Origin of the sequence: Alkalicoccobacillus murimartini (genome assembly GCF_030813245.1) — a bacterium.
Taxonomy (GTDB): domain Bacteria; phylum Bacillota; class Bacilli; order Bacillales; family Bacillaceae_D; genus Alkalicoccobacillus; species Alkalicoccobacillus murimartini.
Window position 1 is genome coordinate 518020 of sequence record NZ_JAUSUA010000001.1, and the last position, 113488, is coordinate 631507.

A 113488-nucleotide genomic window follows, 5' to 3' on the forward strand; every position below is an offset into this window, starting at 1 on the left:
TTAGTGGTTTAAATCTCTACGATGCGGCATTTATCATTGGAGGAGCGATTCCTGTAACAATTCTAGCCTTATTAACAGATATTATCTTTGGCAGAATTGAAAAGTTAGTTACACCAAAAGGTATTAGAGATAGTGAAAAGACAGCATAGCAGGAGGAGTCACATAATATGAAGACAAGAGCAGCGATGGTATTATCGTTGACTGGGATTGTTGTATTATCAGGCTGTTCATTGCCAGGACTAAGCGGACCGTCTGGTGAAACAGTGAAGATTGGTTCATTAAATACAACGGAGTCAATGATTATAGGTAATATGGTAAAAGATCTGATTGAAGAAAATACAGATTTGCAAGTTGAAATGATCAATAATTTAGGTTCATCGATAGTCATGCATCAAGCGATGATGAACGGAGATGTAGACATAGCAGCAACACGATATACAGGAACAGATATAGCAGGTGCTCTTAATTTGGAGCCTGTCATGGATCCTGATGAAGCATTAGACGTTGTACAAACTGAATTCACGGAACGCTATGATCAAACGTGGTTTGACTCTTACGGATTTGCGAACTCTTATGCTATTACTGTGACACAAGAGTTAGCTGAGCAAGAAGGATTGGAAACGATAAGTGATCTTGAAGATTTGGCAGGCGAACTGCGCGTTGGTGTAGATACATCTTGGATTAATCGAGCAGGAGATGGATATGGAGGTTTCCAAGAGACTTATTTTGGCTTCGACAATATCGCACCAATGCAGATTGGGCTTGTATATGATGCTTTAGCAAGCGACCGGATGGATGCGGTTCTTGCTTACACCACGGATGGACGTATTGCTGCTTACGATCTGAAGGTATTAGAAGATGATCAACAGTTCTTTCCTCCGTATGACACGTCATTGGTTGCAGATAACCAGTTGTTACGTGATCATCCAGAGTTAGAGTCTGTTTTAAACAGGCTTGTTGATAAAATCGATACAGAAACCATGCAGGAACTAAATTATGAATCAGATGGTTTAATGAAAGAACCTGCTATTGTTGCAAGTGAATTTTTAGAGGAACATGATTTCTTTAATGAGGAGGTAGAATAAATGGAGACATTAAGGGAATTGTTGACTTATTACTCGCAAAATAGTGGGTATGTATGGACAGAGTTTACACGGCATTTTTTGATGTCTGCTTATGGAGTATTCTTCGCAGCACTTGTTTCCATTCCACTGGGTATCTTTATTGCTCGGTATAGCAGATTAAGTGGAATTGTATTAAACATCACAAATGTCATTCAAACCATTCCAGCATTAGCAATGCTTGCTGTGTTAATGCTTGTTCTTGGATTAGGAGCAAATACGGTTGTACTAGCTTTATTCCTATATTCATTACTACCGATTCTGAGAAATACTTATACGGGCATAAGAAATGTAGATCAAGCGCTTGTTGAATCAGGAAAAGCGATGGGAATGACCAAGTGGCAGCTTCTGTATATGTTAGAGCTTCCACTCGCTTTATCGGTTATTATGGCAGGACTTAGAACCGCCCTAGTCTTTTCAATTGGTATTGCGACCATAGGAACATTTATTGGTGCAGGAGGACTTGGAGATATTGTCATTAGGGGAACAAATGCTACAGATGGTACGGCTATTATTTTAGCTGGTGCGATTCCAACGGCACTAATGGCTATTCTAGCAGACGTCATTATGGGTTGGTTTGAGCGATTATTATCGCCATCAAGAAAACATGCTAAACAAACAGCTACCGTTTAAAAAAAGAAGATCCCACTATTGCCTAGGCGACAGTGGGATCCTTATGTTTAGATTGGCTTAGTAGCTATATGCTGAGCCAACGATGACCAAAAGAATGAAAAGAACGACGATAAACGCAAAACCACTCTCATTACCATATCCCATTGTCAACACTCCTTTGTTGTAACCTACTGTATACTATGTGATGTGTGAAAATGAGCGTGGGCTAGCGAGCCCAAATGTGTGAACATGGGTAATTATTAGGCATGGGCATCTTGATGGTGTACACTAATAATGAGGAAAAGGTAAGACTATACTTATGCAATGAGAATTAAAGGGAGTGTTTTTAAAATGTTTAAGAAATTATTTGGATTAGACAAAAAAGAAGAGCAAGACAAACCAACTGAGGAAATCATTGTAGCTGTGTCAAACGGGACATGGGTTTCAATTGAGGATGTACCAGATCCAACGTTCAGTCAAAAAATGATCGGAGAAGGTGCAGCGATTGAACCAACAGATGGTCATGTCGTTTCTCCTGTAGCTGGCGAAATTTTGCAAGTCTTCCCAACGAAACATGCGATAGGAATTCGTACAGTGGGTGGAGCTGAAATTCTTATTCATATTGGATTAGAGACCGTGGGAATGGACGGAGAAGGATTTACAGCTCACGTGAAGGCAGGAGACACGGTAGGAGTAGGGGATGCACTGGTTGACTACGACCTTGAATTAGTGAAGGAAAAAGCAGCAAGCACACTGATTCCAATTGTTGTGACAAACCATGAGGAATTAGATAGTGTTACATCCGAACCAGCTGGAGCGTTGCAAGCTGGTATTACCCCTCATCTAACAGTGAAATTTAAGCGTTAATTATTGTAAACACCATTGGGAGAAAAACTAGAGAACATAACAAAAAATCATGCTAGTTTTTCCCCATCTTTCCTGTTACACTACGATAGTTGTATGGATAAAGAAAGGGTGTTTACATGTTATCAGCTTTATTAGTTTTTATTGTGCAGCTAGCATATGTACCTGTTCTAACCCTTCGAACCATTATGATGGTTAAAGGAATGAAAGAGCGTGCAGCAGCTATGGGTATGCTCGAAGGTTTGGTTTATGTATTGGCACTTGGCTTGGTTTTTAGTGATTTGAGTAATTATTTAAATATGGTTGCTTATGCACTTGGCTTTGCTGTAGGACTTTATATAGGAGCCATTATTGAAGAGAAGCTGGCAATAGGATATGTCACCCTAGAAGTAAATATTCCCACACGAAACCAAGAGCTAATTGATCGATTACGAGAGCTAGGTTTTAGTGTATCTACTTCTGCAGTAGAAGGAATGAGCTCTACCCGTTATCAGCTTGATTGTACAGCACGACGGGATCGTGAAAAAGAATTTATACGAGTAGTGAGTGATTTTGAGCCTGCGGCGTTTATTGTTTCGTTTGAACCACGAAGCTTCAAGGGCGGATATATAACAAAGGCGATGAAAAAGCGTCGAGAAAAGTATTTGAAAAAGAAAAAGAATACCGAGAACGCATAAATAAAAGAGCTTCTGCCAGTGATTCAACTGGTAGAAGCTCTTTTTACATTCTTAGAATAGATCTGGATCAACGTCCCCTAAAAAGATAAAGACGAACAATGCAAGAATAAAGCAATAGATAGCGAAGTAGATAAGTTTGCTTTTCTTCAAGAAGTTAATAAACCATACAATTCCAAGTAGTGATGAGATAAATGTAACGATTATAGCTACGATAAGTGGAAAGACACCAGTGACCGCAAGAAGTTCGCCATTGAGTAAATCTTTAACAGCTAGAACAGTCGAACCTAGAATAACTGGAATGGATAGAAGGAACGAATATCTAACGGCCGTTTCCTTACTTAGTCCAGCAAACATACCAACAACTAATGTCGTTCCAGAACGTGAGAGTCCAGGTATCAAAGCGAGCGATTGTCCAATCCCGATAAGGACAGAGTCAAATAGTGTCATATCTTTTTCTGTTCGGTTTCCTGTTTTCACAACCCGTTCAATAATAATTAAGAAGATCCCTGTCATCGTTAACGAGATGGCGATCATCGTTGGACCTTTTAGTGCTGTTGAGATATATCCCTCAAATAAAATCCCTGCGACACCTGTGATAAATGTAGCAACTAGTATGTAAATAGAGAACCAAAAGCTAACTTTATGTTCACTTGATCGATTCTTGATATAAAGAAAGAATCCCGTTAGCAAGTCGATAAGGTCTTTACGATAATAAATAATAACCGCTAGGACAGAACCAACGTGTAATAAGATTTCAAATCCAAAGCCAGGAAATGAAATATTAAAAAGCATTTGTGTAATCACTAGATGGGCAGAACTTGAAATGGGGAGGAATTCAGTGATCCCTTGAACCAATCCCAAAATAATCGCTTCAAATATTGTCATGAGTAGATTCCTTTCCATTAACTGTCGAATGTTTAAATTTTTATAGGTTACATATGTCTAACTGCTTCATTCTAGCAAACTATTAATCGTTCGGGAAGGGCTTTTGAAAGAGTAAGCGTTTTAATGTTTTCTTGCTCATTATAAAACCAGCTTATATACTTAACTTTATATCTATGAATTGGAGCGTTTTCTTATGAAGAGAAATGTTAGCCTAATTATTTTAACTGTCGGGATAGGCCTAGCTGCTGTCCTTCTAATTATAAATTTAATGAATGGGAACGAGACTCAAATTGGAATTGATGAAGGAATGCAAGCAGAATCCATTGAACTTGATTTGTTTGGTGGCGAGGATTCAGTAAATGTTTTTTCTGGTGATCAAGAAGTGACCATCTTAAATATTTGGGCTACTTGGTGTGAACCTTGTGTAAGAGAGTTGCCAGACTTAATGGACCTTGAAGAAGATTATCGTGATGAAGGATTGTCTGTACATACTGTGAACGCTCAAAAATATGAAAGAGTACAAGCGCATACAGAGGAGTTTATTGAGGAGCAAAACGTGACACTTCCTGTTTTCCTTGATAAAGAAGGAGCGTTTTTTCAATTGTACCAGATCAGGGGAATGCCGACGACGTTTGTGATTGACTCGGATCAAACGATTGTTGAAAGAATTGAAGGAGAAGTAACATACGAAATGTTGGAAGAGAAAATTACACCTCTATTAAACAATTGATAGGAGGGAGGGTAGCTCATGAACACTGAAAGGTGGACAAGAGTGTTAGAAGTGACATATGAAGATAAAGATGTACAACTTCTTGCGACGATTGATACCAAATATCCGGCCATCGTACAAAAGCGCTTTACCCCAGCTGTATCAAAAGGAACGTATATTAAAGTAAATACAACGGCGACAGAGCTAGCACTAGGTACAGGAGGATACGATGTTGTTAAAGAGGTATTAGCAAGTAGACTTGTAGCCCAAGAGACGAAAGGGCATATTATGAGGCTTCGCTACACTCCGCTGCAACAATCTGTTATGACCGTTGAAGAACCAGCTAGTCCTCATCATGCTCTTTTTCAACAACCGTTCTCCCTTAATGGAAAAAAGGTTTTGTTGGGAGAACTGCATAGTATGGTTCCGCTAGCTTGTTATGTGGCAAAAGAAATGAACCAAAGTCTTAGCTGCTGTGTGATCTTTGATGATACAGCATCCTTATTATTAGATACGAGTCATCATGTACGAACATTAAAAAAAGAGACATGGTTTCATTCGATAACGATCGGACAATCTTTTGGTGGAGAATTTGAGGCGGTAAGTCTACCATCTGCATTACAATTTGCATCACAGTCCTTGCAAGCAGACTTGATTATGATATCTGTAGGACCAGGCGTTGTTGGTACTGGTACTGTATATGGTAATTCTGCTGTAGACATGGCGGGCTGGGCGAATACTGTCGGTGCTTTAGATGGTAAGCCTGTATGGATTCCTCGTTTATCTTTTGCTGATCGTCGTCACCGCCACTATGGGTTAAGTCATCACACGGTAACGCCTCTTTGTACACTCACATATGCTCCAAGCATTCTACCTTTTCCTTATCTTGATTCAGCTCAAATGAAACTAGTTAAATCACAATTAAGTGAATCAAAGTTAACGAAACACCACGTCCATTATTCGACTCAGCGATCTGATTCATCATTACTCAATCGGGTATTGTTACAATTAGAAGACCTTACAACGATGGGGCGTGGATATGCGGATGATCCACTTTTTTTTGAAGCGATACTTGAGGCAGCTTGCTTTTGTGTGCAAGGAAAAACCTCTTGAACCCACTCAGACACAAATTCTTGTTTTTTTAGCTGTTGCTTAAGCCTAGCCTTAACTTCCCAAGCTTTCCCGACGAGTAATACACCTTGTTCGTGTACATGAATATTCATAGTATCTCTCCATTCTCTCACGTATGGTACACTTTTATGTGGGATTTAATACAAGTAGACCAAAGGAGTGTGCACCATGACATTATTTGAAGAAAAAACAATTGCAACAGAGAAGATATTTGAAGGGAAAGTAATCGATTTACAAGTAGATACAGTAAAGTTGCCAAACGGTCATGAAAGTAAGAGAGAGCTTGTGAAACACCCAGGTGCTGTCGCTGTTATTGCTGTTACAGATGAAGACAAGCTCGTGTTAGTCAAACAATTTCGTAAGCCGCTTGAGAAAACCATTTTAGAAATACCTGCAGGCAAAATTGATCCAGGAGAAGAGCCAATCAAAACAGCAGCAAGAGAATTGAGAGAGGAAACGGGCTATACTGCTGAAGGGCTTTCGCTCGTAACTTCTTTTTATACGTCACCAGGCTTTGCTGACGAAATTATTTATCTATATGAAGCCACAGGGTTAATAAAAGGAGATGCCCAACCTGATGATGATGAGTTTGTTGAGATCGAGGAAGTCGATCTTAACGTAGCGGCTACATACATGGCAGACCAAACGATTCATGATGCCAAAACAGCATATGCCGTTATGTATCTTCAATTAAAACAAGCAAGAAACCAGTCATAACAACAGGCCTGTCCTCATAATCTAGACAAGGTGAGAGAATGAGGAGGCCAATCGATGAAAACTCGCGGGCACAAGGATCGTATTATTGCTCATGTTGAAGAAAATAAAACGATTTATTTATTTACAACCGTTCTGTTTTTAATAGGCATCGTTTTTGGAGCTATCATTGTTAATAGCTTAAATCTTACTCAAAAGAATGATCTATATATGTACCTTAGCCAATTTTTTGTTCAGGTCCAGGATGGCAGAATTGCAGGTTCAAAAGAGATTTTCAGTCAAAGCTATGCACATTACGGCAAATATTTTGCGTTAATGTGGATTCTTGGATTATCGCTAATAGGACTCCCGATCATCTTAGTCCTTTTATTTCTTAAAGGCGTCGTAGTAGGTTTTACGGTTGGCTTTCTAGTAAATCAAATGGGCTTTCAAGGATTTTTATTGGCGATGGTATCTGTTCTTCCTCAGAACCTTCTGTTAGTACCTGCCTTTATTATCGTTGGCACTGCGAGTGTTTCATTTTGTTTAAAAATGCTTCGTCAACAATTTGCAAAAAAGGTTTATCAACCAGTTTTTCCGCAATTCCTTCGTTATACACTCTTATTACTTTGTATGGGAGCGGCTTTATCAGTGGCGGCGGCCTTTGAAGCGTATGTTTCCCCCTACTTATTAAGAATGGTTGTAGGTTTCATTTGATAATAATTATTACTTGATATAAGTTATCGCGGATAACTTAATAATCATTATCAATTGACACTCTTTTTCAACAAGATTATAATAAGTTTATACAAAAGGAAGTCCGGTTAGGAGGAGTACCGATGGAGAATCGGCTAGAGCGAATTAAGAAGCACCTACATTCTCAAAGCTATAAGCTGACCCCTCAACGTGAAGCCACAGTAATGGTGTTGCTTGAACATGAGGAGGACCACTTAAGTGCTGAGGATGTATACCTCCTTGTTAAGGACAAAGCTCCGGAAATTGGATTGGCTACAGTCTACCGGACGCTTGAACTTCTTGCTGAATTAAAAATCGTTGATAAAATTAACTTTGGTGATGGGGTATCCCGATTTGATCTTCGCAAAGAAGGAGCCGCGCATTTCCACCATCATCTCGTTTGTATTGAATGTGGAGCGGTTGATGAAATTGAAGACGATTTGCTAGGTGATGTGGAAAAGATTGTTGAACGTGACTATGATTTTAAGATCATGGACCATCGATTAACCTTTCATGGCATTTGCTACCGCTGTAAAAGTAAGCATGAGACAGATCAAAAAGATCCAACAGAAGCACAAAATCAGGTTTAATTGATAAAAGACTTGGAAGAGTAATCTCTTCCAAGTCTTTTTGACGTAGAAAATGGATGAATTCAGGTATATTCTGACCGGAAAATGGCATAGCTTAACAGTAAGACATGTTCTAGTCAGAGAGGGGAAATAAGAAATGAAAGGTCGCTTTATTACCTTGTTACAAACATTTAAGGTTATGCTTTTATTTATTGGATGCACGTTGTTCTTTTATTATGGTATTCTATGGGTAAGCCAGGAATACGAAAGCTATTATCGGTATGATGTACCTGAGGGAAATGCTGTGAAAGTAGTAGCGGAGCCAATCGGTGATCATGAAGACTCGACTATTCTAACAAGACTAGCATGGTTTTATAAACTGGGTGAATAATTGAGAATGTAGGATGGAGTGTGTCAACGTTGCAATTAGATATTGAAGACTTTATCCATTACTTACAAATAGAGCGGGGTTATTCCGATAATACGATTTCTTCTTATAAGAGTGATCTAGCTTCTTACTCATCGTACTTAAAAAATGTTGAAACTTGCAAAGGTTTTTCAGATGTTGATCGTTCAATCATCGTAAACTATCTATATTTTTTAATGGAGAAGGGACGAGCAGAGACAACGATAGCCAGATGCATAGCCTCTATACGTGGGTTACATCAGTTTTTGTTGCGTGAAGGTCGGGCAAAACAAGACCCAAGTGTACATCTTGAGATTCCTAAGCCTCCGAAACGCCTGCCTAAAATTCTTTCAACTGAAGAAGTAGAGGCGCTTTTGGAGTCGCCAGGTACAGAGGATGCGATGGCGATTCGTAATCGAGCGATGCTAGAAGTGATGTATGCAACGGGTATACGAGTGAGCGAGCTAATTGGACTAGCGACTTCAGATTGTCACCTAACCATGGGTTTTTTACGTTGTGTAGGGAAAGGGAATAAAGAACGTATTATTCCACTCGGATCAAAGGCAACAGAAGCTGTACATACATATCTGGAAACAGCACGATCCTCTCTCGTTAAACATAACAAACATGATGTTCTTTTTGTAAATCATCGCGGCACGCCATTATCAAGACAAGGATTTTGGAAAATCCTTAAGCAGCTTGCATTAAAAGCACACATTGACAAACCGCTCACACCACATACATTACGTCATTCGTTTGCCACACATCTGTTAGAGAATGGCGCGGATCTGCGAGCTGTACAGGAAATGCTTGGCCATGTTGATATCTCTACTACACAAATCTACACACATGTTACAAAAAACCGGATGAAAGATGTGTATTCCAAGTATCATCCTAGGGCATAAAAAATTGAACGTTGTCTGACATCAGACAAGAGCAGGACAGGAGGAAATAATATGGGTGAACAGCCTTTTAAGCGGGTGTTCTTAATTGTAATGGATTCAGTGGGGATTGGAGAAGCACCTGATGCAGCAACATTTGGTGATGAAGGTGCAGATACGCTAGGTCATATTGCGGAATTTATGAATGGTATTAAGCTTCCTACCCTTGAAAAGCTAGGGATGGCCAATATAAAAGAAGTTAAAGGTCTAGAGTCAGTAGATGAGCCAGCAGCTCATTACGGAAAAATGAAAGAAGCCTCAAACGGAAAAGATACAATGACTGGACATTGGGAAATCATGGGTCTGCGAATAGATGAACCGTTTCGAGTCTTTCCTGAAGGTTTTCCTACTGAATTATTAACTGCATTAGAACAGGAAACAGGAAGAGGTTTTCTTGGAAATAAAGTTGCCTCTGGTACTGAAATTTTGGACGAGCTTGCTGAAGAGCATGTGAAAACCGGAAAATTGATTGTCTATACATCGGCAGACTCTGTGCTTCAAATTGCGGCGCACGAAGACATTGTGCCAATAGATGAGCTATACGAGATTTGTGAGAAGGCAAGAAAATTAACTCTTCAGCCTGAGTACATGATTGGTAGAGTCATTGCTCGTCCATTTCTTGGAGGTCCTGGAAAGTGGGAGAGAACACCTAATCGCCATGACTATGCGTTGAAACCATTTGGTCGTACTGTGATGAACGAACTTCAAGATAGTGGATTAGATTCCATTGCCATTGGCAAAATCTCTGACATTTATGATGGGGAAGGTATTACAGATACATACCGAACTACCTCCAACGAGGATGGAATGGACAAATTATTTGAAAGTATGAATAAGGACTTTACTGGCTTAAGCTTCTTAAATTTGGTCGATTTTGATGCATTATTTGGTCATAGAAGAGATCCAGAAGGTTATGGTCGCGCATTAGAGCAGTTTGATGTACGCTTACAAGGAGTGTTGGATCAGCTGAAAAGTGGAGATCTGTTAATGATTACTGCCGATCATGGCAATGACCCTGTTCATAGAGGAACAGATCATACACGTGAATACGTACCTTTGCTTGCATATGATCCAACTCAATCGAAGACGGTTAATTTGGGCATTCGTTCTACTTTTGCTGATATCGGGGCCACTATTGCTGATAATTTTAGTGTGAATGCTCCAAAGTACGGAACAAGTTTCTTACCGGAAATGATACAAAACAAAAGGTCTTAAAGGAGATTGGTTATGTCAAACATGAAGATAGAGCTATCACAAACAGCAGAATATATAAACAAACACTTAACTGATACACCTGTCATTGGCTTGATTTTAGGGTCAGGTCTTGGGGTATTAGCTGAGGAAATTGAGAACCCAATTAAACTTCCGTATGAAGAAATACCAAACTTCCCTGTCTCAACAGTGGAGGGGCATGCAGGACAATTAGTAGCAGGTACAATTTCTGGAAAGCAAGTTATTGCCATGCAAGGCCGCTTTCATTTCTACGAAGGCTATTCGATGGAGGAGGTTGTCTTTCCAGTTCGAGTCATGAAGGAATTAGGCATCAAACACCTTGTCGTTACAAATGCAGCTGGCGCTGTGAACGAGAGCTTTTCGGTGGGGGATTTGATGATTATTAAAGACCATATTAATAATCAAAGTGCTAACCCGCTGATTGGGCCTAATGATGAATCGCTTGGCCTTCGCTTTACAGATATGTCCAATGCTTATTCAACAAGACTGCGTACGATCGCTCATAATCAGGCAAGTCATCTTGGTATCTCAATTCAAGAAGGTGTCTATGTTGCGAACACCGGACCATGCTATGAAACACCTGCTGAGGTGAGAATGGCAAGGAAGCTAGGTGGCGATGCAGTGGGAATGTCGACAGTCCCTGAAGTCATTGCAGCAAGACATGCGGGTCTTGAGGTCCTTGGAATCTCTTGTTTATCAAACATGGGTGCAGGTATTTTACCACAGCCATTAAATCACGAAGAAGTAATTGAAGTTACAGAGCGTGTTCGTACATCTTTTCTTGGTCTTGTAAAAGCAATCTTAAAAGAAATCTAATCTAAACATAAAAAGGGGAGTTCTTTCATGACAACACTAGTTGATAAAATCAAAGAATCAGCAAACTATCTACAATCATTCATACATACAAAACCAGAAATAGGCTTAATCTTAGGTTCTGGACTTGGGGAATTAGCAGATGAGATTGAAGGGGCATCTAAAATCCCATATGAAGACATTCCAAATTTTCCTGTATCAACCGTTGAAGGTCATGCAGGTCAGCTTGTCATTGGTGAGCTACAAGGTAAAACCGTTGTAGCAATGCAGGGACGTTTTCACTACTATGAAGGCTATCCTCTTGATGAAGTAACATTTCCTGTACGTGTAATGAAAGAGCTTGGTGTGAACCTACTTTTTGTAACAAATGCGTGTGGAGGTATGAACAAGTCTTTCCAACCTGGCGACCTTATGATTATTACAGATCATCTTAATATGACAGGAGCGAACCCACTAATTGGACCTAATGCACCAGAACTTGGCCCTCGCTTCCCTGATATGAGTCAAGCCTATACGAAGTCATATGTAGACCTGGCACTTAAAACAGCTGATTCATTAGACATAAAGGTTCAGCAAGGAGTCTATGCAGGTGTAAGTGGTCCTACGTATATGACAGGAGCAGAACTGATTATGCTTCGTAATCTTGGTGGAGATGTAGTAGGGATGTCAACCGTGCCAGAAGTGATTGTTGCAAGTCATGCAGGCATGGATGTACTGGGGATTTCGTGTGTAACAGATATGGCAATCGGAGAAGAAATTGCTGGTATCACGCACGAAGAGGTTATGGAAGTAGCAACTCGTACAAAACCTTTATTCATCAAGTTGGTAAAAGAATTAGTGGCACAAGCTAAGCCTTAATAGAGGGGATTTGTTGACATGAGAATGGTTGACTTAATCGAAAAAAAGCGAAATGGTGAGATATTATCAGAGGAAGAGATCCATTTCATTATACAAGGCTACACCAATGATGACATTCCGGATTATCAAATGTCTGCATGGGCGATGGCTGTTTATTTTCAAGATATGAATGACAAAGAACGAGCGGACCTTACAATGGCTATGGTCAAATCAGGTGAAGAAATTGATTTGTCTGCGGTTGAAGGGCTTAAGGTGGATAAGCATTCAACAGGCGGTGTTGGCGATAAGACAACGATTGCGCTTGCGCCACTAGTCGCATCACTGGGTGTTCCCGTTGCTAAAATGTCTGGTCGTGGATTAGGTCATACGGGAGGAACTCTAGATAAATTAGAGTCTATTCCTGGCTTTCATATTGAACTAACAACACAAGAGTTTATCGACAAAGTTAATGAGAATAAGCTTGCAGTGATTGGTCAAACGGGTAATCTGACACCAGCCGATAAAAAGCTGTACGGTTTACGTGACGTCACAGGAACCGTCAATTCTATTCCATTAATTGCGAGTTCAATTATGAGTAAAAAACTAGCGTCAGGTGCTGATGGCATTGTTCTTGATGTTAAAACTGGCACGGGTGCATTTATGAAGGAGCTCTCTGATTCAAAAGAGCTCGCTCAAGCAATGGTGAAGATCGGAACAAAGCTAGGGAAAAAAACAATGGCTGTGATTTCGGATATGAACCAACCACTTGGGTTAGCAGTTGGAAATGCGCTTGAGGTAAAAGAAGCCATTGCTATTCTTAAAGGTGAAGGACCAGAGGATGTCTTAGAGTTATGTTTGACACTAGGTAGCCATATGGTTGTCATGGCCCAAAAGGCAAGCTCAGTAGATGAGGCACGAAAAGCTCTTGAAGATGCGATAACTTCAGGTAAAGCAATTGAGACATTAAAAACATTTATCACGGCACAAGGCGGAGATGCATCCGTGGTTGATGATATGTCTAAGTTTCCTGAAGCACCTTTTCAGATTAAGGTTAAAGCGCAATCGGATGGAATGGTGAAGTCCATTGAAGCTGATCGAATCGGTACTGCGGCGATGATGCTTGGTGCTGGCCGAGCCACAAAAGATGATCAAATTCTTTTAGATGTCGGTATAATCTTAAACAAAAAGATTGGCGATGCTGTCCAAAAAGGGGATACCCTCGTTACATTGCACAGTCGCACAGAAGATGCAAAAGAGATTGAAGCCATGATTCAGGAAGCATATGATATCGCACATGAACATATTGAAGCACCAGTATTAATTTATGAGGAAATAACGGCTTCCTCAGGTACTGGATTCGTGTTGTAAATGAAAGAATAAATAACCCGGAACAACAAAGTACTCCTTTGTTGTTCCGGGTTTCTTTAGGCTATCCTATAACGTGACTCCGCCATCTACACTTAGGATCGTTCCCGTAATAAATGCGGCGTCATCTGATGCTAGAAAGGCGTAACCATTGGCGACATCTTCTGGTTTTCCAAGTCGATTAAGAAGAGCTTTTTCCTTCATCATCGTCAGAACTTTCTCAGGCATTTTATTTACCATTGCTGTCGAAATGAAGCCTGGAGCTACAGCATTCACACGAATATTATATCGGCCAAGTTCACGAGCCCATGTTTTGGTCATTCCGTTCACACCCCATTTTGAGGCGGCGTAGTTTGTTTGACCAAAGTTTCCGAACGTCCCAACAACAGAGGAAGCATTTAGAATAACTCCGTTCTGTTGTTCCTTCATTACTTTTGCCGCAGCTTGACCTACATGAAAAACACCCTTAACATTCACATTCATCACTTTATCGAATTGTTCTTCGGTCATCTTTAGCAATTGCGCATCTTGTGTGATGCCAGCATTATTCACAACAATATCTAATTGTCCATATAGCTCAACTGTTTTGGCAATTAATTGTTGCACATCTTTGCTGCTAGTGACATCAACAGATAATCCAATCGCTTTACCACCATGTTGATTAAGGGAAGTAACAACTGGTTCAATCACTTCATCCTTAAGATCAGCAACAACAACAATAGCTCCCTCAGCACTAAACTTCTCTGCAGTTGCTTTGCCTATACCGCTTCCGGCACCTGTTATGATGGCGACTTTGTCCTTTAATCTCATCATAAATCCTCCTGAAAAACGTTGTATAAAGATTTTGTATGAACACATTTGTTTGTATTCGAGCTTCATAAATAAAAACCCCTGTCCTTACAGAGGTTCATGTGAAAAGCTAGATGCTACTGGTTAAAAAACTTTAGAGCGGTTTGTCTATTCTTTTCTGCGACTTCTAGAAACCCGTTTTGTGACTCTTTAACTTGTTTCGTAAAACTATCAACTAGAGGAGTAAGCTCCTCGCGGCTTTTTTGTTGTTGATCTAGTGCTTTTTTCATTGTGTCTTGAAATTGTTCCTGAGAACGGTGGAGTAAATTATAGCCTTCACGATAAGGTGTGACAGATAGTTGTTGGAAACGGCTAATAACTTCTTCGAAACGGTCATTCCACTGATCCACTGTCTTTTTAGTTTCGGTTCCGGCTGTTTTTTCAACATTATCCAAAAGAGTCTTGCGCACCTCATTACGTAGTTTCTTGTGCTCATCATTAATTGTGTCTAGATGATTGTTGAAGTGTTCCCACGATTCTTGTTGTTGTTCAAGTGCTTTAAGAACAAATTGATCTGCTTCTTTTTGAGAAGAATAGAACAAATTAAAGGTGTTAGACCATGTATCCCATGCAGAGTCGATAAACGTTGATGCTGCTTGATTTTCTTGAGCTTTTTTTGTCGTTGCCATTCGAAAAAACCTCCTATTAATAGTGAGTATCTATTGTGCATGCAGACATTCTGCATAGTCACTGATCGTTATCTTCCTTATTACTACTACGGTCCAAAAAAGGATTGGTCATCATGTTTGAATACATAGAGAAAAAGTGATCAACAATCGATTGATACTGTTGAAGGGAATCTGCCCATACTTTCAGGTAGTCTTCTCCAGCGTCTGTCAGTGAATAAATTCGTTTAGCAGGTCCACCAGTGGATGTGTCCCATTGAGATTGAACCATATTGTCTTTTTCAAGCTGTCTAAGCGTTCGATAGACATTTCCTTGGTCAATCGAGGTGAATCCGTACTTTGAGAGTTGTTCGATTAATTTGTATCCATGTAAATCCCATTCACGTAAGCTCATTAAGAGCATAGGGATCATTAGGTTTTTTGGAGCGCTGTTTTTGACCTTGTCTTCATTTCTTTTTTGATCGGCCATAATGTTCCACCTACTCTGTTGTAATTTCATCTAAGTGTAATTTACACCTATATGTATCTTTTGTCAACCTGTCTGAAAAATGTAGTCCCTAAGAAAAATAAGAACTTTTGTCTAAGGTTGTAGAAACAAAGTAGATGCTGTCGTATTATTGAAAAATTTAAAAAAATTAAATAATTACATAGAAAGAAGCGTATTTTTTTATGTTATACTCGCTTTATTCAGGTGGGAAATGGTTCTAACTCATTATCCAACTGGAAATAATGGTGTTTATTATAAAAAACAGGAGGTAATCATGAGCGATCAAAAAAGCTTTGACCCTTTTACATTATGGAAAGATGTCTATCAGCAGTCGGAATCTTACTGGGGAAGTGTATTGGATGAGAAAATGAAAGAAGACCAATTCTCAGAATGGATGGGCAAAACCTTAGAAATGAACCTTCTGTACAAAAAAGCACAAGATGAAATTACAAACAAGTACCTTGAACAGGTGAACGTACCTACTAGATCAGATCTTTCTAATATTGCTTCTCTAGTAGTAAATGTTGAATCAAAAGTAGATCGTGTAGAAGACCTTGTTGATGAAATTGATATTATACAAGTGAAAGCAGAATTAAAAAGAGAAATGACCCTCATGAAAAAAGACATTAAACAGTTAGACGGTAAACTAGACCAAATTCTGACTGAATTACAGAATTCCACCTCAAAAACTACGAATGATCAAACCTCAACAAAAGCAAAGCAAACCAAATAATAAGAGCAAGGACGTTCTGAACATATCATCTATCATATTAGGAGTGATTACATGATCGAGTTAGCAGACAAAGTAGCCATTGTTACTGGAGGATCTAGAGGGATCGGATCAGCTATTTCTACAGAACTTGCCAAAAGCGGAGTAAAGGTTGTTGTTAATTATCATTCAGATGTTGAATCTGCCAAAAAAGTAGTCGCTGAAGTCAAAGCTGCTGGTGGAGAAGCAATAGCGGTTCAAGCGGATGTATCTAATTCTGAGGATGTACTTTCTTTAATAGAACAAACTATTAATCATTTCGGACAGCTTGATATTCTTGTTAATAACGCAGGGATCACAAAGGATAAGACATTCAGAAAGCTAAGTCAGGATGATTGGCACCAAGTTATTAATGTGAATTTAAATAGTGTTTATAATACCATTTCGTCTGCATTACCTCATTTACTTGAATCAGATGCTGGACGCATTATCAATATATCATCCATCATTGGTCAAACAGGTGGTTTTGGTCAAACGAATTATTCGGCTGCAAAAGCTGGTTTAATTGGATACACCAAATCGTTAGCTCTAGAGCTCGCAAGAAAACAAGTAACCGTGAATGCCGTTTGCCCGGGATTTATTGAAACAGAAATGGTGCAAGAGATGCCAGATAAGGTTCGCGAACAAATTATAGCGAGTGTACCTGTTCAGCGACTCGGCCAGGCGAATGAGATTGCCAGAAGTGTATTGTTCCTTTGCAGAGATGGGGAGTACATTACCGGTCAACAACTGAACATCAATGGTGGATTATACATGTAAAACGGTATCAAAAGGAAGGACACTTACTATGCGAGGAGAGGTGAATGTACATGAGTCATTTTACAAGTCCAGACTTGTATGATTCGTTGCCAGAGTCTTATGCTCGATTTAAACGAGCAGTGGAAGTCATTACAACGGATCCTGCACCCGAAGTTGGTCCAACTCCTAAACAAGTCATTTGGACAAAAAATAAGTCAACCTTATATCGGTATGTACCGGATGTTGAAAAGAAACATAAGATTCCCATTTTAATGGTGTATGCCCTTATTAATAAGCCGTACATTCTTGATTTAACAAAAGGTAATAGTTTAGTTGAATATTTGACTGACAGAGGGTTTGATGTCTATTTGCTAGAATGGGGTACACCAGGATATGAAGACAAACACATGGTGCTGGATGATTACATAATGGAATATATTCCACGTGCCATCCGAAAAGTTCTTCGTACATCAGGAGCTAAAGAATGCTCTATTCTAGGTTATTGTATGGGGGGGACGATGACTTCCATCTTCTCGGCTCTTCATCCTGATTACCCGGTTCGCAATCTTGTCTTTATGACAAGTCCGTTTGATTTTGAAAATACAGGGTTGTATGGTTCATTTGTTGATGAACGATATTTTGATATTGATAAGGTGGTAGACACACTCGGATTAGTTCCAGGTGACATGATTGATTTTGGTAATAAAATGCTAAAACCAATCACTAACTTTTACGGCCCGTATGTCAGTTTGGTCGATCGTGCGGATAACGAAACCTATGTTGAAAGTTGGAAGCTCATGCAAAAGTGGGTATCTGATGGGGTTCCTTTTGCTGGAGGTGCCTACAGACAATGGATCCGCGACTTCTATCAAAAAAACAAGTTAATAAAAGGAGAGTTAGAGATTCGAGGAAAAAGGGTAGACTTGAAACAGATCACAGCAAATGTCTTAAATCTTTCAGCCGAGAAAGACCATATTGCCCAGCCTCATCAAGTCGAGGCACTTATGGATGTGATCGCAAGTGATGATAAGCAGTACAAATCGTTGCCAACAGGTCATGTCTCGGTTATCTTTGGGAAAAAAGCAGTGAATATTACGTATCCTACAATCGGGGATTGGCTCGGGGAACGCTCTTCTTAAAGCATATTTATCTGAAAAAAGACCTTTAACTGAATGGAGCTGATGATTTGACTAATCGTGATGTAGTTATTGTAAGTGCTGTCAGAACAGCGATTGGAAATTTTGGTGGGAGTTTAAAAGATATTCCTGCCACAGACCTTGGTGCTCATGTAATTAAGAGAGCACTTGAAAAATCAGGTGTGAATGCGGACCAGGTAGATGAGGTTATTATGGGTAATGTCCTGCAAGCAGGCTTGGGCCAAAATCCTGCTAGACAATCTGCAATAAAGTCTGGTATTCCTCAAGAAGTATCCGCTTTAACGATCAATAAAGTTTGTGGATCAGGATTAAAATCCGTTCATTTAGCAGCTCAATCGATCTGGTTAGGTGATGCTGATGTCATTGTAGCAGGCGGAATGGAAAATATGAGTTTAGCTCCTTATTTAATGGAAGGCGCTCGAAGCGGGTACCGAATGGGAGATAAAAAGGTGATCGACAGCATGGTTCATGATGGCTTAATGTGTGCTTTTAATGATTATCACATGGGTATCACAGCAGAGAATATATGCGAGCAATATGGTTTAAGTAGAGAAGAACTGGATCAATTTGCTGGCCGAAGTCAAGAAAGAGCGGTTGCGGCTATAAAAGCAGGACGTTTTGAAGACGAAATTGTTCCATTTGAAGTTCCCCAACGTAAAGGTGATCCCATTCTCTTTGCAGAGGATGAATATCCGAAAGCAGATTCCAATGCAGAAAAACTAGGCAAGCTTCGACCAGCGTTTAAAAAAGATGGTGTCGTGACGGCAGGAAATTCATCTGGAATTAACGATGGTGCAGCGGCATTTGTTCTAACGAGTAGACAAAAGGCAGAAGAGCTAGGGTTAGAAGTCCTTGCAACAATTCGAGCCAATGCTTCTGCAGGTGTAGACCCAAGTATTATGGGGATTGGACCAGTACCAGCGACAAAAAAAGCGTTAGAAAAAGCAGGACTTACTGTTGAAGAACTAGATTTAATTGAAGCCAATGAAGCGTTTGCTGCTCAATCAGTGGCCGTAGGGAAGGACCTTCAATTTAACGATGATATTCTAAATGTAAATGGTGGAGCTATTGCACTTGGACACCCAATTGGCGCAAGTGGTGCTAGGGTGCTTGTAACATTAGTCCATGAATTGAAACGTAGGGAACAACGTTATGGCTTAGCTACACTGTGTATTGGTGGAGGCCAAGGCGTCGCAACGATTATCGAAAGAGGATAGCGCATACAAAAAAGGCTCTTAACCTACTAGGTTAGAGTCTCTTTTTTATGATGGGATAGATTGTTTATGTGAAAGCTGCTGAATAAAAGTAGAGACAGTGGCGTTGTAAACCTTTGGTTCCTCCACATTTGGAATATGACTAGAATGGTGGAAGGTTTTAAGCGTTGAGTGTGGAGCACTAAAACGTATGGTTAATGCATTGACATAGTAGGTAATTCGATCGTAAATGGAGCCGATAATCAGAATGGGCTTTGAAGAGTACAGTAATGTCGTTGTGTAATTAATACCAACTGCACTTGTGGCTGCCTCCATATACGTCAAACGATTAATCTTGAAATAATAGGAACGAATTTCATCAAGCAAAGCTTCATCAGCAGATTGATTGAGACATAAGGTAAGCACATGGCGCTCGTAGTCATCATCAGATAAGGTTTCTAGTTTTCTTCTTCGTTCATCAACCGCCTGCCAGCCAAAAATATGTGGGATAAACGAAGTAGTATTGGACAGTATTAACGATTGTACAATCTCAGGCTGGATCTTGAGAATTTCTTGAGCAACAATACCACCTAATGATAATCCGCATATATGAGCTTGTTGAATGTCTAATTTTTGGAGCAAATCAATAATATCCTCTGCAAAATGTCGAATGGATATGCCTTCGTTTATATCAGAATCTCCGTGACCTCTTAAATCTGGAGCGATGACACGGTAATGATTAGCTAACTCAAATTGATACCTCCATGATTCTTTTTTACTACCTAATCCATGAATAAGAACAAGAACATCCTTGCTTTTGTCTCCCATATCTACATATGAATACATCGTGCAACTTCCTTTCTTTACTGAGGTTCTTATCCAGTATCGCCACCAACTACAACAATCATTCCTATGCAGAGATCCGCTATTTCTCAGTGTATGCTAATCTGTACGAAGTGCTCATTTAAGAAAACGAGAACTCAATACAAAAAAGCTGAAACCATGTGGTTTCAGCTTATGGAAAGATTAGATATCTAGAGCTTGAGGCGGCTCGCCTGATTTATTCATCAATCGTATGTTTGTGGGAGTTAGCTCTAAAATAACGAGTTTTGGATCATCTGGTCCATCAAAGTATGTTTTTAATTTTTCATTCCAAAACTTGTGTTTTGTTTCAGTATCCTCTTTGATAACGGCTTTTCCTTCAAACTCTATAAACGTATCGTCATACCCTTCACCTGTATAGCCTAATAATACGTGGACATTCGGATTAGCCTCAATTTCATCAGCTTTGTGAGTATCAATGCTTGTTGGCGTATAAAGCGTTAATCCGTCATGAAAAAAGGTCATATACCGTGATGAAGGCTTATTATGGATGACGGTAGCTAATGTCCCTGTATAATGTTTGTCCATAATGTGTTCGATGGATTGTTTAAGTTCTGTTTGTGTCATCTTAACATCCTCCTTATTATTGTAGTACCTTTAGTATTCCTGAAAATATAAAAACAAAACATGTCCAATTGTATGTTTGAAATAGAGTCTTATAGTGAATACATATAAACGTAGGCTAAAATGAATTAAAGGGAGAGAGATAAAAATGGCAGATGTAGTATATACTTCAAAAGCAACAGCAGTAGGTGGAAGAGAAGGACATGTAAAATCAAGCGATTCAAATATTGATATCGATCTTGTAAAACCAGGTACTTCTGGCGGGACAAACCCTGAACAATTGTTTGCGGCCGGATACTCTTCTTGCTTTGATGGTGCACTAAACTTAATCGCATCTAAAGAAAACAAAGAAATCGATTCAGAAATTACTGCGGCAGTGAGTCTTGTTAAAGACCCGACTGATGATGGTTTTAAAATTGCAGTTGAATTAAAAGCAGTAATTGGCGGTGTTTCTCAAAGTGAAGCGGAGGAGCTAGTTGAAAAGGCACATGATTTCTGCCCTTACTCAAAAGCAACCCGTGGAAACATTGATGTAAAGTTAACAGTTGAAACAAAATAAATAAATGAAGTAGAGCTAATCCATTGCGGGTTAGCTTTTTTTATTGGGAAACCTCAGAATAGGGGTTTAGATCACAACTAAATAAGGAATGCTGTCCATGTAACACAAATTGAGATCGACAATTCAAGGAGGACTAGTTGTATGAAGGAATCAGAAGAACTCCAACAATTGAGAGACCATGAGTGTGAAAGTGGATGCTTAACGATTTATTTAAACACAAATCAAGCACAGGTAGACCAGAAAAAAGGCGAGTGGAAAATCCGACTAAAAAACGGGTTGAAGAAGCTAGAAGAATACTTAGAAAGTAGCTCGTCAGATGAATGGAATGGATATAAGGATATTCGAAAGATTGCAGAGGAACAAATTCTAAATGCACAAACATCATTGCCTCGTTCCCTCATTTTTGTTGGCTCCGCTAAAGGTGAGTGGACTTTGAAAAAATTACAGGTCACCGTAGAGAATGATTTTAGATGGGAGAAGCGGCCGGTATTAGATCAATTAGAAGAGAAAATAGATAAGTTCCCAAGAACCGGCATCCTGTTAATTCAAAAACAAGATGTAGTAGCTGTAGAAACGAGTTTAGGTGAAGTGGAATCTGAATCCGTATACAGCTGGGATGTTGAATCAGAAGATTGGAAAATGTATCAGGGATCTGGATCTAGTGATAAAGTCGGGCCAGCGATTCATAAGGACCAATTTGATCAACGGTTTGATGCCAATCAACAAAGATGGTTCAAACAACTAGCTAGTAAAATCCAGAAAAAAGCGAAGAAAAATGGATGGAATGGTGTGTATCTCGTAGGCTCTCCAGACCAGACAAGTGAGTTTGAGAAACAATTAACGTTAAATAATGTCGAAGTGGTAAAAAAGAATTTAACGAAGCTTAAGTCACATCAAATCATTGATGAACTTTTTGCTTCATAATGATAAAGAAGATCAACAGCAAATGATGAGCTGTTGGTCTTTATTTAGGTTTGAATCATTGACTATATTTCGGGAGTCTAATATAATTTCAGAAGTGGAAACTGTTCGGTTTTTAAATAACCGGTGAGTTACAAATAGGAAGTGGGACTGTACGAATGAAAGAAACAATTATCGAATCTGCGCTACGGTTATTTTCAAATGAAGGATACACGTCCACCTCTATGCAAAGTATTGCAGAGGAGTGCGGGATCTCGAAAGCCTCATTATATAAGCATTTCGAATCAAAAGAAGACTTGCTTGTACAGGTATTTGAACATAGTCTGCAAAGAATGTTTCAACGAGCACAGGAGATTGCTGTTGACGAAACAATTTCTCCGAAAGAACGATTTCTCCAAAAAATTATTTTAGAGCTTGAAGTGAACCAGGAACAACGTGCGTTTATTAATTTAATTATTAGAGCGATGCCTATTCATCAGAATCCTAAGGTAAGGGAGCTAATGAAGCGAACAAAAGCAGCGTTAATGAATTGGCATAAAATCTGCCTTCTTGAAGCGTATGGGGAGTTAGTACAACCATATATTTGGGATATTGTTGTTGTGTTTCAGGGTACACTACGTGAGTATATCGTGCTAATGATGGATGACTATAAGGTGATGGATAAGAGTCATGTAGCCTCGTTGCTTGTTTCACATTTGGACGCAATCGTAGCAGCAACAAATAAACCAGCTGCTATTTTGACACCAACTTTGATGAATGATTATGAACGATTCGATCTGTTTGATAAAAAGATGACTGAGGAAGAAATATTCAGCGACATCTTAATAAAGCTGGAATACAAAACAGACCAGGGACCACAAAACAAACAGGATGAATTAAGAGAAGCGATTGAACAATTGAAGACTTATTTTTATCAAGGTGGAGATCAGCAGGTGTTAATTGAAGCACTCTGTCTGTATATAGACTCTCGTATCCCTATTAAAGAAGAAATTCAACGAATTCAACATCTCTTGAAAAATAGGAAATGTAAAGAAGGTATAAGTAAATGAATAATGAACAAAATGATCCCTTAAAAAATGCAAGTAAAATTCCCATGATTGCCGTTCTTTTGACGGGTGCATTTATTGCAATCCTTAATCAAACGCTTCTGACTACAGCGTTACCTAGTTTGATGGCTGATCTAGAAATTGATGCGAATCTTGGTCAATGGGTTACAACAGCCTTCATGCTTGTTAATGGGGTTATGATCCCCATTACTGCCTTTTTAATCGAAAAATTTACTTCGCGTAAATTATTTATAACGGCTATGGTCTTATTTGGTATCGGTACACTAGTCTGTGCTATCGCTCCAACATTTGGTGTGTTAATTACAGGACGAATGATTCAAGCGGCTGGTGCCGGTATCGCGATGCCTTTAATGCAGACCATTCTATTGTTGATTTTTCCAGTAGAAAAACGTGGAGCTGCTATGGGTATGGTTGGTTTAGTGATTTCATTTGCTCCAGCCATAGGACCTACTTTATCAGGCTGGTTAGTCCAGAGCTATCATTGGTCGATCTTGTTCTGGATTCTGCTACCGATCGTTATTCTTGATATCATTGCTGCGTTTTTTGTTTTGAAGAATGTAACAACCCTACGTTCTCCAAAATTGGACACGCTATCGATCATCCTATCTTCACTAGGGTTCGGTGGTTTGCTATTCGGATTTAGTAATGCAGGAGCAAACGGATGGTTAGAACTGACGGTACTGCTTCCGACGATTATTGGGGTGGTAACTCTTACGTGGTTTATTCTTAGACAGCTTAAGTTACCTCAGCCTATCTTAGAGTTCCGTGTATTTAAATATTGGGTATTTACCTTAACAACCATAATAGGCATGATTGTATTTATGTCGATGATTGGTGCTGCAACGATCTTCCCAATTTACATGCAAACGATGCACAATTTCACAGCGTTGGAATCAGGGCTGATGCTCCTACCTGGAGCTGTTGTAATGGGTATTATGTCGCCGATAACCGGCCGAATCTTTGATAAGATTGGTGCCAGATATTTAGGGATTGTTGGACTTGGCATGATCTTTTTAACAACCGCCTTATTTACGAATCTATCTGACAGCACATCAATGACCTATGTGACCGTCATCTATTCATTCCGGATGCTAGGTGTAGCTCTTGTTATGATGCCGATCACTACAGCTGGAATTAATGTGTTACCACGTCATCTTATTCCTCATGGTACAGCCATGAATAATACGATGCGTCAAATTGCTGGTTCGATTGGGACAGCGGTGCTTGTCTCTGTTATGACATCTGTGGCTCTTAATCAAGGAGAAGCAGGTAATATTGGCATGGTTGATGCGCAAATTAAAGGCGTGAATACAGCCTTTATGGTAGCAACGGGTATATCCTTTGTTGGATTTGTTTTAGCTTTCTTTATTAAGTCTAAACCAAAAGAAACAGTTAATGCTGAAACGTATGGAGTGAATTCAACTCAACAAAAAACCGCAACCGATCATTCATAAATTCCTTTTAAAAATCATGTTTTAGCTTCCTTTAATCTGGGAATGCAATAACTATACACAGATTTAAAGGAGAGTTTTACTCATGAAGGAATTTAGCGTAGTTGCAAACAAAGATGCCACCACATGGTTGATTAAAGCAGAGGATGTTGCTCCAATTCACGAGTTTGATAAACGTGATGATGCGGTGGAAAAAGCAAAAGAAATAGCTGCTGAGAATCAACCTAGTAAGCTGGAGATCTTTGATGCAAGTAACGAGTTAGTTGAAAAGAAAGTGTATTAATTAAAAGAACTTAAGGGGCAGATGCTCTTTAAGTTCTTTTTTTGCTTTAAAAATTAAAAAAGGCAAATCGGAGGTTAATGGAACGTTTGTTCTGTGTTATACTAAGTCCTTATCTTTTACATAGAACGGAGTCAAGAGAATGAATGGAAAAACTCATTTTATGGGAGGACTGGCTGCTTGTGCGGCGGTTGAAACAGTCACAGATGGAGTGGACTTAAGTCCATTGTTTTACATGGGAGGTATGATAGGGGCTTTTATTCCAGATATCTGTCATGTGCATTCAACAATCGGCAGAAAGCTACCAATTGTTTCGAGGATTGTTTCTTTTTTGGTCGGACATCGAACGTTCACTCACAGTCTTCTTTTTGTTGGACTTGTATATGGAATAATGAACGTATTATTGCCCGATGCTTACAATCTTCAGATGGGACTTCTAGCAGGAATCTGCAGTCACATCCTATTAGACATGGCAACCGTGAGAGGGGTAAAGCTATTTTTTCCTTTTCCACTCAGAGTTCGTCTTCCACTATTTATTAGGACGGGAGGTAAGCTTGAAGGTTTTGTACGGATTGGAATCACCATTTGGCTTGCCATCTGGGCATATCAATATATTGGTGAATGGATGTAGTGTCTACGAAGTGCTGATTAAGTCCAAAAGAGACAGGGCACAATCCTGGAAAAAACTTAAACGCGCCTACTGATGAGATACAAGCAGCGTAGGATAGACATGGAAACTCCAGCTGGTTTTGGTCGAGGCTACTGAAAAAGTCAGCTAAGAATAAGCTCATAGGCACCGCTCCAGGAGAAACCTACGCTTTCCACGGGAACGGCCTCAGTCCTTGAAGTGGAAGGGCACCCCTTCAATGTCTTCAGACTCGTTCTGTTCCGTAGGAGTCTTCGGTTTCTCCTTCCGCTACTTTTGTGATCAATTATAAAAAGGCTGTTTTATGTTTATAAGAGAACTCCTTACTACATATCGACCCTTTTTCAGTGGCCTCGTTTTAGGCCTAGGTGCGACTTCGCAGTGCGTCAGCCAGCCTGTGGGTGCGTAATGTATATCTGGAGCGGTCGCTCTCTTACTATGATTAGACAAAAAACCGAAGCTCTATGCTTGTTAAACAGCATAATGCTTCGGTTTTTATAATTAGTAAAACTGTTCCAACCAAGGCGCTTATTAATTGTATGTTTTCATGCAGGACTGTGCGAATTAATGATAAAAGATGATGCTCGATCTTTAAGCCAGTCATTTGTTTTCTCAAACAAGAGGTTCTCCCATGATGTAGAAGCAAATGTATGATTGGCATGATGAATATAGTGTGGGATGCCAGGACGTGTCGTCGATTTAGCGTAAGCCTCGGCATGTTTAACCGGGACATCTTCATCCTCTGATGCATGAATAATCAGTACATCACCCTGAAATGTAGAGATGGCCTGTAAGGGATGATGCTTTCGTAAATCTTGGAAAAAAGAATGACTAATTTCAAAGCCATGGTAATCATATACGCCTTCTTTTTTTGCCGTATTAACTGCTGCTTTTCCAGTGATTTGAACAATATCTTCATATGGTTCAGCTACAGCTGACCATAAGATGAGTGATTTGATATCGGCTTTCTCAGCCGTTAAGGCAGAGACTGCGCCACCTAAACTGTGTCCTACAAGAGTTATGTTATCAGGATCAACATAAGGTTGATCTTTAATATATTGAATGATCGCAAATAATTCATCTAGTTGTTTACTAAGCGTAAGATTCCGATAGTCACCACTACTTTCCCCGCAGCCACTGAAGTCGAAACGGAAACTAGCGTAGCCTTGCTCCGCAAAAAAGCGTGATGCCTTCACGAATAAACGATGTTCACCTACTTTACTCCCAACAAACCCATGAACAAAAAGAACAACAGGGTACCGATCAGATGCTTTTTTAGTAGGGAGTTGTAGCGCTCCAGAAAGCAACTCCTCTTTTGTTTGCAAAGTCAATAAAGAATGCGTCATCGGTTATTCCACCCTTTCATTAATCCTATCTGTTTACTTGTATATAAGTGATTGTATCATACGAAATTACCTCTGACAACTCTAACTCATGGTATATAGATTCTTGTCTTTGTACATAGTAGGGGTACAAGCAAATACGAGATGGAGAGTGACGAATGTTTAATTGGAAGATGGTGTTTTTGATTGTTTTTTTAGTAACAGGTGGGTGTGCAGGTATTGATAATTCAGATACCAGGAACCAGAGTTTTGATGTAATAGAGCCTGTTCAAGCGCAAGAAGTGGATCAGGATAAAGAGCCTCCACTTCAACGAGAGAAGCCAGAGGAAGTAAATAATGGGCAGCTGGCTAAGCTTTATCCTGAGACAGTTTTTCTGTCTGGACCAACAACAGAAAAAAAGATTGCTCTTACTTTTGATGATGGACCTGACCCCAGAGTCACGGGTTCCCTATTGGATCTACTAAAGCAAGAATCTGTCCCAGCTACTTTCTTTTTAATGGGGGCTCGTGTGGAAGCATTCCCTCAGCTAGCTAAACGAATGTCAGATGAAGGGCACAGCATTGGAAGCCACACATATTGGCATCGTCCGTTAATTGAACTGACAAATGATGAAGCTGAAGTCGAGCTTCAGAAGACGAATACAGCTATAAAGCAAGCGATCGGTAAAGAAACAACGTTATTTCGACCTCCTTTTGGTTCTATGAATGAAGAGAAAGTGGAGCTTATGCGTGACTTAGGCTATTCCGTAATTATATGGTCTGTAGATTCAGAGGATTGGAAGGCTTCTCCTCCTGATGAGATTGCCAAAGAGGTCGTGGATGCCGTTAGACCTGGCTCTATCATCCTTCATCATGACGGAGCAAACTGGAACACAGATCTTTCAGGTACGGTTACAGCGGTTGAACAAGAGATTAAAGAATTAAAGGAAATGGGTTATACGTTTGTGACAGTGCCAGAGTTATTGAATCTATCAGGACAGCCACAGTGAGCTGTCTTTTTCTATGTCTATACGTATAATTGCCTCCAAATATGGAGAAAATGGCAGATAGTTTGAATAATGCTCGAGTTATATTGAGATGGAGGACTTACACATGAAAAAAGTGATCGCTGGTTTAATCAGTTTAAGTTTGGTAATGAGCGTCATGCTTCCCACAGCAACGGCAGCAGAGAAAGAGAACAAAACAGAGGTTATGTTTGCGGAAAATGCTTCATCTGCAATAGTTATGGAGCGTGATACAGGAGAAATTCTTTATGAGCATAATAGTGAAGAATCGCTTCCTCCTGCAAGTATGACAAAAATCATGACAATGCTTCTTATCATGGAGGCGATTGATAAGGAACAATTAAAGTATGAGGACATGATTCGAGTTAGTGAAAATGCAGCTTCAATGGGAGGATCTCAGATCTTTTTGGAGCCTGGAGAAGAAATGTCTGTTCAGGATATGTTAAAAGGTATTGCTGTTGCTTCAGGGAATGATGCATCGGTTGCTATGGCTGAGCATTTAGGAGGAACAGAGGCGGGCTTTTCCGAAATGATGAATGAAAAAGCAGAAGAGCTAGGATTAAAGAAAACCCACTTTTCGAATTCAAATGGCTTACCGGTTGACAATCATTATACGTCAGCACATGATTTAGCGATTATGGCTAAAGAACTATTAAAGTACGAAGACATCACAAAGTTTACCGGAATCTATGAGGATTATTTACGTTCAGATACAGAGAAACCTTTTTGGTTGGTTAATACGAATAAATTGGTTCGATTCTATCCAGGAGTGGATGGACTAAAAACAGGTTACACAAAGGAAGCAAAATATGGACTCACAGCCACTGCTGAGAAAGACGGAATGAGAATTATTGCTGTTGTTATGGGGTCTCCTTCACCAAAGGAAAGAAATGCAGATGTGACGTCGATGCTCGATTATGCGTTTAGTCAATTCACCACTCATAAACTTCATGAACGAAATGACTTGATTGCAGAAGTGAAGGTAAGTAAAGGACAGAAAAAGAATGCGAATGCCGTAACTGGTGAATCTGTTTCGATACTGACCAAAAAAGGTGAGTCTACTGACGAAGTAAAAGAAACGGTTGAATTAGTAGAGGATGTAAAAGCACCCATTCAAAAAGGGGACGAACTTGGAACATTGATTATTAAAAATGGGGACACCGTTGTAAGTGAAACACCATTGGTTGCAGACGAAGAGATGATGGAAGCATCATGGTGGACACTCTTTAAACGAGTTCTTGGCGGTTTTGGCGGAAATTAAGGAAAATAGCGCTTATTTATCAGAATAGTGACTAGTTTTGTCATGGAGCAGGAAGCAGACGGGTCTTAAGCGAATGTTCTAAACTAGGAAAAACAGGGCAGCCTGTTCACCAAGTTAAGGAGGGATCCGAGTTGAGCTTGCTAATAGATCTTGAACGAAAAGACAGTGTATTGCTCGTTCGCCTAGAGGGAGAACTGGATCATCATTCAGCAGCCAGGTTACGGGCAAACGTAGAAAAAGAATTAGAAACGGGACAAGTGAAACATCTTGTATTAAATCTAGAATTGCTGTCATTCATGGACAGCTCAGGTTTAGGGGTCATTCTAGGTCGATATAAGCAAGTTCGAGCAATTGGAGGGGAAATGGTCGTTTGTGCGATCTCTCCAGCTGTTCATCGATTATTTGAAATGTCAGGGTTATTTAAAATTGTTCGACTTGAAGCAAATGAGCAGTTTGCTTTAGAGACACTGGGGGTGGCTTAACATGCAAAATCGGATGGAACTCAGTTTCTCGGCAATTAGTTCAAATGAATCCTTTGCCAGAGTAACAGTTGCTGCTTTTATTGCTCAAGTTGATCCAACCATGGAAGAACTGACTGAGATGAAAACAGTTGTTTCTGAAGCGGTCACAAACTCTATAATTCATGGGTATCAAAGTCAGTCTGACGGTAAGGTTTATATTTCAGCCTCTATTGAAGGGGAGTGTCTTGAACTAGTCATTCGTGATGAAGGGATAGGCATTTCCGATCTAGAAGAAGCGAGACAACCGTTATTTACAAGTAAGCCAGAACTAGAAAGATCAGGGATGGGCTTCACCATTATGGAGAACTTTTGTGACGATGTAAGAGTTGTATCAGAACCAATGCTCGGAACAACGATTTATTTAAAGAAGCAACTATCAACTAAAAAAGCCATATACAATTAAGGGGTTTTGCCTATGGACGTGGAGGTAAAACGTAAAAAAGCGCAGAAGGGTCAGCTGTCAGACACGGAAGTGAAACAACTCATTAAAGCCAGTCAAGATGGTGATATTGAGGCACGGAACGAAATCGTTAGTAGAAATACACGATTGGTTTGGTCTGTTGTTCAACGTTTTATGAATCGAGGATATGAGGCGGATGATCTTTTTCAAATTGGATGCATTGGCTTAATAAAATCGGTTGATAAGTTTGACTTAAGTTATGACGTAAAGTTCTCTACGTATGCCGTTCCAATGATAATAGGTGAGATTCAACGATTTTTGCGCGACGATGGTACAGTTAAAGTGAGTCGCTCGATCAAAGAACTTGGTAATCGAATTCGTAAAATGAAAGACGAGCTAACTAAAACACTTGGTCGTACACCAACAGTGAATGAAATGGCTAAGCAACTAGAGGTTTCTCCTGAGGAAATTGTTTTTGCTGGAGAGGCAAGTAGGCCACTTACTTCCATTCATGAAACAGTGTATGAAAATGATGGTGATCCGATCACTTTGTTAGATCAGATGGCCGATCAATCAGAGAGCCGTTGGTTTGATAAAATTGCTTTAAAAGAAGTGATAAAGGAATTAGAGGATCGTGAACGCCTCATTGTTTACCTAAGATATTATAAAGATCAAACGCAGTCGGAAGTAGCAGAAAGATTAGGGATTTCCCAAGTTCAAGTTTCAAGACTAGAGAAAAAAATTCTAGAGCATTTGAAGCAAGAAATGGGCGGATATGAGTGAGGTAGAGGCGAACGGTTTCGTCATCATATGAAACCGCTCGTTTTTTTGTGGATAAAAAGAGGTTTAAGATTGCCTGAAACGGTGAATTAGCTTATCATGTGATAAGTGAGGGATCAGAATTATGACAAAAAAGAATAAAGACGAAGTAAAAACAAAGTTGGATACGTCAAATTTCATTATTCAAACCGCCCACCGGCTGTTTATGGAAAATGGTTTTGCAGGTATATCCACTCGAATGATTGCTAAGGAATGTGGCATTACTCAGCCAGCGCTTTATCATCATTTTCCTAATAAAGTAAGTATATATCTGGCTGTTTTACAATCCGACTTAAGCAAAACAGAAGAAGCTATTCATCGCATCATTTCTAGTCAAAACTCTATTCGAGAATCATTGCTTGAAGTAACCACCTATATTCTGTTAAACCGCCCAAAAAATTTAGGGCAAATTAACAATGATATGAGACAGAATATGAACAAGGAGCAACAGCTATTCATTCGGCACCACTGGACAAGTGCCTATCTGACGCCTATTGAAGGGTTATTACAAGGTGCTACGATTAATGAGTCAATAAAACATGACCCAAAACATCTAGCTAAGCTTGCTCACGTTTACTTAGGTATGGTTCATCAACAGCTTCCTGAGATGGATCGACTGGCAACTGTTGAAGAATCAGATATCCGCGCGCGTGCAGAATTCTTAGTTTCAATCTTTATGGATGGGGTCATAAAATAGAACAGATCGCATACTTAACTCTCCTTATCACATGATATGTATAGACAACAAGGAGGAAGTAAGATGAATACATTAAGAATACTCACTATTATTAATATCCTGGCTTTTATCGTTGCTCTTGGAATGAACTATATCTTCCCGTCTTCACAAAACGTAGGCGATGTAGCGGATGCTTTAGGATCCATTATTCAACCAGCAGGATACGCATTTTCAATATGGGGATTCATTTATCTGTTAATTACGATTTGGATCATCCGAATGTTTTTCGCAAATGAAATCGAACGTAAGAGCTATAAAAAAATTGGTGGATGGTTCGCGGCAAATATCCTCTTAAACAGCTTGTGGATTTTAGTATTTGAAAGTGAATTTATCGGTTTATCTGTTTTTGTGATCTTGGGTGTCTTTTTAACTGTACTGACTATTTATTTAAAGATCGAATCGGTTCCAGGTACACCTTGGTGGCATAGATTGCCTTTCTCCGCTTATCTTGGGTGGATTACAGTGGCAGTCATTGTAAATGTATTTGCTTGGACAAATGCTTCTGATATTGAGTCGTTTTTAGGACTAAATGAATTAACCTGGACGATGATTTTATTAATTGTTGCAACGTTGATCACATTATTTGTGACATTTAGACACCGTGATATTATGTACCCTTTAATTATCATTTGGGCGTATGTAGGAATACTCGTCAAGGAACAAGGTCGGACAGGACTTGTCACATTACTGTGGGTCTTAATTGCTTTAATTGTCATAGCTATTGTATATCAAGTGGTTCGCTTCATTAAATCGCGAACTAAGTAGGAGATCATATGAAAAAGATATGGATGAGGCTGCTGACCATATTGGCAGCGATCATATTGCTTGTGTTGATAGCAGCTATTGTATGGGCTTCGTTTACTTACGAAGCCACGGAATCTGCGGAAGATTTATCTGGACAAGAAGCAAATGGAGGTTGGCAGTTTGGTCAACCAGACGCAGAAATAGGGATTATCTTTTATCAAGGAGCTAAGGTTGAACCCAATGCCTATAATTATCTAGGATCTGGGTTAAGTGAAGAAGGCTATTTTGTCTTTGTACCAACGATGCCTTTTAACCTTGCTGTTCTGCATCCTTCTAAAGCGTCCAACATTATCAGTCAATATCCAGATATCGATGAATGGTATATTGGTGGACACTCTCTTGGTGGTGCAATGGCTGCCGCTTATGCAGAAGATCATGCAGATTCACTTTCGGGATTGTTTCTATTAGGTGCGTATTCAGCTAATGATTTGTCTGACACCAGCCTTTCTGTGTTGGACATATCTGGAGGGTTAGACGGCCTATCCACACCTGAGAAAATGGATAGCTATGAAGAAAACTTACCTGAAGAGACAACAAGCGTGGTGATTGAGCAGGGCAATCATGCTAACTTTGGAGATTACGGACCCCAAAAAGGTGATAACCCTAGTCCGTTAACTCCGGAGGAACAACATACACTTGTTGTGAATGAACTAACGGAATGGATAAATAAATAACAAACAAGGCGCTTCCGTATTACGATACGGAGCGCTTTTTTTGTTTGTCTAGACTGATACGCATGAAGTGGAGCAACTCTTAGCATACTAAAGGAGAAGCTCTAAGAAGGGCGTGATATTTTTGGAGACCACCACTCTTTTTTTGCGTATGAAACCAAGAATAGAAGCTGAAGTAAATCAAGTTCTACTGTTACATCATTTTGCCAAACTATCAGGTGATGCAGCCGTAACCAAACGAATTCAGCGGTTAGCGATCTACCAGGTTCAAAAGCAGGACGGCTCAAGAGTTACGGTTGATGTCATGTCCGTTTTAACCTCGATTCAATCCATTTACCCGCAATTGGATATCCAGATTGTCGGCAGTGTTAATACGGTTATCTATGTGAAACAACCACAAAAAACATTAAGGCCACTACATATTTTGTTGGTTTGGCTACTTTTATTTGTTGGGTCAGCACTAGCAGTCATGAATTTTCATGAAGATGTAAGTATGCGAGCGGTGCATATTCGTCTCTATTATCTTTTGACAGGTGAAGAAACACTCTATCCCTTTTGGTTACAAATTCCCTATTCATTTGGACTGGGAATTGGAATGGTGTTGTTTTTTAATCATTTTTTTAAGAAGCGTTTTAATGATGAACCTAGTCCACTTGATGTAGAGATGTTTAATTATCAACAAAATCTAGACCAATATGTTGTGCAAAAGGATCGTCATGATCATTAGTTGGCTTGTTAGTGTGCTTTTAGGTCTTGGAGGTGGATTGGCTGTTGGAGGTGGCCTTGTAGCACTTATCACGGTGCTCGGAGTGATTCCGCGGCTGGCCCAACTATCTCGTTCAGAAGCATGGGTTCGGTTCTATGAATGGGCAGGTATTCTTGGTATCCAAGTAGGTACGTGGGCTAGCTTTTACAGCTTTCAACTATCATCTTCACGTAGCTTAGCTGCGTTTGTTGGATTGCTTGCGGGTGTATTTATCGGTCTATTGGCTGCTGCCTTGACAGAGGTATTAAATGTATGGCCGATTCTTGTCAAACGTATGGGGATGGGTAGTCAAATTCTATTCTTATTAATGGCGATTGCCCTCGGAAAGATTGCAGGTTCATTGTTCCAATGGCTGTGGTTTACCTTATAGAAAGGGATGTTACTTATGGCGTCCGAAAAACAAAAAGAATATCAACGAAATGTTCGTTTATACAAGTCAAAACGATCCATTTGGATGTCAGGATTAAAAGCGTTTTTTAGTGGAGGAATGATTTGTTTGATTGGTCAAGCCATCATTAATGGGTATGATTCGCTTTTTTCGATTTCAAGGGAAGACGCCGTGCAATGGATGTTAGTGACTCTAATCTTGCTTTCATCCGTGTTAACCGGTTTTGGCTTGTACAGAAGAGGGGCATACTTTGCAGGAGCGGGGCTGCTTGTGCCGATTACAGGTCTAACAAATCTGATGACAAGTGCTGCAATGGAACACCGTCAGGACGGAATCATACAAGGCATAGCTGGACATTTGCTTAAACTTGCGGGGGCGATTGTTGTTACAGGTGTAGTAATGGCTTATCTGATTAGTGCGGTTAGATTGATCATTCATGCCATTATCAGATGATCATCTAATACAGAAAGGAAACCGTCTATGAATAAGCTAGGAAAGCACACATGGGAATACACCCAACCGATTTATATTCAAGCCTCAGGGACGGCTGTTGGACCTGAAGAGTTGCAGGGACCACTTGGTACGCGATTTGATCAATCCTATTCGAGTTTGTATTGCGGAGAAACAAGCTTTCTAAAGGCAGAGCGTGTACTCATGAATGATGCGATCCAAGCCTGTTTGCATAAAAGTGGAGTCAGAAAGAAACAAATTGATTATTTCATAGCTGGAGATTTAGACCATCAACTAACAGCTAGTGCGTATACAGCAAGAGATCTAGAGCTTTCCTTTCTAGGAATGTATGCTGCCTGTGCAACAGCTATACAATCCATCATTATGTCCTCTTTATTAATTGAAACAAAACTGGCGAACTATGCAATAGCAGGAGCCAGTAGTCACTTTGGGGTAGCTGAAAATCAATTTCGTTATCCTACAGAGTTTGCGGTACAAAAACAACAGAGTGCGCAATATACAGTGACAGGAGCAGGTGCCGTCCTTTTATCGAGACAAAAAAGCCCAATCAAAATAACAAGTGCAACGATTGGACAAGTCATTGACATGGGCTTAAAAGATACCACTAATCTTGGTGCTGTGATGGCACCAGCCGCTGGACACACATTGCTTACACATTTACGTGAAACAGAAAGAAGCTTATCTGATTACGATTTAATCTTAACAGGAGATTTAGGGAGAATTGGCAGTAATATCTTTCGAAAGTGGATGAGGGAACACGGCTATCCCATTGATGAACGTCATGAAGACGGAGGCGTTAAGATTTTCCGTTCAACCAATGTCTTCTTATCTGGAGGAAGTGGAGCGGGGTGTGTGGCCGTGGTAACGATCGGCTATGTTCTCGAAGAACTTCAGAAAGGGACGTTTAATCGAGTGTTAGTTCTAGCGACCGGAGCCCTTTTTAGCCAGGATTCAGCGAGACAGGGAGATACAATCCCGGCTGTTGCTCATGCTGTTTCTCTTGAGAGGGTGAAAATGTAACGATGGACTATCTAATGGCATTTTTAATAGGCGGAAGCATTTGTTTGCTTGGCCAATGGTTACTTGATATCGGTCGTTTAACTCCCATTCAATGCTTAACAGTGTTGGTGATTATAGGGGCATGTTTAGATGGATTCCACTTGTATGATTCATTACTTTTGTTATCTGAAGCTGGGGCAATCATCCCTATTACAAGCATCGGACATGCGCTCGTACATGGAGCAATGAGTGAAGGAGGCGGCCATGGTTTTTTAGGAATTGGCGCCGGCCTTTTTACTTTAGCATCGGCAAGTCTTTCCTGCTCCATTGTCATCAGTTTTGGCGTTGCGTTGATGTGTAAACCAAGGAGGTGAGGACGTTATGCCTATGAAGGATCTTATTTTTATTACAGACGGTGATGCTGCAGCAAGAAAGACTGTTGAATGGGTGGCAAGAGAGCTTTCATGTCGAAGCATAAGTGCCTCTGCTGGTAACCCTTCGGTGTTAACAGGCAAAGAACTACTCAGCCTTATCCATCAAACGCCTATAGGAATGCCGGTTTTAGTTATGTTTGACGACTGTGGTTATCGAAATGAGGGGCCTGGCGAAGTGTTAATGAGGTTCTTATATGAAAGCCCTGACGTTCGTATACTTGGAGCTATAGCCGTTGCTTCCTCTACCCACTCAAGCGAATGGACCAAAGTAGATTTTAGTATTGATCGTTATGGCGACATCACCAAATACGGGGTAGATAAGGAAGGGCTGCCTGATTTAGAAGTAAACAGAATCAATGGTGATACGGTTTATATTCTAGACGAACTTAAGCTGCCGCTAGTCATTGGTATTGGAGACATAGGCAAAATGCGCGGGCAGGATGAACTAAAAAAAGGGTGCCCAATCACGAAAAAAGCGGTTCAGATTATTCTTGAGAGGAGTGGATACGTTGACTCAGGATTATAAAAAGAAGGAAGAGAAATTCACTGACTCCTATACAGAAAACGTTGAACGCTTAAAAGAGCGATTAGCACTGGACATTTCGTTTGACGTTGGCGTTCGGAATTTGAAGATACTAGGAAAAGAAATTGGCATCTATTACGTAACGGGCCTCAGTGATAATGAATACCTGATTGAAATTTTGAAGGAACTCATGGATCTCGATGCACGTGGTCGAAAAACGACGGATGTACATGAATCTATTAAAAATCATCTGACGCACGTGCAAGTTGAACAAACAGATTCAATGGATGATGCGATTACTCAGATGCTATCGGGTCTTATCTTCTTGATTCATGAAGGGTCAAATCAAGCATTTGTCGTGGATGTTAGACAATACCCTGGCCGTGGCCCAGAAGAACCGGATACCGAACGAGTAGTACGTGGTGCTAGAGATGGCTACACAGAAAATATCATCTTAAATACAGGCCTCACCAGAAGGCGGATTCGTGATGAACGTTTAAGGCATGAAATTCTTCAGGTAGGTGTGCGCTCAAAAACAGATATTTGTATTTCATATATCGATGGTGTAGCTGATCCAACGTTAGTGGAGATAGTTAGAAAAGAACTAAAAGCGATTAATATTGATGGGATTACGATGGCTGACAAAGTGGTGGAAGAATATATTGTAAAACAAGGCTATAACCCATTCCCACTGGTCAGGTATACGGAACGACCAGACGTCGCTGCTACTCACTTATTAGAGGGGCACATCGTATTAATTGTTGATACAACGCCTAGTGTCATTATTACGCCAACAACGATGTTCCACCACGTACAGCATGCAGAGGAATACAGACAATCAGCCGCTGTAGGTAGCTTCTTGCGTTTTATGAGGTTTACCGGGATTATGTTCTCGTTGTTTATCTTGCCGTTCTGGCTGTTGCTAGCAACCAATCAAGATCTTTTACCTGCCTCTTTAGCGTTTGTCGGTCCAGAAGAAACAAAACACATTCCCATTGTCCTGCAAATTGTATTTGGAGAGATGGGCATTGAATTGCTAAGGATGGCTGCGATACATACTCCTTCGCCTCTTGCTACTGCGCTAGGATTAGTCGCCGCTCTCTTAATTGGAGACATGGCTGTGCAGGTTGGCTATTTAACACCAGAGGTCATCTTGTATGTATCACTTGGTGCAATTGGGATGTTTGCCACACCAAGTTATGAGCTTGGCGTTGCTCTTAGAATGGTACGCTATCTCTTTTTATTTTCCGTTGCCTTATTTAAGGTGCCAGGTCTAGTCATTGCTTTCTTAGTGTTTATGCTATTTCTAGCCTCCACCAAACCCTTCAACAAACCATATCTCTGGCCATTTATACCATTCTCTCCTCCAGAAATGTGGCAGATTCTTATTCGTGCAACTGTGCCTTCCCTTAAGTGGAGACCGTCCATTGTGAATCCTCAAGATAAGATTCGTCAAAAGGATTCAAACTAATCAAATTCCACGATAGCACGGACGAATAAAGTATGATAAAGTGTAATAAAAATGGACACTTGCATACTAGATAAAGATCTGAAGACAACTGGTGTGTCGGCATCAGTTGTTATTCGGCTTGGCAAGAAGGAGAGAAATGAATATGTATCTGCACGGAACGAGTGAAATTAATGTTCATGGTCATCTAGAAATCGGAGGCGTAGACACAGTAGCTCTAGCTAGTGAGCACGGAACGCCATTATATGTATACGATGTTGCACTTATTCGTAAACGTGCCGAGGAATTTAAAGAGGCATTTGAGAAAGAGTCCGTCCCTTATCAAGTAGCTTATGCGAGTAAAGCATTTAGCTGTATGGCGATGTATCAACTTGCTGATGAATTAGGACTCAGCTTTGACGTTGTTTCAGGGGGAGAGCTATATACCGCTATTAAAGCAGAAGTACCAATGAATAAGGTGCACTTTCATGGGAATAACAAAAGTCGCTCAGAGCTTCAATTGGCAGTAAAGGCCGATATAGGCTGTGTTGTTGTTGATAATTTCTATGAGATGACACTGTTAGAAGAAGTTTGTGCAGACCTCGGAAAAACTATGGATGTTTTGCTACGCATTACACCTGGAGTGGAAGCTCACACTCATGACTACATTTCGACTGGACAAGAGGATTCTAAATTTGGTTTTGATCTTACCAATGGTCAAGTTGATTTGGCGATTGAACGAGCGTTATCGAGCACACACATGAATCTATTAGGTATCCACAGTCACATTGGATCTCAAATCTTTGAGACCAAAGGCTTTGTTATGGCTGTTGAAAAAATCTTTGAATATATCGAGCACTGGCGTACACAGTTAAACTTTATTCCAAGTGTCTTAAATCTTGGTGGAGGCTTTGGCATTCGTTACGTAGAAGGAGACGAACCATTACCACTAGGCGAATACGTCTCTCAAATGATTAAAGTAATGAAACAATATGCAGAGCAGTTCGAAATGGCACTACCGGAAATCTGGATTGAGCCAGGACGTTCACTCGTAGGTGATGCAGGAACCACTCTTTATACGGTCGGTTCTCAAAAAGATATCCCGAACGTCCGACATTATTTAGCTGTGGATGGCGGGATGAGTGATAATCTGCGTCCTTCATTATATCAAGCTGAATATGAAGGAATACTCGCAAATCGCGCGAATGAGGAAACAACAGACACATTCTCGATTGCAGGCAAATGCTGTGAAAGTGGAGATATGCTTATATGGGACCTACCATTACCAAAAGCGAATCACGAGGACATACTCGCTGTTTTTTGCACAGGGGCTTATGGTTACTCGATGGCGAATAATTACAACCGAATCCCACGCCCTCCAGTTCTGTTTCTTGAAAATGGAGAGATACAGCTCGTTGTCAAACGAGAAGAATATGAGGACTTAACTCGCTTGGATGTACCCTTAACTAAAAAGGTGCAACTGTAACACAAGGGACTTCAGTTCATATTTGCTTAAAGATAGTGTACAATAGGTGCTGGCTGTAACAATCAGCTGTACCAACCATAAAAAAAATTAAACCCTTACAGAAATGAGGCTGATTCATATGAAAAAAGGACACATTGCATTTGAAAATGGAGAAAAGCTAGTTATTGAATTTTTCCCAGAAGCAGCACCAGGTCACGTAGAAAACTTTGAAAAGCTTGCTAACGACGGATTCTACAACGGACTAACGTTCCACCGTGTAATCCCAGGTTTTGTTGCTCAAGGTGGCGACCCAGCTGGTAACGGTACAGGCGGTCCTGGCTACACAATCAAGTGTGAAACAGAAGGCAACCCACACAAACACGTGAAGGGTGCTCTATCTATGGCTCACGCTGGTAAAGACACAGGCGGCAGCCAATTCTTCGTTGTACATGATGCACAACCTCACCTTGACGGCGTTCACACTGTTTTCGGACAAGTGATCGAAGGCGAAGACCTTATTACTCGCATCAAGCAAGGCGATGTAATGAGCGACGTTAAAGTTTGGGAAGAATAGTATAGAATGAATTTGGCCTGTCCTTTATGGATAGGCCTTTTTTGTTTTGAAGTTGTATAAAACACATAAATTATAATTTATTTAAAATTAATGTAGAGTAAATTATTGCGTTTTAAAGTTGATATGATTGTAGTTTGGAGAGAAGAATCAATTGAAGCAAAAAAGTAAAAGCCAGCTGCGCTGTCTTTGGGTAGTCTTATTTTATTGAGCCTAATGACTGGATGTATGAATAAATAGAAGGAAAATGACCCTTGTTGTCGAATTAGGTGGCAGGGGGTGGGAGAAATAGAATATTACCAACTTCACAGTCATGAATTTTATGAAACGAATCATAATGGAGAAGATTATATATGGGAAGTTAAAGTCATAAACATTCATGGTTCGTCTCGTTTCCAAGCACAAATTATTCAAGATGAGTTAGGGATAAAAACAAAATGGAAGGTAGTGCGCGGAGAATATCTTGCATTAGATGTGAATTTAATGATTAGAAAAGAAATTGCAAATTTAAAATAGCAATTTACAGATGTTTAATATGTAAAAAGAAGGCTACCTACATGGCAGACCTCTTTTTGCGTGCTATTAAAAAATTGCTGCAATTATTAATGATGCAATTACCACCAATCCAAATATTTTTAGAAATAACTTTTGCCTTAAGCTGAAACGAGACAATATTCCTAAAAATAAAACTCCTAACCCTAAAAGAAGTGCGTTAACTACAAAGAGCGAAAAAGAAAGCGAGAAGATATAATCCCAAAAAGGAAAAAAGAAAGAAGTGACAAGAAGAACGAGATAAGTGAAACATAAAAATAAATCGTATTTTTGGGCGATGTTCGTGGCGCACTCTTTAGAAATCGTCAAATTATCTTCTTTGCTTAGTTCTTTATTTTCATACTTCATTAGAAGTTTAGTGAGTTTTTGTTGTTTCTGGGTAAGAGGCTGTCTACCTTTTAATTTTGGTACGACAGTGAGTTGTCTAAGATCTTTGATAACGCCATTTATGTTGCGGAATGTTTTATCGGCATTTGCTTTCTTGTTATTTATGTAGTCGCTTACGGAACCCATCAATAATACTTGATAAACAACTAAAAACATATTTAAGTACAATTTACGGAACATGATTAGGATCCTTCCATGCCACAAAATAAGATTAAGTAAATCTTAACATATTAACCTCTTCTATAATATGGGTGGAGGGATCGATATGACAGAAGAGATGGCAAAAGAAATATTAGTGCAATTAAAGTGTGGAGAAACCAGCGAGTGTAGAGTGGCGATAGCGGAATTCTTAACGTTCCAGCCTGTGCTATTTAAGCATGAAGAGTTTAAGAATTTCAGAGGTGTAGCTAATCACGGTGGAGCGATCGTATAGGATGTTCAGAACTATTCGAGAGTGGGGCAATCCAAAACCACCAGCGCATGATCTATATCTCAAGACTATATAGCAGCGAGAGAAAGGGCAGAATACTTCATGATCTTTTTAAGAAGGGTATGCTAACTATTATAAATGTATTGGAAAATCGAACTGGCGTTGGATAAAAACATAATCCCTCCAGTCATCAAAAATAAAGAACCTGACAGATAGTACAAGTTGGTTCTCATTAGAATCACCTCGCTAATTTATACGCTGTTGATCTAAAGAAGTTTCATAAAATTTATTAGGCTTCCGACCGTAAGGGGATACACAATGTCTAACATTCCTATCCCACCTGAAGAAGATCACAACATCGTGAAAGGGTTTCTTTTTGCCCTAGTTCGCTCCCTTCTTATGTGGGGAGCAGGAGAAGCCTGGTTAGTTTATTACTTTTGGTATGAATGGGATGCGGAATGAAATACATACAAAGGTGTTGGGGATCACTAGATGCGGAACGCTCTTAATAAAATGATTCGCAGAATAAATATAGATAAAAAGCCAGCGGTGAATATCTCTATACTCTGTTCAATACCGAATAGAGGGACTATGAAATATACAGCGAGTCCCCCAATAAAAGCTATTACTACAGCAAGAAGCCATCTAGCGTTATAGTTTCTATGCATAATTAACCCTCCAAAATTAGTTTCTGATTTCAAGCGATCCGCTCTTTGAGAAAGGGTCAGCGCCTTACTATAAATTTAATTAATGATGTAATAATTACAAAACCAATTGCAATTGGAAGCACTTCGAACAGTTTAGCGACAAAATCACCACCGTCAAATAAAAACCGCAGTAGTGCACTAATAAATAGAAAGATAGTGAACGAAAGTAATGCATCAAGAAAAATGTTTTTATGTATCATATTGCCCTCCAATTGATTCTTAACACTCTGTACCCTGAGAGGCGCTTACAAAACATTGGAGGATCTACTAAATAATTAGGAGGATCGAAAATGGCAACCCCTAAATGTGTGAGAGTTATGGATGGGACTTTTTTGTTTTGAAGTTGTATAAAACACATAAATTATAATTTATTTAAAATTAATGTAGAATAAATTATTGCGTTTTAAAGTTGATCTGATTGTAATATGGAAAACGAATCAAACGAAGCAAAACATAAGTAAAAGCCAGCGGCTCATTGCCCTGGCTTTTCGTCATTTATATAGTAGGTACGCATAGGCGTCTGGCTAGCATCAGGCTGGCGAATGATTTGGTATTAAAAAAAGCTATGAGGAGTAAATCCTCCTCATAGTCCATATTAACTACTTGAATATTTTCGTAGTGCTTTAAAGCAAAGAAAAAAGAAGTATAGGCTAAAACCACCTAGTCCGAGACCAATTATCTGTAGAAAGATCGTAGATATATCAGGAATGATAAACGCCTCCTTAAGAAATTAGTTCCTAAGCAATATAGGAGTTTGCAACTACGATTCTAACATACATGATAACTCATGATAAGGGTAGAGTGATTCTCCCTCCTTGGGGGAGGATCACTAGATGTTGAACATCTGAATAAAATGATTCGCAGAATGACTATAGCTACAAATCCAGCAGTGAATATCTCTAAACTCGGTTCAATGCCGAAAAAAGGGACTATGAAATATCCAGCGAGTCCCCCAACAAAAGCTATTATTACACTAAGAAGCCATCTGGCGTTAGACATGTGCATGGATTAACTCTCCATATTTAAGTTGATTTTAAAGTTATTTTTGGGAAATTCACTGCTTTCTAGTTTTAGGAACGATGAAAGCCCAGCAGACAACAGTTGCTATAAAGTCGACGATCACACTTATCCCTTCCGATTAGAAGGATCAGTAAGCTATAAAGAATCGAAGCGAACGTGGCTAAAATCAAGCTTTCTAACCACTTGTTAAATCAGTACATAAAATATCCTCCTTTTTGTATATCTATACCTACATGCTAGAATTACGTTCCTTTTATCGCAAACTGAAGTATGGTCCAAATAACACTAAAGATTATTGCAAAAGGTAATCGATCTAGCAATATTGTTCCGACGGTATCACCAGTGAGGAGTAGACCAAGAAGAATAGAGCTAAATAGAACGATTGCAAAAATAAGTAAAGCATTAATAAAAAAGTTCTTATGTAACATAATGTCCTCCAATTAAGTGTTAGCACTCCTTACCCTGAGAGGAGCTTACAAAACATCGGAGTACCAAGCAAGGCGATGTAACGAGCGACAATAAAGTTTGGGAAGAGTAATATAAAATGATTAAGGCCTATCCTTTGAGGATCGGCCTTTTTTGTTATTGGAGGTAAATAATAGAGGCTATACTAAAGCTCTAAAGACATAACTAAGGTTTGTTTGATGTTCGGAGGACTAATACCTACGAAAGCCGAAATAAGAAGCATTCACTTACGACTCTCCTTGCTCTGTTTTCGTGTTGAGAAAAAGATCTGATAGAAGAAAGCAACAACGCTTAGTGCTGCAATAACTGTCCAACTCAGCTGACCACCAGCAAATTCAATAAGGAAATACCCAAGTCCAAGTATAAATAGTGCTCTGAAAGAAGCTAATAGCCAAATATTTATTATTGCCACCCCTTTAAAGTGTATGTGTATAAAATGGTTAGAGTTAAATAATGAAGAGTCACTGAAAACCTACGAGAGGTGTTATCTTTTGAGATAACAATCTTTTACTTCATTTCAACTTTATCTTTGTTCTTACTGAATTTATATACTAAAGCTCTATATACAACATAAATTAAATATCCTAAAAGAAAGCTTATGGCTAGGTTTTTAAAAGCTAAGTCTACTTCTTTTTGAGTTATAAGACTCCATAAAAAAGGGAAGAGCTCTACAGAAAATGCCATTCCTACACCTAAAATAGATGGGACTAAGACAAAGGTAATGAAAAACGTTTTAAATGAGTCAACCAAGACAGTCTCCTTCTTACAAGTGTTTAGATAGAACATCACTTGTTGTGTTTAATGCATTTTGATTGCAAACCTATGAAATACTGCATGCGGGGAGGTCAATCTCTTCTGAAAACGTTATACAGGATGATCCTAATTCCAAAAACGCCTACAAACACACCAGCAGCACTGGCTGTGTTCAGTTCACGATCAAAAAGCAAAGGGATAAATAATACTGCAATGGCACTGATTAGCGCTACTAAAAGACTGTTGATCCATTTGTTAGATAAGTGCATGAATAACCCTCCTATTAAGCGGTGCACTACATTGGGCTAATTTTTAATTTCCTAGAATATTAGTCGGATAAGACAAATTTAGTGCGTGATTAATAATAGATCTCCTTTTTATTGAATAATATCATAAATAAAGGAATCTTACAGGTTACTGACGAGAATCAAGTAAATAGGTGAAAAGTTATAAATATTTTAGGGAGAAAACGTCAGGGAATCTCTTTAAAGTTAGCAAAACCATTTGTTATGGTTGGTTGTGGAGGGGAAAATGTATTACAACCGCAGATATTTCTCGGTACTACATACAGTGAACAATCGGCTATTTTAAGAAAAGAATAATGCGAAAAAAGAAGACTTCTATTACAGGCAGTCCTCTTTTTGTGTATGAAAATAAAACTCTTTTGGTAGTGACAAAATATAAAGAATAAGTTTGGATGAGAGTACTTTCAAACCATCAATTCTTACCGCGTCGTTTTGTCCAAGGAATGAAAAAAGCAATAACGAGTGCCACGCCTAATGCGGAGCTTGCGTGATATAACCAGTTCTCAGCAAGACTATGGTCGCCCTGCTCAATAACAAGAATAAATAAGTAAGGAAATGTGAACATGATGAGGAAGAGGATCAAAGCATAAAGCCAACGATTCATTAAGAACCCTCCAATCATAGCATAAGGTTCCATACCCTTTTGATTACTTGCAAAACTCTGAATGAGAAGCTTGAGATGCTGTAAATACATTCGGATCGTGATGATTTTAATCTTTTAGTTTCCGAATTATGGAATGGGGAACACATTCTGCAGGAGGAGGGTTGCTATGAAGTTATTGAGAAGATCTGCGTATATGTTTTGTGTAATAGCAATTATTGTATGGATCAATAAGTTTGTTCAGGGCTCGGCTTTATTTTATGATAGGGAGAATGTGAGCCCATGGTACTCGATTGTAGGCGACCTTAGTCTAGCTATCGCATTCATTCTAGCAATTATCTATGGATTTAAATCAAAAGAGCATCAAGGTAGAATGAATACTATAATGATGTGGCTTTACTGCATCTTGCCCATTCTTTTCATCATATCAGCTTTAAGAACTATTATTTATGATTTTTAAGACAGGTTATGTATGCATAATTGTGTATCAAACAAGTTTTTTGAAATAGAATTAAACTCTTCCTTTAGCTATTCCTCGTTTTTTTCTTAAGAGAGAACAACACAAACACAATGGCTATAATTAGTCCGATGATAATATGTTCAAGCCATCTATCGCCTAAGTTATAGTCACTTCGTTGAATAGCAAACCGATATGCAAAACTACCGATTGTTGCTGCAATAAAAGCAATAAAAAAATTTGCCAAACGTTTATCTTTCATGACCAATCCTCCAATATAATCTGATTAACCAACTAGTCGCGTTTCTAACGTTAAAAAAGAGGGAATGTATACCATTAGGTGGTGTTTCCAATGAAACTTAAAACATGGTTTAAATGCCGTTTTGGCAAGAAACATAAATATAGTTATTATACAGATGAATGTATTGTCTGTGGGAAAAAGAGAATAGGCTAGGTTCAAAAGCTCTCGAGTTCGAGAGCTTTTTTTGGTGGGAATTTTATCTGGTGCGAAGATATTTACGTAGAACTTTAATTGAAAGAAATACTAAATAGAAAAAGACAAATAACCCTGCAAAAGCAAAAAGTTGAATAAAGATAGGTATATTCATAGTATCCTCCGTTAACAATTTTTATTATTGCTTCATTACAAAGGTTAAAATCTTTCTGGTTTATTCACTGTTAATGCCTCAATATGGCAACAATCACCACAAAAAGTTGCAGTGACAGCAGAACCTAGACTAAATGGATTGCCTGTTTTAGATAGTTTTGCATAGCCATTAAATTCACCACTTTTAGAAGTCGTTCCACCACATTTAGTGCACGTAAATAACTGATGTTTCATCTTCTATCACTCCTTTAATCTAGCTACGTAAGAGGGAGTGGAAAAGATTCTTAGAAACCTAAACTTTATACTTTAATGACATATGTTTTAGTTAACTTGTCGTATAAAGATTGTTTCTTTTTAGTGAAAATAGCAGTACCTATATAAATAAACATAAGTAAATAAATAAGTCCTCCTATGAAATAGTAAGCGATTGGGACCACACCGTCACCGATCGTAACAAGGCGATATACAAGAAAGTGTGAGAGCTCCCAAGGTAAGAACTTTAAAATAGTTCGACACGTTATTCGTAATACAGAGGCTGCCTCGCCATTTGGTCCAACCACTCGAATATTTGCTCTCTTTTTTCCGAAGGACTGTCCAGCCATTTTTGAATCGCTGATTATAAAGTAAATGGAAATAGGTAAGGTTACCATGATGAAACCTGTCAGTTGTGCAGTAATGAGTGAACCTGAAAAGAAGTTCTGTAAGGAGGGGAATAGAAATACATTGATGAAAAAAAGGAATAGTAAATAAACAAACATTACGATGTAATCATACATAAAAGCTTTTAAACGAATGAAGAAGGACGCGTTCACTTTATCACCTCTTTTTTATTGAAAAGTGATTCATGAGAAATATATAATTTTTTCCTTCTTTTAGCAAGATAAATAGTTCATTATTACGAAAATTATATCTATTTAACGTGAGATAGATAAGAGGGTAGGTTTAAGGAATAGCTACATAGTACACGCACAAAAAGCGAGATGGATAGCAAAGCATGCTGTCCATTTCGCTTTTTGTTTTAGAGAATTCAATGTACCTTGACCCAAGATGAGTATTCTTACGACTCATCCTCAATCTCGTTGCGTAGGCTATTGATACTGGTTTCTCTTCGTTCATTTTTATCGCTAATATCTTGTTTGTCGCTTTCAGCCATCTCATGGCCATGGGCGGCAATAAAGTCTTTGGATTGATCAATTTTTTGTTCGGTGTTACTGATAATTTGTTCAATCTTTTTTGCGTTGTCTTCTCGGTTATCTGGGTTTGCCATTGTTTTAAATCCCTCCTAATTAAGTGATTAGTGTGCCACATCGTAATAAAAAATATGTGTAAAGAGTGTTAGAATTTATAACAAACGAGCACATGTAAGTACAGCTTTTCGATATGGTGAAAAGGAAACGAAGAATAATGGCAGTGGAAGGGAGTCGATCAAGATGAGTCAACTACGAGCCTACATGGATCAATCTGTATTAGTTAAGCCAACGTCAAACGGTGAGCTGGATAAGCTTACGTTTGCGGTAAAGGATGTCTTTAACCTTAAGGGCGTCATATCAAGTGCGGGGAATCCAGATTGGTTAAGAACACATAAGCCTTCTTTCGCTCATGCGGAAGCGATTGATCTATTGCTAAATCAAGGGGCTACACTAAAAGGTACGACCCATACAGATGAGTTAATGTACAGTTTAAATGGTGAAAATGCTCATTATGGAACACCATTAAATCCACGGATGCCAGGGCACATACCAGGCGGATCATCAAGTGGTTCTGCATCTGTTGCAGCGGCTGGAGATGTTGATTTTTCAATAGGAACAGATACAGGAGGTTCCATACGAATTCCTGCTGCTTATTGTGGCATTTATGGATTTAGACCTACTCATGGCGCTGTGCCGATCGATGGTGTGATTCCACTTGCTCCAAGTTTCGACACAGTAGGCTGGATGGCTCAGGATGTAGGCATACTTGAGCGAGTGGGACACGCTTTATTACCTAGTCAGCAAAAGAGTGATCGTGAGTTTCACTGTGTCTTATTTCCTGATGATGCGTGGACCTTAGCTGATCAAAAAAGTGTAGAACATCTTTTACCAACTAAAATCAATCTTGAAAAAGGCATGAATGACTCAGAAACCATCCTTCTCTCAGCAGAAGGGTTAACTAAATGGAAAGAAACGTTCCGAATTGCACAGGCTTATGAAGTGTGGGCTGCTCATGGTGAGTGGGTCGAGACCAATCAGCCTTCCTTTGGACCTGGTATCGCAGAGAGATTTGCTATGGCTAAAACCATGACTAAAGAAATGTATAATCAGGCGTTAGTAGAGATGTCTACTGTTCAGAAGAAAATGGAGGCATTACTATCAGAAGTCACAGTGATGGTTATTCCAACTGTACCGGGTCCAGCTCCCAAATTAGGGTTGCCGGATGAGCAGATTGAACAAAGAAGATCGCAGACACTTCAGTTAAGCTGCATAGCGGGATTAGCTGGATTACCTCAGGTGACTATTCCAGTCCAAACAAGCGATGGTCCAATTGGTCTCTCAATCATTGCTGGTCCAAACCAAGACCTTCGTTTATTAAAGTTCGTACGTCAGCTGATTACTGAAAAACTTTTTGTTTAACTTTTATCTAGCGTAAGAGCATTCGCCGTTTCCTTTTATACTTGTTCAACATGTACTAGTATAAAGGGGTGCTGTGACATGGAGATTATACTAATGCTAGCTACGTTAATTAGTCCCGTGGTTCTGGCTTTGGTTGAATTGGTCAAAAGAACGGTGAACTTACCTAAAAAGTATCTTCCTTTATTAGCTTTGGCATTGGGTTTGTTCGTTGGTGGTCTCTCATTTCCTTTAACGGATTTAGATCTTGCAACGAGATTATGGGCAGGGGGACTTGCCGGGTTATCAGCTACAGGATTGTTTGAATTAAGTAAAAATCGTGAAGGGACAACGTTTGATCGTCGGAAAGAATAATATGAAAAGCCAGTGGAGGGTAACCACTGGCTTTTTTGTGGATTGTAAAATTTGTAACAGATAGATAAAATAAGGTTAGTTCATCAAAGAGAGAAGGGAAAAAATGATTCCACTAGTATATGATCAAGTAAACAAATGGGGAAAAGATGATGATTTTTTCATAGAAATTCTTAAAAAAACCAATCGCGGAACATTAGCTGATCTCGGTTGTGGTACGGGAAGATTAACGACTCATTTTGCAAAACTTGGCTTCGAAGTCACCGCTGTTGATCCAAATGTAGAAGCAATTGATCAAGCAAAAAAGAAGCAGTATGCAGACAAAGTAAAATGGGTAATTGGTGACAGCTCGAACTTAGAGACTAATGCGTATGATGTTGTTATCATGACTGCTAATGTAGCCCAAGTTTTTTTGACAGATAAAAGTTGGCAGCAAATGATTTCAGATACATACCGGGCATTAAAACCTGGAGGGCATTTTATTTTTGATACACGTAATCCATTAGCTAAAGTATGGGAAGAGTGGGAGCAAGATGATACGCCTGACTTAGCCATTCACCCAGTGACAGGTGACCACTTAGAGATCCATACAGAATATGAAGGGTTCACTGGTGATGTCTTTACATTTTTTGAAATAGTGAAACATGTAGAAACGGATGAGGTGCTGATTCATCAAAAGTTAGCCTTACGTTTCCGGACATTAGAAGAATTATATGAATCACTAAATCAAATAGGTTTCACAGAAGTCCAGGCGTATGATGATTGGCAATGTAAACAAGCTCATTCAGAAACAAAATCTTTTGTTTTCCATAGTGTGAAATAAGGATTAATGGTGTAGAGGCTGTGCAAAGGGAGTGAGAGCTAAATCATCATTCATCTTGGTTTCACAGCCTTTCATCTTACTAACTACTTTCAACGGTTAATAAAAAGTCAATTTTATTTCTTATGTTCGTTCGTTTGGCTCGTAAAGTCTTCATGAGCTTGCTTAAATTGGTTTACCTCTTAATGTAATGAGCATACTTCTTGATAAAGATACCCACTTCTTTGTAAAAATTAATCTGTGTTGATGCTGCATTGATCTGTCTTGATAAGGCCATCTATCGCTTAGTAAAACCCGCTCTGTCTTGGTTTCACAGCTTATCCTCTTTGTGTAACCTCAAGGTCCATTAGGGGCCATCATGAGGTTTTTAGTTTGTTTAGGGTTGCAATCTATTTTTTACGGGTTATAATTTACTTACCGGTAAGTAAATAAAGGAGGAGATATCATGCGAAATAAAGAACTCACGTATAAACAAATTATCGAAACGGCCTATGTCATGTTTTCTGAAAAAGGGTTTGATCAAACAAGTTTGTCCAGTATTGCTTCAGAAATTGGCATATCTAAGCCAGCTATTTATTATTATTTCAAATCCAAAGATGAACTGATTAAAAGTCTCTTTGAAATAATCGCAAAGGAAATTCAATCGATTACTTTTATGGATTTAGAGACTATTACACCTGCAAACTTTAAACAAAATCTATACCTTTTAGGTGAAAATACGATAAAGCATCAAGAAAAAGATCATCATTTTAATCATCTCTTTAATCAATACATGCTACTATCCACTAGAGATAAGGACTATTCGGAACGTTTAGTAAAAATCCAACAACATTTCTTGAACACTTTTCATGACATGTTAACGCATGGTGTTAAGATTAAGGCGATAAAGGATGAGAACATCTTAATAAAATCTCAATTGCTTGCACTCGTTTTCGATAACATAACTAATTTCATACTGACTGATATGACATTAGACTTTATTAAAATTTGGAGAGAAGCTGTAGATAGTGTTTTAAATGGGATTGTAAATGATGAACAATAGTATAAGCAAAAATCGTATTGAAGGGTTAGATTTTGCTCGAGCTTTGGCTATGTTTGGTATGCTGCTTATGAATTTTGTGGTCGTTACAGGAGCTAAGGGAAATGGTTCTCCAATGCTAGTTTGGTTCACAAATCTATTTGAAGGGCGAGCAGCAGCAACCTTTGTTATTCTAGCTGGGATTGGCATCTCACTCATGACAAGAAGAGCTCGGTTAACCAACGAGAAAGCTTTGATCCAGAAGACTAGGTTCTCATTGTTGAAAAGGTCTATTTTCTTGTTTGTACTGGGGATGCTTTTATATACTTTAGGCTGGGCTGGCGACATTTTACACTATTATGGTGTGTACATGGCTTTAGCTACCTTATTAATCATGGCCTCTCCAAAAATTATTGTGCTACTCCTATTTATCTTCTCGCTTGGTGCTCAATTCTATCAAGTTGCATTCGATTATATGAATGGATGGAGTCCCACTAAACCATTTTTAGAGTACCTGGATTTTTGGACTGTGTCTGGATTTTTGAGAAACCTATTTTTTAATGGCTTTCATCCTGTCTTTCCGTGGATTTGCTTTCTTTTCATTGGATTGCTCATAGGTAGATTGAATTTGGTCGAAAGCAAGATAAGAAAAACAATCTTACTTGTAAGTAGTCTAACGCTTATCGTGACTGAGCTCCTGTCTAGGTTCCTTATTTATACTTTTGCAAACTCGAACGTAGGAACCAATAGTGCAACATTCTTATTTGAAACAGGACCTATTCCTCCAAATCTATTCTATTTACTATCTAACACAGCATCCTCTCTTATCATCATTATTTTGTCTATGTACGTCGCTGAGAAATTCTCACATAATTTGATCATTCGCTCGATTATTTATTCAGGTCAATTAGCGTTAACTCATTATGTTAGTCATGTTGTCATAGGGATAGGCATCCTACTAGTCATGGATAGGGTCATTCTTTTCAATGGATTTGAACATCAACCACTTTCATTCACATTTTTATACTCATGTCTCTTCTTCATAGGCAGTATTCTATTTTCCGTGCTCTGGAGAGTACGATTTAAAAGAGGACCTATAGAGCTAGTCATGAGAAAATGTTCGTAGTATTAAAGTGAAGGTGTAGAAATATAGCTAGAATTCCTTTTGTTCTGTCATGAAGATCATTAGGGATTCTTTTTTTGTTTTATTACATTAATTTTGTCGAATAACAGTGAGAACTTGTATAAAAAGGAAATGAGTATTGAGCCCTTATTATTCCTATGTTAGAGTAAAAGAGGAGAGAAATGTAAGCGCTTTATTTAATGTCGTTACACGGTTTCTGAGTTTTGACAAAATGGGAGGGATTCTATTGCCAGCCGAACCATTGTTCAAACCGGGATTGCAGGATGTTGTTGCACTTGAGACAACGATCTCTTTCCTAGACACAGAAAGTGAACGTATTTTAATTAAAGGCTTCGATCTAATTGAGTTATCACACGAAGTTGGGTATGTGGAAATGATTCATTTATTACTTAATGAAACATTACCTGATTCAACACAGACAGAGAACGTCAATCAAAGATTAAGAGATGCGAATGGTATACCAGAAGAGGTCTGGTCAATCTTGTCGCTGCTCCCGAAAGCCACTCATCCAATGGATGCGCAGCGAACGGCCTTATCTGTGTTATCAGGCTTTGATCAAGACTTGAACGATCGCTCGGTTGAGACCAATGTACATCGTGCGTATCAGTTATTAGCTCAGTTGCCTGAACTAACAGCCAATTCGTATCACCTTCTAAAGGGTAAGCAACGAATACGATCAGACAAAAGTTTATCTTACAGTGCTAACTTTCTCTATTTGTTGACTGGAAAGGTTCCATCAAAATTAGAAGAACGAATATTTGATTTGTCGCTTTTATTGTACTCGGAGCATGAGCTTCCGAATTCGACCTTTGCAGCACGGGTGATTGCTTCAACGTTATCAGATATGTATGGAGCTTTAACAGGAGCTGTTTCTTCGCTTAAAGGGCAGTTACATGGAGGGGCTAATGAAGCTGTGATGAACTTGTTGCTTGAGGTTGGTTCACCTGAAAGGTTTGTGGAATTACTTCGGGAAAAGCTTATGAACAAAGAGAAAATTATGGGTTTTGGACATCGAGTCTACGCCAAAAAAATGGACCCGCGAGCATTAATTATGAAACGTGCTTTGATGGATTTGAGTGAGCACCAAGGCGATGATCGGTTCCTGCGAATGTGTGAAGCCGGGGAGTCTTTCATGGAGAAAGAGAAAGGATTGTATCCAAATCTAGATTATTACGCAGCGCCAGTTTATTACATGTTGGACATTCCCATTGCCTTATATACACCGATTTTCTTTTGTTCAAGAACAGCAGGGCTTGCGGCTCATGTCATAGAACAGCATAATCATAATCGTTTATTCAGACCTCGTGTTCACTATACCGGAACACCATACAGCTCGATCTAGACAGAAAGGATGACTTCTCATGACAACGATTAATCAAACAACGACATCTGATCTACTTTTAGAGCAAATTGCGGACTATGCTTTGTCTAAGCGGACATTCAGTGAGGAGGCCTATACGACAGCTAGGTATGTACTTGCTGATACGTTGGGCTGTGGCATTCTCGCCTTACGTTATCCTGAATGCACAAAGCTTCTTGGACCTGTTGTTCCTGGTACGATTGTTCCAAATGGTTCAAGGGTGCCGGGGACAACACATGTACTAGACCCAGTGCGCGCTGCGTTTAATATTGGGACGATGGTGCGGTGGTTAGATTACAATGATACGTGGCTTGCGGCTGAATGGGGGCATCCTTCTGATAATCTAGGTGGCATTCTTGCCGTAAGTGATTACCTCAGTCAGGTTGGAGTAACTGAAGGCAAAAAGGCGATGACTGTCAAAGAGCTACTTGATTACATCATTAAAGCTCATGAGATCCAAGGGGTGCTCGCATTAGAGAATAGCTTAAATCGTGTTGGCTTGGATCATGTTTTATTTGTAAAAGTTGCAACAACCGCTGTCACATGTGCGATGCTTGGTGGAACAAAAGATGAGATCGTTAATGCGGTTTCCCATGCTTGGATTGATAATTCAAGTCTCAGAACCTATCGTCACACACCAAATACTGGTTCACGAAAATCTTGGGCGGCAGGAGATGCAACCAGTCGCGGCGTATTTTTGGCTATGACTGCGTTAAAGGGGGAGATGGGATACCAGTCGGCTCTGAGTGCGCCTGGCTGGGGTTTTCAAGATGTGTTATTTAAGGGGGCAGAGCTCGTACTTTCCCGTGAATTAGATGATTATGTTATGAAAAATGTGTTGTTCAAAGTATCGTTCCCGGCTGAATTTCATGCACAAACCGCTGCAGAATGTGCAATAGAATTGCATAGTCAGGTAATTGATCATCTGGATGAAATTGACCGCATTGAGATACAGACACATGAATCAGCTATTAGGATTATTGATAAAAAAGGAACATTAAATAACCCGGCTGATAGGGATCATTGCTTGCAATACATTACAGCCATTGCACTACTAAAAGGAAGCATCACTGCCGATGATTATGAACAAAAGCAGGCGGATGATCCAAGGGTTGATCAACTTCGAGAACTTATGCATGTAATGGAAAATAAGCAATATACCACTGATTATCTGGATCCAGAAAAACGCTCAATCGCTAATGCTGTGCAAGTATTTTTTAAAGATGGCAGCAAAACTTCATGGATAGAACGAGAATATCCATTAGGTCATCGTTTTAGACGGGAGGAAGCGATCCCTCATATTGAACGTAAATTTGAACATAATTTGCAGGTTCATTATACGACCAAACAAAGTGAGCGAATACTTGAAGCCTTTTCCACGCAATCCGATTTAGAAAGATTACGTGTCCCAGCGCTTGTTCAATTGTTTGTTCCGTCGTAAAAAGTGAAAGGGTGTATGAGAGATGGCTTGGATTGTAAATCAAACGCGAAGTCAAAAAGAATTGGCACAGGAGTTTAACAAACTAGTTTCAGAGCCACCCATTTTGCAAATTCCAGGAGCTCATGATCCGATGGCAGGATTAATGGCTAAAGAAGCTGGCTTTACGGCGTTATATTTATCTGGGGCTGCTTATACAGCGAGTCGCGGATTGCCGGACCTGGGTATGATTACTTCAACTGAGGTTGCGGAAAGAGCTCGTGACATCATTCGTGCTACGAATCTACCTCTGCTTGTAGACATTGATACTGGTTTTGGGGGTGTCTTAAACGTTGCCAGAACAGCTGTAGAAATGGTTGAGGCGAACGTTGCTGCTGTGCAGATTGAGGATCAACAGCTTCCCAAAAAGTGCGGTCATTTGAATGGTAAACGACTTGTTACCATAGAGGAAATGGCGCAAAAGATACAAGCAATCAAACAAGTGTCGCCTTCACTGTACGTTGTCGCTAGAACAGATGCTAGGGCCGTTGAAGGATTGGAAGCATCAATTAGTCGCGCGAATGCGTATGTTGAGGCTGGGGCAGATGCGATATTTCCAGAAGCTTTAGAAGGGGTTGATGAGTTCCAATGGATGGCAGAGCAGATTCAGGTACCATTGCTTGCTAACATGACGGAGTTCGGCAAAACCCCTTACTATAGCGCGACAGAGTTTAGTGAAATGGGTTTCGACATGGTTATCTACCCGGTAACCTCAATGCGTGTCGCAGCTAAAGCATATGAGGATGTGTTTGCGCAAATTCGAGATCATGGCACGCAAAAACATAGTCTTGATCAAATGCAGAAGAGAAGTGAACTGTATCAAACCATTTCGTATGAACGATTTGAAGATTTAGATAAAAATGTAGCTAGGACAATTCTGTCAAAGGATCAATAAATGAAATAATACGTAAGGAATCACAACTTGTGGTTCCTTATTTGCGTGAGAGGAGCTTGTATAATCATGAGTGGTTTACTTGCTTTTTTTGAAAGCCAATGATATTATTCTCACAACTTCACTTATCACGTGAGGTAACTTCATACTTTTTTTGCTTCGGGGCCGGGTGAAAATCCCGACCGGCGGTGATGAGACCATATGTCTCTTAGTCCGTGACCCGTTATTCTTGTAAAAGAGTACCGGTGGATCTGGTGTAATTCCAGAGCCGACAGTTATAGTCTGGATGGGAGAAGGAAAAAAGCTACAGGCAGTAAACTGTCGCAATGATGCGAGAGAAGACTGTCTATTCGAGCAGCACATTTTTAATGTAGATCATTAAAAATGGTTATTTGCTGTACGGTTGTATGCTTATAAACCCAAACCTTGAAGCGATTCGCTTCAAGGTTTTTTTGTGGAAATGGCGGTGTTCTATGTTGTTGGACCAAGAGTATATGAATCTTGCTTTAACGTTGGCTGAATCGGCAAAAGGACAGACGTCACCTAATCCAATGGTTGGAGCTGTTGTCGTCAAGGATGGTCGAATCATTGGAACAGGGGCCCATCTAAAAGCAGGTGAAGCCCATGCAGAAGTTCATGCACTGAACATGGCCGGAGATGAGGCTCGTGGTGCAACCATTTACGTAACACTTGAGCCTTGTAGCCATTACGGAAGAACTCCTCCGTGTGCGAAACGTATCATTGATTCTGGAATTAAACGTGTCATTGTAGCTGTCGTGGACAGTAATCCTGATGTTGGTGGCAAGGGCATTCAAATGCTTCAGGAGGCAGGCATTGATGTAGAGGTTGGTCTTTGCGAGAAAGAAGCAATAGAATTAAATCATGCTTTTTTTCATTTTATTAAAAAGCGTCGTCCATATGTGACACTTAAAACAGCTTCTACATTAGATGGAAAAACAGCTACGGTTGCTGGAGAGAGTAAATGGATTACAGGCAATGACGCGCGAGCGGATGGTCATCGTTTACGGCATCAACATGACGCTATTTTAGTTGGGGTTGGAACAGTATTAGCTGATAATCCCTCATTAACAGCTCGATTAGATCGTGGCGAGGGCCGCCATCCATTACGTGTGATCTTAGACTCAAATTTACGAACGCCCGTAGATGCATTGATGGTGACGGATCAATTAGCTGAAACACTCATTTTCACTTTGAAAACAGCACCTGTAGAGCTAGAAAAGCGATTAACAAAAGCAGGCATAACGATCATTAGATTAACTAAAATGAATCTTGATCATGTGCTTGATGAGCTTGGTAGACGTCAAGTTCAGACACTGCTTGTTGAAGGTGGTGCGGAAGTACATGGAAGCTTTGTGAAAGAGAGATGTGTGAATGAAGTGGTTCAATACTTAGCGCCTAAGCTACTTGGCGGCAGAACAGCCTCTCCAGTTGTAGGAGGAGAAGGCATACCGAGGATTCATGACGCTTTGAATTTTTCCATTCATTCTGTTACGCAGCTTGGAGAAGATCTCCGTATTATTTCAAAAGTAAGGGGTGAATAGAATGTTCACAGGAATCATTGAGGAAGTAGGGACAATCAAACAAATTAAAGAATCAGGCGAAGCGATTGTCATGACCATTGCGGCTGATAAGATCTTATCAGACGTTCAGGAAGGAGACAGTATTTCTGTAAATGGAGTTTGTCTCACAGTCACGTCATTTACTGCGTCGTCTTTTATAGTAGATCTTATGCCGGAAACTGTAAGAGCAACAAGTTTGCAGTCACTTCAGACAGATTCAAAGGTTAATTTAGAGCGTGCTATGCATGCGCAAGGTCGGTTTGGCGGACATTTTGTCTCTGGTCATGTGGACGGACTTGGGTCCATTATTAGCAAAAGACCTGATCAAAATGCTATCTATTATACCATTCAGGTATCAAAAGAATTACGTCGTTACATGATTAATAAAGGATCGGTAGCAGTTGATGGAACAAGCTTAACGATCTTTGGTGTTGACGAGAATTCTTTTACAATTTCGATCATTCCACACACAATTGATCAAACAATTATTGGTGGTAAAACAATCGGAGATAAGGTGAATATTGAATGCGATCTTGTTGGTAAATACATTGAGCAATTTATCCAGAACCCACAACAAGAAAGCATAACAGAAGGCTTTCTAGCGGAACACGGTTTTTCAAAGTAACGATGGAGAGGGTATGAGTGAATTGGACGATACGCAGTTTGATTTAATTGAAGATGCCATCGCAGATTTAAAGCAAGGAAAAGTTGTGATTGTCTGTGATGATGAAGACAGAGAGAATGAAGGCGATTTTGTTGCATTAGCCGAACATGCAACACCCGAAGTCATTAATTTTATGGCTGTCCATGGTCGTGGTTTGATCTGTGCACCAATTAGTGAAACACTTGCCAAACGACTTGAGCTTGCTCCTATGGTTCAAAACAGTACCGATCCACATGAGACAGCATTTACTGTATCTATTGATCATCTAACAAGCACAACTGGCATTTCCGCTCATGAGCGATCTGACACGGTAAGAGCCTTAGTGAATCCAGAAACAAAAGCAACGGATTATAAGCGCCCAGGTCATATTTTTCCGTTGATTGCAAAAGACGGGGGTGTCCTGCGCCGTGTGGGTCATACAGAAGCTGCGGTAGATCTGGCTCTCTTATCCAACTCTGAGCCAGCCGGCGTGATTTGTGAAATTATGAATGAAGATGGCTCTATGGCACGTGTGCCTGAACTACGCAAATTGGCGGATAAACATCAAATGAAGATGATCACGATTAAGGACCTCGTTCGTTATCGACATCGAAAAGACACGTTAATTAAGCGAGAGATAGAGACGGTTTTACCGACTGATTTCGGTGAATTTACCATAGTTGGCTTTACTGACATTATTGAAGGAAAAGAAAGTGTGGCAATGGTAAAGGGTGATATCTCTTTAGATGAACCCGTGTTAGTTCGTGTCCACTCTGAGTGTTTGACGGGGGATGTTTTTGGTTCTCATCGTTGTGACTGCGGACCTCAACTACATGCTGCTCTAAAGCAGATTGAAGCCGAAGGACGAGGTGTCTTGCTGTATCTGCGTCAAGAGGGACGAGGCATTGGACTGATCAATAAATTACGAGCCTATAAGCTCCAAGATGAAGGCTATGATACGGTCGAGGCAAATGAGAAGCTAGGTTTTCCAGCAGATTTAAGAGAGTATGGCATTGGTGCCCAAATCCTTCGTGAGCTTGGCATTAGGCAGATGAAACTGTTAACAAACAATCCTCGAAAAATTACGGGTCTATCTGGGTATGATCTTGAAGTGGTGGAACGAGTTCCAATTCAGCTGCCACATCATAAGGAAAACGAGCAATACCTAAAAACAAAGTCTGATAAGCTTGGTCATTATTTAAAATTTTAAAGAAACCAATATAGGAGGAATGTCATATGGGGCATGTATTTGAAGGGAATATGAACGGTGAAGGGCTAAAGGTCGCTATTGTTGTAGCGAGATTTAATGAGTTTATTACGAGCAAGCTGTTAGGTGGAGCCGAGGATGTATTCAGACGTCACGGGGTTAAAGAAGAGGACGTAGACGTGGCCTGGGTACCTGGAGCTTTTGAAATTCCATTTGCAGCCAAGAAATTAGCGGATACAGGTAAATATGATGCCATTTTGACTTTAGGAACAGTCATTCGTGGGTCAACTCCTCACTTTGATTATGTGTGTAACGAAGCAGCAAAAGGAGTAGGTTCACTAGCACTCTCAACAAGCATCCCAGTTATATTCGGCGTCTTAACTACGAATACGATTGAACAAGCCATTGAACGAGCTGGAACAAAAGCAGGGAACAAAGGAGCAGAGACAGCGGTTGCTGCCATTGAAATGGCGAACCTTAGCCGGTCAATTGATGCATAAGATCATTTATAAAAGCCCGCACAGCTGTGATTCAGCTCTGCGGGTTTTGTTTTTTTCTTAGAAGTAAGTGGATGTGGAAAAACAATAGGCTAGCGATTAAGCTAAAAATAATAAAGATAGAAACGGATCGTAAATCATTCCATACATAGAATCCTCCTAAGAAAAAAACATAGGCGATTCCAGATACAAATCCGGCAACAGAATACATCAAAAGATGAATGGGATAAGAGGGTCTGTTTACTCGTTTTTTTAGATAAGAGATAAGCCAATAATGGATAGACCCGTAAATAGAAGCGTAACAATAAGCGCAGAGCTGACTAAACTTATGAACATACGCATTCTTGGACTTCCTCTCAAATGCTATTTTCTCTGTCTACGAATGTCTTGCTGATACGCTCTTTCTTTAATGACTTCCTGTCGATCTCGCAATGTGTGTTTATGAATGAGCCATTCATTCGAAAGAGGACTCACTTGACACCACTCTAACTCTAACTGGACACACTTTTCTTGACAGAGTTTGAGTAATTCAGGGTCTTTAATTGGAAGGTTCAAGTCGTGGTAGCTGTTTGTGTGATGTTCCAGTTCCTGAATTCTCTCAACTAACATCGTTTCTAAGACTGGTGTATCTAGTCCAAGTGATTGAATGGAATCAGGATCTTTTTGAACCAACCGCTTGGCATTTTGAAGCATTTTTTGAGCACCTTTTAGGTTCCCCCGGCGTTGGTGATAGAGACCTACAGCGATTTGAATTAACGCTACCCAGTATGCATTTTTTTCTCCTTTAGATGTTGTTTTCCAATGTTCTTCTAACACTTCATGACACTCAAAATAATCTCGCTCGCCATGAAAATAGATTAAGTACTCAATATAGGCAGTTGGATATGTCATTAATAAAACTCCTTGCCATTCTCAGAATAGATCGGTCCATTTCGTTTCGTTCGTTTAGATAGTTGAGTTCACTATACCACAAAGCAAATGTAGAGATAAATAGATACCATCTATATGTCATGACTAGCAAGCGTTTCACCTAAATCGTAAGTATGGTATACTCCAAATGAACGTATACAAAGGCCGTGATAATAATGAATCCATATAGCGTAAAAGTTGATGCTTTCGAAGGACCTTTAGATCTCCTTTTGCATCTAATTAATCATGAAGAATTAGATATTTATGATATTCCCGTAGCACGAATTACGGACCAATACTTACAGTATATTCACACGATGAAAATTCTTGAATTAGATATTGCTAGTGAGTACTTAGTGATGGCAGCTACTCTGTTAGCGATTAAAAGTAAAATGCTTTTGCCTAAGGAATCGATGGAGCTTTTTGATGAGGAGTGGGCAATAGAAGAGGAAGAAGATCCGCGCGAAGAGCTGATGTTCCAATTGATTGAGTACAGAAAGTATAAGGAAGCTGCGTTAGAATTACAAGAAAAGGAACAAGAACGTAGTCTCATACATACAAAGCCACCAGAAGATTTAGATCCATACGTGACAGAGCAGGAACGTAGGGAGCTGGCCATTCAAGGGGTTTCGCTTTTTGATATGCTTTCAGCTTATCAAAAGCTGATGAAACGAAAAGCCTTTAGTACACCTCGAACACGGACAATCAAAAGTCAGGAATACTCGATTGAAGAGAAAATGGATGAAGTGATGACTCGCCTACTCTCCTCTAAAGGGCCACAACGATTTAATGTGTTTTTTGAGTCAGGAGAGAAAAGTCAGCTGGTAGTGACATTTTTAGCTGTACTTGAATTAATGAAAACGAATGTGATTCGTTGTGAGCAAGATGATCATTTTGCTGATATTATGATTTACCAGGCTGACGGAGGGGTACTTGCATGAAGAAAGATGAATTACAGGCAGCCATTGAAGGGTTGCTTTTTGTTACAGGGGACGAAGGCTTAACATACAAGCAGCTCTCTGAGGTACTTGAGCTTCCTGAAGATCAAATAAACGAAGCGGTTGTGCTACTGAAGCAACGATTTTCAGAAGCTGATCGCGGGCTTCAAGTCATTGAAACCGCTGGAATATTAAAGCTTGCGACATTACCTGAGCACTCCAGCTACTTTAAAAAATTAGCTTCTTCACCCATACATTCTGGCTTATCTAGGGCGGCTCTTGAAACATTAGCTATTGTGGCCTATAAGCAGCCGATCACTCGATTGGACATCGATGAAGTAAGAGGCGTTAAATCAGAGAAGTCACTTCAGTCTCTCATATCAAAATTACTTGTAACCGATGTTGGTCGAGTGTCTGGGACGGGACGGGCCATATTATATGGTACGACATCTAATTTCCTAGATCACTTCGGACTTACGAGCTTAGAAGAGTTACCTCCACTAAAAGAAAGTGAAGATGATGGCTCGATAGAGGATGAAGCAGATCTTTTCTTTGAGAAGATGAGTGAAACAGAATGGAATCATGAATAAAACAAAATAGTTTTCAAAAAGCGATCAGGATCCCTGATTGCTTTTTTTGTGCTTTTACTAGGCAAGCACACACTAGGCGCCCTTACATAGAATGGAGTAATAGAACGAATTCGGGGAGGAAGCTGTTTTGAGTGAATATATTCAAACCTTGGTGAATTGGAGTCGGCATTTAGAAGGGATGTGGCAAGAAAAGCGTGTAGCACTTAAGAGGAGTCAGGTTCAAACCGATGCGTTTGAACAATCGTTGTTTCGCTTGCATGAAGGGCTAAACCATCACACGCATGACGAAGCTTTCATTGCAGGAGCAGCTGATGAAGCCTACCGACAGTGGCAATTGTTACAGAACTTTGCTAATCAGAATGAAACCGTTGCTCTTGCCCCTGTACCTATTGGAGGACATACGCTTCCACCACTTCCATATCCAATAAATGCATTGGAGCCCTATATTGATCGTGAGACGATGCGAATTCATCATGATATTCTTCATAAGAAGTATGTGGATGATCTAAATAAAGCTGAAAAGGAATTGCAGAAAGCCCGAACCACAAATAATTATGATTTAGTGAAAACGTGGGAGCGTGAATTGGCATTTAATGGCGCTGGCCACTATCTCCACACCCTTTTTTGGAACGTGATGAGTCCAGAAGGAGGGGGGGTGCCAATGGGAGAGCTAGCGTCACAGATTCAAAAAGACTTTGGAAGCTTTGAACAGTTCAAGGCGCACTTTTCGGCTGCAGCAGAAAAAGTTGAAGGAGGTGGCTGGGCACTTCTCGTCTGGTCCCCACGTGCTCATCACTTAGAAATTTTGCAAGCAGAAAAGCATCAAAACCTATCACAGCAGGATCAAGTTCCGTTACTGGTTCTAGATGTATGGGAGCATGCCTATTATTTGGGATACAAAAACGAACGAAAAGCTTATATTGATAATTGGTGGAACATTGTGAACTGGTCAGAGGTATCGAAACGCTATGCAGAAGCAAAGAAACTCCGTTGGCAACCTTATTAAGTCTTCACTCATTTTCTGAATGAACAGAACGATATTACTTCCTAATGAGGCTGTCCCAGAGGATTTTTAAACATAATAAGGTTTCAGGGGTTATCAAAAACTTAGAAGAGTCTGTTAAAACAGCTAGGCAGACTAAAACAACGAATGTTCCTAAATAAGAGCATTCGTTGTTTGTTTGATCGGAACAGTAGCGAAGGTTTCTCCTGAAGCGTTGACCAAGAGCTTATTTTAAGATGACTTTTTCAGTGGTCTCTGTTTTAAGACGTTTTTTGCTTTAATGGAACGAGAACTTTGGTATGCTTATATGTGATATAGCTGTGTAGCATCATCCCTACAATAATGATGACAATCCCAAGCATAGCAATGCCTTGTGGTGGAGAGACGGATAGAAGTAACATTTCTCCGATAATAACAAAGATCACCTGCATTGATTGTGTTGCTTCGACTGAGGCGAGATGTCCTTGATGGTGGCGAACGCGATTGGTTGCATAAAATAATAAAGTCGTTGCGATTACACCAGAGCTTAAACCGACAATACTCGATTGAGCAAGCTGTGAGCCTGAGGGCAACCCGCTTGTTGCATAGCCAACCCCTGCAATAATGATCCAAAAGGGGAGGCTGGCTATGGTCATACCTAGTACCCGTTGCAGTGTATCAATTCGTCCACCACATAGTTCCATCATCTTACGGTTACCAAGAGGGAATGCAAAAGCTGCAATGACAACAGGCCCGATTCCAAGTACAATTTCAATAGGACTAAGTGTGTTCGCATTAGGAAGTTGAATGAGAATAACCCCTAATAGTATAAAAAAAGAAACGACTAAGGTCGTGAACGGGATGCTTGCTCGTTGGATCATTCCTTCTTTTTTTATTACAAAAAAGGGAGCGAGTAATGTACCGCAAATAATCGTTAGCTGCCATGTACCAGCTAGTAACCAGCCTGGTCCGTATGAAGCGGCGAATGTAATCGGCGCGTAGAATAGCACAAATCCAACAAAGCTCCAAAGCAACCACTGTACAGGATGCTTGCTCATTTCTTTCCATAGCCCATTAAGGTTTCGGCGGAACAAGACAAGCACTAGTAAAAATGGCATCATGGAGAAAAACCTAAGAGAAGAGGACCACATCCAACTGCCACCATCCAGTTCCATCGATCGATTTAATATAAATGTCACAGCAAAAAAAGCGGAAGCAATCATACCGATAATAAGTTCTCTCATAGCAACCTCGCTTCATATAGTATAATATATAATTAGTAAATTATAATATACCATATTTATTCGTTGTTAAAAAGGAGCGTTTTAAACCGTGTCTACTCATAAAGATGAAAAACAGTTGGCGCACCAAATAGGTCGAATGTTGAGAAAGGTGCGGACCGAGAAGGAATTAAGTTTGCAAGAGCTTTCTGAACAATCCTCTGTCAGTAAATTAACGTTAGGTAATATTGAAAGGGGAGAAGCGAATCCATCATTATCTGTGATTTGGAAAATCGCAAATGCACTACGAATCCCACTTTCAGCGCTTCTACAAGAATCCGACCAGATTGTAGTCTCTCGAAATCATGCGGGTAGCAGAGTGTATAGTGCTGGGGAGGTATGTTTGTTAGAACCAATGTTTGATGACCTTGTTTACGGACCTGTAGAGATTCATAGAGCGTACCTAAAACCAGATAGTACCTATTCACCAGGTGCACATCAAAGTGGTGTTGTCGAATATGTAACGGTTATGAAAGGTGAAGTAACGGTATTGATTAAAGATCAGCCAACAGACTTATCTACATATGATGCGTTAAAGTTTGAAGGGGACGTTGAACATGCCTACGTGAATAAGAGCGAAGAAGAGGTAGTGCTACATTTTGTCATGACCTATTCAAAATAAGATTACAAAACGCTGAAGAGGTTAATCTCTTCAGCGTTTTGTCTGTGTATTAAAGAATTGGAGATAAAAGTCTGGATATGGATTCTTTGAAGCGTATGGTTTTTGAGCGTTGCTCGTAAGATTCCCACGTAAATAATTTGGATAGCTTCAAATCCTCATCAAATTTCGTTAACAGCTTTTCAGCCGTTTCTTTCTCATAGATAAAGGCGTTCACTTCAAAGTTGAGCTTAAAGCTACGCATATCAATATTAGCTGTACCAACTGAGCTGATCTTCCGGTCTACAATTAGCGTTTTCGCATGAATGAAGCCATTTTCATACGTATATACTTTTGCTCCTACTTTTAATAGTTCCCCAACATGGGAAGTAGTTGCCCAGTATACAAACATATGATCAGGTTTATTTGGAATAATGATTTGAACATTGATTCCACTCAGACAAGCAACTTTTAACGCATCGAGCAGCGTTTGATCAGGAATAAAATAAGGGGTCTGAATATAAATCGATTCCTGAGCCATCATAATCATTTTTAAATAACCGCTTTTGATTTGCTCCCACTCAGAATCAGGTCCACTGGATACAATCTGAATCGCTGTTGAGCCTGTTTCCTCAATTGTAGGGAAATAGTGATCCTCATATGAAATATGGTACCGTTTAGAGGCTTGATTCCAATCTAAAATAAATCGAGTTTGAATGGAATGAACAGCAGGGCCAATAATTCGAAGATGTGTATCTCTCCAATACCCGAACTTTTTACTTTTACCAAGGTATTCGTCTCCAACATTAAATCCCCCAACATAACCTAGATGACCATCAATATTAATGAGCTTACGATGGTTGCGATAATTGAGCCTAAGGTTAATTGGTGAGAACTTTGAAGGGAAGAAGACGCCGATTTCACCGCCAGCTGCTTCTAAATCTGCAAGGTGCTTATGTTTTAACTGTCTTGAGCCGAGGTCATCATACAGAAAGCGTACCTTTACTCCTTGTTGCGCCTTTTCTGTTAAAGCCTGAATGACTTCCTTACCAAGTGTATCATTGCGGAATATATAATATTGCATATGAATAAAGAATTTGGCTTCGCGAATATCTTTCAAGAGCTGATCAAATTTTTCTTTGCCATCTGTAAAAATATCAACTTTATTTTGCTTCGTTAAAACAGCATCATTATTAATCAGCAGCATGTAGATAAGGTCACGGCTTTCATCTACCATTGGTTCATTAAATGAGAAGTCAGGATCGATGATCTGCTCCTTTTGTTCTTCAATTAAACTTTCGATCCCAATCTTTTGTATGCCTTCCCACTCAAACATTTTCCTTCTTGTTAACGTTTGGCCAATTAAAAGATAGATAATGAATCCGACAAAGGGAATAAAATACAAAACGAGAAGCCACGCCCACGTTGAGGTGGCATCCTTTCTTTCGATAAAAATGAGAACGACTGCTAGAAGAAGGTTCACGATAAATAATATAACCGCAAGAATTGTGAGGATATTGAGTTCAATTGTCAGCATTACGCATACCTGCCGTATTCAAATTTTGTGTATAAGCTAAAACCGTCCTGACCGGATAATGGAATAGATGATCCATATAAACATTAATATGGCAATAACAAATCCTATCTCAATCGCAGGGAGCTGGAGCAGAATCGTTGGTTCACTGGTAAGTGAGGCACCCACAATAATACCTACCATAATGATACTAAATGACATTAATACAATGGCAAAGGCGACCTTATTGCTTACTTTATCAATCTTGTTAATTAATCGATCCACTTCAGGTACAGAAATTTCCACTTTTACTTTTCCGTGATGGACCGATTTTGTCAGTGCTCTTAACTCACGAGGAAAGTCCCGTAGGAGTTCAATCGAATCAACCACTTCATTTTTAAACAAGGACGATAATCTACGTGGGTCATAGCGCTCTTTAATTAAAGTCCGTCCAAATGGTTCAATCAAATCCATAATACGAAGATCTGGATCAAGAGAGGATACAATTCGTTCTACTGATAATAAAGACTTACCCAGAATCGTTAAGTCAGAAGGGACTTTACATTGATGCTTGTTGGCCACAGCAAATAAGTCTTGAACAGCTTCTCCTAAGCTGATCTCACTTATAGGAAGATCATAATACCGAAGGCGTAAAGCGTCTAAATCATCTCGAAGTAATTCTTGGTTCACGTGATCTTGCACAATATTTGTATTTTTTAATGCTTTTAATACTTTATCCGTATGTCGGCTTTTTAGACCAATAACAAGTAAAGCAAGATTTTGACGCATCTCTGTCGACAATCTACCGACCATACCGAAATCAATGAGAGCTATTTTTCCATCTTTCTTCACAAAAATATTGCCCGGATGTGGATCCCCGTGAAAAAATCCATGAACAAAAATTTGCTGAAACAACCCGTTTGCAAAATTCTCTGCTACCTCACTTGGGTTGTACCCATCTTCTTCCCTAATTGAGGTAATCTTAACCCCTTCTATATATGCGATGGTAAGAATTCGTTTGGTTGAAAAATCTTTGTACACTTCAGGTACCTCAACATATTTATCATCCTCGGATTGCCTAAGAATACGTTCAGTATTCTGTGCTTCTTCTCGATAGTTCATCTCCAACTTTAAGGCTTCAGCAAATTCATGAAAGACATCGAGTAAGTTAAACCGTTTTGCCCAAATTAATCGCTCCTCTGCAAGACCAATTAAATCTTCAAGAATCGCTAAGTCGGTTAAAACTAACTTCTCAATTTGAGGACGTCTTATCTTAACGACAACCTTTTCACCGGTTGGCAGTTCTGCTCTATGTACTTGGCCAATTGATGCCGCCGCAATGGGCTCTTCATCAAAGCTATGAAAAATCTCATGTAGAGGTGCGCGCAGGTCTTCTTCAATGATCGCCTTTACGTCTTTATAAGGAAAGGGAGGCACATGATCCTGTAATTTGGTTAATTCATTTATTAGATAGTCCGGAAAAATATCTGATCGAGTACTTGCCACTTGACCAAGTTTAATAAACGTTGGCCCTAATTCCTCTAGGAGCAACCTAAGTCTCTCGGCTGTAGATCGATAATATTTCGCATCTTTCTTCTTTTTGGGGGAGCGCACAAAATCAAGCAACCCAAGATCGCGGACAAGATGTCCAAATCCATAATGGAAGAGGGCAGTAAGAATATCTTGATAACGCTGGATATAGCGTATTCGTTTTTTAATCATGAACCGTTCTCCTCCAACTGCCTGATTATTCATATAGACGGAAACGCAAAGCGGCGGTTCCTATAAAAGAGCCGCCATTTTGGTGTCTACATAAAGTTTCCGTGTAGTTATTTTGGGTCGGCCTGTTCTAATTCTCTAATTCTACGTTCTAGAGCAGCAACCTCTTCTTTTGTCGCAATATGCATGGAATCTAGAACTTGTTTTACTCGTTCTTGTACAATTCCTTCAATTTGTTTTTGAGTTTGGGAACCTTTTTCAACTAGCTCATCCACAAGATTGGAAGATTCTGATCGTCTGATCTCGCCTTTTTTGACTAATTCGTCTACCGCTTTTTCAATCTGTTCTTTGCTTGTAACGGCAGCACCTAAACCAAGTGAATAAACATTATTTAATAAACTTCTAACCATACGTACATTCCTCCTGGTTACTTTCAAATTTTGACGAGATTTGTAAGGTATCTCTTTCCTATACTACCTTATTCTAAGCGAAAATTAAATCATAAGCTTTTATAAAAATGATGTGACTACTTGGATTCAACGCTCATTGAATAAGTTTGAATATGAAGTGCTTCACCATCAATCCATTCTGCGTACAAAATATTCTTAGGATCTGGTATCCCTTGTCTAGTAATTTCATCATAAAGCCATTTGTTAGTTAGGTTAGCTAACTGAATATTATTCGATGAAATTTCTCCATCAAGAATCAAAAGCAAAGGCAGTGGTCTGGCGCTTGGTTTCACATTAAGCTCTTGATTTGTAGGAGTATCATATGCGTGTTTTTTTATAATGGTTATTTTTCCATCTGTCTCTAAAATGCCATGCTCAATTTCCTTTAGAGAAAACGTACCCTTATCGCGAATCAAATGTTGAAGCTGATTTAAATCTAATTTATTTTTTTTTAATTCTTCAAAATTTACTTGTCCTTTATAAATAATAATCGAAGGGCTTCCTTCAAGTAAGGAACGACTTCTTCGGATTTTCTGTGTGAGTAGTTCGATAAGATAGATGAGTGTTCCCCAAATAGAGATGGCGACTAACACCCTCATTAATCCCACATCAGCATCATAGATTGCATTCCCCACTAGTTCACCTACAACCAAAGCTGAGACAAAGTCAAAGGGAGAGAGCTGAGACAACTGATTCTTACCGAGAATTTTAGTAAGTAATAATAATGCAAAAAAACCAACAATCAGTTCAATCGCAAGGGATCCATATGTTGAATTCATTTAGAATTAGTTCCTTTCATGTCTTTGGCTGTTGTTTAGTCTAGGCCAAAAAATCAGTCTCTATCCAAAGAAATAAGTACAAGATGTTGTAATAAAATCTGCAAGTATTTCTCATCCTAAGAGAATCAATGCAAGCTTCGATGAAAAGAAGGGTGGAAGACATGATTAGGATTGCTCAGATCGTTTCATTATGCGTAGTACTTATTTTGACGGGTTGTGGGGGAGCCAAAGAGGTCAAACCGTTATCCGTAGGAGAAGTTGAAGCTGTCCAAAGTCAAGCAGAGGCAGATCAAGCTAAACAAATCGTTATGGAGATGGAAGAAGTGATTGATGTAAAAGGTGTTCAATTCGCTCATCTATTATTTCTCGCTCCGGAAGTTAAGCAATTCGATCGAATGAAGCTAAAGCATGTGAGACAAGAGGCCTTTAAAAAAGTGAAGGATGAGTTTCCTGAGTCAAAGGTTCATGTATCTACAGATAAAAAAATATACATGGAGCTAGAAAAACTAGAAAAGCAGTTATACGACGGTGATATCAAGGCAGAGGAATTAAAGAAGAAATTAATGAAATTAGAAGAAGACATGAAAGGATAGATAAACAAATGGCAAAAAAACAACCGTCACCTGAACAACAGCAGTATCAAAAGCTAGCCAAAAAACACGAGAAAAAAAGACCAGTATTAATGAATTGTATTCGTGCCTTTTTAGTCGGAGGTTTCATCTGCATTATTGGACAAGCCATCACTATTTTCTTTTATACTTTTTTTGACTTCACCGAAAAAACAGCTGGAAATCCAACGGTCGCAGTGTTGATTCTCATTTCTACATTATTAACAGGCTTTGGTGTATACGATCGATTCGCTCAGTTCTCAGGGGCAGGTACAGCTGTGCCAGTAACGGGATTTGCTAACTCTATTGCTTCTGCCGCCATTGAACATAGAACAGAAGGATATGTCCTAGGGGTAGGAGGAAATATGTTCAAACTGGCAGGGTCTGTGATTGTGTTTGGGACCGTTTCCGCCTTCTTTGTAGCGATTATAAAAACTCTGATTCAAGGGGGGCTCTAGATGCTGATCGGTCAACAGAGCTGGATATTTGAAACAAAACCAGTTATACGCTCAACAGCGACTATAGGAGGACCTTTTGAAGCAAAGGGACGTTTAACTGATGAATTTGATCTGCTTCACGATAATTTGTGGATGGGCCAGGATTCGTATGAAAAAGCGCAAACTGTATTAATTGAGCAGGCGTGTGAAACAGCCATTCAAAAAGGCGGGTTAAAAAAAGAGCAGATACAATTTATGTTATCGGGTGATTTGGTTAATCAGCTCACTCCATCAACGTTTGCCGGAAGAAGTCTTAAGATTCCTTATTTAGGGTTGTTCGGCGCATGTTCAACTTCGATGGAAGGATTAGCCATGGCTGCGTATTTGGTTCATACAAAGGGGGCTAATCATGTAGTTGCTGTTGCATCAAGTCACAATGCAGCAACTGAAAAGCAGTTTCGGTATCCAACTGAATACGGAGGGCAAAAACCGCCAACCTCTCAATGGACTGTAACAGCAGCTGGTGCAGCTGTTGTTTCAAATGAAGGTAATGGACCGAGAGTGACGTCGGCAACGATTGGACGCATCATCGATATGGGGCTCTCTGATCCATTTAATATGGGGGCTGCTATGGCTCCTGCAGCAGTGGACACGTTAGAGGCTCATTTTCGAGATACAAAAACTAGTCCTGAGGATTATGATCTTATTGTCAGTGGAGATTTAGGTGAAATTGGATTAGCCATTGCTAAAGAATTATGTGAGCAAAAAGGAATCAAATTAAAAGAAAATCAATTCAAAGATTGTGGGCTCATGATTTATCGTGAAGGCCAGCCAGTTCTCGCTGGAGCAAGTGGACCGGGCTGTTCAGCCGTGGTTACATACGGGCATCTTCTAAATCGGATGAAGCAGGGTGAGTTGAACCGAATTCTCGTCATTGCGACTGGCGCTTTGTTGTCCCCTTTATCGTTTCAGCAAAAAGAATCGATTCCGTGTATCGCGCATGCTGTTTCGATTGAAGCGGCGGAGGTGAGAGTATGATTTTTCTTTGGGCGTTTCTTGTAGGGGGCTTAATCTGTGTGATTGGTCAGCTGCTCATGGATGTGGGTGGTTTAACCCCAGCTCATACAATGTCAGCTTTGGTCGTAAGTGGCGCCGTCTTAAACGGGTTTGGCGTATATGATCGTTTAATTGATTTTGCTGGCGCCGGAGTAACGGTTCCTATTACAAGCTTTGGGAATTCGTTAGTCCAAGGAGCCATGAACGAAGTAGAGCAAAATGGAATCATTGGAGTGTTGACTGGAATCTTTGAGGTGACTAGTGCCGGTATATCAGCTGCCATCATTTTTGGATTTTTAGCTTCGCTAGTATTTAAACCAAAAGGTTAATGCTGGATGGCTTCGTATCGGTTGTCATCTGTGTTATAGGCAAGGTGCAATTCACCAGCTGAGTTTATCATGCACAAAAAAATCGAAGAATAAGACTGTATACCCTTCTGGTTAAGTTTATCCAGAAGGGTCTTTCGGTTCAGTTGAATGCTTTTTAAGATCTCTTCTTGAATGACTCCTTCAATAATTACTGGGTAGGATATTCCACCCGTTTTCTTGATGAGTCCTAGATCTTCCATTGATGGTGTTTGTTTTGTTGCTTTTTTGAAAACACTTAGTTCCCCACTCGCTTCTATGATACCGAGCTGCACATCGTTTATATCAAATACATCTTTCTCACGTAACATCTCTAAGATATTATCCATAGAATAACGGATGCTTTTTAAATTCTTCACTAAAATTTCTCCATTTCTAATCACAACTGTTGGTTCAAATGTAATCCATTTCCCAAACTTTCTTTTGCTAATAGCTAGTTTAGAGACAAGAACCTGAAATAGACAAATACATATGATGGCAAATCCTGTAGGGAGATGTTTGACATTGGGATCAGCAATATCTGCACCAACAACTGAAGCAAGTGAAATGATAATGAGAAAATCAAAAATAGGTAATTCCCCAATCGATCGTTTTCCCATGAACATGGTCATAGTGAGTAGAAGTGGAAAAATGGTAATAATCCTTCCAAGAATTAAGGCAAAATCTTTTAGTTCCTCCATCATGAGCTAGGCTCCTTCATGTTTTTACTTGCTAGTCTAAACATGAATCTCTGTCTTTAAACGACCCGTACGCCGAATTTCGGTCATAAAAGAGGTTGTCCGGCATAGATATGTTGGTAAGAAGTCAGGGGACGACCCTGCATACAGGAGCGAGGCGAGGGTACAAATGATCAGGAATCTAATAAAACTGCTGGTCTGTGTAGGACTTGTTAGTGGATTATGGCAGGCTCCCGTTGCATTTGCTGAGCCTACGATTGGTGTTTCGGCTCAAGCAGCAGTTCTGATGGAGCAGTCTACCGGAAGAATATTATATGGAAAAAATGAACATGAACCGATGCGAATTGCTAGTATTACTAAAATCATGACGGCTATTTTAGCGATAGAATCAGGTAAGCTAAATGAAACCGTAACAGTTTCTGACCAAGCCTTTGGCACCGAAGGCTCCTCACTCTATTTACAAGCTGGAGAAAAAGTCCGGTTAGAAGATCTTGTATACGGACTGATGATGCGAAGTGGCAACGATGCTGCAGTAGCTATTGCTGAGCATGTTGGAGGAAGTCTTGATGGATTTGTATTGCTGATGAATCAAAAAGCAGAAGAGATTGGAATGGATCACACCCTATTCGAGAATCCACATGGTTTAGATGATCATGAAAACCATCGTTCCAGTGCGTATGATATGGCCTTATTGACGCAATATGCGATGATGAATGATACATTCAAGACGATCTCTGGTACAAGCGATTATCGTACAAAAGAAGGACAAATTCGCGTCTTCCACAATAAAAATAAACTGCTTACTCAACTTTATAAATATTCAACTGGAGGAAAAACAGGATATACAAAATTAGCCCATCGGACACTTGTCTCAACAGCTACGAAGGACGAACTAGATCTGATTGTTGTGACACTCGATGCGTCGAGTGACTGGAATGACCATATGAGCTTATTTAATTGGGCTTTTGACCAAGTGAAGCTGGAAGAGGTTGTGCAAGAAGGATTTGTAGGTCAAGTGAAAGATGAATACTACAAAGGCAGAGTTTACTCCAAACAATCCTATTTCTATCCAATACAAAAAACAGAGTGGAATAAGCTTACACAAGAAGTTACGTTACTCACCCCACCAATAGAAAATGAAAGAGCTCAAGATCCAGTAGGTAAGCTAACAATAAAAATGGATAAGGATATTATCGCAAGTATTCCCCTTTATTATGATCCTCCTACAGAAGAGGAGAAACGTTCATTTTGGCAGAGACTGTTTGGGGTGATCTCCGTTGTAGTGGGGGTGTCTCCGCATGATTAACAAAATTTGGGTCTCGATGTTTTTGATTGGCATCTTATTTGCTGCTTGGAATGGAACGATGGACAAAGTGAATGCAGCCATTTTTTCTGGAGCTAAGGAAGGTGTAGCTATTTGTTTAGGGCTAATTAGTGTACTAGCTTTTTGGCTTGGCTTAATGAAAATTGCTGAAGTATCAGGATTACTTAACTCATTTGCAAAATGGCTACGTCCGATTGCGACAAGGATTTTCCCAGAGGTCCCACCCGATCATCCGGCCATGGGCTATATTCTTAGTAATGTCACAGCCAATATGTTTGGCCTGGGCAATGCAGCCACACCAATGGGGATTAAGGCAATGGAGCAATTAAAGCAGCTTAATGGGAACCGTGATTCAGCGAGTCGTTCGATGGTTACACTTCTCGCTCTAAATACAGCTTGTATTACATTTATTCCAACGACAGTCATCTCGATACGAATGAGCTATGGTTCTGTAACCCCAACCGATATCGTGGGACCAACGATTATGGCATCTGCTTGTGCCTGCATAGGGGCCATTATCATTGATCGACTTTTTTATGCCAGACAAGTCAGAAGGCAGAAAAGAGTATGAGTTGGTTAACTGAGCTGTCGATTTGGTTTATTCCCTTTTTAATTGGGGGCATCTTAGTGTTCGGGACAATAAAAAAAGTACCCACCTATGAAACGTTTGTGGAGGGAGCAAAAGAGGGATTCGGCATGGCTGTTTCAATCATCCCTTATTTGGTTGGGATGATGGTGGCAATCTCAGTATTCCGTGCTTCCGGCGCACTCGATTTTATGATGAGTACGTTGTCTCCAGTATTTTATGCCATAGGAGTTCCAGCTGAAGTCGTTCCGCTTGCTATCCTTCGACCTATCTCGGGCACAGGGGCATTAGCTTTAATGAGTGATTTAACAGCCACGCATGGACCTGATTCCTTTATTGGACGGTTAGCTGCAACCATGCAAGGCAGTACAGACACGACCTTTTATATTTTGACCGTCTACTTCGGCGCCGTTGGAGTGAAAAAGATGGGGGATGCGTTAAAAGTTGGACTACTTGCCGATGCGGTAGGTATTATCGCATCCATCGTCATCATTACGATTTTATTTCATGGGGTCTAAAGGATCTATGAAACAAGGTGTCTGAAAGTATACTTCTAATGTGGCACTTTGACTTTCATCATGTGATGGGTTAATAAGATTTTAATGAGATTGTCAACGTTCTCTTCAAGCGGATGAGATGGGAGGCCGACTCCAGTGGGAATTACGGGCTGAATTGAAATACACTGGCGTAGCCAGTTTAGTTCAATGCCCGCCCACGGAAAGCGTGCCCCCATCTCAGTAGCGAAATATAGGAAAGCTAAACGTGTCAATGCTCTTTCCCTGAGTGAATTTTTCGTGAAATTAAGGCCTCAATTTGAGGCTCTTTTTTTTCGTCAAATCTTGTTTATTGATGTTCACAGAGGTATGATGGTAGGTGAGGTGAAGGATAAATGGAACGGTTACAGAAAGTGATTGCCCATGCAGGCATTGCATCAAGACGTAAAGCAGAAGAATTAATCCTGCAAGGACGGGTGACAGTGAACGGAAAACCCGTGACTGAACTGGGTGTCAAAGTACAAGCAAATCGAGATAAAATTGAAGTAGATGGAGTACCAATTGATAAAGAAGAGCCGGTTTATTTCTTGTTGTACAAGCCAAGTGGCGTGATTTCAAGTGTTAGTGATGACCGTGATCGAACAGTTGTAACAGATTTTTTACATGTTGAGCAACGAGTCTTCCCGGTGGGGCGTCTTGATTATGAGACGTCTGGTTTAATTTTGCTGACGAATGACGGCGATTTTGCAAACTTATTAATGCATCCTAGACATACAATTAACAAGGTGTATGTTGCAAAAATAGAAGGCATTCCTAGCAAAGAGGCGTTAAAACAACTAGAACGTGGCGTAATGCTTGAAGATGGAAAAACAGCTCCTGCTCAAGTGAAGCTGATGACGGTCGATAAGAAAAAGAATACGGCGATAGTGCGATTAAGTATCCATGAAGGCCGAAATCGACAAGTACGTCGCATGTTTGAAGCAGTAGGGCATCAAGTGAGAAAGCTTAAACGTGAAGAATATAGTTTTCTTACACTAAAAGGCATGAACCCAGGTGACGTTCGACCACTTAAACCAATTGAAGTCAAACATTTACGTGAATTGGCTGTCACGAAACCGTCATAAAACAAAAAGTAGAATCGCTTTCGTGACGTTATACTAGAAACAGGCTGATACTCAGCCTGTTTTATCTAATAAAAAGCGTATACATAGGATGAACAACGTAGAGTTTGTATTTAGAGGAGGGCGTACCTTGAAGAGAAAACGTTTAATTATGAGAACGCTTATTCTTGTAGCAATTATTGTAGCTGTAGGCACTACCTTTTATTTAAATTATATTAAGGATCATAGTGTTGCTCAAGCTGGTAACGCAACCATTGACTTCTCCTTGGAAGATCTAGCAGATAATCAACATCAGCTATCAGATTATGAGGGACAAGGAGTAATGCTGAATTTCTGGGGAACCTATTGTGCTCCATGCGAACGAGAGATGCCTTATATGGAATCGCTCTATGAAGAATACAAAGATAAAGGCGTAGAAATTCTAGCAGTCAATGTAAATGAAGCGCCACTTGCAGTCAATACCTTTGTGAATCGTTATGATCTCAGTTTTCCGATTTTATTAGATAGGGGTATGGAGGTAACTGAAGCGTATGGCGTTCGTCCTCTTCCAACCACAATCCTCATAAATGAAAGCGGTGTGATTACTAACGTTCATCAAGGAGAAATGACTGAAGCTATGATTGATGAGTTTCTAGAATCAATTGTGCCAGAAGAGTAAGCGGGGTGTTATAGATGGGAAAAGTGCATTGCGAATGTGGACAACCAAATTCCGAAGGCACACTTATATGCCAACGATGTGGTAAGCCTCTTGAGAAGCAAGAGGCAGAATCGACATTGCTTAATATGAGGTACGAAGGAGCTGCACGACGATCTAAAACATATACAAGTACAATTGTTGACAAAGTATGGGTGTTCTTTTCGTCAGTAAAAGTAGGTATTTGGATCTTAGTTATTCTCCTTTTTGCGTCAGCCTTAGGAAGTGTTTTTCCACAAGAGGTATTTATACCTGGAGATCAAAATGCTTCATTCTTTTACAGAGAAGAGTATGGGTTTTTAGGTCAACTATATTACGACTTAGGTTTTCATAATTTATATAGTTCATGGTGGTATATGCTGCTGCTCGCATCACTAGGAATTTCCTTAATCATTGCTAGTCTTGACCGAGTGGTGCCTCTATATAAATCTTTATCTAAGCAACGAGTCACTCGCCACAAGATCTTCTTAAGCAAGCAACGCTTGTTTTCTAAGACTCAGACTCAGTCTAGTGAGAATGAGCAGCTGGTTCATCTATTTAAAGAGAATCTTAGAAAAAAACGATATAAAGTAAGAGAAGATCAGGGCAATATTCTTGCCGAAAAAAATCGCTTTGCCAGGTGGGGTCCATATGTCAATCACATTGGGATTATCATCTTTTTGATTGGCTGTATGTTGCGCTATTTTCCTGGTATGTATGTAGATGAAACGATGTGGGTTCGAGAAGGGGAGCAAGCGACAGTCCCTAGCACCGACTCTACGCTCTATGTAGAAAACGAACGATTTTTTGTTGAGTATTATGATGAGTCAGATGAAACGTTTCAGGATGCACTTGATCGAAATGTAGATCCGGTTGTCAAAACGTTTCAAACAGATGTGATTCTTTTTGAAGAAGATGCCGATGTGATTGGTGTCCAAGGTGAAAAGAATGAGGTGGCTAGACAAGAAATCCGTGTGAATGAACCCTTAAGGTATGAGGGGATCTCTTTATATCAAACCCAGTATAAATTAAACGAACTTAATCAATTATCCTTTACATTAGAAAATAAAGAAACAGGAGAATCCTATGGTCGAATGGATGTTGATCTGTTTGATCCACAAACTGAATATGAGCTAGAGGATGGATATAAAGTTGAGGTCATGGGGTATTTTCCTGATTATTATATGAATGACCAAAATCAACCGTCAACTAGATCTCGTATTCCCGATAATCCTTATTTTTTCTTTAAGATGTTTACACCTGAAACACCTGAGGGCGAAGTTAGCTTTGTAGGTATTCAGGATAATCGTGAGCCTCTTGGCGAAAATGAATACAAAATGACATTTGTAGATGTTGTGATGAAAAATGTAAGTATCCTAACAGTAAGAAAAGATTATACCATTCCATTTTTAATTGTTGGTGCAACTATTTTTATGATTGGCCTCGTTCAGGGCGCTTATTGGATGCATAGACGTATCTGGTTGCAAAAAGTAGATGGTGAATGGTGGTTGGCTGGTCATACAAACAAAAGTTGGGTAGCTCTACAACGAGATATGAATGGTGTAATAGAAGGAACAACAATAACGAAACCAATTGATCAATCAGAGAAAAAAACAACATCAAAGAAGAATGAATCAGGGGAGGGTTGAGCATGGCTGCAACAAGTGGAACGTTAATGCTTATTGCGTTTTTTCTATATCTCGCTTCTACTATTGCCTTTGCCGTTGCTGTAACGGGAAAGAAATGGAGAAATAAGGATGGAGAAATGAAAGGGAATCGCTGGGGGCTTTTCGGATTTATTTTCAGCATTTTAGCTGCTGCTTGTTCACTCGGCTATTTTGTGATTCGTTGGACTGTCGCAGGGCATGCACCAGTTAGTAATATGTACGAATATATGACCTTTCTTGGTATTGCAATGGGTCTGGCGTTTATTTTGATATTTAGCTTGTACCGAAGTAATGTCATTGGTCTATTCACGATGCCAACGGTGATGCTATTAATTGCCTATGCTTCTTTATTTCCAAGAGAAGTAGCACCACTAATTCCAGCGCTTCAAAGTAATTGGTTGAAGATCCATGTTATTACAACGGCTTTAGGTCAAGGGATCTTATCGATTGGTTTTGCGGCAGGTCTAGTGTATCTTATCCGAACCATGAATTATCGCAAACCTGGTTTGAAAACAGCTGCATTGGAATGGATTATGTATGCCATCACATCGCTGATTGGATACATAGGTGTTGGTTATCTATTTAAGTTATTGAACTATGAAACGGTGTTCTCTTACATAAATGAACTGGATATGGAAGCAGAAATGACCTATAATCTGCCTGCCTTGGTTGGTCCAAATCAGGCAGAACTGCTTACAAGTGGTCAAATGGAGCCGTTCTTTAATGTGTGGGCTTCAATACGAAGTGACGATTTGAATACAGTTATTTGGTCTTTTATTTCCGGAGCCGTTCTCTATCTTCTCTTACGACTTATTTTACGAAAAAGAATTGGACACGCCATTCAACCTTTACTGAAATCTGTTAACCCGGATCAAGTTGATGAGGTGAGCTATCGTGCTATTGCTATTGGCTTCCCGATCTTTGCACTTGGAGGACTAGTATTTGCTATGCTATGGGCACAAATTGCCTGGACTAGATTCTGGGGTTGGGATCCAAAAGAGGTTTGGGCATTGGTTACCTTCTTATTCTATGCTGTGTATTTGCATCTGCGCCTTTCGAATGGCTGGCATGGAGAAAAATCCGCATGGTTGTGTGTAATCGGTTTTGCTATCATTATGTTTAACCTTGTTTTTGTGAATTTAGTGATTGCTGGTCTACACTCTTACGCCTAAAAAACAGATAATGTGACTGAAATATCTAGGACATGGTACACTACAATGTATAGCAATTGTAAGAAGTAGAAGGAGGCACACTCTTAATGGAACAACACGAGGCTAATATACTAGTTGTAGATGATGAAGAACGTATTAGGCGCTTATTACGTATGTATTTAGAGCGTGAAAACTACTCAATTGAAGAGGCCGTAAATGGGCAACAAGCATTAGAGATGGCACTAGAGTCAGAATATGACTTAATCCTCTTAGATGTGATGATGCCTGAGATGGATGGCGTTGAAATGTGTCAAGAGCTTAGAAAAACGAAAGCAACTCCCGTCATGATGCTGACGGCAAAAGGGGAAGAAGGCAATCGCGTACAAGGGTTTGAAGTGGGGGCAGATGATTATATTGTCAAACCATTTAGTCCAAGAGAAGTTGTGTTGCGAGTGAAGGCTCTTCTTAGAAGATCTTCCACAACAAAATTTCTTCAAACGGATGTTCAAACAAAGGACTTGCTTGTTTTTAACCAATTAACGATTGATAATGATGCGCATAGAGTGACTGTTGATGGCCAGGATATCGGTCTAACACCTAAGGAATACGAGTTATTGTATTATTTAGCGCAATCACCAGATAAGGTTTTTTCGCGTGAGCAATTACTAAAGGATGTTTGGAATTATGAATTCTTTGGTGATTTACGAACGGTTGATACCCATATTAAAAGGCTTAGAGAAAAATTAAATAGAATATCGGAAGAAACCGCAGCTATGATTGCAACAGTTTGGGGTGTAGGCTACAAATTTGAGGCTGTGAAAGGCTGATGCTGTGGCAAAGTGTGGTTGGTAAACTCTGGTTTACCATTCTGTTACTTGTATCTGCAGTGCTGTCAATCTTAATGGTGCTGCTACTTCAGTCATTAGAGCAGTTTAATTTGACAGAAGCAGAGACTCAGCTACAGAAGCATGCTGCGATGGTTGCCTCGATCTATGAAGAACAGGGTACTGAACCAGAAGGCAAAGACATGATAAGCAAGTACGGAGAAAACTTTGCGACCAACATTGCGATTTTTGAAGATGGTCAAAAGGTTTGGGGCTCTGAGAATCACCTTGATGTTATGTTGCCGCCTTCATGGTTTACTGAAGATGATGATTTAGTAAGAGTTTTACAAGAAGAGGCTGAGGTTGTGAAGGAAGTATACTTCTCTTTACCCCCAGCCTCTTCTAATGATGAGGCAGAAATGATGGTAGTGGGGGTTCCTCTATCGGGCCAGACCGGAAGTGGTGTTTTTATGTATCAGACCCTTTCGGCTATTGAAGAAACATCCAATGAGACAAGGAGACTTGTCTATTTATCTGCGGGTATCGCCATTATATTAACCACATTTTTTGCTTTCTTTTTGTCATCCAGAGTGACTGCTCCTTTACGTAAGATGAGGCAAGCTGCATTAGAAGTAGCTGAAGGCAATTTTCAAACAAAAGTTCCTATTCTGACTCATGATGAGATTGGTCAGCTAGCTATTGCTTTTAATCGGATGCGACGTGAGCTAAACCGTAATATCGCAGCCTTAAATCAAGAAAAAGAACAATTGGCAAGAATTTTAAGTAGCATGGCTGATGGTGTGATGACCTTTAACCGTAAAGGGGAAGTCGTTGTCATGAATCCTCCTGCTGAACGCTTTTTTGAGGATTGGCGTTACGAAATGGAATCAAATTCTTCAAAAGCAGGTAACTTGCCGGAAGAGATGAATGAACTATTTCAAAAGGTTGTTGAAGAAGAGCACGAGGAGTTAATTGAGTTACTTGTGCAAGGTAGAAGTTGGGCAATCTTAATGGCTCCTTTGTATGATCAAGAAGATGTTCGAGGTGCAGTCGCTGTAATTAGAGATATGACTGAAGAACGTTTACATGATAAACTCCGAAAAGACTTTATTGCCAACGTATCCCATGAGCTTCGTACACCGATTTCTTTGCTACAAGGATACAGTGAGGCCATTGTTGATGATGTTGTAGGTTCCGAGGAAGATCAAAAAGAAATCGCACGAATTATATACGATGAATCCTTGCGAATGGGCCGCTTGGTTAACGAATTACTAGACTTAGCAAGAATGGAAGCTGGTCATACTGAGTTAAACAAAACAGTGGTGAATCTTGAAGAATTCAGTGAACGAATTATACGAAAGTTCCAAGGTTCTGCAAATGAAGATGGTCTTAACTTGATCACTCATACAGTAGGTAGCCACCCAGACGTTCTAATTGATGTAGATCGAATGGAGCAGGTCCTTACAAATCTTCTGCATAATGCGATTCGTCATACTGAGCAAGGTGGAACTGTGGCTTTAAATGTTAAGCTAGAAGCAGATCATGTTGAAATGGATGTAACGGATACAGGCAGTGGCATTAAAGAAGAGGATCTTCCTTTTGTGTTTGAGCGTTTTTATAAAGGGGATAAGGCACGTACTAGAGGACGTTCTGGGACCGGTCTTGGGTTAGCCATTACGAAAAATATTGTCGAGGCACATCAAGGTGAACTGTCTGTTCATAGTAAAATGAACAAAGGAACGACATTTTCTATGATTCTTCCTCGAAAATCTGTTTAACCTAGCGAATGAAAAGGAAAAATCTTGTTTCATACGGAACAAGTGAAAGTGGGAGAGAGTGTGCAAGGAAAAAAATATGTTCAAATCAGCCTATTTGTGTGTAGTGTTCTTATCGTTTCAGGTTGTCAAACGGGATCTACACCTGAAGAGACTGATGAACAGCCGTCGGAACAAGTGGATGAGACTGGTTATCCATTAGATATAACAGATGCTATCGATCAAGAGCTCACGATTAACGAAGAACCTCAAAAAATAGTCTCTCTCATCCCGAGTAATACAGAAATTGTGTATGCGCTAGGTGCTGGAGAGGTCCTTGTCGGACGATCAGATTTTGATGACTATCCTGAAGAAGTATTAGATGTGCAAAGCATTGGTGGAATGGAGTTTGATACAGAACAGATTATTGAACTTGAACCAGATTTAATTCTTGCACATGAGTCTGGCGTTGCTCAGGCAGAAAATGGATTTGAACAGCTTGAATCGGCAGGGTATCCGGTTTTTGTCGTGGATGATGCGCAGACAATTGATGAGGTCTATGAAACGATTGAACAAATTGGTCAATTGTTAAATAGACAAATTGAATCAGATGAATTAATTGAAGAGATGAAGGATCGTTTTAGTGATTTATCAACGCAAACTGAAAAAGATCTAGATACACAACGCTCAGTATGGGTAGAAATTTCACCACAGCCCATTTATGTAGCTGGAAAAGAAACGTTCATGGATGAATTACTGCAAATTGGCCATGCGAAAAATGCAGCAGAAGAGATAACAGGCTGGGCTGAGGTAAGTGAGGAAACCGGAATAACGAGTAATCCAGATGTGATTATTTCCACATATTTTGGTGCGGAGGATATCAAAGAGAGACCGGGCTGGACTCTTGTTTCCGCCCATGAAGAAGACCGTATTTATGATATTGATCCGAATATTGTCAGTCGGCCTGGACCGAGGCTAGTTGAGGGTGCGGAGAAATTAGCGGAGTACATTTATCCAGATGATTTTTAACTTGCACGAACAGATTGAAGGCTTTTTGTCCCGCCGTATGTAGGGTATAAAAAGCCTTTTTTCTATGAAATGATTAGGGAGTGAATACGTGATGAAGATATATACAAAGCAAGGAGATCAGGGGAAAACATCGATTGTTGGAGGAAAAGTAAACAAGCACGATATCCGTGTAGAAGTTCTTGGTACACTTGATGAATTAAATTGCCAAGTAGGATTAGCGCGAGCTGAACTAGCTGGTGTGAATGGTCAACTTAATGAAGAGTTGCTTAAGATCCAGCATGAGTTGTTTGATTGCGGAAGTGATCTCTCTTCCATTCGAACCAATGAAAGCAAGGAGTACAAGGTAAATGCAGAGATGATTACATGGTTAGAAAAAAGAATAGATGAATGGGTCGACGTCACACCTCCAATTAAGCGATTTATTTTACCAGGCGGAACAAAAGGAGCTGCTACCCTTCATGTATGTAGGAGTGTTGCACGAAGAGCAGAACGAAAAATTTCATTGCTACATGAAGAAAAGGGAGATGTGCCTCAATCAGTGCAAGCCTACGTGAATCGGTTATCAGATTATTTTTTTGCGGTGGCCCGTGCTGCTAATCATCTAGCCCAGACGAACGATGTGGAATATATTCGCGGAACAGATGTGTTTACGTTTGGAAATAGCGAAGAAAATAAGAAAGGATAGTTAACAGATCATGAATCAAGCTCCCTCTACATAGAAATGAAAAGGAGGGAGAGATTCAATGGGAAGATTATCAGGGCAAGTAGTCGTTCTTATGGCCAGCTTCATTCTTTTAACAGGGTGTTATGATGTTGGAACGCAAAGTAGCAAACCTTTATCCAAGAAAGCAGAACGCGATCCCATTTTAAAAGAGAGTATGTATTGGGATGAAGTAGAGCTTATTGATCATCAGCAACACTCAACAGTCATCGATTTGTCTGAGCTAGGTTTTCAAAAGACTGGTTTAGCTGAAGAATTAGATGAAGCAACTGTAGCTTCTTTTGCTAGTGAACTAGCGGCAACGATTGATACACCAATGCGGAATCCTTCCTTTGACGAGCAAGGAGAGCAGATTGCAGGAGAAAATCGAGTGATTTTAGCTGAAGAGGAATTCATTGAGCAAATTCAAACTTTGTCAGCGCGCACAAAAACATTGACTCTGCCAATTTATCAAACGGTACCAACCGTGACCGAGACGCAGCTTCAAGGAATTGACCAATATGAACGATCGAGCTTTCGTACATATTTTGATCCAAATGTAAGTGGGCGAGTCCATAATATTCAACTATCTGCAGAGGCAATTAATCATATTGTCTTAGGTGTCGGGGATCAGTTTTCCTTTAATAAAGTGGTAGGAGAACGAACGCCAGAACGAGGCTATCAAGAAGCAAAGGAAATAGTGAACAAAGAGTTTGTCCTTGGAATTGGTGGTGGGATTTGTCAAACATCGTCAACTTTGTTTAATGCCATTGAGGCTGCCGGGTTAGACATTGTCCATCGCTATACGCATTCTAGGGAGGTTGGATACGTGGCAGAGGGACGGGATGCTACGGTATCTTGGGGAGGTCCTGATTTTGTGTTTCAAAATTCTTTGGATCAGCCCATTATGATTCGCACAGAAATGAATCATGGCGAGTTGGTTGTCAAAATTCTATCTCACACACCATAGTAAGAGAGTTTGATTACAGGAGGCTTACATGTTCGATTATGTTAAAAGAATTTGTATTGCGTTAGTCTTAGCTGTTTTTATTGGTGCCCTGTTTATAGGGGTCTCAACAATCAATGCACAAGGTCAGGAAGTAAAGACCATTCAATTAGGTAAGCTTTCTTACACTAGTGAGACAGCTAGCTCTCACATATGTTAAAATGATGAAAAGAATGTGATTTAAGAAAGGTTTCATGAATCATGACAGATGGACGACTAAAAGCTGAGCTACTTTCGTGGTTTAATCAGCAAATGGATTTATCAAGTACACAGGTGGATATTGTGGATGGCTTTGTTTTTATGCTAAAAAAACTGAGATCTCAAAGCACATTGCGTTTGGTTGGTGGTTTAACTCCACATCCACGGTTTTGGAAGGCTCATTATCGGGCTTTTGGATATCGACTAAGAACGAAGGGAGATCAGCAAGCTGCCCAGCAAATGCAAGAGTTCTATCTAAGAGTAGCGAAATCTGAAGGTTTTATTATCTTTGATAAAGATCAGATTATCGTAACGGAAGAAGGCTTATTGTACTTAAAGCTAAAAAAAGAACAGCAGCTTGAACAAATCCTCACCCATATATGGTGATGAATAGACTAAGTAAAGAAGTGTAAACTAAGCCAATCAAATAAAGAATGGACTAATGTTTTTGGTTCCATTGTTTGGTTGGGGGTTTACACCGTTATGGATACTGCACTTTTGCTTGAATATGGATGGGTACTGCTAATACTAATTGGGCTTGAAGGCGTGTTAGCGGCTGATAATGCCGTTGTTTTAGCCATGGTTATTAGACATTTGCCTACCGATCAGCGGAAAAAAGCTCTATTTTATGGTCTTGCAGGAGCGTTTGTTTTTCGATTTGCTTCTCTATTTCTAATCTCCTATTTAGTGGATGTGTGGCAAATTCAGGCAATTGGAGCGATTTATCTTCTCTATTTGTCGCTACATTACATTTGGAGAAAGTTTATCATGTACAAAACAAAATCAGCGAAGTCTGTTAAGGCTCCATCTGGTTTTTGGAAAACAGTCTTAAAAGTAGAACTCGCTGACTTTGCTTTTGCTGTTGACTCCATTTTGGCCGCAGTCGCTTTAGCTATGACCCTCCCAGAGACGAATCTACCTATGATCGGACAGATGGATGGGGGGCATTTTATCGTTATCCTTACGGGGGGTATTGTAGGTATAGTGATTATGAGATTTGCTGCTAGCAAGTTTGTAACACTACTCGAAAAACGCCCCAATTTGGAAACGGGTGCTTATATCATTGTAGGTTGGGTAGGTGTGAAGCTGGCTGTATTTACATTAAGTCATCCAGATTTGGCTGTTCTACCCGAACACTTTCCTGAATCCACCCCATGGAAGCTAACCTTTTGGAGTGTGTTAGTTCTCATCATTGTTATTAGCTGGGTGACTTCAGGTAAGGGGAAGCAACGTGTAGAACAATAATAATCTCAAAGACGATTAAAAAAGGCGATCCGCATCTAAGCGAATCGCCTTTTTTATTTTTGTTCATCTAACATTCAATGGTTTCGGCAAATTGAATTTCTTCAATTTGATGAAGCCCATCAAGTACGTTTTGATCAACTAGTTTATCGACCGTAACAAGCATAATTGCTTGACCACCTATTTCTTGACGGCCAACTTGCATCGTCGCAATATTCACATCGTGTTCAGCAAGTAGCTGCCCCATCTTCCCGATAACACCAGGTTTATCATTATGCTGGATGTAGAGAATATGACCTTCAGGTACAAAATCCACGGAAAATCCATTCATATTCACGATTCGTGCTCCATATTCTTTAACATAGGTTCCTTGTATGGAGAATGAACGATCTTCTCCTTTTACCACGGCGTGGATAAGGTTGGCATACCCGTATGAATCAGACACTTGTTTCTCACCAAAGCTAATCCCACGTTCCTTGGCAATGAGTGAAGCATTGACATCATTAACTGCGGCGTCCACCCGTGGCTGTAAGAAACCTGCCATTAAGCTACGTGTTGTGATGGTGGTTTCAAAATCAGTGACATGGCCACTATAATGGACATCAATTTCTTGAACAGGCGTACGCATCACTTGAGAAAGAATGTTCCCCATTTTTTTGGTTAGTTGATAGTAAGGTTTTACTTTCTCATACACTTCTTTTGAAAGAGTAGGAAGGTTAATGGAATTTGTTGCAGGTGCTCCTTGTAAAAAGTGGAGAACTTCCTCTGATACTTGTGATGCCACATTTAATTGAGCTTCTTTTGTAGAGGCAGCAATATGCGGCGTAGCAATCACATTATCAAAATCTAAAAGTTCACGGTCAGTTGCGGGCTCTTCTACAAATACATCAAGAGCAGCACCAGCCACGTGTCCAGTTCCAAGATAATGCTTTAATGCTTGCTCATCAATGATGCCACCTCGTGCACAGTTGATAAGGAATACACCTGGTTTTGTTTTTGCTATATTTTTCATGCCTAATAGACCTTTTGTTTCTTTCGTAAGAGGAGTGTGCACAGTGATGATATCAGCCTGGGCCAAAACATCTTCAACAGAACCAAGTTCTACGCCTAATTTCTCAGCACGATCCTTTGTTAAAAATGGATCAAATACAAGAAGTTTCATCTCAAATGCTTTTGCTCTTTGAGCGATTTGAGTTCCAATGCGACCAAAACCAATGATACCCAAAGTTTTTAAGCGAAGTTCAGACCCTTGATATTTCGTACGATTCCATTGACCCTCTTTGATGGATGCATTAGCCTGAGGAATATTACGTAATAAAGAACTCATCATAGCAAATGTATGCTCTGCCGTAGAGATGGTGTTCCCGTCTGGCGCATTTACAACGACAACCCCATGTTTTGTAGCGGCGTCAAGATCGATGTTATCTACACCAACTCCAGCACGCGCAACAATTTTTAGGTTAGGCATCTTGGTTAATAGTTCTTCCGTTACTGTTGTTGCACTTCGAACAAGTAATGCATCAAACTTGGATAAATCATCGACTTCGGCTACATTTTGCTGAACACAATGAACAAGATCACTCTCGAGAAGAGGCTGAAGCCCTTCTTTACTCATTGTGTCAGACACCAAAATGTTGTAAATGTCAGTTGCATTCTTTTCCTTAGTTGTCTCTGCTACCAATTGTTGTTCCATTCCCCTGTCCACTCCTTTTAGATACTGTCTTACTTTGTCGCGGTACTGTGAAAGCGTAATCTATCAAAAAAACTCCGCCCCTCACAACGATATGTCGTGAGGGGCGGAAGTCCGCGGTACCACCCTCATGATGTGGACAATTGTCCAACTCTTATGGAGAATCTCTCCAATGATAACGGGTTAACCCGAATACACCTACTAGTGTTCGATGTATTAACTCGGAAGGGCTATCCAAAAAGGCTCTTGCTCACTCTCACCAACCGTAAGCTCTCTGAAAAGATATCCTTTTTTTCATTCTTCCTCAACGTTTATATTTGTATTTTCTTTTTCATACGTTTTACGACTAAATAAAAGTTCTAATTGTAAGATAACTTATCACACAGAACTAGAGCTGTCAACAGAGTAAATGTTATGAAAAAAGTAGAAGAAAGTAAGATAAAACAAGTAGGAGTGATCATACAGATGTATACAATAAAGCAAGGAGATACTGTATCTCTAGTTGCCTATAAACATAGAATTCGTCCAATTGATTTACTTATCGCTAACCCTTTTATTCGATTTGAGCAAGATTATTTACCACCAGGGAAGATCGTTCAACTGCCATCAAATGCTTCAATTGAAAGTGAGATTCCAGCAGCAGACGATCTTTTTTGTGAATTTAGTCTACAACAATTGGAAGATGACCGAATAAAAATCGAAGAATTCGGCGTGAAAGCTTCTGTCATAGGTTTCTCCGTTATGGCTCAGCCTATCTATGCGTGGGTAATTGGTACCGGAGAAAAAAAGTGCTTTTATTCGGGTGGCTGGCATGCGAATGAATGGCATACCTCAAAATTTTTAAGTCGTTTTCTACTTAACTGTGTGAAAAAACTACATTCTGATGAAAGATGGCATGGCTTTTCTCTTGCGGAGCTGTTCACCAAGGTACAATTGCATATCGTTCCTATGGTCAATCCAGATGGAATTGATTTGGTGTTACAAGGTGCGTATGAAGGACACCCATACAAACAACAGCTCATTAAAACAAATCAAGGTTTGACACGGTTTAATCATTGGTCAGCCAATATTCGTGGAGTCGATTTAAATCATCAATGGCCGGCAGGGTGGAAGGAGGAGGCAGAAGGTAGTCCAAATCAACCATGGCCGAGACATTTCGGAGGACCTTACCCATTATCAGAGCCAGAAGCCATGGCGATTTATCAATACGTCAAAAAAGAACAACCGGAGTATGTGCTTGCCTTCCATTCGCAAGGTCAAGTTATTTACTGGGGATATAGGGGACTGGAATCAAAGGCAAGCGCTGAAATGGTTAAGAAGCTTTGTCAGGCAAGCTCTTATTCAGCGATACAGACAGCTGATAGTGATGCAGGCTTTAAGGATTGGTTTATAAAAGAGACCCGAAAGTCAGGATTCACAATTGAAGTAGGGACGGGGACAAATCCTCTTCCTCCACAATCATTCACTGAGATCTGGACTAATAATGTTAGTCTTGCGTTAACGGGATTAAGCTTATAAAAACAAAGAAAAAAGGCTTTCCTCAAAGAGGTAAGCCTTTAGATCCTATTCAAACTTTAATGCGTCGCCATCAAATGACTCGTCCGCAACTTTAATTGAGTCTGTTGGGCACCCTTCGTGTGCGTCAATCATATCTTCCTCTAACTCATCAGGAATGGCAGTAGTACCTGCGTTGTCATCAAGAATAACAAACGCAATGCCTTCATCGTCGTAATCGTAAATATCTGGAGCCGCAGCACCACAGGCACCACAGGCGATACAGGTATCTTTATCTACAATTGTATATTTAGCCATCTTACAAAACCTCCATTTTTAGCGTTCTCTCCTCTTTTTCCTTAACGGCAATCATAGGGAGTGCATTTTCTCTACCTATTGTAAAGTCTTCCCGGTTTTTTTTCAACTGAATCATGCCATGATTTAAGTCTTACCTATCGAAAAGAGAAGAATATTCTCGAATTATCGACCCAATTACCCATGTTCCTTAGAATTTTGGTACAATAAATAGAACAGAGTGAGCATGAAGGAGGGGCAGAAATATGAAAAAAGAGTTGCTTCTTTCTGTTTTACACGCATATAAGGGTGAGCGGACGATCTATGGAGCATTTCATATCCTTCAAGGGAAAAAAACTGCGCAATCCATCCAAGATGGGCATTTCTTTTCAGTCCTTCCTTTTTATAACCTTCTTCCCGACCTAACTAGACAAGAAGTGGATGATTTGACCCATACGCTTGAGAGCAATGGTTTAATTAGACGAACAGAGGAAGACAAAGCAATTCTAACCAAACAAGGAGAGAGATCCGTGCATCGTTTTACGGAAGACCATGATTTCATTTCTGATCTTAATGGTTGGAAGTATCTCAGGCAAACCTCCATTTTTTGGCTTAGGCTTACGTTACTAATTCAAACGGCAACCCATATAAAAGCGAACCAACCTCGATTTATTCCAATTACCAATCATCGTGATAGTCAGCAATGGGTAAAAAACCATCTCCAAAGATACCAAGGTGGGGTAGACGCGCTGTTGGATGATATCTATAAGGATATTTCTAGTTACTTACAAACATGTAGAAGTGAACAGGCCCAAGCCTTTGTCATGCAACTTAGTTCTCCTGCTCAGGTTGGCTTAACACTTCATCAAATTTCGCAAACGTTGAATCTAGATTCAATTAAAACGAATATTTTACACAAAGCTACTTTACATAGGCTATTCAATGCTTGTGAAGACGGTGCTTTTCCTTCTCTTTATGCGTGTATGGGTGGAAAAGAAAATCAAACTTTTTCAACTGAAACGGCGTTAAAAACTGCTCAGTTGATGAAACAAGGATTAAAGATGGATCAGATTATTCAAGCAAGAGGTTTGAAACAAAGTACAATTGAGGATCATATCGTTGAGATTGCTTTATATGATACAAGCTTCTCAATAGAGCCTTACGTATCCGATCAAGAGATTGCTGCTATTGTAAAAGCCTCAATGGAGCTTCAGACATTAAAATTAAAAGAACTTCGCTCCGTCTTAGGAGATGACTATACTTATTTTAAGATTCGAATGGCGTTAACACGAAAGGATCCTTCTTATGGAGCTTCATGAGTCACTAAAAAAGTGGTTTGGATACTCTGAATTCAGACCAGGTCAGCGTGAGATCATTGAAAGCCTAGTAAGCGGACAAGATGTCTTAGCTATGTTACCAACAGGGACAGGGAAGTCCATTTGCTATCAGCTACCTGCATTATTGTCAGACGGATTGACCATTGTTGTATCGCCTCTTCTGTCATTAATGCTTGACCAAGTGCAAGAGCTAAAGAGTAAAGGTATGAAGCAAGTTGCAGCATTAAATAGCATGATATCAAAGGAAGAACGGCAAAGCGTGCTTACCCACCTTTCTCACTATCGACTTCTTTATGTTTCACCAGAAATGCTTCAATCAGATTGGGTACTATCAAAATTGAAACAAATTAATGTTCGTTATTTTGTTGTGGATGAAGCTCACTGTATTTCTCATTGGGGAAAGTCATTTCGGACAGATTATCGTAAGTTAGCGCCTATTAAACGGTATCTTGGCCATCCTCCCTGCCTTGCGATCACTGCAACGGCAACAGAAGAAGTCCGAAAAGACATTAAAGAGCAGCTACAACTTCAAGATGAATCAAGTTATATATATAGTGTCGATCGTAAAAATATTGCTTTACATATACAAGAAACCGATTCAAAGGAAACGAAGCTTGAACAGCTTTTAGACTACGTTAATACAGTAAAAGGTCCAGGCATCGTTTATTTTCAGAGTCGCAAGTGGACTGAATCAGCAGCAGAGTATTTACGCTCACAGGGTCATACGAACGTCAGTTTTTATCACGGAGGCATGGTCCAAGAAGATCGACTTCTAATTCAGCAGCAGTTTATGAATGGGCAATTAAATCTTATTTGCTGCACAAGTGCATTTGGAATGGGCTTAAATAAATCAGATATTCGATATGTCATTCATTTTCACTTGCCTCTTGATCTTGAATCGTATTTGCAGGAAATTGGTCGAGCTGGTCGTGATGGAAACCAGAGCCTGGCTATTTTACTTTACAACAAAGATGATCTAGGATTAGCGACTTCTATGATACAAAGAGATGTGATGCGATCAGATCAGCTAGTCCATATTTTAACAGCGTTATCTGAGGGTGGCGCATTCTCACCTGAAAAGGAAGTATCTATCTATACATCAATAGGTGTTTCAGAGTCAGCCTTTTCGATCTTGCGTTATCAATTAGAGCAGCAGCAATTCGTTCATCGAGGTAACTGGAAGTCATTTGATGTGGAGACTGTCTATTCTCAGATGGATCACATGTTAGTAGAATATAGAAAAGTAGTAGAAAGAAGGCTTTCAAACGTTTATCAATGGGTAGAAACGTCTCAATGTAAAAGAGAAAGAATTCTTCATTACTTTGGTGAACCAGCAGTAGAAAAGCCAAAGCTATGCTGTTCATCGTGTGGGATTAGTGTTTCTGACTTTGAGCTGATCCAACAAAACGAAGACAGAGTGTTGGGTTCAGTTACGGATTGGCAGAATCAATTGAACCGTGTGTTTTTAAAAGAGGTTGGTAATGGAAACTAACAGAGAAAGACTCGAGTCTCTTCCGGTGAAAGTGCTCTATCTTAATGCGTATCTGACTCAGCTCATTTTGTTCGTCATTGCTGCATGGCTTTATTGGATCTTTCGAGATTCATTACGAGATGTTTTTATCATTAGTCAGCTACAAATAATAGAAGCTCTTATATGGGGAAGTACGGCAACGGCTGTAATTCTGGCTATTGAATGGGTGATAAAAAGAATAGTGAGTGAGAACGCCTTAGATGATGGGGGGATAAATAAACTTTTATTTAGCCAAATGTCTAGCTTTCATATGATCTGTTTTTGTTTACTGGTTAGTATTGTTGAGGAATTACTTTTTAGGGCAATCCTTCAATCACTTCTTGGACTTTTTGGAGCAAGTTTGTTATTCGCAATCATACATGTTCGATATGTGACGAAACCGGTGTTGTTTTTTGTCGTAACAGGAGTTAGCTTTATTCTAGGGTTGCTTTTTCATTATACTGGTAACATTCTCGTTCCAATTACCGCCCACTTTTTAATTAATCTCATTTCTGGCTTTTATATACGATCAACAAATAAGAAAAGATGAGGGGTGCTTGTCATTGAGTTCAGCCAAAAGAGAAACTCGGTCTGAGAGCCAAGAGGTTCAAGAGACATCATCACTACCTCCTCGTGGGGAAATTCAACAGCGTAGGAGACAACGAAGGGAGAAAGCACCGGCTTTTCCACTTGCTAAAATCCTATTAGTTTTGTTTTTACTTTTAGTTGGTATAGCGGTTTTCATAGCGCCACGTTTGTTCTAAGGTCATTGATCCATTCATATAATGTGTCAAAAAGGGGGGCGCTAGCGTGAGCCTACCTGTTTCAGTAAAGGACAGCCCTGTTGCTAAAATGATGATAGATGAATTAATTGTTCGAAAAAAGAAAGTTGAAAAGTTAGAACGTACAAGGAATCAAACAGGAATCAGTCTTTTTATCCTTTTGATTGGATTATTATTCTTCGGTTTTGATTGGACAGGATATGGGCTACTTGGTTTGCCGATCCACGTTAAAGGTTCATTTGGAATGCTCTTGTTTGTGTGTGCGGCTGCAGGTGTAGCACGATTGATGCATGTAACAAAAAAGACGGATAAAGCAGATCATGAATTTGAAGAGTTAAGAGAGGAATTGATTCAACGTTCAGAGGATTTCTGGAAAGATGATCATAACTGGAAACAGAGAGAGACGATATTTAAGCAACTAGTAGAACGTTATGACATCAATTTATTCCATCGATAAGTCAGTAAAAGAAATTACGAGTGAATACGCTTTGACAAGCCAATGACTCATCGGCTAAAATATAAGTAAGATAAAGTTTGAGGAGTGATCAATTATGTCTATGGGTCAATTTCTGGCAGTCCTTGGATTTGGTGGACTGGCGGTTTTACTTGCACTATTTATGTCAATTGGTTTATTGAAACTTTCACAGAAATCGGATTAACCAGGTTGATACTCTGAAGCAGGGTATCGGCTTTTTTTATACAAAATAGGAGGGTCTACATATGAGTACATTGTTTGAGCGATTAGAGGAGCTTTATCCGGAAATGGTAGAAATCAGAAGGAAATTACATGCTGAACCAGAGCTTTCCTTTCACGAAGTTAAAACACCTGCATTTATTGCTGAATACCTTGAAGGTCTTGGAGTTGAGGTGAAAAGAGGCGTAGGCGGACGTGGGGTTGTTGGCTATATTAAAGGTGATTTACCTGGAAAGACAGTCGCTTTACGCGCTGATTTTGATGCTCTTCCTATTCAAGAGGATACGGGTCTTGATTTTGCATCTACAGTTCCTGGAGTGATGCATGCATGCGGACATGATGGGCATACGGCAACATTACTTGTGTGTGCCAAAGTGTTGATGGAGAATCGACATCAGTTAAAGGGTACCATTGTATTAATTCATCAATATGCTGAGGAACTAGCCCCAGGTGGCGCAATTGAAATGATTAAAGATGGATGTTTAGATGGAGTAGACGTCATTTATGGTACTCACCTATGGAACCCACTGCCACTAGGTGAGGTTGGCTATCGCTCTGGACCAATCATGGCTGCTGCTGATCGGTTTGAAGTTACGATTCAAGGGAGAGGCGGACATGGAGCGGCTCCTCATGAAACTGTTGATGCTGTAGCGGTAGGTTCTTCTGTTGTGCAGAATCTCCAACATGTTGTAAGTAGACAGGTTGATCCACTTAAATCTGCTGTTGTCACGACAGCATCTTTTCATGCTGGTGGACCATTTAACGTGATTGCAGATACGGCGCAACTGGTTGGAACGGTTCGAAGCTTTGAAGAAGAAGTACAAGAGTTAGTCATTACAAAAATGGAGCAAATGATTAAAGGTGTTAGCGAAGGCATGGGAGCAAGCTACGACTATACGTACGTTAAAGGCTATCCTGCTGTTGTAAATGATGCTGTTGAAACAGAACGGTTTGCTGCTGTAGCAAAAGAAATTCATGCTGAAGAACTAGTTGTTGAAATCGCACCTGTTATGGGAGGCGAAGACTTTGCATATTATTTACAAGAAGTACCTGGAACCTTTTTCTTTACAGGATCAGGAAACCCAGAAATAGGAGCAGATTACCCTCATCATCATCCAAAGTTTACATTTGATGAGCAAGCGATGCTGCTAGCGGGTAAACTATTAGTTCAAGCTGCCATTACCTATCAAGAAGACTAACGATCAATCAAATCATTGGGCAGGGTCTACCTTGATATTGTATATTTGAGTAAAGATGAAATGAGGAGAATTTGTTGAAATGGATTCCTTTGATAGGAGTAGCAGGTCTGCTTAGTATCCCGCTCTTAAAACATATGCATGCTGAAGCCAAGCAAAATCGATTAATCAAACAAACCTTGTATTTTGATGGGTTGCCTAATGCTTTTGAAGACTACAAAGTCTTTTTTATCTCGGATCTTCATCGTAGGGAAATTTCGGCTGCTCTTCTTGCCGAGGTGCAACCGTGCGATATCGTTATCATTGGTGGAGATTTACTCGAGAATGGTGTACCGGCAGACCAAATCAAAAAGAACTTAAGGTCCCTCGCTGCATGTGGCCCGTGTTACTTTGTGTGGGGGAATAATGATGTCGAGATAGATGAACATGTCCTACGAGAGATGCTAAAAGAGACCGGTGTGCAAGAACTGAATAATTCATGTGAAATCCTATCACAAGATGGCCAGTCGATTTTACTCGCAGGTGGAAGCGAACCGATTCAACAAGGTTTGTACGATGGTATGATCGAGCAAGCTAAGCATTATTCGTTTTCCTTGTTTGTTTGCCATTTCCCTCTTGCTTTTAAACAGTTGCCACGAAATCATCCATTTTCTTTTCTACTTGGAGGGCACACACATGGAGGACAAATTAGGTTATTTGGCTTAAGTGTGGCGAAACTTGGATCGTTAAGAAAAGTTAATCATGCAATTCAACTCATTAGCAATGGATATGGAACCAGTAAGCTCCCATTGCGATTAGGTGCGCTACCTGAAACGCACCTCTTTACGTTGAAATCAGGTTCAACAGCGGCAAAGAGCCCTAGTATTCACCATTTTAAAAGCTGAAGTATTGAAATGTCTATGAGCTGGAAGGGGATGAGAATATGACACCATCAGATGGGAAGTATAATATTAAGGCGATATCCACTAAGCTCGGAGTCCAACCAGGCACACTGCGTGCATGGGAGCGCAGGTACAAAGTGATAGAGCCTTCCCGAAATGCTGCCGGACATAGACTCTATTCAGAACAACAGCTTCATGTACTTAACTGGCTGATTAACAAAGTTGAGCAGGGTTTTACCATTGGACAAGCTGTTGATCTAATTGATTTGGAACGATTAACAGATCATGCGGAGCCTAAAAACCATCACGAGCAGTATACGGATCAGCTAGCTAGTGATATTCAAGATGCATTGCTTGCATTTAATGAGTGTGAGGCCTCACAATTACTCAATAAGGCATTTAGCCTTTACAGTATTGAAAAGGTCGCAAGAGATATTCTTGGAACGGTTTTTAGACAAGTTCGTGATTTACGTGAGCAGGATAAGGTTTCTTCTGCACATGAATATATGGCGATCTCTTTTATTGAGGCTAAAATTAAACATATTCTTGTGAATCTGCCAATTGACAGACGTCTTCCGAAAGTTGTGACGGTTTTATATGGTCATCACAAACGTATGAGTCTGGAGTGGCTTCTGTATACGTTATTTCTTAGACATAAGGGGTTTGAGGTCATTTATTTGGGAGAAGGATTATCTACTCAAGATGTCGAATTAGTTTTGCGAGAGGTTAAGCCTGGATTATTCTTCTCTTTTTGCCAAGATGCAGAGCAATTAGATGAAATGACTAATTTTGTTATGTCAATTGATGATCGCTTTCCTAAAATTAGTATAGGGATTGGCGGAGAAGAATGTATACAAGTAGCAGAAACTCAACGTTTTTTTATCGGAACAGAACAGGTGGAATGGGAAGAGTGGTTAAAGAATTGGTTTGCTACTAATTAAACCATTGAAAGACGGGCTTACAGATAAGCACCATATGACGTTTGTTAACATACCGTATGATATGAGAAACGAATTTTGCGGGTATGAGTAGTGGTTTCGCGACAAGGGAGGGACCAATATGCGTCTTGAACGCTTAGCTGTAGATAAGTTTAAAGTGTTTCTAACATTTGATGATATGCATGATCGCGGTATTACAAAAGAAGATTTGTGGCAAGATGTTCCAAAAGTTCATGATTTGTTCCGTGATATGATGCTGGAAGCAGACGATGAGCTAGGGTTTAAGGTGGATGGTCCTATCGCTGTAGAAGTCTTTGCTATGCCGGCTCAAGGAATGGTTTTTATTGTTAGCAAAGGCCAAGCTGATGATGACTTTGATGATGAAGGCTTTGAAGAAGGATATATAGAAATGCAAGTCACATTAGATGAAACAGATGAAATCTTCTACGAGTTATTTCACTTCGAAGCAGCCATTGGTTTAGCTTCTAGATTGTATTCGTTTGGTGTAAAAGGCGGAAAGTTATATTCGTTTCAAGATCGGTTCTTTATCAAGTTTGAAGAGCAGGAAATTGAAGATGTAAATGAAGGAGCTTTTATTGCTTTACTTGCTGAATTTGGAAATCCTTCAACGATTTCATCTTATAGAGTGGACGAATACGGGAAAAGACTCATGGAAACAGACGCCATCAAACAATTATATGATTATTTTATAAAGAGATAGCAAATGGTGCGGTTCCCATTTGCTTTTCTTTTTTTTGGAGGAAATTTAAATAAATATCAAAAAAATGAAGTCGTCTGAACTAATATTTGTTAAAATAGTCCATGAGGTGAACATCAAAGTGGATAATGCTATATTAATAATTGAAGATGATGCAGAAATTGCAAAGATTATACAGGACTATCTTGAACGTGAAGGATACCGAGTGGTCTGGCGAGATGCTGGAGATAAAGGACTCAGTGCATTCCATGAGGATACATTCTCATTGGTGCTCGTAGACTTAATGCTTCCTGGAAAAAATGGATTTGAGGTCTGTCAAGAGATCAGAGAAACCAGTGAAATTCCTATTATTGTAGTGAGTGCGAAGCAAAGTGACCTTGATAAAATCCATAGTCTAGGAATTGGTGCAGATGATTATGTCACCAAACCATTTAGTCCATTAGAGCTTGTTGCTCGGATTCGAGCTCAGATTCGTCGATATCAATCGTATCAGTCGAAGCTTCTCCAGCAAACTCAGAGAGAGCTTGCTTTTTTGGATGTTGTCATTGACCAAAGTGGACGAACGATTTCGTTAGATGGAGAGTATGTTTCTTTTACAGCTAAAGAATACGAACTGTTTATTTACCTGGCTAAAAATCCGGGGCAGGTATTTACGAAGGAGCAACTGTATAGACAGATTTGGCACCAAGCTGATTATGAAGATATTCGTACAGTTACCGTACATATTAAAAATATTCGTCATAAAATAAATGACGGCAAAAAATTCCCGAAATATATTGAAACGGTTTGGGGAGTTGGGTATAAATTTATAGGGCACCAGCATGAGTATTCGACTTAATCTATACATAATATTACTTGTTACTGCTATTGTTCCATTCTTTGTGACATTGCTTTTTTATGTTCAACTAACAAATTGGTATGAGCGAGAAGATTCAGCTGAATATCTTCAGGCTTTATTACGTGTTACACAAATAAGTGAATTTATGAAGGATCGCAGCCAATTAGTTCAACAATCAGATATGTTAAAACAAGCGGTACGATCCGAATTACATGAAAATGAGCATATGGTTGTTTATTCTTCGAGCTATAATCAATTATTCTCGACAAATGAAGGGTACACGTCTGGTACGGTAAATGTAAGTAAACAAGTCATGAGTGGTTTATATGAACTTAAATCCTCTGGGAGACTGTACACCTACAAAGAACCTATTAGAAATGAAAAAGGGGATATTCTTGCCTATTTTGCACTGCAAATAGAGCGGACGGCCGTACAAGAGCAAACCTCGCAGGCTTATTTGTTCTCCATCTTATTTTTTATTTTAGCGGTTGGAGGAACATTAACTCTTGTTCACTTTTCATTGAAAAAAAGAATGATTAAGCCAATTAATTATATTTTGACGGAGATGCAGGATATCGCTAGAGGGTCTGAAAGTGCACATGTTGAATCAAAATTAAAGCAAAAAAATGAAATGAATCAACTCATTGATGGATTTGAAAATATGAATTATCGCCTAGCAGAAGCAAAGAAAAATGAAGAAGAAGAGGTAGCGAATCAACAGAGATTAATCGCTGCTATTTCACATGATCTACGAACGCCACTCACCTCTATTCGGGCGTATGCAGAGGGCATGAGTGACCACCAGGATAAACAGGATGCTTATGCAAAGGTCATTCTCTCGAAAACTGAATTTATGCAGAAGCTTATTAATGATTTATTATCTTATTCAGCCATTCAAGCAACTAGCTTTACGTTAAATCTGCAAGAGGTTGAAGCGGAGGAGTTAGCTGAAATACTCGTGGATGGTTATGAAGAACAATCATTAGACGTTTCGTTTTCATCAGAGATTTTTATTGAGCCTGCAATTGTATCCTGTGATGTGGACCGACTAATTCAAGTCATGGACAATCTTGTGATGAATGCGGTTCGCTATTCAAACGAGGGTGGGGAAGTCTCAATTCTTGTCACGAATAAAAGCAAGTATCTTCCTTCGTTTGTATCATATGAACCCGATCAATTATATATTTTAGTTAGTGATCGTGGTCGTGGGATTCCGAAAGAAGAGCAGGAACGTATTTTCTCTTCTTTTTACCAAATAGAAAAAGAACGTAAGCAAAATAACTTAAGTGGAGTTGGCTTAGGTTTGTCGATATGTCACGAGCTCGTACAAAAACACAATGGAGATATGCGTGTACATTCTAATGGGAAAGGAAGCACTTTTTACTTTTCGATCCCTTGTTCAAATCATATACAGAGAGAGGAAAATGAATAATGAAACGTATTGCCGTATTGGGAGTTAGTTGTTTTTTACTATCAAGTTGTTCGCAACAAATGAATGCAGAGGATATTATTTATGAAGCCTTTGAAAAGGAAGGCGCGGGTGAGGTTTCCTATATTATTGAACGATCAACAACATCTGATGATGCTGAGATCACTACATCAAAAGAGTGGAGAGATGGTCAAAACGCTAGTCGTAAGGAATTCTTTGAAAATGACGAACTTACTTATATTACGGTGAGTAATGAAGGTCTTACAACGTATAAGGATTACCTGGATGAAACGATCACAATCACTGATTTTGGGGAAGATTTAAGCTACATTGGCATGTTAAGTCCACGTCAAGAAGTCGAAGATTATATTAATCATTATAGTAACGATTTTGATGTCACATTTGAAGGTAGTGAAGAGTTACTTGGACGTAATACATTTCACCTGAAATTTGATATTCGAGAAGAGCATGATATTGCTATGATTGGAGAATACGAGTTATGGTTTGATGAACAGACCTGGGTGATCTTAAAAGAACGTCTGAAGGATGGAGATCAATATTTTACAACAGAAGCTGATTCATTTGAAGTGGTTGATGAATTCCCAGATGAAACCTTTGTCTTAGACAATGAGGAGGGCTTTGAAGAGAATGACTTTTTTGATGTGTATTCTCCTGAGCCTACATCATTAGAGGAAGCGCAAGATAAGTTTCATTTGCCTTTTCTTACACTTGATGATTCATTCCAATTTGACTCTGGCTTTATTAGACAGGACCTTGAACATGATGACCGATATGTTTATGATATGACATTCACTGATACACGAGGTTCCGTGAATATCTATGTAGAGACTGAATGGGGTCTGGTAGAAATATATGGGTCTGAAGAAGAAATAGAGGTACGTGATCAATCAGCGCTCCTAGTGGATGAAGAATCATTACTTTCTTTAAATTGGCAAGAAGAAGGATTGCAGTATTTCGTTGAATTTGAAGGGGATTATTCTGCAGAGGATGCAGAAGAAATCGTTACAAATATGCATTTTCCTGAATAAGCAAAAGATAATAGTTGATTTTTGAGGTGACAAGTTTCACTATTAAGAGTGTTGAATAGAGTAAAAGAACAGCTAGGCAGGAGAGTGGATGAAATGAAAGTAGCCGTATTGTATGGTGGAGTATCAGCTGAACGAGAGGTATCCCTATCATCAGGTAAAGGTATTATTGACGCATTAAAACAAAAAGGTCATGACGTGATTGGAATTGATTTTAATCCTGACCGTTTGAATGAAGTCATAGAATTAGAAGTAGATGTTGTTTACATTGCTCTTCACGGTCGATTTGGTGAGGATGGTAAAGTTCAGGCTTTACTTGATATGCTAAAAATCCCTTACGTAGGTTCGGGAGTTCAGGGTTCTGCGCTTGCTTTAGATAAGGCAAAATCCAAGTTGTTTTTCCACCAAGAAGGTACTCGTGTGGCGAAAGAACAAGTTCTTTATAAGCATACATTCAACGAGCAGTCCTTTCGCTGTGAGTTAGAGTTTCCTGTCGTTGTGAAACCTAACCAAGAAGGTTCTACTATTGGATTAACCATTGCAGAAGACGAATCGAGTATGATTGCTGGTATCAAACAGGCGTTTGAGTTTGATCAAACCGTGATGGTAGAGGAATTTATCAGTGGGCGTGAGGTGACCGTTGCCGTTCTCGGTGCCAAAGGTCAAGAACAAGCATTGCCTGTCATTGAAATTGTACCAAAAAACAAATTCTATGATTACGAAGCAAAATATGCAGAGGGCGGAAGTGAACATATTATTCCAGCTCGGTTGAGTGCAGAACAAACAGCTTACGTGCAAAAGCATGCTGTTCGCTCACATCAGATATTAGGTTGTGAAATTTATTCTCGTGTGGACTTTATCGTACCTGAAGACGAAACGCAATTGCCGTGTATTCTTGAAGTGAATACGTTACCTGGTATGACACCAACAAGTTTATATCCGGATGCGGCAAAAGAGATTGGCCTATCCTACCCGGATATGGTAGAAAAGCTTATCCAACTTTCTTTAGAAAAGCAGTCTTAAACGATAAAAAGTATGGTTTCCAAAGGGAGACCATACTTTTTTTGTGATAAAGCTGTGAAATTAAAAGGTTTTATAAGAGAATATCTAAAAAAAAGCTTAAAATGGTGGAAATCTAACACGTTGTTCATTATAGTTAAGGAGAGAGGCTTGTTTCAGAAAAAGAAAACAAGCGATACATAGCTCAGAGGTGAAAGAAATGGATGATTATGACAAACAGATTGATCAGCTCGATGTACTAGGTTCTACTCAAACTGTAATTAAGCAGGCGTTAACGAAGCTTGGCTATCCGAACGAAATGTATGAATTGTTAAGAGAACCACTACGAATGCTTACTGTACGCATTCCCATTCGTATGGATGATGGTTCTACTAAAATCTTTACTGGATACAGAGCGCAGCATAATGACTCTGTTGGTCCAACTAAAGGTGGAGTCAGGTTTCATCCTGATGTTACCGAACGTGAAGTAAAGGCTTTATCGATCTGGATGAGTTTAAAAGCAGGCATTGTTGATCTACCATATGGTGGTGGTAAAGGCGGAATTGTATGTGATCCTCGTGAGATGTCATTCCGTGAGCTTGAACGTTTAAGTCGAGGCTATGTAAGGGCGATTAGTCAAATTGTCGGACCAACTAAAGATATTCCGGCTCCCGATGTATTCACAAACTCCCAGATTATGGCCTGGATGCTTGATGAGTATAGTAAGATTCGTGAATTTGATTCGCCTGGATTTATTACAGGTAAACCTTTGGTACTTGGAGGTTCACATGGTCGTGAATCTGCAACGGCAAAAGGCGTAACGATCTGTATTAATGAAGCAGCCAAGAAAACCGGACTTGACCTTGTTGATGCACGAGTTGTTATACAAGGGTTTGGAAATGCGGGTAGCTTCTTAGCTAAATTTTTACACGATGCAGGAGCTAAGGTTGTTGGTATTGGTGATGCTTATGGTGCTCTTTATGAACCGGATGGCTTAGATATCGATTATCTACTAGATCGTAGAGACAGTTTTGGTACGGTGACGAAACTCTTTAAGAATACAATTACGAATGAAGAGTTGCTTGAGCTTGAGTGTGATATTTTAGTTCCAGCAGCAATAGAGAACCAAATTACAAAAGATAATGCAGCAAACATACAGGCGTCGATAGTAGTCGAAGCCGCTAACGGACCAACAACGATGGAAGCAACGGAAATTCTTTCAGAGCGTGGTATCTTGCTAGTTCCGGATGTATTAGCAAGTTCTGGCGGAGTGACGGTTTCGTATTTTGAGTGGGTCCAAAATAATCAAGGGTATTATTGGACAGATGAAGAAGTAGAAGGAAAGCTTGAGATCGTCATGAGAAACTCATTTAACAACATTTATCAGCTGGCCAAAACGCGTAAAGTCAATATGCGTCTTGCCTCTTATATGATTGGTGTTCGAAAAATGGCGGAAGCATCCAGGTTTAGAGGCTGGGTGTAATCTTCATAAGAAGTTCATGCGTTCTGAACAAATAGTGAGACGACGGAATCTTAGGGTTCCGTTGTTTTTTTGTGGCATGACTTTTATCAGTCCTTAAACCCTGCAAGTGGCTTAAAGAATATGCTATACTTTTTTTGTGAAAAAGCGGCATATTAAGAAGACGATGAGAAAAACTCTCTTCCCTTTTTATGCAGGAATGGAGTGTGACAAACGTTGTTGAAAAAAGAAGAAGTTCTCATTATCGGAGGCGGTCCCTGTGGGTTGGCTGCAGCGATTGCTTGCCAAGATAAAGGACTGCACCCACTAATTATCGAAAAAGATCATATTGTCAGTGCAATCTCAAAATACCCGACTCATCAGACGTTTTTTAGTACAAGTGAAAAGTTAGAAATTGGTGATGTTGCTTTTGTAACAGAAGACCGAAAGCCACATCGTAATCAAGCGTTGGTATATTATCGTAGTGTCGCTGAACGCAAGAACCTTCGTATTCACTCCCATGAGAAAGTCCAAAAGGTGACAAAGCTAGATAATGGATCTTTTCATGTTGTCACAGAGAAAGATGAGTATGAAGCGGCACATGTTGTCATTGCAACAGGATATTATGATTCACCTAACTATATGAATATTGAAGGAGAAGCTCTACCGCACGTGTATCACTATTTTAAAGAGGCGCACCCTTATTTTAGGCAACATGTTGTGGTAATTGGAGGAAAGAACTCTGCAATTGATGCGGCACTTGAGCTTGAGAAAGCGGGGGCCTATGTCACAGCACTATATCGTGGTGAAGACTATTCGCCAAGTGTAAAGCCTTGGATTCTACCTGAGTATGTTTCTCTTGTTAAAAACAACAAAATATCGTTAGAGTTCCAGGCGGAGATTAATCGAATTACTCAGTCAGAGGTAGAGTATTCTGTGTTAGGAGAATCAAAGAAAGTTAAAGCAGATTATGTATTTGCTATGACAGGGTATCATCCAGATCATCAATTTATAAAAAGCATGGGTGTTTCCGTAGATGAGGAGACGGGTAGACCCGAATTCGACGAAGAGACTTATGAAACCAACGTAGAGGGTCTTTTTATTGCGGGGGTCATTGCAGCGGGTAATAATGCCAATGAGATTTTTATTGAAAATGGACGATGGCACGGTGGTAGAATTGCAGAAAAAATTGCAGAATATCAGTCAAAAAAGGAGTCGAATAAATGAAAAAAGTGGTACTGATTACGACCGGTGGCACGATAGCGAGCACCGAGAATAAGGATGGAAAGCTGGTAGCGGGAGAATTAACGGGTGAAGAATTAACGGATTTATGTCAACTCCCAAATGATATACAAGTGACCGTACGTTCGATGTTGCAAAAACCAAGTATTCATATTACACTCGATGACTGGCTAGAATTAAAAAAAGAAATTGATGATGCGTTTAGTGATCCAGAGGTAGATGGAGTTGTAGTGACACACGGCACAGATACCTTAGAAGAGACCGCTTATTTTCTTGACTTAGTGATCACAGATGATCGTCCAGTTATTGTAACGGGCTCTCAACGAGGTCCTGAACAATTAGGAAGTGATGCATTCATTAATCTACGTCATGCTGTGTATGCAGCTTGTCATAAAGATCTTCAACACGTTGGAACGGTTGTTGTTTTTAATGAGCGGATTTTTGCGGCGAGGTATGTCAAAAAAGAGCACGCTTCTAATATTCAGGGTTTTAACGCCTTTGGATTTGGTTATTTAGGCATTATTGATAATGATACAATTTTTCTTTATCAAAAACCAATCAGTCGAGACACCTATACTCTGATTAACCCTTTACCAGACGTTTCCATCGCAAAGATTTATTTAGGCATGAATAAGAAGGTATTAGAAAGTATCTTGCAAGAATCGGCAGGCGTTGTGCTTGAAGGAGTTGGTAGAGGCCAAGTCCCTCCTCACCTAGTATCTGCTCTTGATCAGGCAATACTGAATGGGAAAACAGTTGTTATGACCACATCAGCAGAAGAAGGAAAAGTATATCCAACGTATGAGTATGAAGGAAGCGCTAATGATTTGGAGCAAAAAGGGGTCATTCTAGGCTCGGATTATGATAGCAAAAAAGCGAGAATTAAAACAATGGTGCTTTTGGCTTCAGGCGCAAATATAAGTCTTGGATTTGACCGCTAGTGGCTTTTTCTTGAAAAGGATACTCGATAGGCATATAATGGCTGTACTGCATGTAAAGAAGAGGTTCAAGTCAGGTCCCGGTAGGAAGCATGAACGATCACATATTGATTGAGTATGCATTAGGGTCTGTACTTCGTGGAAAGGCAGGTCGTAGATGTTTTCGTTGCTGACGGCTGCGATAGCTCCTGCAATTGGGCTATTAACGTATTTTTACTTGAAGACCGACTATCGCCGTAAGCTACATGAGACCATCATTCGCACATTTTTAATCGGCATCCTGTTGGTGTTTCCTGTAATGGTGTTGCAATATGCCTTTATAGAGGAAGAGGTCTTCTCACAAGATTGGCTACAAGCACTTATACTTTATGGATTTACTGAGGAATTTTTCAAATGGTTTATTCTTTTTATCTTTGCTTACCAACATGGTACGATCGTACGAAGAAATGATGGCATTGTATACGGTGTGTCTTTATCTCTCGGATTTGCAACGATGGAGAACATCTTTTACTTAATTGCCCACGGGATTGAAACAGCGGTAGGACGAGCTTTAATGCCGGTTTCAAGTCATGCATTATTTGGCATTATTATGGGGTATTATATGAGCAATGCAAAGCTAATACCTGCTAAGAAACGCTGGTATTTGGCGTTGTCATTGATTTTGCCTATAACCTTACATAGTTCATATGATTACATTGTTTTTTTATTTGACCATTATGTTTTGTTCGGAATAATTCCTTTCATGCTGATGCTTTGGGCGTTTGCTATTTACAAAATTAAGCTAGCGCGGAGGCAGGATCAACAATCACCACGTATAAGGAGGAATTAAACCATGTCGGAGGAACGTTATCGAATCGTCATTCGCTGTCCTGAATGCAAGGAGAAGTATATTCTTAGAGGACGCCTTAATGAGGACGGACAATATGAAACGGGATTCAAACGCTGTGTGTGTGGCAATGAGGAACGTTTGAATATTGAAGCATCACCCGAAACGTAAAAACTTCTTGCAATTTTAACGTATGTCCTGTATGTTAAAGTGAATATTCAAAAACTTAATATGTTTTATTCTTATCACGAGAGATGGAGGGAAAGGCCCTGCGAAGTCTCAGCAACCAGCCACATATGGCAAGGTGCTAATTCCGGCAGTTTATAGCTGCTAAGATAAGAGGAAGCTTATGTGCAATAGATAAGCACCTTCTTCTTATTTTAGAGGAAGGTGCTTTTTTTATTTAAAAATTTGGAGGGATCAACAATGTCTAAACAATCAATCGAAACAATTTTGGTGCAAACCGGGAACCGTGTAGATAATCGGACAGGAGCAGTTAACGCGCCAGTCTACTTTTCAACGGCTTTTAGGCATACAGGAATAGGCGAATCAACGGGGTATGATTATGCACGAACTGGGAATCCAACGAGGGAAGTATTAGAGAATGCGATTGCAGAATTAGAGCTAGGAGACGCTGGTTTTGCCTGCAGTTCAGGTATGGCAGCTGTACAAATCGTGTTGTCTCTATTTGAAAACGGTGATGAAATTCTAGCTTCTAAAGACTTGTACGGTGGGACCTATCGTTTATTTGAAGAAGGATGGAATCGCTGGGGTCTAACATTTAACTACTCAGATCCCCGAGATCTAGATACATTTGAAGCGGCCATTACGCCAGCAACCAAAGCGTTATTTATTGAATCACCAACCAATCCGCTTATGCAAGAGGCGTCCATTCCTGATCTTGCTGCTATAGCCAAAAAACACAATGTGCTTTTAATCGTTGATAATACATTTTATACTCCGTTAATCCAACAACCCATTGCGGATGGAGCAGACATCGTTATTCATAGTGCTTCAAAGTACATAAGCGGACATAATGATGTCATTGCGGGCTTAATTGTGGCGAAGGGTAAGGAGTTATCTGAACGAATCGGCTACTACCATAACGGGATTGGCGCAACTCTTTCAGCGTTTGATTCGTGGCTTGTCGTAAGAGGCATGAAAACGTTAGCTTTAAGAATGGAAAAACATGAACAAAACGCAAAGGAAATCGTCGAGTACTTGGAGAATGCAGAAGAAGTAGATGAAGTTCTTTATCCAGGTCGAGGAGGAATGATCTCCTTTAGAGTGAAGGATGAAACATGGATAAATCCGATTTTACAAAATCTGAAGCTCATTTCTTTTGCCGAAAGTCTTGGGGGTGTAGAGAGCTTAATGACATACCCAACAACCCAAACTCATGCGGATATTCCAGAAGATATTCGAATTGCAAACGGTGTGGATAATCGATTACTTCGTTTCTCTGTCGGCATAGAACGATGTCAGGATTTAATTGATGACTTAAAGCAAGCTTTTTCAGCTGTTTATTAAGAAGGTGTGAACCTATAGATAAGCGGGAGGAGATACATGTGGGATTGTTAGAGAGATTAAAGACTGATCTTTTAGTAGGCGATGGTGCGATGGGTACCTTGTTATATGAACGGGGCATTGAACAGCAATGCTTTGAGGAGATTAATATCAGTCATCCGGAAGAAATCATCTCGATTCACAAAGAATATCTACAAGCAGGGGCAAATGTTATTCAAACCAATACATATGCCGCTAATCGCTTAAAACTAATTAAGTATGGTTTAGAGGACAAAACAGTTGAAATAAACAGAAGAGCAGTAGCTCTTGCTAAACAAGCTGCTCAAAATCAGGCATTTGTTGTCGGTACTGTGGGGGGAATTCGCCGCTTTCAAATGGAGGACTCCACATTAACTGAAATCAAAGCTGCATTAACCGAGCAAATTTTGACGTTAGTAGATGAGGGTGTAGACGGTTTATTATTTGAGACTTTTTATGATCTAGAGGAAGCTCTTATGGTGACGTCCATTGCGAAGGAACATAGTGCTCTTCCTGTCATTGTAAATGTGAGTTTAGGGGATATTGGTGTAATGAGTGGTGGGATTCAGGCGACAGATGCTTTTACTCGCTTAACAGACGCAGGAGCAGACGTTGTTGGTTTGAATTGTCGGATGGGTCCGGCTCATATGCTGCGATCGTTTGAAGAGATTCCAATCCCTGACCATAGTTACTTAGCCGTTTACCCAAATGCCAGCTTACCTGATTATCGAGATGGACGATTCTTCTATTCGTCAAATCCAGACTATTTCGCCAATATGACAGGCAAATTTATTGATCAAGGTGCACGTTTGATTGGAGGTTGCTGCGGGACTACGCCTGAACATATTCGAGCAATTGCAGATGCTGTTCAGTCTAGGGAACCAGTTAGAAAAAAAACAATCAAGGTGTCAATTAGGCAACCACTATCTGAACCAACACCTAAGAGGAAAGAAAAAAAGCTAACAGAGCTCGTGAAAGCACGCAAGTCAGTCATTGTTGAATTAGATCCACCTAAAAAGCTAAATACACGAAGGTTTATGGAGGGCGCAATAGCACTAAAAGGGGCAGGGATTGATGCCTTGACGCTAGCCGATAATTCTCTAGCTTCTCCAAGGGTGGACAATCTTGCTCTAGGTACATTAGTGAAAGAGCAGGCTGGAATCAGGCCGCTTGTTCATCTGACATGCCGCGACCGTAACTTAATTGGGTTGCAATCTCATCTCATGGGGTTGCATGCGTTAGGTCTAACAGATGTGTTAACGATTACAGGTGATCCAACAAAAATAGGTGATTTTCCAGGTGCAACCTCTGTATATGATGTCGCCTCCTACCAACTTATTGCGATGATTAAGCAATTAAACGAAGGTTTGTCTTTTTCAGGTAAAGAACTTGGTGAGAAAGCAGATTTTACAATAGGTGCAGCTTTTAATCCAAATGTGAAGTATATCGACAAAGCTGTACAACGATTAGAAAAGAAAATTAATAGCGGGGCAGACTATTTTATGAGTCAACCTGTATATGATCATCATCAGCTAAAGATTATTTATGAGGAAACTAAACATCTAGAGCAACCAATATATATTGGCATTATGCCTTTAGTTAGTTCAAGAAATGCAGAATTCCTCCATAATGAAGTACCAGGAATCAAGTTAACGAATCAAATTAGAGAGGTTATGGCAAGACATGATGGGGATCCTGAAGCTTCTAAGCGTGAAGGTATTGCAATTGCTAAAGACTTAATCGATACAGCGTATGAATGGTTTAATGGCATCTACTTAATTACTCCCTTTATGCATTATGATGTCACGGTTGAACTTTCGAATTATATCCACCAAAAGCAAAGCATTGCCACTAAATAATGCGAATAACGAAACTCGGCTTAGAGCTGAGTTTCTTTTTTTTATGGAAAAACAGATGAATAAAACCTTTTTTCCAACAAAGACTAAAAGCACGCAACGAATATAGTAGCGGATAAAGCGACAGGAGGGAAAAGAATGAACAGGAATAGACAGTATCCCAAAATAAAAAAAGTATGGTTAGGGTTAATTGTAGCTCTATGTATATCTACTTCTCTTAGTGAAGAGGCTCTTGCTTTTTCAGAACAAATTATTCAAAAAGGATCAACGGGTGACGATGTAGTTGAGCTTCAAGCAAGACTACAGTACAACGGTTTTTTTACTGGAAAGATCGACGGAGTGTATGGATGGGGAACGTATTGGGCTGTTCGTAATTTTCAAAACGATTTTGGTATGACAGTGGATGGACTTGTTGGAGATGATATGAAGCAACGCTTGGCAAAGTCTACTAAGTATGATGAAGGCTTTGTACAAAATGCGTTAAATGAAGGGAGAAAATTCACTCATTACGGTGGTACTCCAAAAGAAAAACAGCAGGGACCAAAAGGAAGTGCTAAAGGTGGAAAGAAAGGTGGTCAAGCTAAACACCAACCATCATCTAAACAAAAAGCGTCATCTTCAGCTGGGAATAAAGAAGGTACAGGTGGCGATGAACAACCACAAAAACCTGAGAATGATCAGCCGACTGTTGAAAAAGCCAATAACGTACCATCAGGATATTCAGATAATGATATTCGATTAATGGCTCAGGCCGTTTATGGTGAAGCAAGAGGAGAGCCGTATGTTGGGCAAGTAGCTGTAGCTGCAGTCATTATCAACCGTATCAATAGTGCTACGTTTCCGAATACCGTTTCAGAAGTTATTTATGAACCGAGAGCATTCACGGCTGTAGCGGACGGGCAAATCTACAATGAACCAGATGAAACAGCTAGAAAAGCTGTGATCGATGCTTTAAATGGTCAGGATCCAACAGGCAACGCTATTTATTACTTCAACCCAGTAACAGCGACGTCCGATTGGATTTGGTCAAGAGAGCAAATTAAACGTATAGGCAAACATATCTTTTGTTATTAGAAAGGTGGAGGTGAAGGACTATGTTCCGAAACATCATAATTGGAATTGCAGCAGCCGCACTTATTGGAACTGGATGGTGGGGTTTTCAACAAAAAGGTGAAAGTGATCAGCTTCGAATTCAAGCAGAAAATAGTTATCAACGAGCCTTTCACGATTTAACATTTAACCTGGATCAAATTGAAGATGAGCTCGGAAAAACATTAGCGATGAACACGAGAAGACAGCTGACACCTTCTTTGGCTGAAGTTTGGAGAATCACAAGTTTAGCACAGAAAAACATAGCAGAACTTCCTGTTCAATCAGTGAAAACAAGTGATGCAGAAGAATTCCTCTATAGAATAGGTGACTTCAGCTATCGTACATCCGTTCGTGATTTGGACAAAGAACCCTTAACGGATAAGGAATATCAAACCTTAACGGATTTGCACAAACATGCAGGAACCATTCGTGAGAGCATGCGAAAAATGCAGGCACAAGCGATGAACGACAAACACCGGTGGGTAGAAGCAAGCTTAAATGACGACCAAACACAGGGCGAGGAAAGTGTACCGGGTCAATTTGAACTGATGAATAAATCTGTAGAAGGATTTACTGAAGTAGACTGGGGAGCAAGTAAAGACGCTATTAGAGATATTAATGGTGAGCTGAAGGAAGCCTTAAAAGGAAAAGAGATTACAGAGGAAGAAGCGCAAGAGATTGGTAGGAGCTATGCAGGCGTTGGAAAGGGAGCAAAAGTAAATGTCACTCGTACTGGTAAAGGGCTGGAGTACCCGGCTTACACACTGGTGATTGATGACCCGGACCACGAAGCGCATTATTATATGGATGTGAGTATCAACGGAGGAGAACCGATCTGGTTTATGCAAGATCGTAAAATGGGAAAACAAACGGTTGGTTTAAATGAAGCATCTGAAATCGCTAAAAACTTTTTAGATAATCACGGAAAAAAAGGGATGGAACTTGTTGATAGTACGCAATATGATACGACGGGTGTCTTTGAATATGTGTATAAGCAAGATGAGGCTAGAATCTATCCAGATTCCATTTTAATCGAGGTTGCACTTGATAATGGAGATGTGACAAGCTATGAGGCTAAAGGATATCTTATTAATCATCAAGAGGATCGTGATATCGCAACACCAAAAATTAGTCGCGAGGAAGCTGCAATAAAGGTGAATCCTAAAGTAGAGATCATGGAAGAGCATATTGGTGTGATCAAAAACAACATCAATGAGGAAGTTCTATGCTACGAGTTTTTAGGTGTTCTTGATGATGATTCATATAGAATTTTTATTAATGCAGAAGATGGACAAGAAGAAAAAGTTGAAAGACTTGTTCAGTCTGAACCTGTTTATCAATAATTCAATGAAGGATCCAAAAGTTGATTTGATTGGCTTTTGGATTCTTTATTTTGTTGCTGCTTTATAAGGTGAAGAGCCTTGCCATTTTACCAAATCATGCGATAATAAATAGTATAATAATCAGGAGGGGCGGCGGATTTGTGGAAGTAGGAATGACCTTATATCTGGAGGCGAAACATCAAGAAATGGAGAAACCGGTCCCAGTTTATCGCTGTCGAGTGGTTGACATTGAAGACGGACGTCTCATTATTGATTATCCAATTAATGAAGAAACAAAAAAACCAGCATTTTTTTATGATGGAACACAGTTCAAAACGTGGTGGGTCTCAAAGGAAGAGGCAGTATACTCATTTGAAGCAACCATTCTCGGGAGAAAAAAGGCAGAAATTC

Annotated in this window: 132 protein-coding genes, 1 pseudogene, 2 riboswitches and 1 other annotated feature (2 of these 136 running past the window's edge); of the genes and pseudogenes, 105 read left to right on the forward strand and 28 right to left on the reverse strand. The window is 39.8% G+C overall.

All coding sequences use genetic code 11. The annotated features are described in order from the left end of the window. The 3 genes in view from J2S05_RS02755 to J2S05_RS02765 are tightly spaced (at most 18 nt apart) and all read left to right on the forward strand, a layout consistent with a single transcriptional unit that may run on beyond the window. Positions 1 to 149, forward strand: partial view of an ABC transporter permease gene (locus J2S05_RS02755; protein ID WP_306979668.1) — the 3' end only. Its footprint begins 505 nt before the window's first position; the window shows 149 of its 654 coding nt (coding positions 506–654); the start codon falls outside the window, past its left edge; its stop codon occupies positions 147 to 149. Between the two features lie 18 nt (positions 150 to 167). Further along, positions 168 to 1085 carry an osmoprotectant ABC transporter substrate-binding protein gene (locus J2S05_RS02760; RefSeq protein WP_306979670.1) on the forward strand — a complete coding sequence of 306 codons (918 nt, stop codon included), beginning with the start codon at positions 168 to 170 and terminating at the stop codon, positions 1083 to 1085. Beyond that, a complete protein-coding gene (locus J2S05_RS02765; protein WP_306979672.1) occupies positions 1086 to 1754 on the forward strand; it encodes an ABC transporter permease in 669 nt (222 codons plus the stop codon). It begins immediately after the preceding gene. Positions 1755 to 1811: 57 nt separating this feature from the next. Here J2S05_RS02765 and J2S05_RS02770 read toward each other — a convergent pair whose 3' ends face one another. Then, the gene (locus J2S05_RS02770; protein WP_306981073.1) at positions 1812 to 1898 is read right to left on the reverse strand and encodes a YjcZ family sporulation protein; all 87 of its coding nucleotides are present in this window, start codon (positions 1896 to 1898) and stop codon (positions 1812 to 1814) included. 186 nt (positions 1899 to 2084) lie between these two features. On the opposite strand from J2S05_RS02770, the gene J2S05_RS02775 reads away from it, so the two are divergent. Together J2S05_RS02775 and J2S05_RS02780 are read left to right on the forward strand one after the other, a co-directional pair. Next, on the forward strand, positions 2085 to 2600 hold the full coding sequence (locus tag J2S05_RS02775) for a PTS sugar transporter subunit IIA (protein WP_306979675.1): 516 nt from the start codon (positions 2085 to 2087) through the stop codon (positions 2598 to 2600). Positions 2601 to 2716: 116 nt separating this feature from the next. Then, entirely contained in the window at positions 2717 to 3274 is a 558-nt protein-coding gene (locus J2S05_RS02780) for a DUF2179 domain-containing protein (protein ID WP_306979677.1), read from the forward strand. 51 nt (positions 3275 to 3325) lie between these two features. Here J2S05_RS02780 and J2S05_RS02785 read toward each other — a convergent pair whose 3' ends face one another. Then, positions 3326 to 4159, reverse strand: coding sequence for an undecaprenyl-diphosphate phosphatase (locus tag J2S05_RS02785; RefSeq protein WP_306979679.1), 834 nt, complete (start codon positions 4157 to 4159; stop codon positions 3326 to 3328). A gap of 193 nt (positions 4160 to 4352) precedes the next feature. Here J2S05_RS02785 and J2S05_RS02790 point away from each other — a divergent pair, with 193 nt between their 5' ends. Both J2S05_RS02790 and J2S05_RS02795 read left to right on the forward strand, forming a co-directional pair. Next, entirely contained in the window at positions 4353 to 4889 is a 537-nt protein-coding gene (locus tag J2S05_RS02790; protein ID WP_306979681.1) for a TlpA family protein disulfide reductase, read from the forward strand. Between the two features lie 18 nt (positions 4890 to 4907). Further along, the gene (locus tag J2S05_RS02795) at positions 4908 to 5981 is read left to right on the forward strand and encodes a DUF3866 family protein (protein WP_306979683.1); all 1074 of its coding nucleotides are present in this window, start codon (positions 4908 to 4910) and stop codon (positions 5979 to 5981) included. 11 nt (positions 5982 to 5992) lie between these two features. On the opposite strand, the pseudogene mciZ reads toward J2S05_RS02795, so the two are convergent. After that, a pseudogene (gene mciZ, locus J2S05_RS02800) lies at positions 5993 to 6091 on the reverse strand (Z-ring formation inhibitor MciZ); the annotation flags it as partial. 76 nt (positions 6092 to 6167) lie between these two features. Here mciZ and J2S05_RS02805 point away from each other — a divergent pair. The 9 genes from J2S05_RS02805 (at position 6168) to J2S05_RS02845 (ending at position 13594) form a co-directional block, all read left to right on the forward strand. Further along, positions 6168 to 6716, forward strand: a complete 549-nt coding sequence (locus tag J2S05_RS02805; protein WP_306979685.1) for an NUDIX hydrolase — start codon at positions 6168 to 6170, stop codon at positions 6714 to 6716. 54 nt (positions 6717 to 6770) lie between these two features. Then, the gene (gene spoIIM, locus J2S05_RS02810) at positions 6771 to 7409 is read left to right on the forward strand and encodes a stage II sporulation protein M (RefSeq protein ID WP_306979687.1); all 639 of its coding nucleotides are present in this window, start codon (positions 6771 to 6773) and stop codon (positions 7407 to 7409) included. Between the two features lie 122 nt (positions 7410 to 7531). Next, entirely contained in the window at positions 7532 to 8017 is a 486-nt protein-coding gene (gene fur, locus J2S05_RS02815; protein ID WP_306979689.1) for a ferric iron uptake transcriptional regulator, read from the forward strand. Between the two features lie 136 nt (positions 8018 to 8153). Then, positions 8154 to 8387, forward strand: a complete 234-nt coding sequence (locus J2S05_RS02820) for a YqzK family protein (protein ID WP_306979691.1) — start codon at positions 8154 to 8156, stop codon at positions 8385 to 8387. 29 nt (positions 8388 to 8416) lie between these two features. Then, positions 8417 to 9307, forward strand: a complete 891-nt coding sequence (xerD, locus tag J2S05_RS02825) for a site-specific tyrosine recombinase XerD (protein WP_306981075.1) — start codon at positions 8417 to 8419, stop codon at positions 9305 to 9307. A 51-nt stretch (positions 9308 to 9358) separates the two neighbouring features. Further along, a complete protein-coding gene (deoB, locus tag J2S05_RS02830) occupies positions 9359 to 10558 on the forward strand; it encodes a phosphopentomutase (RefSeq protein ID WP_306979693.1) in 1200 nt (399 codons plus the stop codon). Between the two features lie 21 nt (positions 10559 to 10579). Continuing rightward, positions 10580 to 11392: a purine-nucleoside phosphorylase gene (locus tag J2S05_RS02835; RefSeq protein WP_370873610.1), complete on the forward strand. Its 813-nt coding sequence runs from the start codon at positions 10580 to 10582 to the stop codon at positions 11390 to 11392. 27 nt (positions 11393 to 11419) lie between these two features. Then, entirely contained in the window at positions 11420 to 12247 is an 828-nt protein-coding gene (locus tag J2S05_RS02840; RefSeq protein ID WP_306979697.1) for a purine-nucleoside phosphorylase, read from the forward strand. An 18-nt stretch (positions 12248 to 12265) separates the two neighbouring features. After that, positions 12266 to 13594, forward strand: a complete 1329-nt coding sequence (locus J2S05_RS02845; protein WP_306979699.1) for a pyrimidine-nucleoside phosphorylase — start codon at positions 12266 to 12268, stop codon at positions 13592 to 13594. A gap of 66 nt (positions 13595 to 13660) precedes the next feature. On the opposite strand, the gene J2S05_RS02850 is transcribed toward J2S05_RS02845, so the two are convergent. From J2S05_RS02850 to phaQ, 3 genes are all read right to left on the reverse strand, one after another. After that, complete coding sequence (locus J2S05_RS02850) at positions 13661 to 14401, reverse strand: SDR family NAD(P)-dependent oxidoreductase (protein ID WP_370873611.1); 741 nt, start codon at positions 14399 to 14401, stop codon at positions 13661 to 13663. A 116-nt stretch (positions 14402 to 14517) separates the two neighbouring features. Then, positions 14518 to 15069: a hypothetical protein gene (locus tag J2S05_RS02855; RefSeq protein WP_306979703.1), complete on the reverse strand. Its 552-nt coding sequence runs from the start codon at positions 15067 to 15069 to the stop codon at positions 14518 to 14520. 58 nt (positions 15070 to 15127) lie between these two features. Further along, entirely contained in the window at positions 15128 to 15535 is a 408-nt protein-coding gene (gene phaQ, locus J2S05_RS02860; RefSeq protein ID WP_306979704.1) for a poly-beta-hydroxybutyrate-responsive repressor, read from the reverse strand. Positions 15536 to 15827: 292 nt separating this feature from the next. Between phaQ and phaR the strand changes: the two genes are divergently transcribed. The 4 genes from phaR to J2S05_RS02880 are packed head-to-tail and all read left to right on the forward strand — an operon-like array spanning position 15828 to position 19434. Next, positions 15828 to 16286 (forward strand): polyhydroxyalkanoic acid synthase subunit PhaR, encoded by a 459-nt coding sequence (gene phaR / locus J2S05_RS02865; protein WP_306979705.1) that lies wholly within the window; start codon positions 15828 to 15830, stop codon positions 16284 to 16286. Positions 16287 to 16337: 51 nt separating this feature from the next. Further along, a complete protein-coding gene (phbB, locus tag J2S05_RS02870; RefSeq protein ID WP_306979707.1) occupies positions 16338 to 17081 on the forward strand; it encodes an acetoacetyl-CoA reductase in 744 nt (247 codons plus the stop codon). A gap of 50 nt (positions 17082 to 17131) precedes the next feature. Beyond that, positions 17132 to 18199: a class III poly(R)-hydroxyalkanoic acid synthase subunit PhaC gene (phaC, locus tag J2S05_RS02875; RefSeq protein ID WP_306979709.1), complete on the forward strand. Its 1068-nt coding sequence runs from the start codon at positions 17132 to 17134 to the stop codon at positions 18197 to 18199. A 47-nt stretch (positions 18200 to 18246) separates the two neighbouring features. Continuing rightward, a complete protein-coding gene (locus tag J2S05_RS02880) occupies positions 18247 to 19434 on the forward strand; it encodes an acetyl-CoA C-acetyltransferase (RefSeq protein ID WP_306979711.1) in 1188 nt (395 codons plus the stop codon). Positions 19435 to 19479: 45 nt separating this feature from the next. Here the strand turns inward: J2S05_RS02880 and J2S05_RS02885 are convergent, their stop codons facing one another. Both J2S05_RS02885 and J2S05_RS02890 read right to left on the reverse strand, forming a co-directional pair. Continuing rightward, on the reverse strand, positions 19480 to 20256 hold the full coding sequence (locus J2S05_RS02885; RefSeq protein ID WP_306979712.1) for an alpha/beta fold hydrolase: 777 nt from the start codon (positions 20254 to 20256) through the stop codon (positions 19480 to 19482). Between the two features lie 180 nt (positions 20257 to 20436). Then, positions 20437 to 20859: a pyridoxamine 5'-phosphate oxidase family protein gene (locus J2S05_RS02890; RefSeq protein WP_306979714.1), complete on the reverse strand. Its 423-nt coding sequence runs from the start codon at positions 20857 to 20859 to the stop codon at positions 20437 to 20439. Between the two features lie 145 nt (positions 20860 to 21004). Here J2S05_RS02890 and J2S05_RS02895 point away from each other — a divergent pair, with 145 nt between their 5' ends. From J2S05_RS02895 to J2S05_RS02920, 6 genes are all read left to right on the forward strand, one after another. Further along, on the forward strand, positions 21005 to 21415 hold the full coding sequence (locus J2S05_RS02895) for an organic hydroperoxide resistance protein (RefSeq protein ID WP_306979717.1): 411 nt from the start codon (positions 21005 to 21007) through the stop codon (positions 21413 to 21415). Between the two features lie 141 nt (positions 21416 to 21556). After that, a complete protein-coding gene (locus tag J2S05_RS02900; protein ID WP_306979719.1) occupies positions 21557 to 22339 on the forward strand; it encodes a VLRF1 family aeRF1-type release factor in 783 nt (260 codons plus the stop codon). Positions 22340 to 22494: 155 nt separating this feature from the next. Then, positions 22495 to 23385 carry a TetR/AcrR family transcriptional regulator gene (locus tag J2S05_RS02905; protein ID WP_306979721.1) on the forward strand — a complete coding sequence of 297 codons (891 nt, stop codon included), beginning with the start codon at positions 22495 to 22497 and terminating at the stop codon, positions 23383 to 23385. Beyond that, positions 23382 to 24857 (forward strand): MDR family MFS transporter, encoded by a 1476-nt coding sequence (locus tag J2S05_RS02910; RefSeq protein ID WP_306979724.1) that lies wholly within the window; start codon positions 23382 to 23384, stop codon positions 24855 to 24857. Before J2S05_RS02905 ends, J2S05_RS02910 begins: the two co-directional genes overlap by 4 nt. An 82-nt stretch (positions 24858 to 24939) precedes the next feature. Continuing rightward, positions 24940 to 25137, forward strand: coding sequence for a DUF2188 domain-containing protein (locus tag J2S05_RS02915; protein WP_306979726.1), 198 nt, complete (start codon positions 24940 to 24942; stop codon positions 25135 to 25137). Between the two features lie 139 nt (positions 25138 to 25276). Continuing rightward, the gene (locus J2S05_RS02920) at positions 25277 to 25765 is read left to right on the forward strand and encodes a metal-dependent hydrolase (RefSeq protein ID WP_306979727.1); all 489 of its coding nucleotides are present in this window, start codon (positions 25277 to 25279) and stop codon (positions 25763 to 25765) included. Between the two features lie 560 nt (positions 25766 to 26325). On the opposite strand, the gene J2S05_RS02925 is transcribed toward J2S05_RS02920, so the two are convergent. Continuing rightward, positions 26326 to 27126, reverse strand: coding sequence for an alpha/beta hydrolase family protein (locus J2S05_RS02925; protein WP_306979729.1), 801 nt, complete (start codon positions 27124 to 27126; stop codon positions 26326 to 26328). Positions 27127 to 27281: 155 nt separating this feature from the next. Between J2S05_RS02925 and J2S05_RS02930 the strand changes: the two genes are divergently transcribed. The 18 genes from J2S05_RS02930 to J2S05_RS03015 all read left to right on the forward strand — a co-directional run bounded on the left by J2S05_RS02930 (position 27282) and on the right by J2S05_RS03015 (position 40919). Beyond that, a complete protein-coding gene (locus J2S05_RS02930) occupies positions 27282 to 28112 on the forward strand; it encodes a polysaccharide deacetylase family protein (RefSeq protein WP_306979731.1) in 831 nt (276 codons plus the stop codon). Positions 28113 to 28215: 103 nt separating this feature from the next. After that, positions 28216 to 29388 carry a D-alanyl-D-alanine carboxypeptidase family protein gene (locus J2S05_RS02935; protein ID WP_306979732.1) on the forward strand — a complete coding sequence of 391 codons (1173 nt, stop codon included), beginning with the start codon at positions 28216 to 28218 and terminating at the stop codon, positions 29386 to 29388. 131 nt (positions 29389 to 29519) lie between these two features. Then, the gene (gene spoIIAA, locus J2S05_RS02940; RefSeq protein WP_306979734.1) at positions 29520 to 29870 is read left to right on the forward strand and encodes an anti-sigma F factor antagonist; all 351 of its coding nucleotides are present in this window, start codon (positions 29520 to 29522) and stop codon (positions 29868 to 29870) included. 1 nt (position 29871) lies between these two features. Then, the gene (spoIIAB, locus tag J2S05_RS02945; protein WP_306979736.1) at positions 29872 to 30312 is read left to right on the forward strand and encodes an anti-sigma F factor; all 441 of its coding nucleotides are present in this window, start codon (positions 29872 to 29874) and stop codon (positions 30310 to 30312) included. 12 nt (positions 30313 to 30324) lie between these two features. Next, the gene (gene sigF, locus J2S05_RS02950) at positions 30325 to 31092 is read left to right on the forward strand and encodes an RNA polymerase sporulation sigma factor SigF (RefSeq protein ID WP_306979738.1); all 768 of its coding nucleotides are present in this window, start codon (positions 30325 to 30327) and stop codon (positions 31090 to 31092) included. 121 nt (positions 31093 to 31213) lie between these two features. Beyond that, positions 31214 to 31825, forward strand: a complete 612-nt coding sequence (locus tag J2S05_RS02955) for a TetR/AcrR family transcriptional regulator (protein WP_306979740.1) — start codon at positions 31214 to 31216, stop codon at positions 31823 to 31825. A 63-nt stretch (positions 31826 to 31888) separates the two neighbouring features. Further along, a complete protein-coding gene (locus tag J2S05_RS02960; RefSeq protein WP_306979742.1) occupies positions 31889 to 32629 on the forward strand; it encodes a TspO/MBR family protein in 741 nt (246 codons plus the stop codon). Between the two features lie 8 nt (positions 32630 to 32637). Next, positions 32638 to 33342, forward strand: coding sequence for an alpha/beta fold hydrolase (locus tag J2S05_RS02965; protein WP_306979744.1), 705 nt, complete (start codon positions 32638 to 32640; stop codon positions 33340 to 33342). Positions 33343 to 33463: 121 nt separating this feature from the next. Continuing rightward, entirely contained in the window at positions 33464 to 34066 is a 603-nt protein-coding gene (locus tag J2S05_RS02970) for a stage V sporulation protein AA (protein ID WP_306979747.1), read from the forward strand. Next, complete coding sequence (locus tag J2S05_RS02975; RefSeq protein ID WP_306979749.1) at positions 34056 to 34475, forward strand: stage V sporulation protein AB; 420 nt, start codon at positions 34056 to 34058, stop codon at positions 34473 to 34475. Before J2S05_RS02970 ends, J2S05_RS02975 begins: the two co-directional genes overlap by 11 nt. 15 nt (positions 34476 to 34490) lie before the next feature. Next, positions 34491 to 34946, forward strand: coding sequence for a SpoVA/SpoVAEb family sporulation membrane protein (locus J2S05_RS02980; protein WP_306979751.1), 456 nt, complete (start codon positions 34491 to 34493; stop codon positions 34944 to 34946). A 27-nt stretch (positions 34947 to 34973) separates the two neighbouring features. Next, positions 34974 to 35984: a stage V sporulation protein AD gene (gene spoVAD, locus J2S05_RS02985; protein ID WP_306979752.1), complete on the forward strand. Its 1011-nt coding sequence runs from the start codon at positions 34974 to 34976 to the stop codon at positions 35982 to 35984. A gap of 2 nt (positions 35985 to 35986) precedes the next feature. Then, entirely contained in the window at positions 35987 to 36337 is a 351-nt protein-coding gene (gene spoVAE / locus J2S05_RS02990) for a stage V sporulation protein AE (protein WP_306979755.1), read from the forward strand. Between the two features lie 7 nt (positions 36338 to 36344). Beyond that, positions 36345 to 36923: a stage V sporulation protein SpoVABEA gene (locus tag J2S05_RS02995; RefSeq protein ID WP_306979757.1), complete on the forward strand. Its 579-nt coding sequence runs from the start codon at positions 36345 to 36347 to the stop codon at positions 36921 to 36923. Next, a complete protein-coding gene (locus J2S05_RS03000; protein ID WP_306979759.1) occupies positions 36907 to 38391 on the forward strand; it encodes a spore germination protein in 1485 nt (494 codons plus the stop codon). Before J2S05_RS02995 ends, J2S05_RS03000 begins: the two co-directional genes overlap by 17 nt. Before the next feature lie 142 nt (positions 38392 to 38533). Continuing rightward, on the forward strand, positions 38534 to 39853 hold the full coding sequence (gene lysA, locus J2S05_RS03005) for a diaminopimelate decarboxylase (protein WP_306981077.1): 1320 nt from the start codon (positions 38534 to 38536) through the stop codon (positions 39851 to 39853). Positions 39854 to 39971: 118 nt separating this feature from the next. Continuing rightward, complete coding sequence (locus J2S05_RS03010; RefSeq protein WP_306979761.1) at positions 39972 to 40406, forward strand: peptidylprolyl isomerase; 435 nt, start codon at positions 39972 to 39974, stop codon at positions 40404 to 40406. 276 nt (positions 40407 to 40682) lie between these two features. Next, positions 40683 to 40919: a hypothetical protein gene (locus J2S05_RS03015; RefSeq protein WP_306979763.1), complete on the forward strand. Its 237-nt coding sequence runs from the start codon at positions 40683 to 40685 to the stop codon at positions 40917 to 40919. A 66-nt stretch (positions 40920 to 40985) separates the two neighbouring features. On the opposite strand, the gene J2S05_RS03020 is transcribed toward J2S05_RS03015, so the two are convergent. Continuing rightward, entirely contained in the window at positions 40986 to 41522 is a 537-nt protein-coding gene (locus J2S05_RS03020) for a hypothetical protein (protein WP_306979765.1), read from the reverse strand. A gap of 85 nt (positions 41523 to 41607) precedes the next feature. Here J2S05_RS03020 and J2S05_RS03025 point away from each other — a divergent pair, with 85 nt between their 5' ends. Beyond that, positions 41608 to 41775 (forward strand): hypothetical protein, encoded by a 168-nt coding sequence (locus J2S05_RS03025; protein ID WP_306979767.1) that lies wholly within the window; start codon positions 41608 to 41610, stop codon positions 41773 to 41775. A 315-nt stretch (positions 41776 to 42090) separates the two neighbouring features. Further along, positions 42091 to 42234, forward strand: coding sequence for a hypothetical protein (locus J2S05_RS03030; protein ID WP_306979769.1), 144 nt, complete (start codon positions 42091 to 42093; stop codon positions 42232 to 42234). 262 nt (positions 42235 to 42496) lie between these two features. Here J2S05_RS03030 and J2S05_RS03035 read toward each other — a convergent pair whose 3' ends face one another. The 9 genes from J2S05_RS03035 to tlp all read right to left on the reverse strand — a co-directional run bounded on the left by J2S05_RS03035 (position 42497) and on the right by tlp (position 47954). After that, positions 42497 to 42679 (reverse strand): hypothetical protein, encoded by a 183-nt coding sequence (locus tag J2S05_RS03035; protein WP_306979771.1) that lies wholly within the window; start codon positions 42677 to 42679, stop codon positions 42497 to 42499. A 1062-nt stretch (positions 42680 to 43741) separates the two neighbouring features. Then, positions 43742 to 43927 (reverse strand): hypothetical protein, encoded by a 186-nt coding sequence (locus J2S05_RS03040; protein WP_306979772.1) that lies wholly within the window; start codon positions 43925 to 43927, stop codon positions 43742 to 43744. A gap of 544 nt (positions 43928 to 44471) precedes the next feature. Continuing rightward, positions 44472 to 44714 carry a hypothetical protein gene (locus tag J2S05_RS03045; RefSeq protein WP_306979773.1) on the reverse strand — a complete coding sequence of 81 codons (243 nt, stop codon included), beginning with the start codon at positions 44712 to 44714 and terminating at the stop codon, positions 44472 to 44474. A gap of 95 nt (positions 44715 to 44809) precedes the next feature. Next, entirely contained in the window at positions 44810 to 44986 is a 177-nt protein-coding gene (locus J2S05_RS03050) for a hypothetical protein (RefSeq protein ID WP_306979775.1), read from the reverse strand. Between the two features lie 448 nt (positions 44987 to 45434). Then, on the reverse strand, positions 45435 to 45626 hold the full coding sequence (locus J2S05_RS03055) for a hypothetical protein (protein WP_306979776.1): 192 nt from the start codon (positions 45624 to 45626) through the stop codon (positions 45435 to 45437). A 521-nt stretch (positions 45627 to 46147) separates the two neighbouring features. Then, on the reverse strand, positions 46148 to 46342 hold the full coding sequence (locus tag J2S05_RS03060; RefSeq protein ID WP_306979778.1) for a hypothetical protein: 195 nt from the start codon (positions 46340 to 46342) through the stop codon (positions 46148 to 46150). A 390-nt stretch (positions 46343 to 46732) separates the two neighbouring features. Further along, entirely contained in the window at positions 46733 to 46921 is a 189-nt protein-coding gene (locus J2S05_RS03065; RefSeq protein WP_306979780.1) for a transcription initiation factor TFIIIB, read from the reverse strand. A 65-nt stretch (positions 46922 to 46986) separates the two neighbouring features. Then, positions 46987 to 47499 carry an RDD family protein gene (locus J2S05_RS03070; protein WP_306979781.1) on the reverse strand — a complete coding sequence of 171 codons (513 nt, stop codon included), beginning with the start codon at positions 47497 to 47499 and terminating at the stop codon, positions 46987 to 46989. A 245-nt stretch (positions 47500 to 47744) separates the two neighbouring features. Further along, entirely contained in the window at positions 47745 to 47954 is a 210-nt protein-coding gene (gene tlp, locus J2S05_RS03075; RefSeq protein ID WP_306979783.1) for a small acid-soluble spore protein Tlp, read from the reverse strand. Between the two features lie 163 nt (positions 47955 to 48117). On the opposite strand from tlp, the gene J2S05_RS03080 reads away from it, so the two are divergent. The 12 genes from J2S05_RS03080 to ribH all read left to right on the forward strand — a co-directional run bounded on the left by J2S05_RS03080 (position 48118) and on the right by ribH (position 60285). After that, the gene (locus J2S05_RS03080; RefSeq protein WP_306979785.1) at positions 48118 to 49296 is read left to right on the forward strand and encodes an amidase; all 1179 of its coding nucleotides are present in this window, start codon (positions 48118 to 48120) and stop codon (positions 49294 to 49296) included. A gap of 78 nt (positions 49297 to 49374) precedes the next feature. Next, positions 49375 to 49647, forward strand: coding sequence for a holin (locus J2S05_RS03085; RefSeq protein WP_306979787.1), 273 nt, complete (start codon positions 49375 to 49377; stop codon positions 49645 to 49647). A 103-nt stretch (positions 49648 to 49750) separates the two neighbouring features. Next, positions 49751 to 50467 carry a class I SAM-dependent methyltransferase gene (locus J2S05_RS03090; protein WP_306979789.1) on the forward strand — a complete coding sequence of 239 codons (717 nt, stop codon included), beginning with the start codon at positions 49751 to 49753 and terminating at the stop codon, positions 50465 to 50467. 442 nt (positions 50468 to 50909) lie between these two features. After that, the gene (locus J2S05_RS03095) at positions 50910 to 51506 is read left to right on the forward strand and encodes a TetR/AcrR family transcriptional regulator (RefSeq protein WP_306979791.1); all 597 of its coding nucleotides are present in this window, start codon (positions 50910 to 50912) and stop codon (positions 51504 to 51506) included. Next, positions 51493 to 52608 (forward strand): DUF418 domain-containing protein, encoded by a 1116-nt coding sequence (locus J2S05_RS03100; RefSeq protein WP_370873599.1) that lies wholly within the window; start codon positions 51493 to 51495, stop codon positions 52606 to 52608. The genes J2S05_RS03095 and J2S05_RS03100 overlap by 14 nt, the downstream gene beginning before the upstream one ends. 229 nt (positions 52609 to 52837) lie before the next feature. Continuing rightward, on the forward strand, positions 52838 to 53968 hold the full coding sequence (gene mmgD, locus J2S05_RS03105; protein WP_306979793.1) for a citrate synthase: 1131 nt from the start codon (positions 52838 to 52840) through the stop codon (positions 53966 to 53968). A gap of 19 nt (positions 53969 to 53987) precedes the next feature. After that, positions 53988 to 55427, forward strand: coding sequence for a bifunctional 2-methylcitrate dehydratase/aconitate hydratase (locus J2S05_RS03110; protein WP_306979795.1), 1440 nt, complete (start codon positions 53988 to 53990; stop codon positions 55425 to 55427). A 22-nt stretch (positions 55428 to 55449) separates the two neighbouring features. Beyond that, positions 55450 to 56358, forward strand: a complete 909-nt coding sequence (gene prpB / locus J2S05_RS03115) for a methylisocitrate lyase (RefSeq protein WP_306979797.1) — start codon at positions 55450 to 55452, stop codon at positions 56356 to 56358. A 148-nt stretch (positions 56359 to 56506) separates the two neighbouring features. Then, a riboswitch (FMN riboswitch) is annotated at positions 56507 to 56657 on the forward strand. Positions 56658 to 56831: 174 nt separating this feature from the next. Then, entirely contained in the window at positions 56832 to 57917 is a 1086-nt protein-coding gene (ribD, locus tag J2S05_RS03120; RefSeq protein WP_370873612.1) for a bifunctional diaminohydroxyphosphoribosylaminopyrimidine deaminase/5-amino-6-(5-phosphoribosylamino)uracil reductase RibD, read from the forward strand. Between the two features lies 1 nt (position 57918). Beyond that, positions 57919 to 58560: a riboflavin synthase gene (gene ribE / locus J2S05_RS03125; protein WP_306979801.1), complete on the forward strand. Its 642-nt coding sequence runs from the start codon at positions 57919 to 57921 to the stop codon at positions 58558 to 58560. Between the two features lie 13 nt (positions 58561 to 58573). After that, positions 58574 to 59788 (forward strand): bifunctional 3,4-dihydroxy-2-butanone-4-phosphate synthase/GTP cyclohydrolase II, encoded by a 1215-nt coding sequence (locus J2S05_RS03130; RefSeq protein WP_306979802.1) that lies wholly within the window; start codon positions 58574 to 58576, stop codon positions 59786 to 59788. A gap of 26 nt (positions 59789 to 59814) precedes the next feature. After that, the gene (gene ribH / locus J2S05_RS03135; RefSeq protein ID WP_306979804.1) at positions 59815 to 60285 is read left to right on the forward strand and encodes a 6,7-dimethyl-8-ribityllumazine synthase; all 471 of its coding nucleotides are present in this window, start codon (positions 59815 to 59817) and stop codon (positions 60283 to 60285) included. A 360-nt stretch (positions 60286 to 60645) separates the two neighbouring features. Here ribH and J2S05_RS03140 read toward each other — a convergent pair whose 3' ends face one another. Next, positions 60646 to 61173 (reverse strand): DUF309 domain-containing protein, encoded by a 528-nt coding sequence (locus J2S05_RS03140; RefSeq protein WP_306979806.1) that lies wholly within the window; start codon positions 61171 to 61173, stop codon positions 60646 to 60648. Positions 61174 to 61367: 194 nt separating this feature from the next. Here J2S05_RS03140 and J2S05_RS03145 point away from each other — a divergent pair, with 194 nt between their 5' ends. From J2S05_RS03145 to J2S05_RS03155, 3 genes are all read left to right on the forward strand, one after another. Then, on the forward strand, positions 61368 to 62132 hold the full coding sequence (locus J2S05_RS03145; RefSeq protein WP_306979808.1) for a segregation/condensation protein A: 765 nt from the start codon (positions 61368 to 61370) through the stop codon (positions 62130 to 62132). After that, the gene (gene scpB, locus J2S05_RS03150; protein WP_306979810.1) at positions 62129 to 62719 is read left to right on the forward strand and encodes an SMC-Scp complex subunit ScpB; all 591 of its coding nucleotides are present in this window, start codon (positions 62129 to 62131) and stop codon (positions 62717 to 62719) included. The genes J2S05_RS03145 and scpB overlap by 4 nt, the downstream gene beginning before the upstream one ends. A 127-nt stretch (positions 62720 to 62846) precedes the next feature. Further along, entirely contained in the window at positions 62847 to 63725 is an 879-nt protein-coding gene (locus J2S05_RS03155; protein ID WP_306979812.1) for a superoxide dismutase, read from the forward strand. 257 nt (positions 63726 to 63982) lie between these two features. Here the strand turns inward: J2S05_RS03155 and J2S05_RS03160 are convergent, their stop codons facing one another. Continuing rightward, positions 63983 to 64945, reverse strand: coding sequence for a DMT family transporter (locus J2S05_RS03160; protein ID WP_306979813.1), 963 nt, complete (start codon positions 64943 to 64945; stop codon positions 63983 to 63985). Positions 64946 to 65033: 88 nt separating this feature from the next. Here J2S05_RS03160 and J2S05_RS03165 point away from each other — a divergent pair, with 88 nt between their 5' ends. Then, entirely contained in the window at positions 65034 to 65603 is a 570-nt protein-coding gene (locus J2S05_RS03165; protein WP_306979814.1) for a helix-turn-helix domain-containing protein, read from the forward strand. A 49-nt stretch (positions 65604 to 65652) separates the two neighbouring features. Here J2S05_RS03165 and cls read toward each other — a convergent pair whose 3' ends face one another. The 4 genes from cls to J2S05_RS03185 form a co-directional block, all read right to left on the reverse strand. Next, on the reverse strand, positions 65653 to 67116 hold the full coding sequence (cls, locus tag J2S05_RS03170) for a cardiolipin synthase (RefSeq protein ID WP_306979816.1): 1464 nt from the start codon (positions 67114 to 67116) through the stop codon (positions 65653 to 65655). 36 nt (positions 67117 to 67152) lie between these two features. Continuing rightward, positions 67153 to 68814 (reverse strand): ABC1 kinase family protein, encoded by a 1662-nt coding sequence (locus tag J2S05_RS03175; protein ID WP_306979818.1) that lies wholly within the window; start codon positions 68812 to 68814, stop codon positions 67153 to 67155. Between the two features lie 107 nt (positions 68815 to 68921). Continuing rightward, positions 68922 to 69221, reverse strand: coding sequence for a phasin family protein (locus tag J2S05_RS03180; RefSeq protein ID WP_306979820.1), 300 nt, complete (start codon positions 69219 to 69221; stop codon positions 68922 to 68924). A 116-nt stretch (positions 69222 to 69337) separates the two neighbouring features. Beyond that, complete coding sequence (locus tag J2S05_RS03185) at positions 69338 to 70039, reverse strand: DUF421 domain-containing protein (protein ID WP_306979821.1); 702 nt, start codon at positions 70037 to 70039, stop codon at positions 69338 to 69340. A gap of 161 nt (positions 70040 to 70200) precedes the next feature. Between J2S05_RS03185 and J2S05_RS03190 the strand changes: the two genes are divergently transcribed. Genes J2S05_RS03190 through spoVAE (J2S05_RS03205) form a run of 4 tightly spaced genes read left to right on the forward strand, consistent with a single transcriptional unit; the run spans position 70201 to position 72469 of the window. Next, positions 70201 to 70632, forward strand: a complete 432-nt coding sequence (locus J2S05_RS03190; protein WP_306979822.1) for a hypothetical protein — start codon at positions 70201 to 70203, stop codon at positions 70630 to 70632. A gap of 8 nt (positions 70633 to 70640) precedes the next feature. Next, positions 70641 to 71105, forward strand: a complete 465-nt coding sequence (spoVAC, locus tag J2S05_RS03195; RefSeq protein WP_306979824.1) for a stage V sporulation protein AC — start codon at positions 70641 to 70643, stop codon at positions 71103 to 71105. Beyond that, the gene (gene spoVAD, locus J2S05_RS03200) at positions 71106 to 72122 is read left to right on the forward strand and encodes a stage V sporulation protein AD (protein ID WP_306979825.1); all 1017 of its coding nucleotides are present in this window, start codon (positions 71106 to 71108) and stop codon (positions 72120 to 72122) included. Further along, positions 72119 to 72469, forward strand: a complete 351-nt coding sequence (gene spoVAE / locus J2S05_RS03205) for a stage V sporulation protein AE (protein ID WP_306979827.1) — start codon at positions 72119 to 72121, stop codon at positions 72467 to 72469. The genes spoVAD (J2S05_RS03200) and spoVAE (J2S05_RS03205) overlap by 4 nt, the downstream gene beginning before the upstream one ends. On the opposite strand, the gene J2S05_RS03210 is transcribed toward spoVAE (J2S05_RS03205), so the two are convergent. Next, positions 72466 to 73188, reverse strand: a complete 723-nt coding sequence (locus J2S05_RS03210; protein ID WP_306979829.1) for a DUF421 domain-containing protein — start codon at positions 73186 to 73188, stop codon at positions 72466 to 72468. The genes spoVAE (J2S05_RS03205) and J2S05_RS03210 overlap by 4 nt on opposite strands. Before the next feature lie 163 nt (positions 73189 to 73351). Here J2S05_RS03210 and J2S05_RS03215 point away from each other — a divergent pair, with 163 nt between their 5' ends. The 15 genes from J2S05_RS03215 to J2S05_RS03285 all read left to right on the forward strand — a co-directional run bounded on the left by J2S05_RS03215 (position 73352) and on the right by J2S05_RS03285 (position 86954). After that, on the forward strand, positions 73352 to 74488 hold the full coding sequence (locus tag J2S05_RS03215) for a D-alanyl-D-alanine carboxypeptidase family protein (protein WP_306979831.1): 1137 nt from the start codon (positions 73352 to 73354) through the stop codon (positions 74486 to 74488). Continuing rightward, positions 74481 to 75077, forward strand: a complete 597-nt coding sequence (locus tag J2S05_RS03220) for a nucleoside recognition domain-containing protein (protein WP_306979833.1) — start codon at positions 74481 to 74483, stop codon at positions 75075 to 75077. Before J2S05_RS03215 ends, J2S05_RS03220 begins: the two co-directional genes overlap by 8 nt. Then, a complete protein-coding gene (locus J2S05_RS03225) occupies positions 75074 to 75610 on the forward strand; it encodes a spore maturation protein (protein WP_306979834.1) in 537 nt (178 codons plus the stop codon). Before J2S05_RS03220 ends, J2S05_RS03225 begins: the two co-directional genes overlap by 4 nt. 371 nt (positions 75611 to 75981) lie before the next feature. Beyond that, on the forward strand, positions 75982 to 76710 hold the full coding sequence (locus J2S05_RS03230; protein ID WP_306979835.1) for a pseudouridine synthase: 729 nt from the start codon (positions 75982 to 75984) through the stop codon (positions 76708 to 76710). A gap of 127 nt (positions 76711 to 76837) precedes the next feature. Next, positions 76838 to 77365: a thiol-disulfide oxidoreductase ResA gene (gene resA, locus J2S05_RS03235; protein ID WP_306979836.1), complete on the forward strand. Its 528-nt coding sequence runs from the start codon at positions 76838 to 76840 to the stop codon at positions 77363 to 77365. 14 nt (positions 77366 to 77379) lie between these two features. After that, positions 77380 to 79029, forward strand: coding sequence for a cytochrome c biogenesis protein ResB (resB, locus tag J2S05_RS03240; RefSeq protein ID WP_306979839.1), 1650 nt, complete (start codon positions 77380 to 77382; stop codon positions 79027 to 79029). A gap of 2 nt (positions 79030 to 79031) precedes the next feature. Then, complete coding sequence (gene ccsB, locus J2S05_RS03245) at positions 79032 to 80219, forward strand: c-type cytochrome biogenesis protein CcsB (protein WP_306979841.1); 1188 nt, start codon at positions 79032 to 79034, stop codon at positions 80217 to 80219. An 86-nt stretch (positions 80220 to 80305) separates the two neighbouring features. Beyond that, entirely contained in the window at positions 80306 to 81025 is a 720-nt protein-coding gene (locus J2S05_RS03250; protein ID WP_306979843.1) for a response regulator transcription factor, read from the forward strand. Next, a complete protein-coding gene (locus J2S05_RS03255) occupies positions 81022 to 82800 on the forward strand; it encodes an ATP-binding protein (protein ID WP_306981081.1) in 1779 nt (592 codons plus the stop codon). Before J2S05_RS03250 ends, J2S05_RS03255 begins: the two co-directional genes overlap by 4 nt. A gap of 60 nt (positions 82801 to 82860) precedes the next feature. Next, positions 82861 to 83805 (forward strand): ABC transporter substrate-binding protein, encoded by a 945-nt coding sequence (locus tag J2S05_RS03260; RefSeq protein WP_306979845.1) that lies wholly within the window; start codon positions 82861 to 82863, stop codon positions 83803 to 83805. 91 nt (positions 83806 to 83896) lie between these two features. Continuing rightward, positions 83897 to 84490 (forward strand): cob(I)yrinic acid a,c-diamide adenosyltransferase, encoded by a 594-nt coding sequence (locus J2S05_RS03265; protein WP_306979847.1) that lies wholly within the window; start codon positions 83897 to 83899, stop codon positions 84488 to 84490. Positions 84491 to 84548: 58 nt separating this feature from the next. Next, positions 84549 to 85475, forward strand: coding sequence for a VanW family protein (locus J2S05_RS03270; RefSeq protein WP_306979849.1), 927 nt, complete (start codon positions 84549 to 84551; stop codon positions 85473 to 85475). A gap of 28 nt (positions 85476 to 85503) precedes the next feature. Further along, positions 85504 to 85671, forward strand: coding sequence for a hypothetical protein (locus J2S05_RS03275; RefSeq protein ID WP_306979850.1), 168 nt, complete (start codon positions 85504 to 85506; stop codon positions 85669 to 85671). 41 nt (positions 85672 to 85712) lie between these two features. After that, positions 85713 to 86096, forward strand: a complete 384-nt coding sequence (locus J2S05_RS03280; protein ID WP_306979852.1) for a hypothetical protein — start codon at positions 85713 to 85715, stop codon at positions 86094 to 86096. 96 nt (positions 86097 to 86192) lie between these two features. Continuing rightward, entirely contained in the window at positions 86193 to 86954 is a 762-nt protein-coding gene (locus tag J2S05_RS03285; RefSeq protein WP_306979854.1) for a TerC family protein, read from the forward strand. 67 nt (positions 86955 to 87021) lie between these two features. Here J2S05_RS03285 and serA read toward each other — a convergent pair whose 3' ends face one another. Further along, on the reverse strand, positions 87022 to 88644 hold the full coding sequence (gene serA / locus J2S05_RS03290) for a phosphoglycerate dehydrogenase (RefSeq protein WP_306979859.1): 1623 nt from the start codon (positions 88642 to 88644) through the stop codon (positions 87022 to 87024). A gap of 96 nt (positions 88645 to 88740) precedes the next feature. After that, positions 88741 to 88958, reverse strand: a binding site (T-box leader). Positions 88959 to 89106: 148 nt separating this feature from the next. On the opposite strand from serA, the gene J2S05_RS03295 reads away from it, so the two are divergent. Beyond that, a complete protein-coding gene (locus J2S05_RS03295; protein WP_306979861.1) occupies positions 89107 to 90159 on the forward strand; it encodes a M14 family metallopeptidase in 1053 nt (350 codons plus the stop codon). Positions 90160 to 90204: 45 nt separating this feature from the next. Here the strand turns inward: J2S05_RS03295 and J2S05_RS03300 are convergent, their stop codons facing one another. Then, on the reverse strand, positions 90205 to 90453 hold the full coding sequence (locus J2S05_RS03300) for a ferredoxin (protein ID WP_306979863.1): 249 nt from the start codon (positions 90451 to 90453) through the stop codon (positions 90205 to 90207). Between the two features lie 242 nt (positions 90454 to 90695). On the opposite strand from J2S05_RS03300, the gene J2S05_RS03305 reads away from it, so the two are divergent. From J2S05_RS03305 to J2S05_RS03415, 23 genes are all read left to right on the forward strand, one after another. After that, the gene (locus J2S05_RS03305) at positions 90696 to 91748 is read left to right on the forward strand and encodes a YpbB family protein (protein WP_306979864.1); all 1053 of its coding nucleotides are present in this window, start codon (positions 90696 to 90698) and stop codon (positions 91746 to 91748) included. After that, on the forward strand, positions 91735 to 93258 hold the full coding sequence (locus tag J2S05_RS03310; protein WP_306979866.1) for a RecQ family ATP-dependent DNA helicase: 1524 nt from the start codon (positions 91735 to 91737) through the stop codon (positions 93256 to 93258). The genes J2S05_RS03305 and J2S05_RS03310 overlap by 14 nt, the downstream gene beginning before the upstream one ends. Beyond that, positions 93248 to 93826, forward strand: coding sequence for a CPBP family intramembrane glutamic endopeptidase (locus tag J2S05_RS03315; protein WP_306979868.1), 579 nt, complete (start codon positions 93248 to 93250; stop codon positions 93824 to 93826). The genes J2S05_RS03310 and J2S05_RS03315 overlap by 11 nt, the downstream gene beginning before the upstream one ends. 13 nt (positions 93827 to 93839) lie before the next feature. After that, on the forward strand, positions 93840 to 94040 hold the full coding sequence (locus J2S05_RS03320; protein WP_306979869.1) for a hypothetical protein: 201 nt from the start codon (positions 93840 to 93842) through the stop codon (positions 94038 to 94040). Between the two features lie 46 nt (positions 94041 to 94086). Next, on the forward strand, positions 94087 to 94515 hold the full coding sequence (locus J2S05_RS03325; RefSeq protein WP_306979871.1) for a DUF2663 family protein: 429 nt from the start codon (positions 94087 to 94089) through the stop codon (positions 94513 to 94515). A gap of 263 nt (positions 94516 to 94778) precedes the next feature. Then, a complete protein-coding gene (locus J2S05_RS03330) occupies positions 94779 to 95951 on the forward strand; it encodes a M20 family metallopeptidase (RefSeq protein WP_306979874.1) in 1173 nt (390 codons plus the stop codon). Positions 95952 to 96025: 74 nt separating this feature from the next. Then, the gene (locus J2S05_RS03335; protein ID WP_306979876.1) at positions 96026 to 96832 is read left to right on the forward strand and encodes a metallophosphoesterase; all 807 of its coding nucleotides are present in this window, start codon (positions 96026 to 96028) and stop codon (positions 96830 to 96832) included. 38 nt (positions 96833 to 96870) lie between these two features. After that, positions 96871 to 97770, forward strand: coding sequence for a MerR family transcriptional regulator (locus tag J2S05_RS03340; protein ID WP_306979878.1), 900 nt, complete (start codon positions 96871 to 96873; stop codon positions 97768 to 97770). A 118-nt stretch (positions 97771 to 97888) separates the two neighbouring features. Continuing rightward, positions 97889 to 98488 carry a genetic competence negative regulator gene (locus tag J2S05_RS03345; protein WP_306979880.1) on the forward strand — a complete coding sequence of 200 codons (600 nt, stop codon included), beginning with the start codon at positions 97889 to 97891 and terminating at the stop codon, positions 98486 to 98488. Positions 98489 to 98606: 118 nt separating this feature from the next. Beyond that, positions 98607 to 99323, forward strand: a complete 717-nt coding sequence (locus tag J2S05_RS03350; protein ID WP_306979882.1) for a response regulator transcription factor — start codon at positions 98607 to 98609, stop codon at positions 99321 to 99323. Next, complete coding sequence (locus J2S05_RS03355; protein ID WP_306979884.1) at positions 99307 to 100755, forward strand: sensor histidine kinase; 1449 nt, start codon at positions 99307 to 99309, stop codon at positions 100753 to 100755. The genes J2S05_RS03350 and J2S05_RS03355 overlap by 17 nt, the downstream gene beginning before the upstream one ends. Next, positions 100755 to 101801, forward strand: a complete 1047-nt coding sequence (locus J2S05_RS03360; RefSeq protein ID WP_306979886.1) for a hypothetical protein — start codon at positions 100755 to 100757, stop codon at positions 101799 to 101801. Before J2S05_RS03355 ends, J2S05_RS03360 begins: the two co-directional genes overlap by 1 nt. 93 nt (positions 101802 to 101894) lie before the next feature. Continuing rightward, entirely contained in the window at positions 101895 to 102821 is a 927-nt protein-coding gene (locus tag J2S05_RS03365; RefSeq protein WP_306979887.1) for a D-alanine--D-alanine ligase family protein, read from the forward strand. Between the two features lie 196 nt (positions 102822 to 103017). Beyond that, positions 103018 to 104280: a Glu/Leu/Phe/Val family dehydrogenase gene (locus J2S05_RS03370; protein ID WP_306979889.1), complete on the forward strand. Its 1263-nt coding sequence runs from the start codon at positions 103018 to 103020 to the stop codon at positions 104278 to 104280. A 216-nt stretch (positions 104281 to 104496) separates the two neighbouring features. After that, on the forward strand, positions 104497 to 105483 hold the full coding sequence (locus J2S05_RS03375; protein WP_306981083.1) for a YpdA family putative bacillithiol disulfide reductase: 987 nt from the start codon (positions 104497 to 104499) through the stop codon (positions 105481 to 105483). Next, entirely contained in the window at positions 105480 to 106439 is a 960-nt protein-coding gene (locus tag J2S05_RS03380; RefSeq protein WP_306979891.1) for an asparaginase, read from the forward strand. The genes J2S05_RS03375 and J2S05_RS03380 overlap by 4 nt, the downstream gene beginning before the upstream one ends. 154 nt (positions 106440 to 106593) lie before the next feature. Beyond that, positions 106594 to 107265: a glutamic-type intramembrane protease PrsW gene (prsW, locus tag J2S05_RS03385; RefSeq protein ID WP_306979893.1), complete on the forward strand. Its 672-nt coding sequence runs from the start codon at positions 106594 to 106596 to the stop codon at positions 107263 to 107265. Between the two features lie 3 nt (positions 107266 to 107268). After that, positions 107269 to 107433: a hypothetical protein gene (locus J2S05_RS03390; RefSeq protein WP_306979896.1), complete on the forward strand. Its 165-nt coding sequence runs from the start codon at positions 107269 to 107271 to the stop codon at positions 107431 to 107433. A 68-nt stretch (positions 107434 to 107501) separates the two neighbouring features. Continuing rightward, positions 107502 to 107604, forward strand: a riboswitch (SAM riboswitch). An 84-nt stretch (positions 107605 to 107688) separates the two neighbouring features. Beyond that, on the forward strand, positions 107689 to 108792 hold the full coding sequence (locus tag J2S05_RS03395; RefSeq protein WP_306979897.1) for a methionine biosynthesis PLP-dependent protein: 1104 nt from the start codon (positions 107689 to 107691) through the stop codon (positions 108790 to 108792). 38 nt (positions 108793 to 108830) lie between these two features. Then, positions 108831 to 110666, forward strand: coding sequence for a bifunctional homocysteine S-methyltransferase/methylenetetrahydrofolate reductase (locus J2S05_RS03400; RefSeq protein WP_306979900.1), 1836 nt, complete (start codon positions 108831 to 108833; stop codon positions 110664 to 110666). Positions 110667 to 110801: 135 nt separating this feature from the next. After that, on the forward strand, positions 110802 to 111737 hold the full coding sequence (gene sleB / locus J2S05_RS03405) for a spore cortex-lytic enzyme (RefSeq protein WP_306979902.1): 936 nt from the start codon (positions 110802 to 110804) through the stop codon (positions 111735 to 111737). A 20-nt stretch (positions 111738 to 111757) separates the two neighbouring features. Then, positions 111758 to 113098, forward strand: a complete 1341-nt coding sequence (gene ypeB, locus J2S05_RS03410; RefSeq protein WP_306979904.1) for a germination protein YpeB — start codon at positions 111758 to 111760, stop codon at positions 113096 to 113098. Positions 113099 to 113238: 140 nt separating this feature from the next. Continuing rightward, on the forward strand, positions 113239 to 113488 hold the start of the coding sequence (locus J2S05_RS03415; RefSeq protein WP_306979905.1) for a flagellar brake protein. It continues 419 nt past the right edge of the window; the window shows 250 of its 669 coding nt (coding positions 1–250); the start codon lies at positions 113239 to 113241; its stop codon lies beyond the right edge, outside the window.

Coding starts and splice junctions, on each gene's coding strand:
- J2S05_RS02760 (WP_306979670.1), top strand. CDS start 168: ATGAAGACAAGAGCAGCGATGGTATTATCGTTGACTGGGATTGTTGTA.
- J2S05_RS02765 (WP_306979672.1), top strand. CDS start 1,086: ATGGAGACATTAAGGGAATTGTTGACTTATTACTCGCAAAATAGTGGG.
- J2S05_RS02770 (WP_306981073.1), bottom strand. CDS start 1,898: ATGGGATATGGTAATGAGAGTGGTTTTGCGTTTATCGTCGTTCTTTTC.
- J2S05_RS02775 (WP_306979675.1), top strand. CDS start 2,085: ATGTTTAAGAAATTATTTGGATTAGACAAAAAAGAAGAGCAAGACAAA.
- J2S05_RS02780 (WP_306979677.1), top strand. CDS start 2,717: ATGTTATCAGCTTTATTAGTTTTTATTGTGCAGCTAGCATATGTACCT.
- J2S05_RS02785 (WP_306979679.1), bottom strand. CDS start 4,159: ATGACAATATTTGAAGCGATTATTTTGGGATTGGTTCAAGGGATCACT.
- J2S05_RS02790 (WP_306979681.1), top strand. CDS start 4,353: ATGAAGAGAAATGTTAGCCTAATTATTTTAACTGTCGGGATAGGCCTA.
- J2S05_RS02795 (WP_306979683.1), top strand. CDS start 4,908: ATGAACACTGAAAGGTGGACAAGAGTGTTAGAAGTGACATATGAAGAT.
- J2S05_RS02805 (WP_306979685.1), top strand. CDS start 6,168: ATGACATTATTTGAAGAAAAAACAATTGCAACAGAGAAGATATTTGAA.
- spoIIM (WP_306979687.1), top strand. CDS start 6,771: ATGAAAACTCGCGGGCACAAGGATCGTATTATTGCTCATGTTGAAGAA.
- fur (WP_306979689.1), top strand. CDS start 7,532: ATGGAGAATCGGCTAGAGCGAATTAAGAAGCACCTACATTCTCAAAGC.
- J2S05_RS02820 (WP_306979691.1), top strand. CDS start 8,154: ATGAAAGGTCGCTTTATTACCTTGTTACAAACATTTAAGGTTATGCTT.
- deoB (WP_306979693.1), top strand. CDS start 9,359: ATGGGTGAACAGCCTTTTAAGCGGGTGTTCTTAATTGTAATGGATTCA.
- J2S05_RS02835 (WP_370873610.1), top strand. CDS start 10,580: ATGAAGATAGAGCTATCACAAACAGCAGAATATATAAACAAACACTTA.
- J2S05_RS02840 (WP_306979697.1), top strand. CDS start 11,420: ATGACAACACTAGTTGATAAAATCAAAGAATCAGCAAACTATCTACAA.
- J2S05_RS02845 (WP_306979699.1), top strand. CDS start 12,266: ATGAGAATGGTTGACTTAATCGAAAAAAAGCGAAATGGTGAGATATTA.
- J2S05_RS02850 (WP_370873611.1), bottom strand. CDS start 14,401: ATGAGATTAAAGGACAAAGTCGCCATCATAACAGGTGCCGGAAGCGGT.
- J2S05_RS02855 (WP_306979703.1), bottom strand. CDS start 15,069: ATGGCAACGACAAAAAAAGCTCAAGAAAATCAAGCAGCATCAACGTTT.
- phaQ (WP_306979704.1), bottom strand. CDS start 15,535: ATGGCCGATCAAAAAAGAAATGAAGACAAGGTCAAAAACAGCGCTCCA.
- phaR (WP_306979705.1), top strand. CDS start 15,828: ATGAGCGATCAAAAAAGCTTTGACCCTTTTACATTATGGAAAGATGTC.
- phbB (WP_306979707.1), top strand. CDS start 16,338: ATGATCGAGTTAGCAGACAAAGTAGCCATTGTTACTGGAGGATCTAGA.
- phaC (WP_306979709.1), top strand. CDS start 17,132: ATGAGTCATTTTACAAGTCCAGACTTGTATGATTCGTTGCCAGAGTCT.
- J2S05_RS02885 (WP_306979712.1), bottom strand. CDS start 20,256: ATGTATTCATATGTAGATATGGGAGACAAAAGCAAGGATGTTCTTGTT.
- J2S05_RS02890 (WP_306979714.1), bottom strand. CDS start 20,859: ATGACACAAACAGAACTTAAACAATCCATCGAACACATTATGGACAAA.
- J2S05_RS02895 (WP_306979717.1), top strand. CDS start 21,005: ATGGCAGATGTAGTATATACTTCAAAAGCAACAGCAGTAGGTGGAAGA.
- J2S05_RS02900 (WP_306979719.1), top strand. CDS start 21,557: ATGAAGGAATCAGAAGAACTCCAACAATTGAGAGACCATGAGTGTGAA.
- J2S05_RS02905 (WP_306979721.1), top strand. CDS start 22,495: ATGAAAGAAACAATTATCGAATCTGCGCTACGGTTATTTTCAAATGAA.
- J2S05_RS02910 (WP_306979724.1), top strand. CDS start 23,382: ATGAATAATGAACAAAATGATCCCTTAAAAAATGCAAGTAAAATTCCC.
- J2S05_RS02915 (WP_306979726.1), top strand. CDS start 24,940: ATGAAGGAATTTAGCGTAGTTGCAAACAAAGATGCCACCACATGGTTG.
- J2S05_RS02920 (WP_306979727.1), top strand. CDS start 25,277: ATGAATGGAAAAACTCATTTTATGGGAGGACTGGCTGCTTGTGCGGCG.
- J2S05_RS02925 (WP_306979729.1), bottom strand. CDS start 27,126: ATGACGCATTCTTTATTGACTTTGCAAACAAAAGAGGAGTTGCTTTCT.
- J2S05_RS02930 (WP_306979731.1), top strand. CDS start 27,282: ATGTTTAATTGGAAGATGGTGTTTTTGATTGTTTTTTTAGTAACAGGT.
- J2S05_RS02935 (WP_306979732.1), top strand. CDS start 28,216: ATGAAAAAAGTGATCGCTGGTTTAATCAGTTTAAGTTTGGTAATGAGC.
- spoIIAB (WP_306979736.1), top strand. CDS start 29,872: ATGCAAAATCGGATGGAACTCAGTTTCTCGGCAATTAGTTCAAATGAA.
- sigF (WP_306979738.1), top strand. CDS start 30,325: ATGGACGTGGAGGTAAAACGTAAAAAAGCGCAGAAGGGTCAGCTGTCA.
- J2S05_RS02955 (WP_306979740.1), top strand. CDS start 31,214: ATGACAAAAAAGAATAAAGACGAAGTAAAAACAAAGTTGGATACGTCA.
- J2S05_RS02960 (WP_306979742.1), top strand. CDS start 31,889: ATGAATACATTAAGAATACTCACTATTATTAATATCCTGGCTTTTATC.
- J2S05_RS02965 (WP_306979744.1), top strand. CDS start 32,638: ATGAAAAAGATATGGATGAGGCTGCTGACCATATTGGCAGCGATCATA.
- J2S05_RS02975 (WP_306979749.1), top strand. CDS start 34,056: ATGATCATTAGTTGGCTTGTTAGTGTGCTTTTAGGTCTTGGAGGTGGA.
- J2S05_RS02980 (WP_306979751.1), top strand. CDS start 34,491: ATGGCGTCCGAAAAACAAAAAGAATATCAACGAAATGTTCGTTTATAC.
- spoVAD (WP_306979752.1), top strand. CDS start 34,974: ATGAATAAGCTAGGAAAGCACACATGGGAATACACCCAACCGATTTAT.
- spoVAE (WP_306979755.1), top strand. CDS start 35,987: ATGGACTATCTAATGGCATTTTTAATAGGCGGAAGCATTTGTTTGCTT.
- J2S05_RS02995 (WP_306979757.1), top strand. CDS start 36,345: ATGCCTATGAAGGATCTTATTTTTATTACAGACGGTGATGCTGCAGCA.
- lysA (WP_306981077.1), top strand. CDS start 38,534: ATGTATCTGCACGGAACGAGTGAAATTAATGTTCATGGTCATCTAGAA.
- J2S05_RS03010 (WP_306979761.1), top strand. CDS start 39,972: ATGAAAAAAGGACACATTGCATTTGAAAATGGAGAAAAGCTAGTTATT.
- J2S05_RS03020 (WP_306979765.1), bottom strand. CDS start 41,522: ATGTTCCGTAAATTGTACTTAAATATGTTTTTAGTTGTTTATCAAGTA.
- J2S05_RS03025 (WP_306979767.1), top strand. CDS start 41,608: ATGACAGAAGAGATGGCAAAAGAAATATTAGTGCAATTAAAGTGTGGA.
- J2S05_RS03030 (WP_306979769.1), top strand. CDS start 42,091: ATGTCTAACATTCCTATCCCACCTGAAGAAGATCACAACATCGTGAAA.
- J2S05_RS03035 (WP_306979771.1), bottom strand. CDS start 42,679: ATGATACATAAAAACATTTTTCTTGATGCATTACTTTCGTTCACTATC.
- J2S05_RS03040 (WP_306979772.1), bottom strand. CDS start 43,927: ATGTTACATAAGAACTTTTTTATTAATGCTTTACTTATTTTTGCAATC.
- J2S05_RS03050 (WP_306979775.1), bottom strand. CDS start 44,986: ATGCACTTATCTAACAAATGGATCAACAGTCTTTTAGTAGCGCTAATC.
- J2S05_RS03055 (WP_306979776.1), bottom strand. CDS start 45,626: ATGAATCGTTGGCTTTATGCTTTGATCCTCTTCCTCATCATGTTCACA.
- J2S05_RS03060 (WP_306979778.1), bottom strand. CDS start 46,342: ATGAAAGATAAACGTTTGGCAAATTTTTTTATTGCTTTTATTGCAGCA.
- J2S05_RS03065 (WP_306979780.1), bottom strand. CDS start 46,921: ATGAAACATCAGTTATTTACGTGCACTAAATGTGGTGGAACGACTTCT.
- tlp (WP_306979783.1), bottom strand. CDS start 47,954: ATGGCAAACCCAGATAACCGAGAAGACAACGCAAAAAAGATTGAACAA.
- J2S05_RS03080 (WP_306979785.1), top strand. CDS start 48,118: ATGAGTCAACTACGAGCCTACATGGATCAATCTGTATTAGTTAAGCCA.
- J2S05_RS03085 (WP_306979787.1), top strand. CDS start 49,375: ATGGAGATTATACTAATGCTAGCTACGTTAATTAGTCCCGTGGTTCTG.
- J2S05_RS03090 (WP_306979789.1), top strand. CDS start 49,751: ATGATTCCACTAGTATATGATCAAGTAAACAAATGGGGAAAAGATGAT.
- J2S05_RS03095 (WP_306979791.1), top strand. CDS start 50,910: ATGCGAAATAAAGAACTCACGTATAAACAAATTATCGAAACGGCCTAT.
- J2S05_RS03100 (WP_370873599.1), top strand. CDS start 51,493: ATGATGAACAATAGTATAAGCAAAAATCGTATTGAAGGGTTAGATTTT.
- mmgD (WP_306979793.1), top strand. CDS start 52,838: ATGGGAGGGATTCTATTGCCAGCCGAACCATTGTTCAAACCGGGATTG.
- J2S05_RS03110 (WP_306979795.1), top strand. CDS start 53,988: ATGACAACGATTAATCAAACAACGACATCTGATCTACTTTTAGAGCAA.
- prpB (WP_306979797.1), top strand. CDS start 55,450: ATGGCTTGGATTGTAAATCAAACGCGAAGTCAAAAAGAATTGGCACAG.
- ribE (WP_306979801.1), top strand. CDS start 57,919: ATGTTCACAGGAATCATTGAGGAAGTAGGGACAATCAAACAAATTAAA.
- J2S05_RS03130 (WP_306979802.1), top strand. CDS start 58,574: ATGAGTGAATTGGACGATACGCAGTTTGATTTAATTGAAGATGCCATC.
- ribH (WP_306979804.1), top strand. CDS start 59,815: ATGGGGCATGTATTTGAAGGGAATATGAACGGTGAAGGGCTAAAGGTC.
- J2S05_RS03140 (WP_306979806.1), bottom strand. CDS start 61,173: ATGACATATCCAACTGCCTATATTGAGTACTTAATCTATTTTCATGGC.
- J2S05_RS03145 (WP_306979808.1), top strand. CDS start 61,368: ATGAATCCATATAGCGTAAAAGTTGATGCTTTCGAAGGACCTTTAGAT.
- scpB (WP_306979810.1), top strand. CDS start 62,129: ATGAAGAAAGATGAATTACAGGCAGCCATTGAAGGGTTGCTTTTTGTT.
- J2S05_RS03160 (WP_306979813.1), bottom strand. CDS start 64,945: ATGAGAGAACTTATTATCGGTATGATTGCTTCCGCTTTTTTTGCTGTG.
- cls (WP_306979816.1), bottom strand. CDS start 67,116: ATGCTGACAATTGAACTCAATATCCTCACAATTCTTGCGGTTATATTA.
- J2S05_RS03175 (WP_306979818.1), bottom strand. CDS start 68,814: ATGATTAAAAAACGAATACGCTATATCCAGCGTTATCAAGATATTCTT.
- J2S05_RS03180 (WP_306979820.1), bottom strand. CDS start 69,221: ATGGTTAGAAGTTTATTAAATAATGTTTATTCACTTGGTTTAGGTGCT.
- J2S05_RS03185 (WP_306979821.1), bottom strand. CDS start 70,039: ATGAATTCAACATATGGATCCCTTGCGATTGAACTGATTGTTGGTTTT.
- J2S05_RS03190 (WP_306979822.1), top strand. CDS start 70,201: ATGATTAGGATTGCTCAGATCGTTTCATTATGCGTAGTACTTATTTTG.
- spoVAC (WP_306979824.1), top strand. CDS start 70,641: ATGGCAAAAAAACAACCGTCACCTGAACAACAGCAGTATCAAAAGCTA.
- spoVAD (WP_306979825.1), top strand. CDS start 71,106: ATGCTGATCGGTCAACAGAGCTGGATATTTGAAACAAAACCAGTTATA.
- spoVAE (WP_306979827.1), top strand. CDS start 72,119: ATGATTTTTCTTTGGGCGTTTCTTGTAGGGGGCTTAATCTGTGTGATT.
- J2S05_RS03210 (WP_306979829.1), bottom strand. CDS start 73,188: ATGATGGAGGAACTAAAAGATTTTGCCTTAATTCTTGGAAGGATTATT.
- J2S05_RS03215 (WP_306979831.1), top strand. CDS start 73,352: ATGATCAGGAATCTAATAAAACTGCTGGTCTGTGTAGGACTTGTTAGT.
- J2S05_RS03220 (WP_306979833.1), top strand. CDS start 74,481: ATGATTAACAAAATTTGGGTCTCGATGTTTTTGATTGGCATCTTATTT.
- J2S05_RS03225 (WP_306979834.1), top strand. CDS start 75,074: ATGAGTTGGTTAACTGAGCTGTCGATTTGGTTTATTCCCTTTTTAATT.
- J2S05_RS03230 (WP_306979835.1), top strand. CDS start 75,982: ATGGAACGGTTACAGAAAGTGATTGCCCATGCAGGCATTGCATCAAGA.
- resB (WP_306979839.1), top strand. CDS start 77,380: ATGGGAAAAGTGCATTGCGAATGTGGACAACCAAATTCCGAAGGCACA.
- ccsB (WP_306979841.1), top strand. CDS start 79,032: ATGGCTGCAACAAGTGGAACGTTAATGCTTATTGCGTTTTTTCTATAT.
- J2S05_RS03250 (WP_306979843.1), top strand. CDS start 80,306: ATGGAACAACACGAGGCTAATATACTAGTTGTAGATGATGAAGAACGT.
- J2S05_RS03265 (WP_306979847.1), top strand. CDS start 83,897: ATGAAGATATATACAAAGCAAGGAGATCAGGGGAAAACATCGATTGTT.
- J2S05_RS03270 (WP_306979849.1), top strand. CDS start 84,549: ATGGGAAGATTATCAGGGCAAGTAGTCGTTCTTATGGCCAGCTTCATT.
- J2S05_RS03275 (WP_306979850.1), top strand. CDS start 85,504: ATGTTCGATTATGTTAAAAGAATTTGTATTGCGTTAGTCTTAGCTGTT.
- J2S05_RS03280 (WP_306979852.1), top strand. CDS start 85,713: ATGACAGATGGACGACTAAAAGCTGAGCTACTTTCGTGGTTTAATCAG.
- J2S05_RS03285 (WP_306979854.1), top strand. CDS start 86,193: ATGGATACTGCACTTTTGCTTGAATATGGATGGGTACTGCTAATACTA.
- serA (WP_306979859.1), bottom strand. CDS start 88,644: ATGGAACAACAATTGGTAGCAGAGACAACTAAGGAAAAGAATGCAACT.
- J2S05_RS03295 (WP_306979861.1), top strand. CDS start 89,107: ATGTATACAATAAAGCAAGGAGATACTGTATCTCTAGTTGCCTATAAA.
- J2S05_RS03300 (WP_306979863.1), bottom strand. CDS start 90,453: ATGGCTAAATATACAATTGTAGATAAAGATACCTGTATCGCCTGTGGT.
- J2S05_RS03305 (WP_306979864.1), top strand. CDS start 90,696: ATGAAAAAAGAGTTGCTTCTTTCTGTTTTACACGCATATAAGGGTGAG.
- J2S05_RS03310 (WP_306979866.1), top strand. CDS start 91,735: ATGGAGCTTCATGAGTCACTAAAAAAGTGGTTTGGATACTCTGAATTC.
- J2S05_RS03315 (WP_306979868.1), top strand. CDS start 93,248: ATGGAAACTAACAGAGAAAGACTCGAGTCTCTTCCGGTGAAAGTGCTC.
- J2S05_RS03330 (WP_306979874.1), top strand. CDS start 94,779: ATGAGTACATTGTTTGAGCGATTAGAGGAGCTTTATCCGGAAATGGTA.
- J2S05_RS03340 (WP_306979878.1), top strand. CDS start 96,871: ATGACACCATCAGATGGGAAGTATAATATTAAGGCGATATCCACTAAG.
- J2S05_RS03345 (WP_306979880.1), top strand. CDS start 97,889: ATGCGTCTTGAACGCTTAGCTGTAGATAAGTTTAAAGTGTTTCTAACA.
- J2S05_RS03355 (WP_306979884.1), top strand. CDS start 99,307: ATGAGTATTCGACTTAATCTATACATAATATTACTTGTTACTGCTATT.
- J2S05_RS03360 (WP_306979886.1), top strand. CDS start 100,755: ATGAAACGTATTGCCGTATTGGGAGTTAGTTGTTTTTTACTATCAAGT.
- J2S05_RS03365 (WP_306979887.1), top strand. CDS start 101,895: ATGAAAGTAGCCGTATTGTATGGTGGAGTATCAGCTGAACGAGAGGTA.
- J2S05_RS03370 (WP_306979889.1), top strand. CDS start 103,018: ATGGATGATTATGACAAACAGATTGATCAGCTCGATGTACTAGGTTCT.
- J2S05_RS03380 (WP_306979891.1), top strand. CDS start 105,480: ATGAAAAAAGTGGTACTGATTACGACCGGTGGCACGATAGCGAGCACC.
- prsW (WP_306979893.1), top strand. CDS start 106,594: ATGTTTTCGTTGCTGACGGCTGCGATAGCTCCTGCAATTGGGCTATTA.
- J2S05_RS03390 (WP_306979896.1), top strand. CDS start 107,269: ATGTCGGAGGAACGTTATCGAATCGTCATTCGCTGTCCTGAATGCAAG.
- J2S05_RS03395 (WP_306979897.1), top strand. CDS start 107,689: ATGTCTAAACAATCAATCGAAACAATTTTGGTGCAAACCGGGAACCGT.
- sleB (WP_306979902.1), top strand. CDS start 110,802: ATGAACAGGAATAGACAGTATCCCAAAATAAAAAAAGTATGGTTAGGG.
- ypeB (WP_306979904.1), top strand. CDS start 111,758: ATGTTCCGAAACATCATAATTGGAATTGCAGCAGCCGCACTTATTGGA.